Consider the following 103,283-nt stretch of genomic DNA (forward strand, 5'->3'; position numbering starts at 1 on the left):
GATCGCCCGTTCCACCCGTGCCCGCCGCACAGCGCGCGGCACCCCGGCCAGCTCCGCCGAGAGCTCGACATTGCGCCGCACCTTGCGCCAGGGCAGCAGGGTGGCCTCCTGGAAGATGAAGCCGATCGAATTCGTGCGCACCGCAACGGCTCCCGCGCTCACCCGTTCGAGGCCTGCGGCCAGGCGGAGCAGGGTCGACTTGCCGCAACCGGACGGCCCGACCACGGCGACGAACTCGCCCTCGCGGATATCCAGATCGATGCCGGTGAGGGCCAGGGTGCCGTCGTCACCGCCGAAACGTTTGCCGACGCCCGCGAAGGAGACCTCGAGTCCGGCGAGCAGCGTCCTCGCGTCCGCGTCGTTCACTGTGTCGTAGAGCGTCACCGTGATCACCTTCCTACGGTGGATGTTGCGTGCAACATGTGAATGAATTCAGTGTGGCGTTGCTGGATTACATGCAACATGTGGGCTGTTTCCGCTGGATTAACATTCATCGCATGCGGATCAGGCGGTGAGTCAGTTCGTCGGTGTCGACTCTCGTGCTGTGGCCGTCGCGGATCACCGCCTCGCCGTCGACCCAGACCGTGTCGATCACGCGGGGTGAAGCGGTTGTCAGCAGGGTCGCGCCAGGGTCGAGCACAGGCAGACAAGCGAAGTCGCGGTCGAAGCGGACCAGGGTGAGGTCGGCCCGGTCGCCGACGGCGATGCCGGTGTGTACCGGCCCGCCGAGCACCCGACCGGCCGCACCCGTGGCCATGTGCAACATGCGATCGATGCCGAACAGGTCGGCGCGGCGGTGTGCGGCACGTTGCAGGTACGCGCCCATGCGCAGAGTCAGGAGCATGTCCTGGGTGTCGTTGCTGGCCGCGCCGTCGACGCCGAGGGTCACGTCGATTCCGGCGGCCAGCATGTCGCCGATCGGGGCGATGCCGCTGCCGAGGCGCATGTTCGAGATCGGGTTGTAGGAGACGGTGACGCCGCGCTCGGCGAAGACCGCGCGACCGTGCGCGTCGAGGTTCACACAGTGCACGGCGAGCGTGCGCTCCCCCAGGAAGCCGTTGGTGTCGAGGTAGTCGACGGCGCCCATACCGGCGTGCAGGCGGCACATGTCGTCGTCGGTGGTGGTCTCGAGGACATGGATCGACACCGTCTTGCCGGTCGAGGCGGCGTAGGCGCGGGCCGCCGCCATGCCGTCGGGGGTGAGGCAGCGCGGGTTGGGCACGGCCAGCGCGGTGGTGATGCGCGAGCCCGCCAGCTGCCGGTCGAGTGCGTCGATATGGGCGAACGCCTCGTCGAGCGGTTGCATCAGGCGCGGGTCGAGCCCCCATTTGCGGGTGACGTCGGCGCGGTCGGCGATGCCGCGCCCGAGAACCACCCGGATGCCGAGCTCGTCGAGCGCGCGGATCACGGCCTGGTGGACCTGGTCGGACGGGTTCGGCCACAGGTGCTCGACCACCGTGGTCACCCCGCTGCGCAGCAGTTCCAAGCCACCGGCCAGGGCCGAGAGGTAGGTCTGTTCAGGAGTGGCGGCGACGGTGTGCTCGCCGACGCAGCGCAACCATTCCAGCAGCGGCAGCCCTTCCCCCACGCCACGAAGCACCGCTTGTTGCAGGTGGGTGTGGGTGTTGACGAAGCCGGGAAGCAGATAGCCGCCCGCACCGTCGAAGCGTGGAAGCGCCACGTGCTCCTGGCCGGCGCGAAATGCGGCGACCCGGCCGTCGCGGACGACGACCTCACCAGGCTGCCACCCCTGCGGCGTGTAGACGGTGACATCGGTGATGACCACGGACGAACCCATGCGCGCACCCCTTCGGTTGCGGCTGGTTCGCTCGCCGGGTTCAGCCGAGCACGTCGTCCGTTGCAGCCATGAACGTCGTAGGACCGACCCTAGGAATCCGGTATTTCCCCGGCGTTAAAGCCGTGTCACGGGCGGAGGTCGGCCGCCGGGGCGAGGATGTCGACGACCGGGGCGGATTCCGGTTCCAGGAACGCGAGCAGGGCTGCGGCCTCCGATTCGACCTCTGTCGCTTCGGCTTTCGTCCAGGCGCGGCTAGGGCTCACGCGGAGGCGGGCGGTTCCCGCCTTCACGAAGACTTTGTAGACCCCCGCGGTGAAGCCGTCGATCAGGACCGGTGAGACATTGACGCCGAGGGAACGTGGGGTGATGGTTTCACTGATGACGCGGCTGCGGTCCTGGTGGGAGAGCAGGGCGTTGTCGTACCAGCCGAGCAGGCGCACCGGGGCGGGCAGGTCGGGGTCGGCGAGTTCGAGTTCGGCGGCGTCGTAGAGGGTCCGGCCGCGTTCGTCGGTGTAGGTGCGGACGCGGTCGCCCAGGTCGGCGACCACCTGTTTCATGCCGGGCAGGCGCGACCAGGTCTGCATGTCCATGGTCGAGGCCGGGCCGAAGGCGCGCAGGTAGCGCAGGATCAGTTCGGCCACCGGATAGTCCGGGTCGAGCGGGGCGCCCAGCCACGGCTGCACCCGCGACCAGACGGGTCGGCTGTTGTCGCGCCAGCGGCCACGCGGTGGGGTCTGCAGGACCGGGAGCTGGTAGAGCCAGGTCTGCGACACCGCGCCCGGATCGCGATCCGGGTAGCGGATGGCGGCTTCGGCGCGCAGGTCGGCGGCCGACATCGGTTCGTCGCCGAGCACCGCCTCCCCGTCGGCGCGGACCTGCTCGGGGTCGAGGCCGACCATGGCCCCGTAGTTGAAACCCTTACGGAAGGGCACTTTTTCGAGTTCGGGCTGGATGTGCGGGGCGATGCGGAGGGCGTCGGGCGGGGTGACGAGGTGGATGGTGCCGCGCATCAGGGTGATCCGCACCAGCGTGCGGTCGTCCAATCCGCGCGACACCGTGTCGGGGTCGAAATCGACTGTCCGGCTCCACAAACCGATGAACGGCGGCGGGACATCCTGCGCCTGCAACCCGACGAGATGCTCGCACATCTGCGGTGTGCTCAGGGTGGACCGTTCGAGGAGGTGCTGCCGCGCGAGCAGCGTCCGGTTCAGTACTCGATTCGACAACTGCACGGCGCGCTCCTTCGATCCCGGCGACGAACCGGACGCTACCCCGGCGCTCCGACAACCTCACACCGAGTCAGCGCAGTTGTACGACGACCTTGCCGGTCGCGGTCCGGTTGTCCAGGGCCGCAACGGCTTCGGCCGTGCGTTCCAGGGGGTAGAGCACCGGTTCCGGCGCCGTGACGGCACCGGAGGCGAACAGCGGCTCCAGGTCGGCCCATTGTTCGGCCAGGTAACCGGGGTGGGTCATCACCCATTCACCCCAGGCCGCACCGACGACCTCCACGTTCTTGAGCAGCAGCCGGTTCACCTTCACCGTGGGGATCTCGCCCGCGGTGAACCCGACGACGAGCAACCGGCCACCGCCCGCGAGGCTGCGGATGCTGTCGGTGAAACGGTCGCCGCCCACCGGGTCGAGCACGATGTCGACGCCCCGACCGCCGGTGAGGTCCTTGACCGCCGCCAGCCAGCCGTCGGTGAGCACCACGTCGGTGGCGCCGTTGGCCTTGGCGACCTGCGCCTTGGCCTCGGTGCTCACCACCGCGATCACCCGGCCCGCGCCGAGCGCCTTGGCCAGCCGCAGGGTCGAGGTACCGACGCCACCGGCCGCACCGTGCACGAGGACCGTCTCGCCTTCGGCCAGCCTGCCGCGCTTGGTGAGGCAGAAGTGCACGGTCAGGTCGTTGAACAGGATGCCCGCACCCGACTCGAGCGAGACGTTGTCCGGCAGCTTGAAGACCGCGTCGGCGGGGGCCACCGCCACCTCCGCGACGCCGTTGCCGAGCATGGTCAGTGCCGCGACCCGGTCACCGGCACGCAGCCCCGACTCGGCGGGCGCATCACGAACCACACCACCGACCTCACCGCCGACGACGAACGGCAGACCCGGCTTCATCTGGTAGAGACCGCGCGTCATCAGGACATCGGGGAAGGCGATCCCGGCGGCGTGCACGTCGATGAGGACACCGCCCGGGTAAGCGACCGGTTCGGGCAGGTCGACGATCTCGATCGACGACGGACCTTCCAACTTGCTCACCTGAGCTGCACGCATCCGGGAAACCTCTCTCGACATCGAACCCCTGTCGAACATATCCCGACCACGCTCAGCGATGGGCGAATTCCAGCATCGCCTCACTGGAGAGCACCGAACCACCCTTGATGATGGTCAGGCCCGCGGGCGTGACCTGGTATTGCGTTCCGTCGCTCGGGTTGGTCGCGGTGAAACCGCCGCCACCGGTCGGGACGGGATCGTCGAGTTCGATCGCGTTGCCGTTGCGCACCGCGACACCCTTGTAGTAGAAGCGGTCGGCCCCGGTGTGGCAGATGACCACCCGCGAGGTGGTGGTGCGCGCGATCGTCATGGCGGCGTCGTTGTCGTTGCAGCGCGGGCCACCGCTGAGGAAACCCTGCCCGTCGGCGCCGGTGACGGCCGAATTCAGCGGCGGCACAGTGGTTGTGGTCGGTTTCGGCTCCGTCGGCGGCGCCTGCGGAACGCCGGTGGGCACTTGCTGGCTGACCGACACCACCACCGGCGGCGGCACCTGCAGACTGGACGAGGACACCGGCTGACCTGCGCGATCGGTGCCGGAATCGTTGACGCTCAACATCACCCACACCGCCACCCCGACAGCGGCCACGACGATCAGCGCGCCGAGCGCACCGGCGAGAATCGGCGTCGCCGAATTCCGCTGCGGAAGAGGCAGCGGTTCCGACGGATGGGCGTAGGCACCCGAGGAGAACTGGGGGCCGGTGCTCATCCTGGTCTGCTGCCGCCCGGACTGCGCGAAACCGGCGATCGGCTGCTGCGGTGCGGACCGGTGCGCCGCGGCGGGTGGCTGAGCAGGCGAGGGAGCGGTCGGCGGCGGTGGTTGCGGCCCGGTGACCCGGGTCTGCCCGGTGAACGGGCGCGGCGGCGGCTGCTTCACCAACGGCGTCACCCGCGGGCCGGGAACGGTTGCGGGCGCGTCGCGTTCGGCCTGCACCAGTGCGGCACGGGCGGCGCGAGCCAGGTCGCCCGGCGAGCCGTAGCGCTGCTCGGGCCGCTTGGCCATGCCACGCTCGATCACCGCGTCGAACGCCGACAGCGCCGGATCGACCGCACTCGGCCGGGGTGGCGGTGCCATCTGATGCGAACCGATCGCGCCGGCGAGACTGTTCACCGGGAACGGCACCCGTCCCACCAGCGACTCGTAGAGCACACAGGTGAGCGCATAGGTGTCGACGGCCGGCGTCATCGGGACGTCCTCGAACCGTTCCGGCGCCATGTAGGCCATCGAACCGACGGCGCTGCCCGCGCTGGTGAGCTGCGGATCGGACGCGCCGTGCGCGATACCGAAGTCGACCAGATAGGCGAACAGGTTGGCCGTGAGCAGGATGTTGGCCGGCTTCACGTCACGATGCACCAGGCCGAGCTCGTGCGCGGCATCGAGCGCGGCCGCGATCTGCTCGACCACCTGCACCGCCTCGCCGGGCGTCAGCTTGCCGTGCTGCTGCAGCCGCTCCTTGAGATCGGAACCGCGCACCAGGCGCATGTCGATGTAGAGCACACCGTCGACCTCACCCCAGTCGTGCACCGGGATGACGTGCGGCTCCTGCACACTGGCCATCGCATGGGATTCGCGGCGGAAACGCTGCACATAGGTGGGGTCGGCCGCCAGCTCACGATTGAGCACCTTGAGCGCGACGACGCGATCCTTGGTGGTGTCGAAAGCCTCGTAGACCTCGCCCATACCGCCGACTCCGAGAAGCCGACGCAACTCATAGCGCCCGAACATCGCGCCTGCCATCGCCCCGCCGGCCATTCCAGCAGGTTACCGGGCGCCTACAGCACTTGTCATGTACGCCGGTGGGGGCTAGTCCCGGCTCGACGTGAGGGTGTGATCTGCGCACCGTAAAGTCGAGGGCAGAACTACGCAAGAAGTCGCGGCTCACCTGTGTGGACCGCGCAAGGAGCACACGTGTCACTCGATCAGCCACTGGCCCCGCTACCCCAGGAGGGCACGGGTTTCGCCACGGCGTGGCCTGTCCGGGCCGGCGACGTGGACCCGTACCACCGGCTGCGCTTCGACGGGGTCGCCCGCTACCTGCAGGATATCGCCTACGAGGAACTGCATCAGACCGCGCTGCACCGCACCGATCCCACCTGGATCGTGCGCCGCACCGTCATCGACGTGATCCGCCCGGTCGTCTTCCCCGATCACGTACACCTCACGCGGTGGTGCGCGAGCATGTCGACCAGGTGGACGAACATGCGCGTGCGCATCACGAGCGAAGGCGGCGGCCTGATCGAGACCGAGGGGTTCTGGATCAACCTCAGCGAGTCGAGCAACCTGCCCGCCCGCATCAGCGACGAAGGCCTGGCCTACCTGGCCCGCACCACCGACGAACACCGGCTGCGGTGGCGGCCCTACCTCACCGATCCGGCGCCGCGCGAATCCGACACCGATGTGCCGTTCCCGGTGCGCGCCACCGACATCGACCAGTACAACCATGTGAACAACGCCTGCTACTGGCAGGCCGTGGAGCAGTTCCTCGTCGACTATCCGAAACTGCTCGCGGTGCCGCATCGGGCGGTGATCGAGTACGTGGCGCCGGTGCTGGCGCGTGAACACATCACGGTGCGCGGGCGGTACGAGCCGGGCGATGTGAGTGGGCGGCCGGTGTTGCGGTTGTGGTTCGTGGTCGGTGGGATCACGACAACCGTCGTCAAGGTCATGCCCCTGCCCTAGCTCGGGCGGGCGGCGGCCGAGAACCGGCGGCGGGTGGGCCTGGTTCTCGGCCGCGGGTCCGATTACCCCTTCGCGGCCTTGAGGAGGTCGGCGCGGGTGGTGAACTTGACGCGGGGTCGGCCCGCGGCTTTACCCGCGGCCTTTTCCGCCTGGTCGATGGTCTTCCAGGCGGCACGGTCGACGAGGTCGGGCTGACGCTCGGTGAGCAGGGCGCGCAGGGCGGCCCGGTCGCCGGTCGGGTCGGTGAGCCTGCCCGCGATGAAGTCGTCGATCAGGGCTTCGACGGTTTCCTCGGCATCGATCCGGTTGGAGCCGATCACGCCGCGCGGGCCACGCTTGATCCAGCCCGCCACGTACACACCGGGCAGGGGCTGGGTATCGGCGAGCACGCGGCCGTGCTCGCTCGGCACCACACCGCGCCGCTCGTCGAACGGCAGGCCGGGCACGGGGACGCCGCGGTAACCGATCGAGCGGAGCACCAGGCCGGTGTCGAGGCGCTCGGTGCGGTCGGTGGGAGTGGCGACGAGGTCGGCGGTGAGTTCGTTGTGCGCGAACTCGATACCGGTGACGTGGTCGTCACCGAGCACCTCGGTGGGGGTCGCCAGGTAGCGGAAGACGATGCGCTTGTTCGCCGGATCGCGTCGGCCGGTCGAATACTCCTGGGCCAGCTGATACTTGAGTCGCAGCGAGGGTTCGATGTTCGGGTCGTCGAGGATCGCGCGGCTGTGGTCGTCCAGATCGAGGTCGGCGGGATCGACGACCACGTCGACACCCTTCAAATGGGTGAGCGCCAGGAACTCCGGCGAGCTGTAGGCGGCCTGCAGCGGACCGCGGCGGCCGAGAATCACGACCTCGCGGATGTTGCTGCGGCGCAGGGCGTCCAGGGCGTGGTCGGCGATATCGGTCTTGGCCAGCTCGTCCGGGTCGACGGTGAGCACGCGCGCCACGTCGAGCGCCACATTGCCGTTGCCGACGATCACCGCGCGCTCACCCGACAGGTCGAACTCGCGCTCGGCGAAATCGGGATGGCCGTTGTACCAGGCGACGAACTCGGTGGCCGAATGGCTGCCGGGCAGGTCCTCACCCGGGACACCGAGCTTGCGGTCGCTCGACGCGCCGACGGCGTAGATCACGGCGTGGTGGTGCTCGAGCAGCTCACGGTGATCGATGTGTTCGCCGATCTCGACATTGAGGTAGTACTGCAGAGTGTCGCGGCGGAAGGCCGATTCGAACATCGTCGCGACGTTCTTGGTGCCCGCGTGATCGGGCGCCACGCCCGCGCGAACCAGACCCCACGGCGTGGGCAGCCGGTCGAACATCTCCACCTCGACATCGCTGCGCCGCAACAGCTCGTCGGCGGCGTAGCAGGCCGCCGGGCCCGCACCGACGATCGCGACGCGCAGGGTGCCGAGACTCTTCGGTGGGCGCACGGGGGTGGCGAGTGGGTCGAAATTCGTCTCCAGCGGGTGACGCCGGAAGTACTCGGCATTGATCTCGCGGTACCTGCCGAGCGAGGCGAGGAGATCGTCCTCGGAGAAGATGGCGTCCACCGGGCACGCATCGACACAGGCGCCGCAGTCGATACAGGTGTCTGGGTCGATGTAGAGCATTTCCGCCGTGGCGAACTCCGGCTGATCCGGGGTCGGGCGGATGCAGTCGACCGGGCACTCGGTGACGCAGCTGGCGTCGTTGCAACAACGCTGCGTGATGACGTAGGCCATGGGTGCAGATCCTCGAAATGTGTGGTCGGACGTCACCTCGGGTATGAGTGACGCAGCTTTCAGTGTGCCTCGAGTGTGACTGCGACCTCATCGGTGTGCACGATTACCGTGTAGTACATGGCGGTGACCCTGATCCTGATGCGGCACGGAAAATCGGCGTACCCGGACGGGGTGGAGGACCACGAACGGCCACTGGCCCCACGCGGCGAACGCGAAGCCGCACTGGCGGGCGACTGGTTGCGCGCCACCCAGCCGGCGATCGACGCGGTGCGTTGCTCCACCGCCCAGCGCACCCGGCTCACCCTGGCCGCCACCGGGATCGACGCTCCCGTCGAGTACCGCGACGACATCTACGAGGCGAACCCGCACACCCTGATCGAGCTGATCCAGCTCACCGACGATGCTGTCTCGACTCTCCTCCTTGTCGGTCATGTTCCCGGAATTCCTTGGACCGCTTGGGATCTCGCGACCAACCGCGATTCCGACGCGGCCACCGAGCTAAGCCGCAAGTTCCCCACCTCGGCGCTGGCGGTGCTCGAGTTCGACCGGCCGTGGGCGCGCGTGGACCAGGGAACCGGCGAACTGACGCACTTCCACGTGCCGCGCTGACCTACTTCAGCAGCTTGCCCCCGACCACGATTCCGACGCCGAGCAGCGCGAGCAACACGAAGGCGACCACGCCGTTCGTCAGCCACCAGACCACGCCGAGTACCAGTACCACCGGCGCCACCGCGATGGCGGTGATCACCGGGCTCTCCTTCACCGTTTCCCAAGCCGAGCGGGCCCGGATGCGGTCGATCTCCTTAGCCATGTGATCCACACTACGTTTCTGTCGGTGGGCGGTGGGATGCTTGACCGCATGGATTGGAAAATCGAGCTCGTTGCCATCCCGGTCACCGATATCGATCGGGCCAAGGACTTCTACACCAGCATCGGTTTCAACGCCGATCACGACCACACACCGAGCCCCGACATCCGCTTCGTCCAGCTCACCCCGCCGGGTTCGGGCTGCTCGATCTGCATCGGCCGCGGCATCACCCAGGCTGCTCCCGGCAGCGTCGAGGGCATGCAGATGGTGGTGCCGAGCGCCCAGCAGGCCTACGAACAACTCGTCGCGGCGGGCGTCGAGGCGACCCCGGTGCAGGATCTGGGCTGGGGCCTGTTCACGTTCTTCGCCGACCCCGACGGAAACCGCTGGGCGGTACAGGAACTGCCGAAGTACAACTGAGATCGGCTCGTCCCGCGAATAGGCTTGCTTGGAGTGCACTCCAGGTGGCTAGCGTCGGTGGAGTTCCACGGAAAGGGACGAGCACGATGGATCCGGAAGCGGTTCGGCACACCGACAGCGCGAACGAACGGGAGCGCCCGAAATACTCGATCGGCGAGGTCGCCGAGCGGTCGGGCCTCAGTCGCGACACGCTGCGCTGGTACGAGCGGATCGGGCTGATGAACTACATCGGTCGCGACCACACCGGCAACCGCCGCTTCAGCGATCGTGATCTGGAGTGGCTGGAGCTGATCGCGCGGCTGCGCACGACCGGCATGCCGGTGGCCGACATGATCCGGTATGCCGAACTGGTGCGGGCGGGTGAGCAGACCTTCCCGCAACGGCTGGAGATGTTCCGGCAGACCAGGGCCGACGTGCTCGACAAGATCGCGGAACTGCAGAAGACCGTGGCCGTGCTGGACTACAAGATCGCCGTGTACGAGGGCCGATCCGAGTTGGTCCCGCCCGTCACGCTCACCGCGCACACGAGCGAAGGAACCGATACATGAGCACCACTCTGCCGACCACCACCCTCGGCGCCGACGGCCGACGGGTCGGCATCCAGGGTCTCGGCTGCATGGGCATCAGCGAGTTCTACGGCGACTCCGACCTGGCCGAGTCCCGGGCCACCCTCGAGCACGCCCTCGAACTCGGCGTGACCCTGTTCGACACCGCCGATATCTACGGCTCCGGCCACAACGAGGAATTCCTGTCCGGTTTCGTCCGCGAACACCGTGACGAGCTGGTGATCGCCACCAAATTCGGCATCGTGCGCAAGGCCGACGATCCGGCGTTCCGCGGTTTCGACAACTCCCCCGAATACATCCGCGCCGCCGTGGACGCGAGCCTGCGCAGGCTCGGTGTCGACACCATCGACCTGTACTACATGCACCGCCGCGACCCGGCCGTGCCGATCGAGGACACCGTCGCCACGATGGCCGAGCTGGTCACCGCGGGCAAGGTGCGCGCGCTCGGCCTGTCGGAGGTGACCGGCGACGAACTGCGCGCCGCCCACGCGGTGCACCCGATCGCGGCCGTGCAGTCGGAGTGGTCGCTGTTCTCCCGCGATGTGGAGCGCACCGCCGTGCCCGCCGCGGCCGAACTCGGCGTGACGTTCGTGCCGTACTCGCCGCTGGGTCGCGGGTTCCTCACCGGCGCGTTCCGCAATGCGGACAGCCTCGGCGGCAACGACTTCCGGCAGCGGATGCCCCGCTTCACCGGCGCCAACGCCGAACGCAATGCCGAACTCCTCGCACCGCTGGCGGCGATCGCGCGAACACACGGCATCACCCAGGCTCAGGTCGCTCTCGCATGGGTGCACACGCGCGCCGAGGCACACGGTCTTCCCGTGGTGCCGATCCCGGGCACCCGCAAGCGCGGCAGGCTCGCGGAGAACGTCGCGGCCGCCGGGGTGCGGCTCAGCGACGACGAACTCGCGACGCTGGAACCGATCGCCGGACAGGTGGCGGGCCCACGGTACGCGGACATGTCGTTCACCTCGGCGGGACGGGAATAGCATCGGATCGGGCGCGGCCGGGAATACTCACGCCGCGCCCGGGTTGGTCGGTATACCAAGTCACGAGCGCACCTGTCGGCGGTGCGGAAGGAGCGCAAGATGTCGGAGACCACCGCGTCGCAGGCCCGTGTCGTCCGCAACCAGGACAAGAACCGCTACGACATCTTCTACGGCGACGAACTCGCCGGCTTCGCCGAGTACATCGAGCGCGGCAACGACACCGACTTCGTGCACACCGAGATCGACGACGCCTTCGGCGGCAAGGGCCTCGGCAGCAAGCTGGCCCGCTACGCCGTGGAGGACGTGATCGCGCGCGGGCGAACCATCACCCCGCACTGCCCGTTCATCCGCGGCTGGCTCGACAAGCACCCCGAGTTCGACGCGCACGTGGTCGGCAAGGGCATCCCCGGATGAGCGACCTCGAGGCCGACCCCACCGAGGTGCTGTGCGAACCGTCGCCGAGCCCCGGCCCGATCACCGAGCTGTACCCGGCCAGGGAGGTCCCGCTCGGCGGTGTGCGCGGCGTGTACGTGGAACGCACCCTGCCGCAACGGGATCTGCCGACCGTCGGCGCGTGGTGTTTCCTCGACCGGTTCGGCTCGCCCACCGTCACCCGCACCGGCGCCTCGCCCGACATCCTGCCCCACCCGCACATCGGCCTGCAGACGGTGACCTGGCCGTTCGACGGGCAGATCCGGCACCGCGATTCGGTGGGTTCGGATGTGCGGATCGAACCGGGTCAGCTGAACCTGATGACCTCCGGTCGCGGCATCGCGCATTCGGAGTTCGGCGTACCTGGCGCGAACGCGGGCAACGGCCTGCAACTGTGGATCGCCCTGCCCGACAACGCGACCGGCGTCGAACCGCACTTCGAACAGCACCGCGAGCTGCCCGTATACGAGGAACCGGGACTGCGGGCGACCGTGCTGATCGGCTCGCTGGGCGGCGTCATCTCACCGGCGAAGGCCTATACGCCGATCGTCGGCGCGGACATCGTCCTCGATCCCGGCGCCGACGTGCGATTACCGCTGGAACGCGCCTTCGAGCACGCGGTGCTCGTCGTCGAGGGCGCGGTCGTCGTCGACGGCATCGAGCTCGGTCCCGGACCGCTGCTGTACCTGGGCACCGATCGGGCCGAGGTGCGTTTGACGAGCACCGACCGCGCGCATTTCGCCCTGATCGGCGGTGAGCCGTTCACGGAGGAACTGGTGATGTGGTGGAACTTCGTGGGGCGAAGTCACGAGGAGATCGTCGCGGCGCGCGAGGCGTGGGAAGCCCACGACACCAGCCGGTTCGGGCAGGTGGTCGACCATCCGGACCAGGAGCGGATTCCCGCTCCGCCGCTGCCGCCGCTGCGGTTGAAGCCGCGTAAACGCGCGACCGGCTGCTCGCACAGCTGAGCAGCCGGGCCTGCGTCGTGAGTCCGGGCGCGGTCAGCGGTTTCCGGCGAGCAGGGCGTCGAGGGCGCGGTAGCTGTCGTTGAGGCCGGTCTCCATGCCGGAGGCGAGCATGCCCGCGCATTCCTCGGCGGTGTGGAAGATGCTGTCGGTGACCACGCGGGTGCGGCCGTTGCCGAGGTCGACGAAGGTGGTCGTGTCGATCGAGATGTGGGCGGGCATACCGTCCCATTCGAAGGACTGCACGATCCGCTCCTTCGGGGTGATCTCGCGGAAGCGGCCCTCGAAACCGTAGGACTCGTCGCCCTCGTGCTCGACGAAACGCCAGTGGCCGCCCTTGCGGAACTCCCAGCGCTCGATGTCGACCTCGTGGCCGCGCGCCCACCAGCGCGACAGCTGCTCGACGCGGCTGTAGGCGTCCCACACCCGATCCAGCGGTGCGTCGAAATCGCGTTCGATGTGCACTTCGCGGTCCGAGGTGGAGGTGATGACCGCGTCCTTGATTGTGGTGCTCATTGCTCTGGCTCCGTTCGTCGCAGGAATTCGTCGAGACGGTCCATCCGGGCTTCCAGCATCTGCCGATAACCCTGCATCCAGGCCACCTCCCGATCGAACACGTGCTCGCCGATACGGCAGTACCGCACCCGACCACGCTTCTCGGTGACCACCATCCCCGCATCCTCGAGCAACCCGATGTGCTTCTTGATGCCGGTCAACGTCATCTCGAACCGCTCGGCCAACTCGCTGACGGTGGCGGGCCCACGACCGAGATGCTCGAGGATGCCCCGCCGGGTGGGGTCCGCGAGCGCCCCGAACGAGGCGTCTAGGAAGTCATACTGAACCATCTAGTTCAGTATTGCGCGCGGGGCACGGCGCGTCAAGAGGCGGTCGGGAGTTTGCCGAATTCGCTGTACCGACAGCGGGATTTACTACTACGCTTCGTCGTAGACATTCCGGCGGAGGGGAAAACGATGGACAAGACAACGTGCTGCATCGTCGGCGGCGGGCCGGCCGGAATGATGGCGGGCCTGCTGCTCGCGCGGGCGGGCGTCGAGGTCACCGTGCTGGAAAAGCACCCCGACTTCCTTCGCGACTTCCGCGGCGACACCGTCCATCCGTCGACGATTCGACTGCTCGACCAGCTCGGGCTCGGTACCGAATTCGCCCGTCTCCCCCAGTCCGCGCTGACCACCCTGCGCGTCTACGCGGGCGACCGCATGGTGGTCGCCGCCGACTTCACCCGGGTCCCCGGCCGCTACCGGCACATCGCGATGGTGCCGCAGTGGGATTTCCTCGACCTGCTGGCCGGGGCCGCCGCCACGGAACCCGGGTTCACCCTGCGGATGCGCTCGACCGTCACCGGGCTCGTCCAGGAGTCCGGCACGGTCGTCGGCGTGCGCTACCTCGACGCGACGGGCGACACGCACACGCTGCGCGCCGACCTCGTCATCGCCTGCGACGGACGCGATTCCGTGGCACGAGAGTCGGCGGGCCTGCGTCAGCGAAGCGAGGACGTACCGATGGACATGTGGTTCTTCCGCATCCCCAAGGCCGTCGACGACAGTGCGAGCGGCGCCGTACAGACCCGTTTCACCAGCGGAAACTCGGCCGTGGCGATCGATCGCGGCGACTACTACCAAACCGGATACATCATCGAGAAGGGTTGCGACGCAACGCTGCGCGCCGAGCACGACGTGCAGTGGCTGCGGGATCGGATCGGCGAGCTGTTCGACTGGCCGGGCGAGTCGCTGGCACACATCCGGTCCTGGGACGACGTCAAGTTGCTCGAGGTGACCGTCGGGATGCTCGAACGCTGGTACGTGCCCGGCCTGCTCTGCATCGGCGACGCCGCGCACACCATGTCACCGGTCGGCGGTGTCGGCGTGAACCTCGCCATCCAGGACGCCGTCGCCGCCGCCCGCCTCCTCGCGCGACCCCTGCTCGACGGCACCGTCACCACCGCCGACCTCGACAAGGTGCAGCGCAGGCGGATGCTGCCCGCGAGCTTCACCCAGCGCTCGCAGCGCGGCGAACACGAGCTGCTCATCGCCCCCGCCCTGCGCGGCGATCTGGACGCCGCACCGCTGCCGCTGCGTGTGGTCGACGCGATGCCCGCGCTCGCCGGGCTCACCGCGTACCTGGGCGGTATCGGACTTCGGCCGGAGCACGCGCCCGACTTCGCCCGGCGTCCACCCGTCGGTGCGGACCCTGTGAATCCAGCTCACTGAACTGTGGATTCGTACGCCGATCACGACTGTTGGTTGTGGCCTTGCCCGACGCCTGAGTCGCGAGGGCGGAACCAAGCGGTGAGAACTTTCCGAAAAGCTGATCAGCGGCTAAGTTTGCCGCGATGACCGGGCGTGCGTGGCCCGGTGCGGGCAGCAGGAGGATGGCGCGATGAGGTTCGGCAAGATGTTCGGCGCGGCGGTGCTGGCGGTGGGAGTCGGTGTCGCGGGAGTCGGGATCGGACACGCCGAGCCGGCGCCCGCCCCGGAACCCCTCGGCCTGCGTGGGGTCGACAAGGGCGTGAACTACGAGGTCAGCGCGACCGACGACCGGCGCGCGGTGGTCACCAGCATCGACACCGGTCGCTTCGAGCTCGTCCACGACGCGAAAGTCGTTGCCATCACCGATGATTCGGGTGCGGTAGTGGCAGCGCTGCCGATGGTCGTGCGGGTCGGCGAGCACGCGGTGCCGCTCACTCCCAGCATCGACGCCGAAGGTTCGCGACTCACCCTCACCCCGGTCGGCGAATCCGAGACCCCCGTCCGCGACATCAGCGCGCAGGAACGCTTCTTCGCCGAAACCCAACGGCTGCAACCGCAGATCATCCAGGGCGCGGCGATCGGCGCGGCCATCGGATTCGTCCTCGGCTTCCCCCTCGGGCTGTTCGTCCTCGACTTCATCACGGTGCCCGTGGCGACCGTCGCCGGTGCGGCCATCGGTGCGCTCGCGGGGTACGCGATGGCCGGTGGTCAGCCGGCGATCGACACCGCGATCGCGTACGTCACCGGGGCGCCCTGAGTCGCAACCCGCGATCCCGCGTCATATCGCGGGATCGGTAGCACTCACCCCGTTTCGTGCGCCGTCCGCGTCAACGCTGACGTGCCCGGTATGCGGCGACTGCGTTGCGGTTGCCGCAGGTGGTGCTGCAGTAGCGCTTCGAGCGGTTGCGGGACAGGTCCAGGACCAGGCCTTCGCAGTCGTCGTCGGCGCAGATCGAGAGGCGGCTCAGGTCGTCGGCGCGGATGACATCGATCATCGCCATGGCGGTTTCCACCGCGATGCGCACCGGGAGCGCGGCCTCGGCGGGGACGGCGTGCACGTGGTAGTCGACGCTGCCGTGGCGGACCAGCTGCGGCACGGCGCGGTGCTCGCGCAGGATCTCGTTCACCAGTGTGACGGCGGTGTCGCGGTCGCTGGTCAGCAACCGGCGTAGCGGGCCGCGCAGGGCGCGTACCTCGGCGAGTTCCGCCGCGTCGCCGCGGTGCGCGCCCGTGTAGTCGTGCCGGACGAAGAACTCGTCGAGCTGGGCGATCTCGGTGAGCGTGTCCGGCTCGACGGCGGAATTCACCAGCTCCACAGCCGACAGCAGCGCTGCCTCGGTGTCATGAGCAAAAACCATGTTGACAGATTACGCCATGGTTCCTACCGTCATTAGTCATGGAGACTTTGACTCATGACGCGACGGCCCGGCGGCTGCGCACCGGCCTGCTCTTCGCCCTGGCCTCGGCCACGTCGTTCGGGCTCTCCGGGCCACTCGCGCGTGGGTTGATGAACGCGGGCTGGAGTGCGGCCGCGGTGGTCGCCGTGCGGGTGCTGCTCGCAGGCGTCGTGCTGTTGCCGCTGGCCTGGCCGCATCTGCGCAACAATCGGAACCTGTTGCGCGACAACGCGAAACTCATCGTCGCTTACGGTTTGGTCGCCGTAGCGGGCACGCAGCTCGCCTACTTCAACGCCGTCGCGCGTATGGAGGTCGGCACCGCCTTGCTCATCGAATTCGCGGCGCCGATCGCGGTGGTCGGCTGGTTGTGGGTGCGGCACCGGCAGCGTCCGGGCGCGGCGACTGTCGCCGGTGCGATTCTCGGTATCACCGGCCTGATGCTGGTGCTCGACGTGGTCTCCGGCGTCTCCACCGACCCCGTCGGCATCGTCTGGGCCCTCGGCTCGATGGTCGGCGCCGCAACCTATTTCGTGCTCTCCGACCAGGGCAGCGACCTGCCCGGCACCGTCCTCGCCGCGGGCGGTCTCCTCATCGGCGGCGTGGTCCTACTCGCGGCCGGAACCATCGGCATCGTCCCCCTGCGTGCCACCACGAACCCCGTCGTCTTCGACGATTTCACCACCCCCTGGTGGCTGCCCATCCTCCTCATCGGCATCGTCACGGCCGCCATCTCCTACGTCACCGGCATCGCCGCCACCCGCCGCCTCGGCTCCCGCCTGGCCTCCTTCGTGGCCCTCACCGAAGTCCTGGCCGCCCTGGTCTTCGCCTGGCTCCTCCTCGGCGAAGCCCCCGGCCCCATCCAACTCCTCGGCGGCACCCTGATCCTCCTGGGCGTCATCGCCGTCCGCCTCGGCGAACCCGCCGTCACCACCGTCGGCGACCCCGAATCCCCCACTGCCGAACCCCAACTCGACCGGACATGAGTCCTGTCCTCGGTCGTCCGGGGACACGCGGCGCCCGCGTCCTCGCTGCTCGGCCGCGGCAGCAAGCAGGCCGCGGGCAATCTGCTCGAAGTCCCTCGCTCACCAGCGATAGTCGAGGAACTTGCCGTCCAGGGTGATGACGACACGGTCGCCGTCGGGGTGGGGGCGGCGAGCGATGTCGATGTTGAAGTTGATGGCGCTCATGATGCCGTCGCCGAACTCCTCGTGGATGAGTGCCTTGAGTGCCGGACCGTAGACCGAAACCGCCTCGACCAGGCGGTAGATCGTGGGGTCGGACAGTTGCGCCGGGTCGGCACCACGGGACGGTTGCAGGCGCAGGCTTTCGGCGACGGTGTCGTCGAGGTCGAGCAGCCCGCAGACGGCGGCCGCCTGTTCCTCGGTCATCGGGTGCTGGCCGAGCAGAGCCGCGGTCGTCCAGACCAGTGGTGCGCCGATCGACTCCGCGATGCTCGCCCACGTGATGCCCTTGCGGAGACGGGCGGCGACGATCAGATCGGCGGCGGCGGACTTGGGCAGGATCGGTTGCATGCTGGCTCCTCGATTCGGGGTCGCCGCCAGCCTGCCATCGGGAGGCACCTGCCCACCATAGTGGAATACCACTATTTACGTGGGGGCAACCTGCCGTGATCGGCAGGCAACCTCCACGGCGAAAACTCCTGCGCCAGAGGCACTATGAAGAGCCGCCGCCTTCACAGTGACCATCACCGTGAACACCGGGGAGCCGCTGCTCGGCGCCGTCCTGTTCCCGGTCGGGTTCTGCATGCTCTACTTGCTCGGATTCGACCTGCTCACAGGGGTTTTCACGCTGGTACCGCTGGCGCTGATCGACAAGCGGCGCGGAGTCACGGTGCGGTCGATGTTGCGGAACTGGGGGCTGGTCTTCGTCGGCAACTTCGCCGGCGCGTTCACGGTGGCCGTGATGATGGCGATCATCCTGACCATGGGATTCTCCGTCGACCCGAGCGTGGTCGGCGAAAAGCTCGGTGACATCGGCGAATCCAGGACAGTGGGCTATGCCGACCACGGCGCCGCAGGAATGCTCACGCTGTTCATCCGTGCCGTCCTGTGCAACTGGATGGTCTCCACCGGCGTGGTCGCCGCGATGATGTCGACCTCGGTGTCGGGCAAGGTGATCGCGATGTGGATGCCCATCATGCTGTTTTTCTACATGGGCTTCGAACACTCCATCGTCAACATGTTCCTCTTCCCCTCCGGCCTACTCCTCGGCGGCGACTTCTCGATCGGCGACTACCTGATCTGGAACGAAATCCCCACGGTGGTAGGCAACCTGGTCGGCGGCCTCACCTTCGTCGGCCTCACCCTCTACGCCACCCACGCCCGCACCGCCCCACCCCGCCGCCGACCCGAACCCACTGTGGTGGAGTGATTCTCAGCGACACCGTGCCTACCGATCGCGATACTCCGCCTCCGCGATCCTCAGCTCGGTGCCCGGCATCGTGATCGTCAGGAGGCCGGTCTCGGTGTTCCAGGCAGCCTGGACGTCGGCCACCGAATACGGGATGTCATAGAACAGCCCACGATTGTCTGCGATTCCGACATGCATTTCGTGTTCGGGCGCCAGCAGGCCGGGTGTGGTGCGGTGGTACACGCAGTACGACCTGCCGGAATCAGGACGGCAGCTGACGACCACCTGCTCCGACATCCAATGAGTCACAACCTGATAGGCGATGAACACGGACGCCAGTACGCCGATCACAGCGAACCCGACCACGACTACCTGAGATCTCACCCGGCGAAATCTACGCGTACCGCCCGTGGCCGGCCACACCGATTCCTCATCGCAACGAAGTTCGATACGGCACGCTCAACCGGTGAAGAAGAAGGCTTACGTGCCACGCTGTCCCGACTGCGATGGCGCGATGACTCGAACCGCGTACGGCATGCCCGCTCCCCCACTGCGAGAAGCCGCCGAACGCGGCGAGGTCATCCTGGGCGGCTGCGTTGGAACCGAGTTTTCGGTCATCGAGAGGGCCCGGAAAAGACGAGCGGAGGCAGAGGACGGTGGTGCCGGTATTCTGGATTGATCTCGATGCGGCACGATCCAGGCGGTGAAGATGCACGATCCGATGGAGGAGGTCGAGCGGGCGCTGGCCGCGCGGGTCGGGTGGAATCAGGTCGATGACCATCTGGTCTACGCCTGTGAGACGCTGTCGCGGTTGCGGAAGGGTGGGATCTCGGCGCTCGAACCGTACCCGACCACGATCAGATTGGCGGAGCAGGAGATCTGTCTCGGCGAAGGGCCGGGTATGTGGGCGGCGTTTCGCAGCCCCGAGGTACCGCCGCCGCCACCACTGACGATCGCCCCGCCGATCATCGCGAACCTCACCCCGCCGACGCCGGTCGTCCTCCCGGCACGCGGCAGTTCGCGGCGCGACATCCAGCGGGCGCGCACGGCAGCCAGTGCGGCGGCCTACAACGCCAGGCAGCGAAACCAGCAGATGGCGGCCCAGATGGTGTGGGCGGCGGCCGAAGCCGCGCGGGCGGCCAACGCCGCGGCGACAGCGGCCCGCGAGCAGGCGATGGCGCCGCGCTGGATACCGGAACCGAGCGGCCGGATCACCCTCACGAATCATCGGATCCACCTCACCAACCACTACCGCTCGTCACCGATCCCGCTCACTGCGTTGGAGCACATCGAGTTGCCCCAACCCGACCGACTGCGGATCCGCTTCACCGAAGCATCCACCTCGCACTACCTCGAACTGGCGACACCATGGGCGGCACCGGCCTTCCTGATCGCCGGCCATGCGAGATTCCCCCAGCACCCGCAGCTGATCAGCGGCTCGTGGTTACCCCACGGCTTCGAGGAACGCTGTCATATCGCGGGAAAAACCTGCCCGCGCATCCGCTGACCCGGAAACGACGAACGCCCCGCTCCTCGGAAGGAGCGGGGCGTCCATGTTCACGGACTAGCGGTAGTCGCTGAAGCCGTAGTCGTCCAGCGGCACCGCGGCACCGGTGGAAGAACCGAAGCTGTCCGGCGAGTAGTAGGTGTCGTCGTAGGACGGCACCGCGTACGCGGCGGCACGGGCTTCTTCGGTCGGCTGCACCTGGATGTTGCGGTAACGGTTGATACCGGTACCGGCCGGGATGAGCTTACCGATGATCACGTTCTCCTTCAGGCCGATCAGCTTGTCGGAGCGGCAGTTGATGGCCGCGTCCGTCAGCACTCGGGTGGTCTCCTGGAAGGAGGCCGCCGACAGCCACGAATCGGTGGCCAGCGACGCCTTGGTGATACCCATCAGCACCGGACGGCCGGAGGCGGGCTCGCCACCCTCGGCGACCACGCGACGGTTCGAGGCCTCGAACTCGGCACGCTCGGTGAGCGAACCGGGCAGGAACTCCGTGGCACCCGAATCGATGATCGTCACGCGACGCAGCATCTGGCGCACGATGACCTCGATGTGCTTGTCGTGGATCGACACACCCTGCGAGCGGTAGACCTCCTGGACCTCGTGGACCAGGTGGACCTGCACCTGACGGGGACCCATCACGCGCAGCACCTCGTGCGGATCGGCAGCGCCCTCGAGCAGCTGCTGACCCACCTCCACGTGGTCACCGTCGGCCAGCAGGCGCTCGGAGCCGTCGTCGTGCTTGAACACACGCAGACGCTGACGCTTCGAGAGCTTGTCGTAGACGACTTCCTCCGACCCGTCATCAGGGATGATCGTGATCTTGTAGAAGCGGTCGTCGTCCTCGAGACGCACCCGGCCCGAGACCTCCGCGATCGGCGCCTTGCCCTTGGGGACACGGGCCTCGAAGAGCTCCTGAACACGCGGCAGACCACCGGTGATGTCGTCGCCGGCGACGCCACCCTGGTGGAAGGTACGCATGGTCAGCTGGGTACCGGGCTCACCGATGGACTGAGCGGCGACGATGCCGACGGCCTCGCCGATGTCGACCAGCTTGCCGGTGGCCATCGAACGGCCGTAGCAGGTGGCGCAGACGCCGGTGCCGGTGGTGCAGGTCAGCACGGAGCGGACCTTCACCTCGGTGATACCGGCCTCGAGCAGCGCCTCCAGCGCGGGGTCGCCGAGGTCGGCGCCCTTTGCCACGATGACGTTGCCGCCTGCGTCGACCGCGTCCTGCGCCAAGGTGCGGGCGAAGGTCGAGGTCTCCACGTGCGCGTCACGGATGATCGTGCCGTCGGCCTGCTTCTCCGCGATCGGCACCACGATGCCGCGCTCGGTGCCACAGTCGTGCTCGCGCACGATGACGTCCTGCGAGACATCCACCAGACGACGGGTCAGGTAACCCGAGTCGGCGGTACGAAGCGCGGTGTCGGCCAGACCCTTACGAGCACCGTGGGTGTTGATGAAGTACTCGAGCACGGTCAGGCCCTCACGGAACGAGGACTTGATCGGGCGCGGGATGAACTCACCCTTCGGGTTCGTCACCAGGCCCTTCATACCGGCGAGGGTACGGGTCTGGGTGAAGTTACCCGTGGCACCCGAGTCGACGATCGTGATGATCGGGTTGTCGGCCGGGTAGTGGGTGCGCAGCGCCGCACCGACCTCTTCGGTCGCTTCCTGCCAGATCTTGACCAGGGCGTTGTTGCGCTCCTGGTGATCGAGAGCACCACGCTGGTACTTCTTCTCGATCTGGTCGGCCATGCCCTCGTAGCGCTCCATGATGTCGGCCTTCTCCGGCGGAACGAGCACGTCCGACATGGAGACGGTGACACCCGAACGCGTGGCCCAGTAGAAGCCCGCGTCCTTGAGCTTGTCGACGGTCTGGGCGACGACGATCATCGGGTAGCGCTCGGCCAGATCGTTGATGATCGTGGCCTGACGCTTCTTCGGCATCGGCTCGTTGATGAACGCGTAGTCCGCCGGGAGCAGCTCGTTGAAGATCACGCGACCGAGCGTGGTCTCGGCGAGCCAGGCATCGCCACGGTGCCAGCCCTCGGGGAACAGCTCCGCCTCGATCTCCTTCGGCGGGCGCTGCTCGGTGAGCCGCACCTTGATCATCGAACGCACGGTGAGCTCACCGCGGTCGACGGCCATCTGCGCCTCGGCGGGCGAGGAGTACACGCCGAACTCCGGGGTGTCCTTGCCGCCGGCCTTGTAGGTGCCGACACCGTTCTCGTCGAGACGAGTCAGGTAGAACAGGCCGGTCACCATGTCCAGACGCGGCATCGCCAACGGGCGACCCGACGCCGGGGACAGGATGTTGTTCGACGACAGCATCAGGATGCGCGCCTCGGCCTGCGCCTCCGCCGACAGCGGAAGGTGCACGGCCATCTGGTCACCGTCGAAGTCGGCGTTGAACGCCTCACACACCAGCGGGTGCAGCTGGATGGCCTTGCCTTCCACCAGCTGCGGCTCGAAGGCCTGGATACCCAGGCGGTGCAGGGTGGGCGCGCGGTTCAGCATCACCGGGTGCTCGGCGATGACCTCTTCGAGGACATCCCACACCTGGGGACGCTGACGCTCGACCATCCGCTTGGCGGACTTGATGTTCTGCGCGTGGTTGAGATCGACCAGACGCTTCATGACGAACGGCTTGAACAGCTCGAGCGCCATCAGCTTCGGCAGACCACACTGGTGCAGCTTCAGCTGCGGACCGACCACGATGACCGAACGGCCCGAGTAGTCGACACGCTTACCGAGCAGGTTCTGACGGAAACGACCCTGCTTGCCCTTGAGTAGATCGCTCAGCGACTTCAGCGGGCGGTTACCCGGACCGGTGACCGGGCGACCACGACGACCGTTGTCGAACAGCGCGTCGACGGACTCCTGCAGCATCCGCTTCTCGTTGTTGACGATGATCTCGGGCGCACCCAGATCGATCAGTCGCTTGAGGCGGTTGTTGCGGTTGATCACGCGGCGGTACAGGTCGTTCAGGTCGGAGGTGGCGAAACGGCCACCGTCGAGCTGAACCATCGGGCGCAGCTCCGGCGGGATCACCGGAACGGCGTCGAGCACCATGCCCATGGGCGAGTTGCCGTTGGCCTGGAAGGCCGCGACGACCTTGAGGCGCTTGAGCGCACGCAGCTTCTTCTGGCCCTTACCGCTGCGGATGGTCTCGCGCAGCGACTCGGCCTCGGCGTCGATGTCGAAGTTCTCCATCAGCTTCTGGATGGACTCCGCACCCATGGCACCGGTGAAGTACTCGCCGTAGCGGTCGACGAGCTCGCGGTAGAGCACCTCGTCGACGATGAGCTGCTTGACCGACAGCTTGGTGAAGGTGGTCCAGATCTCGTCGAGACGATCCAGCTCACGCTGGGCGCGGTCGCGCAGCTGACGCATCTCGCGCTCGCCGCCGTCCTTGACCTTGCGGCGCACGTCGGACTTGGCGCCCTCGGCCTCCAGCTCGGCCAGGTCGGCCTCGAGCTTCTGCGCGCGGGCCTCGAGATCGGCGTCGCGCTGATCGGCGACAGCCTTCTTCTCGACCTCCATCTCGGCCTCGAGGGTGCTGAGCTCGTTGTGGCGCAGCTCCTCGTCGACACCGACGATGACGTAGGCGGCGAAGTAGATGATCTTCTCGAGATCCTTCGGCGCCAGATCCAGCAGGTAACCCAAGCGCGACGGAACGCCCTTGAAGTACCAGATGTGGGTGACCGGTGCGGCCAGCTCGATGTGGCCCATGCGCTCACGACGCACCTTGGCGCGAGTCACCTCGACGCCACAGCGCTCACAGATGATGCCCTTGAAGCGGACGCGCTTGTACTTGCCGCAGTAGCACTCCCAGTCCCGGGTGGGGCCGAAGATCTTCTCGCAGAAGAGCCCGTCCTTCTCCGGCTTGAGCGTGCGGTAGTTGATGGTCTCCGGCTTCTTGACCTCGCCGTAGGACCAGTTGCGAATGTCTTCGGCAGAGGCCAGGCCGATCCGGAGTTCATCGAAGAAGTTGACGTCTAGCACGTAACTTCCTTTCCCCTGTTCGGGTCGAATTCGAGCAAAAGTTCACTAGTTGTCGAGCGCGGTGCGCGATGCGGGCATCTTTTCCGGAGACGCCCGCACCGCGCTTACCACCTAGTTCGCCAAATCGTCGACAGTGGCCGCTTCGTTCCTGGACAGGTTGATGCCCAGGTTCGCCGCGGCGCGCTCCAGATCCTCGTCGTCACCGTCACGCATCTCGATCGCGGCGCCGTCCGAGGACAGCACCTCCACGTTGAGGCACAGCGACTGGAGTTCCTTGAGGAGCACCTTGAACGACTCCGGAATGCCCGGCTCCGGAATGTTCTCGCCCTTGACGATGGCCTCGTAGACCTTCACGCGGCCGACCACGTCGTCGGACTTGATGGTCAGGAGCTCCTGCAGCGTGTACGCCGCACCGTAGGCCTGCATGGCCCAGCACTCCATCTCACCGAAACGCTGACCACCGAACTGCGCCTTACCACCCAGCGGCTGCTGCGTGATCATCGAGTACGGACCGGTCGAACGCGCGTGGATCTTGTCGTCGACCAGGTGGTGCAGCTTCAGGATGTACATGTAACCGACCGCGACCGGGTACGGGAAGGGCTCGCCGGAACGACCGTCGAACAGGGTCGCCTTGCCGTCGGCGTCGACCATCCGCTCGCCGTCACGGTTGGGCAGCGTCGAGCCGAGCAGACCGGTGAGCTCGTTGTCCTTCGCGCCGTCGAAGACGGGCGTCGCGATGTTCGAGTCGGCCGGTGCGGCCAGCATCTCCTCGGGCAGCGTGGCAGCCCACTCGGGACGAGTGCCGTCCGAGGCAACGTCGATGTTCCAGCCGGCCTTACCGATCCACCCGAGATGGGTTTCCAGGATCTGGCCGATGTTCATACGACGCGGCACACCGTGGGTGTTGAGGATGATGTCGACCGGGGTGCCGTCGGGCATGAACGGCATGTCCTCCACGGGGAGGATCTTGCCGATGACGCCCTTGTTGCCGTGGCGGCCTGCGAGCTTGTCGCCGTCCTGGATCTTGCGCTTCTGCGCCACGTAGACCCGGACCAGCTCGTTCACGCCGGGAGGCAGATCGTCGTCGTCCTCGCGCGAGAACACGCGGATGCCGATGACCTTGCCGGACTCACCGTGAGGCACCTTCAGCGAGGTGTCGCGCACTTCGCGCGCCTTCTCACCGAAGATGGCACGCAGCAGGCGCTCTTCCGGGGTGAGCTCGGTCTCGCCCTTGGGCGTGACCTTGCCGACCAGGATGTCGCCGTCGCGAACCTCGGCACCGATGCGGATGATGCCGCGCTCGTCCAGGTCGGCCAGCACCTCGTCGGAGACGTTCGGGATGTCCCGGGTGATCTCCTCGGCGCCCAGCTTGGTGTCGCGGGCGTCGATCTCGTGCTCTTCGATGTGGATCGAGGTGAGAACGTCCTCTTCCACGAGGCGCTGCGACAGGATGATCGCGTCCTCGTAGTTGTGGCCTTCCCACGGCATGATCGCGACGAGCAGGTTCTTGCCGAGCGCCATCTCACCGTTCTCGGTGCAGGGCCCGTCGGCCAGGACCTGGCCGGCCTCGACCCGCTGACCCTCGTCCACGATCGGACGCTGGTTGGAGCAGGTGCCCTGGTTGGAGCGGTTGAACTTGCGCATCCGGTAGGACTTGCGGCTGCCGTCGTCGGCCATCACGGTGACGTAGTCGGCCGAGACCTCCTCGACCACACCCGACTTCTCGTTCACCACGACATCGCCCGCGTCGACCGCGGCGCGCAGCTCCATGCCGGTGCCGACGATGGGGGCCTCGGAACGGATCAGCGGCACGGCCTGACGCTGCATGTTCGCACCCATGAGGGCACGGTTGGCGTCGTCGTGCTCGAGGAACGGGATCATGGCCGTCGCGACCGACACCATCTGGCGCGGCGAGATGTCCATGTAGTCGACCTGTGCGGGCGAGACGAACTCGACCTCTTCACCGGCGCGCCGCACGAGGACCTTCTCCTCGATGAAGCGACCCTCGGCGTCGACCGGCGAGTTGGCCTGCGCACGGACGTAACGGTCTTCCTCGTCGGCCGTGAGGTACTTGACCTCGTCGGTGACCTTGCCGTCGACGACCTTGCGGTACGGCGTCTCGATGAAGCCGAACGGGTTGACCCGCGCGTACACCGACAGCGAACCGATCAGGCCGATGTTCGGGCCTTCCGGGGTCTCGATCGGGCACATGCGGCCGTAGTGCGACGGGTGGACGTCACGAACTTCCAGACCGGCACGCTCACGGGACAGACCACCCGGGCCCAGCGCCGACAGGCGGCGCTTGTGGGTGAGACCCGACAGCGGGTTGTTCTGGTCCATGAACTGCGACAGCTGGGAGGTTCCGAAGAACTCCTTGATCGCCGCGACCACGGGACGGATGTTGATCAGGGTCTGCGGCGTGATCGCCTCGACGTCCTGAGTCGTCATCCGCTCGCGGACCACGCGCTCCATGCGGGACAGGCCCACGCGGATCTGGTTCTGGATCAGCTCGCCGACGGTGCGCAGACGACGGTTACCGAAGTGGTCGATGTCGTCGATCTCGACGGGGACCTCTTCGCCGCCGGGGGCGGTCATCGAGCGGTCACCGGCGTGCAGACGCACCAGGTACTCGATGGTGTCGACGATGTCTTCCTTGGTGAGCACCGAGGAAGTGACCGGCTTGTCGAGGTTGATGCCGAGCTTCTTGTTGATCTTGTAGCGACCGACGCGGGCCAGGTCGTAGCGCTTCTCCTTGAAGAACAAGTTCTCCAGCAGAGTCTGCGCGGACTCCTTGGTCGGCGGCTCGCCCGGACGCAGCTTGCGGTAGATGTCGAGCAGCGCCTCGTCCTGGCCGGGCGTGCTGTCCTTCTCCAGGGTCGACATCATGATCTCGGAGAAGCCGAAACGCTCGACGATCTCCTCGGTGGTCATGCCGAGCGCCTTGAGCAGCACGGTGACCGGCTGACGGCGCTTGCGGTCGATGCGGACACCGACGGTGTCGCGCTTGTCGACGTCGAATTCCAGCCAGGCGCCGCGCGACGGGATCACGCGCACGCTGTGCAGGTCCTTCTCGGTGGCCTTGTCGATGCTGTGATCGAAGTACACGCCGGGGGAACGCACGAGCTGGGAGACGACGACACGCTCGGTGCCGTTGATGATGAAGGTGCCCTTGTCGGTCATCATGGGGAAATCACCCATGAAGACGGTCTGGCTCTTGATCTCGCCGGTGTTGTTGTTGATGAACTCCGCGGTGACGAACAGTGGCGCCGCGTAGGTCATGTCCTTCTCTTTGCACTCATCGATGGAGGCCTTGACCTCTTCGAAGCGCGGGTCGGAGAACGACAGGGACATCGAACCGGAGAAATCCTCGATCGGCGAGAGCTCTTCGAGCACCTCTTCGAGGCCGCCTGCGAGACCGACGTCGCCGCGTGCGGCCGCCTTCTCACGCCAGTCGGGAGAACCGACCAACCAGGCGAACGAGTCCGTTTGTAGGTCGAGAAGTCCGGGCACCTCCAAGGGCTCTCGGATCTTCGCGAACGAAACCCTCAACGGGGCTCCGGGGATACCAGCCTTGGTCTGGGTGGAGACTGCCAAGATGCGTCCTTCCAGCACCTCACGCGCGTCGCGTGGTGGTCCGCGACCGTCGCTTGTCTGCTACGAATTCCGCTGGTTACAACCCGAACGAAACCCGAACAGGCAGCAGCGGAAGTAACACCGGAAGGTGGAACTTACGTGTGCGAATCAAGGTGTGGACAGGAGGCAGCCAGCGCAACGTCCAAACTTACACCCCTATGCAAGGGGGTGTCAACATACCATCCGAGTCATCACTCGGACGGCAAACGCGCCGAAGCTCCCGGGACGCTGGCCGCGTCGGAAAGCTCGGGCGCCGAAGCCCCTGTAACAGCAGACGCTGTTGTGAATAGGGTGACGGTTCGCGACCGGCTCGTCAAGTGGCGCGGCGGCCCCGTGTCCGAGATCGAGATCGCCTGGCGCGCTGGGCATCCCCGCCCGAACCGCGGTTATTTTACCCGCGACACGCCGTGCGCGCCATCCCGTAAAACGCCAGGTCAGGACGCTTTCTGCCACAGGAACGCAAAAGGCCCCGGGCGAACCCGGGGCCTTTCGAGACGAAACTTGTCAGCCGTTGGTCTGGCCGTGCGGCATCGCTTTGAACGATTCGGTGGGGTGATCGTTGCCCCCGTAGGCGGCCATCACCTGGGTGTCGTCGGACTCGGCCAGCGACTCGCGGATGGCGGCCTGGGCCGCGGCGGGCAGGGTGTGCATGATCTCGCGCACACGGGCCTGGCGACGATAGACCGCCTGGCGTGCGGGCATGCCCGGCTCGGCCTTCATCTGCGGGATGATGCCCTCGATCTCCTCGGCGCCACCGTGGTGGTGGCCGGCGTCGACGAGCGCCTGCTCGCGCGCCATCTGCGCCTCGTCCTTCTCCTCGGACATACCGATCGGGCCGATCATTCGGCCGTTGAGGAACTGCTTGACCACCGGCTCCTCGCTGGTGAGCAGCACCTCACGCGGGCCGAACATCACCAGTTGACGACGGAACAGCATGCCGATGTTGTCGGGCACGGTACGGGCCAGGTTGATGTTGTGCGTCACGATGAGGATCGTCGCGTCGATCTGGGCGTTGATGTTGAGCAGCAGCTGCGCCAGGTACGAGGTACGCACCGGGTCGAGGCCGGAGTCGGGCTCGTCGACGAGGATGATCTGCGGGTCGAGCACGAGCGCGCGGGCCAGACCGGCGCGCTTGCGCATACCACCGGAGATCTCACCGGGCAGTTTGTTCTCCGCGCCGAGCAGACCGGTCAGCTCGAGCTTCTCCATCACGATGCGACGGATCTCGGTTTCCGACTTCTTGGTGTGCTCGCGCAGCGGGAACGCGATGTTGTCGAACAGATTCATCGAGCCGAACAGCGCGCCGTCCTGGAAAAGGACGCCGAACAGTTTGCGGATCTCGTAGAGCTCCTTGTTGGAGCAGGTGGTGATATCGGTGCCATCGATGAAGATGGACCCGCGCTCGGGCCGCAGCAGACCGATGAGCGATTTCAGGAACACCGACTTACCCGTACCCGAGGGGCCGAGCAGCGCGCTCACCTCGCCCGAAGGGAGCGTGATCGACACGTCCTGCCAAATTCGCTGTGAACCGAAGGACTTGGTTACACCCTCGGTCCTGACCTCGACGCCCACGCCTACCTCCATTGATCCTGCGAGCACCCCACCCGCTCACCGCGCGCTCACATCTCGGCGGTGCGTCACGACACTGTGGGTCCGGTCACTGTAACCCATGAGTGAGACGGGGCACACCTCTACATGACTGAAGAGTAACCCCGACCATGCGCTACAGCGCGTATCACTTTCCCATGTCCGTATATATAACAAACGGGCAGCCCCCAGAGGGACCGCCCGTTCGTCTACGCGAAGCGCTGAATTACTTGACCGAGACCTTGGCGCCGGCCTCTTCCAGCTTCGCCTTGGCAGCCTCGGCGGCGTCCTTGGCGACCTTCTCCAGGATCGGCTTCGGGGCACCCTCGACCAGGTCCTTGGCTTCCTTCAGGCCCAGGCCCGAGACGATCTCACGGACCACCTTGATGACCTGGATCTTCTTGTCGCCGGCACCCTCGAGGATGACGTCGAACTCGTCCTGCTCCTCAGCGGCCTCGGCCGGAGCAGCGGCGCCACCGGCGGCGGCAACGGCGACGGGGGCAGCAGCGGTGACCTCGAACTTCTCCTCGAACGCCTTCACGAAGCCCGAGAGCTCCAGCAGGGTCATCTCCGAGAAAACGTCGAGCAGCTCTTCGGTGGACAGCTTGGCCATGATTGTTCCTTTCGGTGGTGAATGTCTTGGTGCGCGGGCGGTAACACCCGTGCGGGGGTATTACTCGGCAGCGCCTTCGGCCTGCTTCTTCTCCTGCAGCGCGGCGGCCAGACGGGCCACCTGACCGGCAGGAGCCGAGAACAGCCCGGCAGCCTTGGACATGTTGCCCTTCATCGCGCCGGCCAGCTTGGCCAGCAGGACCTCACGGCTCTCGAGGTCGGCGATCTTCTCGACCTCGGTCACGGACAGCGCAGTGCCGTCCATGTAGCCGCCCTTGATGACGAGCGCCTTGTTGTCCTTGGCGAAGGTCTTGAGCGCCTTCGCGGCGTTGACCGGCTCACCCTGGATGAAGGTGATGGCGGTCGGTCCGACGAACAAGTCGTCCAGGCCTTCGACGCCCGCTTCCGCGGCCGCGCGCTTGACCAGGGTGTTCTTGGCGACGGAGTACGTGGCCTCGGCGCCGAGCGCGCGACGCAGCTCGGTGAGCTTGCCGACCGACAGGCCACGGTATTCCGTGACAACAGTGGCCGTCGAGTTCTTGAACTGCTCCACGATCTCCGCGACAGCGGTGACCTTTTCAGGCTTCGCCATACTTCGCCTCCTCTCTGATGTCGGTACGGGATACGCGCACTACCGAATCAGGGGCCGGCGACAAAACTAACGCCCCGGACGCAAGGCGTACCGGGGCGCGAAAGAATAGACTTCTTCTGCCTCAGCTCTCCCTGCGTGGGCCGCCGGCAATGTCGCCGGACCTTCGATCGAATACCGCGCGAGCGGCATCGACGACCAACGGTCTTCGGTAGAACGAATGGGTAGTCGCCGAACAGGTCGACGACCGGATTCCACTGTACCTGCACCTCCCCCCATCTGCCAAAACGGGTCGATGGTGCCCGGAACGCCCGAATATGTTGTGAGCCAGACCACTTTCATTCCTACATTGTGGTAGCAATCGCAGTTGAAAGGTGTTACGCAGGGTGACAGTAACCTGGTTCACTCCTGGCCTATGACAACCTCCGTAGTCGCTCCACCAGTGTTGCTGGACCGGCGTTCGCGGCGATTCCTCGCACTCGCCGTGATCTGTCTGGCCGAACTGCTGGTCGTCCTCGACAACACCATCGTCAACGTCGCCCTCCCCTCTATCGGCGTCCAACTCGCCACCGGCGTCTCCGGCCTGCAGTGGGTCGTCGACGCCTACACCCTCACCTTCGCCGGACTGCTCCTGGCCGCGGGCAACCTCGGTGACCGGTACGGCCGCAGGCGGATCATGACGATCGGCCTGATCGGCATCGCCGTCATGTCGGTCGGCGGCGCACTCGCCGAGTCGATGACGCAGGTCATCGCGGCCCGCGCGGCGATGGGCGTCTTCGCCGCCGCCGTCTTCCCCGCCACCCTCGCCCTGATCATCAACATCTTCACCGACCGGCGCGAACGCGCGCTCGCCATCGCCGCCTGGACCGCGATGGCGGGCTTCGCCATCGCCATCGGCCCGATCTCGGGCGGGTGGCTGCTCGAGCACTTCAGCTGGCACTCGGTGTTCTGGATCAACGTGCCGGTGGCGCTCGCCGCATTGGTCGCGACGCTGATCTGGGTGCCGGAATCACGAGCCGACCAGGTCGGCAGGCTGGATCTACCCGGGATCGGACTCTCGATCGCCGGCATCACGCTGGTGGTGTGGGCGATCATCGAGGCACCGCACAACGGCTGGCTCTCGCTCACCACCCTGTGCACCGCCACCTTCGGCGCGCTCCTGCTCGCCGCCTTCGTGATCTGGGAATTGCGCACGGCCGCACCGATTCTCGACATGCGCCTGTTCCGCAATCGACGATTCTCGTTGCCCGCCTTGGCCATTGCCATCGGCTACTTCTCGATGTTCGGTTTTCTGTTCCTGATCACGCAGTACTTCCAAGGCGTCCGCGAATACACGCCGCTCGAATTCGGCATAGCCTCGCTGCCGTTCGCGTTCTCGGTCGCGATCGGCGCCCCCGTCGCGACCCTGCTCGCACAACGGGTCGGCACCACGGCGGTCCTGGTGATCGGCCTGTTGCTCACCGGCCTCGGCCTCTACCTGGGCGGACAGGTCACCGTGGACAGCAGCTATCTGATCGGCGTGCTGCCGTCGATGGTGTCGATGGCACTCGGCCTCGGCATCGTGCAGGGTCCGGCCACCGAATCGATCATGTCGGCGCTGCCGCTGGAGGAGGCGGGCGCCGGTTCGGCCGTCAACGACACCACCCGCGAGATCGGCGGCACCCTCGGCGTCGCGGTCCTCGGCTCGATCGTCGCCTCGTACTACACCAGCCGGATCGGTGCCCGAATCGACGCCATCCCGGTCGGCATCATGAACGACAACGAGAAGAGCCTGGTCAAAGCCAGCCCCCTCAGCGTCCTGGAATTGCGCAAACGCGAACTCGCCCCGTTCCTCGAAACCCAGCGCGAGAACCTCATCGTCGCCATGAAGACGGCAACCCTGCAGGGCGCACACGCCGCCTCCCTCGTCGCGACCGGCGCGGTCCTCGTCTGCGCGCTGATCGTGGCGATATTCCTGCCCTGGAAACCGCACAGCGGCGAGTCCGTACTGCTCGCCTGGCGCGATACCGACGACACCGACGACACCGAGCACTGAAACGCCACGAGGGTGGGAACGCAGTGCGTTCCCACCCTCGTGGTCGATCAGGAGCTACCTGTCAGAAGCTCACGCGTCCTCGTCGAGGAGGTTGCGGGTGCGGTTCGGGTCCACCGGGATGCCCGGGCCGGTGTTGGTCGAAACCGTGATCTTCTTGACGTAGCGACCCTTGGCGGTCGACGGCTTCACACGCAGGATCTCGTCCAGCGCGGCACCGTAGTTCTCCACCAGCTTCGAGTCGTCGAACGACGCCTTGCCGATGACGAAGTGCAGGTTGGCCTGCTTGTCGACGCGGAAGTTGATCTTGCCGCCCTTGATGTCGTTGACGGCCTTGGTCACATCGTTGGTGACGGTGCCCGTCTTCGGGTTCGGCATCAGACCACGCGGGCCGAGGACACGCGCGATGCGGCCGACCTTGGCCATCTGGTCCGGGGTGGCGATCGCGGCGTCGAAGTCGAGCCAGCCGCCCTGGATCCGCTCGATCAGGTCCTCGGCGCCCACGGCGTCGGCACCGGCGGCCTCGGCCTCGGCGGCCTTCTCGCCGGCGGCGAACACGATGACGCGGGCGGTCTTACCGGTGCCGTGCGGCAGGTTGACGGTGCCACGGACCATCTGGTCGGCCTTGCGGGGATCCACGCCGAGACGAACGGCGACCTCGACGGTCGCGTCGGTCTTGGTGGTCGCGGTCTCCTTCGCCAGGCGCGCGGCGGCCAGCGGGGAGTACAGCTTGTCGCGATCGACCTTCTCAGCAGCGGCGAGATACGCCTTGCTTCGCTTTGCCATGTTTCTCTGTCCTTAATGTTCGAGTTCAGATGTGGTGTTACGGGCCTGGCCGGCCCTCCCACGTGAGCGAGTCGCTCAGCCTTCGACGGTGATACCCATCGAACGAGCGGTACCGGCGATGATCTTCGCGGCCTGCTCGATGTCGTTGGCGTTCAGGTCTTCCTGCTTGGTCTTGGCGATCTCCCGGACCTGGTCCATGGTGACCTTGGCGACCTTGGTCTTGTGCGGCTCGGCCGAGCCCTTCTGCACACCGGCGGCCTTGAGCAGCAGCTTGGCGGCGGGCGGGGTCTTCAGCTTGAAGTCGAACGACCGGTCCTCGTACACCGAGATCTCGACCGGGATGACGTTGCCACGCTGCGACTCGGTCGCGGCGTTGTACGCCTTGCAGAACTCCATGATGTTGACGCCGTGCTGACCGAGCGCGGGGCCGACCGGAGGGGCCGGGTTCGCGGCGCCGGCCTGGATCTGCAGCTTGATGATCCCGGCGAGCTTCTTCTTCTTGGGGGGCATCTTTCTTCCTTGGGTTTCGGTTCCTTACGGTTGCCGTAAGCCTGTTGCGGGATCGCTCCCACGCCGGGTCCAAGCCCGGCATTCGCGCACGACCGTCACACCGGGCGGAAAACGCCTGGAGGGGGTCTACACACGAACTGTCACACTCTACCGAACCGCGTCGCGGGCGCCGCAGCCGGGAGGGTCGGGAAACGACGACGGCACCGCCGAGGCGGTGCCGTCGCGAAAGCTGGTTCGAGCTAGATCTTGGAAACCTGGGTGAAGTTCAGCTCCACCGGGGTCTCGCGACCGAAGATCGACACGAGCACCTTGAGCTTCTGCTGCTCGGCGTTGACCTCGCTGATGCTGGCGGGCAGCGTCGCGAACGGGCCGTCCATCACGGTGACCGACTCGCCGACCTCGAAGTCGACCTCGATGGTCGGCTTGCCCGCGGCGGCGGCACCGGTGTCGGCACCACCCGAAGCGGCGGCAGCGGCCGCCTTCTTCTGCGCCTGCGCACCGGCCGGGACCAGGAACTTCACGACCTCGTTGATGGTCAGCGGAGTGGGCTTGGCGCCCGGGCCGCCGCCGGTCATACCGACGAAACCGGTGACACCGGGGGTGTTGCGCACCGCGCCCCACGACTCGTTGTTCAGTTCCATCCGGACCAGGATGTAGCCGGGCAGCACCTTGCGGTTGACGTTCTTCTTCTGCCCGTTCTTGATCTCGGTGACCTCTTCGGTCGGTACCTCGACCTGGAAGATGTAGTCCTCGAGTCCGAGGTTCTGCACGCGGGTCTCGAGGTTGGTCTTGACCTTGTTCTCGTAACCGGCGTAGGAGTGCACGACGTACCAGTCGCCGGGGACGCGGCGCAGCTTGGCCTTCATCGACTCGACGGGGTCGGCTTCGGGGTCTTCCTCGGTGGGAACCGTGGTGTCCTCGACGACGGCGTCGGCCTCGTCAGCGAGCTCGGTGGTGGCCTCGACCTCGTCGGTGGCGTTGTCCGCCGCGACAGTGTCGTCAACCGGGAACTCGTCGTTGGTGTCGTTCTCCGGGGTGCTCACTGAGGCACTCGCTTCCTGTGTCGTCACGTACATCCTCTGGGCCGGGTCGGGTGCGCGGAGGCACACTCCGCCGTTCCGGCCCGCGATCGGCTACCGGCGTGGGTGTCGGCGATCAGCCGAACAGCCAGTCGACACCCTTGACGAACGCTACGTCGATCCCGGCGATGAACGCGACCATGAAGACCACGAACACCAGAACGACGGTCGTATAGGTGACCATCTGCTTCCGGTTGGGCCAGATCACCTTGCGCAGTTCCGCGATGACCTCTCGCAGGAACTTGAGCAGCCGCTTGAACGGGTTGCCCGTCTTGGCCTTACCGGCAGTCTTGTCCGCCTTGCGCGAGTTCGACGGCCGGTCGAGCATGGCCACCGAACCGGTGGTCGCCGGAGAGTCCGACGTGCGCGCACGACGAGCAGTCCGCTTGCCGCTCGGCCGAGTGGCAGCGGCGGTATCGTCGCCGTCTTCGGCGCGAGTATCCCGCTCGTCCGTCACGTCGATCCTCTCTCGTCGCTGGCATTCAGGGCAGGGGCGACAGGACTTGAACCTGCAACCTGCGGTTTTGGAGACCGCTGCTCTGCCAATTGAGCTACGCCCCTTCGGTTGGACCGGCCTGGGCCGATACGTCCAACCACAATCGATATTCGATTATCGGCTCTCGCGAACCGTCTCTTCCAGGGTCGGCATCACACACAACACGCGCGCCGCTTCCGTGGGAGCAGGCTCCCGGGAAGTCAGCGCGCAGCAGCCGGTGACCCCAGAGTCCCGAGTGTACGTTACCGCGTGGGCAATGTGCCAATCGGGACGCTCGACCAGGTCAGGCCAGCTGAACTGTTGCCGTGGCGCGGCCGAAGATCTTCTTGCCCGCCGATTTCGCCGTGATGGCGACGACGGCCGTTCGGGTCTCCGGGTCGACCGACTTCACCTTACCCGTGAAATCCACCTCGGCCGGTGCATCGGCACGCACGTAGACGGGGCTGGTGAAGCGCACGTTGTACTCCTTCACCGCCCCGGGGTCGCCGAGCCAGGAGGTGACGAATCCGCCGCCGAGACCCATGGTGAGCATGCCGTGGGCCACCACGTTGTCGAGGCCGACGAGTTTGACGATCTCGTCACTCCAGTGAATGGGGTTGGCGTCGCCGGAGACGCCGGCGTAGTTCACCAGGTCGCCGCGGGTGAGCCGGACGGTCCGCGCGGGCAGCTCGTCGCCGACCGCGACGCTTTCGAAGGCCAGCGCGTGGGTACTGGTCTGCGGTTCCGGGTTCTTGGTCACCGGGTCCGGGGTGATCGCGGTGAAGGCGTCGCTCGGCGCGTGGTGTGCCGGTTCGTCGTCGCCCAGACCGTGCATGAGCACATTGCGCACGGCCGCCGACATATTCGGGTCGATATCGCCGCCGCTGCGTCCGATGAGAGTGGTGTAGGTGGTGAGCACCAATTCGTCGTCGGCGTCGGTGACGATGTTCTTGGTCACGATGATGTCGCCGCCGAATGCCTGCCGGAACGAATGCAGATAAACGTCACAGGTGAGCCGATCGCCGACGCGGATCGGCCGGTGGAATTCCAGGATCTGATCGGTCTGCATGATCTGGCTGAGGTCGTATCCGGTGACGATCTCCTCGAACAACCGGCGCTGGGCCAGGATGCCGACCAGGGAGATGAAGGTGAGCGGGGCGAGCAGACCGGAGTGGCCGAATTCGCGCGCGATGTCCTCGTCCCAGTGCACCGGGTGGTAGTCCTGCACGGCGCGGGCGTATTCACGCACCTTTTCGCGACCGACCTCGTAATAGTCGTCGACCCGGTAGTGGTGGCCGACCATCGAGGCCGCGTGAGCGGCGGGATCGAATGGTTCGGCGGCTGCGGCCGAGACCGCTTCGTCAGTTCCGGTGTTCACTGTCACAGCGTGGCACATTACCGACTTGTGCGCGCGCACCCCTGTCGACCGGTCTGGAAAACGCACGAAGGCCGGACTTTCGTCCGGCCTTCGGCAGATGTTTTTGTTTCGAATCAGCGCGATTCGCGGTGCGCCCGGTGGGTGCCGCAGTTCGGGCAGAACTTCTTCAGCTCGAGGCGGTCCGGGTCGTTGCGCCGGTTCTTCTTGGTGATGTAGTTGCGGTGCTTGCACTCTTCGCAGGCCAAGGTGATCTTTGGCCGGACATCGGTGGACTTCGCGGCCACGATATGCCTTCTTTCCGGTCTGGGCTGAGTCGTTATTGGTAGCGATGGCCGGACTTGAACCGGCGACACAACGATTATGAGTCGTTTGCTCTACCGACTGAGCTACACCGCCACGGCGGACCTATTACGGTGGGGCCGGCGGGAAAGTCGGTCACCACCGGCAATCCGGCGAGCCCCCTAACGGAATCGAACCGTTGACCTTTTCCTTACCATGGAAACGCTCTGCCGACTGAGCTAAGGGGGCATGACTACGTGGCACAGAGTCTTGGTCGGCGAACCGATCAGAGCGACCCCGTGCTCCGGCGTCCTGAAAGAGATTACACACTCTTCGCGATCACCACCAAATCGCCTGATCAGAGCGCATTTTTCACCGCATCTCAACCTGCTGGACACACAGCCGAACCGGGAGAGTGGTGGACTCACCGCAACAACCAAAGAACCCCGCCGATCTTGGTGATCGACGGGGTTCGATGTGGCAGATGTAGGATTCGAACCTACGTAGGCTTGCGCCGACAGATTTACAGTCTGCTCCCATTGGCCGCTCGGGCAATCTGCCTTGTGCGCCGTTTCCGGTGCGCTGAGCAGCTTACAACGAACCCACCCCGGGGATGCAAACCGCCTGCACAGACCCCCTGCGGGCGCGCGCCGCGGCGCGTTGCGGGTACAACTGTCTCGGCGGTGAGGCAGTCTTGCCGCGGAGTTGTACGGACCTTCCGAAGAACAGGAGCGCAGTGTGGCTGATTCGTCATTCGACGTGGTGAGCAAGGTCGACCGGCAGGAGGTCGACAATGCGCTGCATCAGGCGGAGAAGGAGCTGAACTCCCGCTACGACTTCAAGGGCACCGACGCCTCGATCGCCTGGTCCGGCGAGGAGGCCATCGTGCTCACCGCCAATGCCGAGGAGCGGGTGAAGGCGGCGCTGGAGGTGTTCAAGGAGAAGCTGATCCGGCGCGACATCTCGCTCAAGGCGTTCGACGCCGGCGAGCCGCAGGCCTCGGGCAAGGTGTTCAAGATCACCGGCACGCTGGTGCAGGGCATCGACACCGAGAAGGCCAAGAAGATCTCCAAGAAGATCCGCGACGAGGGCCCCAAGGGCGTGAAGGCGCAGATCCAGGGCGACGAGCTGCGGGTGAGCAGCAAGAAGCGCGACGATCTGCAGGCCGTGATCTCGCTGCTCAAGGGCGAGGACTTCGGTATCGCGCTGCAGTTCGTGAACTACCGCTAGTTCCTCAGTACCGGTGCGTTCCGCCCGCCATTTCCTCGAGCCGCCTGATGCGATCGGCGGTCGGGGGGTGGGTGGAGTACCAGCGGGCGATGCGGTCGCCCGCGCGGAACGGGTTGGCGATCATCAGGTGCGATTCGCTGGTGATCTTCGGGTCCGGCGGCAGGGGGGCCGCCTGGACGCCCCGTTCGATCTTGCGCAGTGCCGAGGCGAGGGCGAGTGGGTCGCCGGTGAGTTCGGCACCGGACTGGTCGGCCTGGTACTCGCGGGAACGTGACACCGCCATCTTGATCAGCCCGGCCGCGATCGGGCCGAGCAGCGAGACGAGCAACACGCCGATGACATTGGGGCCCTGCCCGTCGCGGTTGCCGAACGAACTGGCCAGGAACGCGAAGTTGGCCAGGCCGGTGATGACCGAGGCCATCGCGCCCGCCACCGACGAGATGAGAATGTCGCGGTTGTAGACGTGCGACAGTTCGTGGCCGAGCACCGCGCGCAGCTCGCGTTCGTCGAGTAATTGCAGGATGCCGCTGGTACAGCACACCGCCGCGTGCCGGGGATTGCGCCCCGTGGCGAAGGCGTTGGGCGCGTTGGTCGGGCTGATGTAGAGGCGCGGCATCGGCTGTCGCGCCGCGGTCGCCAGCTCCCGCACGATGCGGTACATGACCGGGGCCTCCAGCTCGCTCACCGGTTGGGCGTGCATGGCCTTCAACGCCAGCTTGTCGCTGTTGAAATAGGCGTAGGCGTTCATCGCCACGGCCAGCACGATCGAGATGACGAGGATGGTCGGGCTGCGGAACATCGCGCCGATGGCGACGATGAGCGCCGACATGGCGACCATCAGCCCGATCGTTCGCAACATGCTGTTCCGCCTCTCCGCGATTTTTGGCCAGACTCCGGTGCGGGCGGGCTCGCCTTGGCGGCCAGACAGAGGTGGAGGGTCTGGTCAGCCCGTTCCCGGCGAGTTACCCATGTCCGTACGAGATCAGGTGTTGCTTTCGGATCCGGACGGGTTGCTCGCGTTTAGTGAACGGGTGCGGGGGGCGAGAAGTTCCGGGTCAGCCGACTCGTTCGATGGTGTAGCGGACGAGGCGGGTGAGGGCGTCGTTGGCGGGGCCCGCCGGCAGGGCGGCCAGTTCGGCGTCAGCCAGGTCGGCGTATTCCTGCAGCTTGTCCTTGGCCATCGCCATGCCGGGCGAGCGGCGCAGCAGTTCCAGGGCCTCGTCGACCTCGGCATCGGTGTCGAGCGGGTGGTCGAGCAGGGTGCGCAGGCGGTCGCCGTCGGCGCCGGACTCGCGCAGGGCGTAGAGCACGGGCAGGGTGTGGACGCCTTCGCGCAGGTCGGTGCCTGGCGTCTTGCCGGACTGTTCCGACGACGAGGAGATGTCGATGATGTCGTCGGAGATCTGGAAGGCGGTGCCGACCGCGTCACCGAGGCGGGCCAGGCGTTCGACGTGGTCGCTGTCGGCGCCGGAGAAGGTGCCACCGAAGCGGCCCGCGGCGGCGATGAGCGAACCGGTCTTCTCCCACACCACCTTCAGGTAGTGCTCGACGGGGTCCTGGGTCTGCTTGGCACCCATGGTTTCCCGCATCTGACCGGTGACCAGCTCGGCGAACGTCTCGGCGATGATGCGCACCGCGTCGGGGCCGAGGGTCGAGGTGAGGCGGGAGGCGTGCGCGAACAGGTAGTCGCCCGCGAGGATCGCGATGTTGTTGCCCCAGCGCGAGTTCACGCTCTCGGCGCCGCGGCGCTGGGTGGCCTCGTCCATCACGTCGTCGTGGTACAGGGTGGCCAGGTGCACGAGTTCGACGACCGTGCCCGCGGTGACCAGTGCCGGATCGGTGGGATTCGGGCCGAGCTGACCGGTGAGCAGCGTGAACAGCGGCCGGAACCGCTTACCGCCCGCCCTGGCCAGATGTAACGCGGCCTCCTGCAGGAATTCCTCGCCGTCGGAGAGTTCGTCGACGAGCAGTTTCTCGACTGCGGCCAACCCGTCGCGCACGGTGGCGGCGAGTTCCGGATCGACGAGATCGACCCCGGCAACCACGGTGCTCTCGTCGCTCACAGCCGATGTGCTCATTAGTTTCTCCCAGCGATGCGTCCGACCCCGACGGGTAGCAACCTAGCGTGTTCCTGCGCTACAGCCGATGAACCCCGTCACACGTGAGATTTCCCGGTGTACCCGACACTCTCGCACAACCGCGCGAGGTGCCAGTATTGAGCCATGGGTTCACCGGATGTCGTCCCCGCCGACCACGCGACGCTGCCCGACACCGTAGAGGTGCTCGTGGTGGGGGCCGGACCTGCGGGTTCCGCCTCGGCGGCGTGGGCGGCCCGCGCCGGACGCGATGTGCTGCTGCTCGATTCGGCCGTCTTCCCGCGCGACAAGACCTGCGGTGACGGTCTCACCCCGCGCGCCACCGCCGAATTGGAACATCTCGGGCTCGGCGAGTGGTTGCGTGCGCACACGGTGAACCATGGTTTGCGGATGGCCGGATTCGGGCGTGAGGCACTGCTGCCCTGGCCGGGCGGGTCGTTCCCCACCTACGGAAGTGCCGTTCCGCGAACCGAACTCGACAACACGTTGCGGGAGACGGCGATCAAGTCCGGTGCCCGGATGGTCGACGGCGCGAAGGTCACCGAGGTGCTGCGCGACGGCGACCGGGTCACCGGGGTGACCGTGCGTATCGGCGACACCACGCACACCGTGAACTGCCGGGTGCTCGTCGTCGCCGACGGAGTTCGCTCCCCCGTCGGCAAACAGCTCGGCCGCACATGGCATCGCCGCTACGCCTACGGCACCGCCGCCCGCGCCTACATCACCTCCGGCCGCAGCGACGACCAGTGGATCTCCTCGCACCTGGAATTGCGCAATGCCGACGACCAGCTGGTCCCCGGCTACGGCTGGATCTTCCCGCTCGGCAACGGTGAGGTGAATATCGGTGTCGGTTCGCTGGCCACCGAGGCACGGCCGTCGCATATCGCGCTGAAACCGCTGCTCGAGCACTACACCCGGCTGCGCCGCGAGGAATGGGAGTTCGAGGGCGAACTGCGCGCGGTGGCCTCGGCGCTGCTGCCGATGGGCGGGGCCGTGTCGAATGTGGCCGGACGCAACTGGGTGCTGGTCGGTGACGCCGCGGGCTGCGTGAATCCGCTCAACGGCGAAGGCATCGACTACGGCCTCGAAGGTGGTCATCTGCTCGCCGACCTGCTCGACGAACCGGACCTGACGCGGGTGTGGCCGCAACTGCTGCGCGAGCGCTACGGGCGCACGTTCTCCGTGGCGCGCAGGCTGGCCGGGCTGGCCACGCACCCGAAGATGGTCCCCCTCGGCGGCCCGCCGGTGATGCGCTCGAAGTACTTGCAGCGCACCGCCGTTCGCGTGATGGGCAACCTGGTGACCGACGAGGACGACGACCTGACCGCCCGCCTGTGGCGAACGGCCGGTCGCGCTTCCCTACGCGCCGACGAACTGGCGCCGTTCAGCTGAGCTTCGCGAACCAGCCCTCGATGAACTTGCGTTCGCTGTTGAGGACGCGCTGGTGCAGTTGTTCGGCAAGCGGCTCGATGGCGCCGCCGACCAGTGGCACCTTGACGGTGACGGTGCCGACGACCTCGATCTCGCTGCCCTCGGCGGTGGGACGCAGCTCGTAGGTGCCCGACATCTCGGTGGTGATGCCGCCGGTGCGCCCGGTGAAGCTGCCCTTGGCGACCTCGCCGTCCAGCGGCTGCCAGACATCGGTGCGGGCGAGCACGAGATCGCTCTTGAGAACCTTGCGGACCAGCGCGGGAACCTTGTCCCGGCCGGGTGTTTCGGTCATCTCGATGCGGATCGAATCCGGTCCGTCGGGATGGGAGAGTTCCAGCGTCGCGGTCTCGGCGGCGGCGAACCGCTCCTGCCAGATCGCGTCGTCGACGAGTGCCCGGTGAAGATCTTCGACCGGGACGGCATAAGGCACGGTGAAGCTGAATTTTCGGGACATGGTGGCACACGCTAGTGCAGCCCACCGTTAGGGTGGCGTGGTGTCGGAAACCAGCCAGTCGGATAGGTACTCCGATCGCCTGCGGCGGGTTCGTACCGGAATCCTCGGTACCGCGACGGTGATCAGCGTGCTCATGGTGCTGCTGGTACTCGCGGCGTGGCGCAACGATTACGAGATCGAGCACAACCGTGGGGTCACCTCCGGTGAGGTGCTCTCGGCGGGGCGGCTGCGTTCGGCGGTGATGTATGTGACGCCCGACAGCGTCACCCACAATCCGAAGGTCGGGATCCTCTATCCCACCAATCTCACCGCCGGTCAGCGCATCAACGTGGAGTACAGCACCCGCGACCCCGACCTGGTCCGGGTGGCCGGACGCGACGCGCGGGTGGCGATAGTGCCCGCCGCGTCGGTGATCGTGGTGGTGTGGGCGCTCGCGCTGCCCGCCCTGTGGCTCGTGCGACGCAGACGGCGGTAACTTTCCCCTGCTGTTCGCCCCGGCTTCACGTCGGTGTGGGCGTGGCGCGCGGTGTGGCGGTCACTCTTGGAGTGTGCGCGTAGCCATCGTCTCGGAGTCTTTCCTGCCGAACATGAACGGCGTCGTCAATTCCGTGCTCCGGGTGCTCGATCACCTGGACCAGCACGGGCACGATGCCATGATCGTGGCGCCCGATACGCTGCGCGGCGCACCGCCCGCCCCGCGCCTGCACGGCCGGTTCCCGGTGCATCGGGTGCCCGCGATGATGGTGCCGAAGGTGAGTTCGCTGCCCGTCGGCCTGCCACAACCCGGGATCACCGCCGCGATCGCCGAGTTCGACCCGGACGTGGTGCATTTGGCCTCGCCATTTCTGCTGGGCGCGGGCGGGCTCGCCGCCGCCACCCGCCTCGACCTGCCCTCGATCGCGGTGTACCAGACCGATGTGGCCGGTTTCGCCAAGAGCTACGGGCTCGGACTGGCGGCGCGGGCGGCCTGGGCGTGGACGCGCCGGATCCACGAGGGAGCCACGCGCACGCTCGCCCCGTCGTCGGCCGCCGCGGCCGACCTGGCCGAACACGGAATTCCCCGGGTGCACCGGTGGGGGCGCGGCGTCGATATCGACCGGTTCAACCCGGCCGCACGCAGCGCCGAACTGCGGGCGAGCTGGCTGGGATCGAGCGAGCGGCTGGTGGTCGGGTTCGTCGGCAGGCTCGCGCCGGAGAAGCACGTGGACCGGTTGGCCGCGCTCGCCGATGACCCCTCCATTCAGCTCGTCGTGGTCGGTGACGGGCCGGAGCGGGCGCGGCTGAGCAGGCTGATGCCGCGCGCGGTGTTCACCGGCGAACTGGGCGGGTCCGAACTGGCCACCCATTACGCCAGCCTCGATGTGATGGTGCATCCGGGCGAGCACGAGACGTTCTGTCAGGGTGTGCAGGAAGCGTTGTCGTCGGGGGTGCCGGTGATCGGGCCGGACGCCGGCGGCCCGCGCGACCTGATCGCGCACTGCCGCAACGGTTATCTCCTGCCGGTTGACCGGTTCGCCGAGCTGCTGCCGAGCGCGGTGTCGGCGCTACGCGACGCCGACCAGCGGGCCCGGTTCGCGGCGGCGGCACGCAAGTCGGTGCTGCACCGCACCTGGCCCGCCATCTGCACCGAACTGATGGGCCACTACGCCGACGTCACCGGGATGCGGCAGCGGTTGCCGCGCTCGGCCTAGCCGCGAGCGGGCGGATAAGCTCGAATCGTGGCGACAACAGAGCAGCGGGAACCGATTCGGGCTTCGCTGGACAAGCAACCCCACGAGGTCGCGTCGATGTTCGACGGTGTGGCGAAACGCTACGACCTCACCAACACGGTCATCTCCGGTGGTCAGGACCGGTACTGGCGGTGGGCGACACGACGCGCGCTCGCCCTTCGCCCCGGTGAGCGGGTGCTCGACCTGGCCGCAGGCACCGGTGTGTCCACCGTGGAACTCGGCAAGTCCGGCGCCTGGTGTGTGGCCGCCGACTTCTCCCAGGGCATGCTCGCCGCGGGCCGGTTCCGGCAGGTGCCGATGGTGGCGGGCGACGCGATGGCGCTGCCGTTCGCCGACGACTCGTTCGATGCGGTGACCATCTCCTTCGGTTTGCGCAATGTGGCCGATATCGACCTGGCGTTGCGCGAGATGCTGCGCGTCACCAAGCCGGGCGGCCGGCTCGTGGTGTGTGAGTTCTCGACCCCGGTGTTCGGGCCGTTCCGCACCGTCTACATGGAGTACCTCATGAAGGCGTTGCCCCGGGTGGCGCGCGCGGTGAGCTCCAACCCGGATGCCTACGTGTACCTGGCCGAGTCGATCCGGGCGTGGCCGAACCAGCGCAGGCTGGCCAGGCGCATCGCCGACGCGGGCTGGGACTCGGTGCAGTGGCGTGACCTCACCGGCGGTGTCGTCGCGCTGCATCGCGGCTACAAAATGGGCTGACCTGGGCTGATTTCGCCGGGTGAGTCCGGTCACGTCGAGTCCCCGCTCGGATCTGCGGCAAACCTCGAAAGATCCCCTGATCAGGGACTATATTTCGGTGGCAACCTCACAGCCGGGATTTCGACCGGTGAGGTCGATTGTCACCTGGACATAACGTTCGTTAAATCGAGCGCAACGCCCGGTGCGGATGATCGGTGCCATGACAGGTCAGCGCCCGGACACGCCTACCCGCGTCACCACGCAGGGCGCCCGAGCATGCCGAGGGGGACGCGCATGACCGGCGACGACTCTGTGCGCACGCAGTGCTCGTACTGCGGCGTCGGCTGCGGCATCTCCGTCCGGACCACGATCGACCAGTCCGGCGCACCGGTGATCGCCAAGGTGAGCGGCGACAAACTGCACCCCGCGAACGCGGGTCGGCTCTGCACCAAGGGCGCCACGCACGCGGAGATGATGGCGGCGCCCGGCCGGATGAGCACCGCCTACCACCGCCCCGAACGTGGACAGGCCCCTGTCGCGCTGCCCGTGGACGACGCGGTGCGCGAAACCGCCGACCGGCTGCGCGCGATCCTCGACGAACACGGGCCCGACGCCATCGCGCTCTACGTGTCCGGGCAGATGTCGCTGGAAGCCCAATACCTGGCGACCAAACTCGCCAAGGGGTACCTGCGCACCAAACACCTCGAAGCCAACTCGCGGCTGTGCATGGCCAGTGCCGGCACCGGCTACAAGCAGTCGCTCGGCGCCGACGGGCCCCCCGGTTCCTACGACGACTTCGAGCACGCCGACCTGTTCTTCGTCACCGGCGCGAACATGGCCGACTGCCATCCGATCCTGTTCCTTCGCATGGCCGACCGGCTCAAAGCCGGCGCCAAACTGATCGTGGTCGACCCGCGGCGCACCGAAACTGCCGCGCGCGCCGACCTGTTCCTGCAGATCGCGCCGGGCACCGACCTCGCCCTGCTCAACGGCCTGCTGCACCTGCTCGTCGCCGACGGCGCCATCGACACCGACTTCATCGCCGAACACACCGAGGGCTGGGAGGCGATGCCCGAGTTCCTCGCCGACTACCCGCCGGAGCGGGTCGCCGAACTCACCGGGCTGGCCGAAGCCGACATCAGGACCGCGGCGACCATGATCGCCGAGGCGGGCGAGTGGATGTCGCTGTGGACGATGGGGCTCAACCAGTCCACGCACGGCACCTGGAACACCAATGCCCTGATCAACCTGCACCTGGCCACCGGTGCGATCTGCCGACCCGGCAGTGGGCCGTTCTCGTTGACCGGCCAGCCCAACGCGATGGGCGGGCGCGAGATGGGTTACATGGGGCCGGGGCTGCCCGGTCAGCGCAGCCTGCTCTCCCCCGCCGACCGTACCTTCGTCGAGACCGCGTGGGACCTGCCCGCGGGCACGCTGCGCACCGAAGCGGGGCCGGGAACCATCGACATGTTCGCCGGTCTCGCCGACGGTGAGATCAAGGCGGCGTGGATCATCTGCACCAATCCCGTTGCCACCGTGGCCAACCGGAAGACGGTGATCGCCGGGCTCGAGGCTGCGGAACTGGTGGTCGTGCAGGACGCCTACACCGAGACCGCGACCAACTCCTATGCCGATCTGCTGCTGCCCGCCACGCTGTGGGCGGAAAGCGATGCGGTGATGGTGAATTCGGAACGCAACGTCACCCTGCTGCGCCGCTCCGTCGACCCGGTCGGCGAAGCCAGGCCCGACTGGCTGCTCATCGCCCAGGTGGCCACCGCCATGGGTTTCCCCGGCTTCGACTTCGCCTCCAGCGCCGAGGTTTTCGACGAACTGCGCCGGTTCACCAATCCCGCCACCGGATACGACCTGAGCGGTATGAGTTACGACCGCCTGCGTGAGGGCCCGATGCAGTGGCCGTGCAACGACGGCGACAGCCCACGCAACCCGATCCGCTACCGCAACGACGGCATCCACCAGCCGCTGCACGTCGACGCCGACGGTCACACCCCCACGCTGGCCTTTGCCACGCCGAGCAGGCGCGCGGTGTTCTTCCCACGCCCCCACCTGCCCGCTGCTGAACTTCCTGATGACGACTACCCCTTCCTGCTCAATACCGGTCGGCTGCAACATCAGTGGCACACCATGACCAAGACCGGCAAGGTCACCAAACTGACCAAACTCAACCCGGAACCGTTCGTCGAGGTGCACCCCGACGACGCCGCCCGCCTCGACCTGAAACCTGGCGATCAGCTCGAAATCGCCTCCCGCCGTGGGCGAGCCGTTCTCCCGGTCCGCATCAGCGACCGGGTCCGTCCCGGCGACTGCTTCGCTCCTTTCCACTGGAATGACGAACAGGGCGAATACCTGACGATCAACGCCGTCACCAACGACGCCGTCGACCCCACCTCCCTGCAACCGGAGTTCAAGGCCTGTGCCGTGGCGCTGCGCCGTGTCGGTCCGGCGCCGGAATCCTCGGCCGGGGTTCCGATGCAGCACGGTTCCCCACAGGCGGGCCAACTGCCCCGACACGCCATGCAGGCCGGGCAATCCGCACCGCCGACCGCGCACACTGGCCGGCCGTCAGCCGACACCGGTCAATCGGTTCAGTTCGGCTCGGAGAGCCCGGCGGTGCCGGGGTCCGGTCACGGTGGTCCGCATCCGTTGGCTGTGATGCTCGGGCTCGATGCGGGGATCTCGCCGTTACTCAGCGAGGCCGAGCGCATCTATCTCGGTGGGTATCTCGCTGCGCTGCAATCTCTTCCGGTGTCCGGTCAGCCCGTGCTGCCTGCCACCGCCCCGCTGTCACCGCAGGCCCGCTTGTGGATCGACGGCATGCTGGCCGGCATGTACTCCCGGGGTCCCGGCCCTGCCGGTGAATCCGCCGGCAGCCCTGGCACCGGAATGCCGGTCGGTGGGCAGCCGTTCGGTAACCCTCCCTTCGGGGACTTCAGCTCAGGCGGTGCGGTAGCCGACAGCGGACCCACCGGCGATGCGGTTCTCGGCCGACCGGGTGCCGTAGGTGTCTCGGCGGGCGGAGCCGAGCCGGGAGCGGGTGGTGCGTTATCCACAACTGTGACGGTGCTGTGGGCCTCGCAGACCGGGAACGCGGAGGAGCTGGCCGCCTCGGTAGCCACGCGGCTCGCCGATGGCGGGTTCGCCCCCAAGCTGCTCGACATGGACTCCTGCGAGCCCACCGCGCTGGAAGGTGATGTTCTCGTCGTCACCAGCACCTTCGGTGACGGTGGTCCGCCGGACAACGGCGCCGACTTCCTCGCCCGGCTCGAGGACACCGCGCTGCGCCTGCCTCGTATCCGCTACGCGGTCTTCGCCCTCGGCGACTCCTCCTACGACGACTTCTGCGGCCACGGCCGCACCCTCGACACCCTTCTCGCCGCGCGCGGCGCCCACCGCCTACTCCCCCGCGTCGACAGCGAACCCGATTTCGACGACGCCGCCGACCAGTGGCTCACCGATGTCCTCGCCGCCCTCGCCCCGAACCTCGACACGTCACCCGATTCGTCACCGTCCGGCCCCGGTTCGTCGGCGTCCGGCCCCGGTTCGCCGTCCGGCGTCGGTTCACCGTCCGACGTTGGTTCACCGGTTGGCACTCCCACAACATTCGGCACGAGTTCAGCCGGATCTGCACTGACCGGCATCCCCTCAACCGCGGGCACGCCCCGATTCGGCTCCGTCCCGCCCGCAACCACTTTCCCGCCCGCAGCGCCACTCGTCGGTTCCCCCTCGGCCGGCGCAGGCAACCACTTCGGCACGGCCCTACCCGGGTCGACGGCCCCTGCCATGCCGGGATCCGGACCTGTCCCAACAGGGACATGGCCCCCTGGATTCACGACGACGACCCAGCACTCCGCCATGCAGGGGGCCGCGCCCCAGCCTTATCCCGCGCAGGCCGCGAGCCGACCGAGCGGTCGAGGCGGCGCCTCCGTCCTCGATCGCCCGCAGACCACACCTTCGCGGCGAGCACCCGCCGCACCCTTCACCCGTCAGTCCCCCGTACTCGCCACCCTCATGCGCAACGAAGTGCTGAGCGCGCCGGGATCACCGAAAGAGGTGCGCCGCTTCGGCTTCGACCTCCACAACCTCGATGCCACCTACGAGGTGGGCGATTCCTTGGGTGTGCTGCCGACAAACTGTGATGACCTCGTGGCGGAGTGGCTCGCGGCTACCGGCCTCGACGGACGACGCGCGGTCGAGGTCGACGGGCGGGAGCTGCCGCTCGCCGACGCCCTGCGCACGCATTACGACATCACCAAGGTGAGCAACGATCTGCTCGGATTCATCGCCGAACGGAATCCGCACCCGCAGCTGGCCAAACTGCTGCGCCGGGACAACCGCAACGAGTTGGCGAGCTACCTGTGGGACCGCCAAGCCGTGGACGTACTGCGGGACTTCCCGGTGCGCACCGACCTGGTCGACTGGCTCGGTGCACTGAAAAAGCTGCAGCCGCGCCAGTATTCGATTTCGTCCAGCCCGCTCACCACGCCGGACGAGGTGCAGCTGACGGTAGGTGTGTTGCGTTACGGCGATCCGGTGGGTGATTCGGTGCGCCGAGGCGGGGTGTGCTCGACCTTCCTGGCCGACCGCGCCGGTGCCGAGGTGCCGATCTTCCTCCAGCGGGCCCCGCATTTCCGTCCGCCGCTCGACCCGACCGTGCCGATGATCATGGTCGGCCCCGGTACCGGTATCGCTCCTTTCCGTGGTTTCCTGCACGAACGCCGGGCCGTCGGCGCGACCGGGCGCAACTGGTTGTTCTTCGGCGACCAGCACGCGGCACACAACTTCTACTACCGCACCGAGCTGGAGGACATGTTCCGCTCGGGCTTCCTCACCCGCCTCGACCTGGCCTTTTCTCGTGATCAGCGCGAGCGGATCTATGTGCAGCACAGGATGATCGAGCACGGCGCCGAGTTGTGGTCGTGGCTGTGCGAGGGCGCCCACTTCTACGTGTGCGGTGACGCCGCTCGCATGGCCAAGGATGTCGACGACACCCTGCTGCGGATCGCCCGGATCCACGGCAAGCTCGACGAAGCGGGCGCGCTGGCTTTCAAGAAGCAACTGGTCGCGGAGAAGCGCTACGTGCGCGACGTGTACTGATCAGGCGGTGCGGACCACGGGCGGGTTGAGCCGGGCGAAGTCCGGTAAGCGGTGGTACGGGTAGTAGGGGTACGGGGGTGTGGTGGCGCTCGCTGCGTCGAGGGCGGCGAGGTGCTCGGGCTCGAGTTGCCAACCGACGGCGCCGAGGTTCTGCCGCAGCTGTTCCTCGTTGCGGGCGCCGATCAGGACGGTGGCGACGGTGGGACGGGTGAGCAGCCAGTTCAGGGCGATCTGTGGGACGCTGCGGCCGGTCTCGGCGGCGATGGTGTCGAGCACGTCGACGATGTCGTAGAGGTGCTCGTCGTCGACGGGTGGGCCGGCTTGCGCAGTGTCGTGCAGTCGACTGCCCGCCGGAAGTGGCTGGCCCCGACGGACTTTCCCGGTGAGACGGCCCCAGCCGAGCGGGCTCCACACCACCGCGCCGACACCCTGATCGGCGCCGAGCGGCATGAGCTCCCACTCGTAGTCGCGCCCGACGAGCGAGTAGTAGATCTGGTGCGCAACGGGTTTCGGAAGTCCGTGCGCCTCGGCGGTGGCCAGGGTTTTCATCAGTTCCCAACCGGCGAAGTTGGAGACACCGACATAGCGGATCTTGCCTGCCTGCACGAGATCACCCAGCGCCGAGAGTGTTTCGAACAGCGGCGTGCCCGCGTCGAAGGCGTGCAGCTGGAACAGGTCGAGATAGTCGGTGCCGAGGCGGCGCAGCGACGCATCGACCGCGCGGATGAGCCTGGCCCGACCCGCACCGGCCTCGTCGGCGCCGGGCCCGGTGGGTAGCGCCGACTTGGTGGACAGCAGCACCTTGTCGCGCCTGCCCTTGACCGCGGCGCCGAGCACTTCCTCGGACGCACCGTCGGAATAGACATCGGCCGTGTCGAACAGGGTGACCCCGGCCTCGAGGCTGACGTCGATCAACCGCCTGGCCTGGGCCTCGTCGGTATCGCCCCACGCGCTGAACAGGGGACCACGCCCGCCGAAGGTGCCTGCCCCGAAACCGAGGGCCGGAACGTGCAGACCCGAAGCGCCGAGCCGCCGATACTCCATGAGAACTCCTAAAGGGTCTATAGTTTCGTTAACGCTTCGGACAGTACACCCGATTCGCCATAAATGAAACAGGAGTTCCGTTATGCAGCACGATATCGCTTGGCCCGGGTCCGTTCGCCCAGGTGGGCGCACCGCGCGGGTTCGTGAAGCCGTCCTGCAGGTGACCGGCGATTTGCTCGCCGAACGCGGCTTGGGCGGGCTCGATCTGACCGAAGTCGCCGCGACGGCGGGCGTCGGGAAGACCACCGTCTACCGGCGCTGGCGTACACCCGCGGGCCTGGTCGCGGACCTCCTGATCGATATGGCCGAGCAGTCTCTGCCCCGCACCGACACCGGCGCCCTGCTCGACGACCTGACCGCGAACGCCCGCCTGGTCGCCAAGACCCTCACCGACCCACGCCAAGGCAACCTGTTCCGGGCCGTGATCGCCGCCGCTACCGTCGACGCCGATACCGCGAACGCGCTGCACGCCTTCTACGACACCCGCCTCGACGAGTGGGCGCCCTGCGTCCACGACGCGGTCGCTCGCGGCGAAGCGCCCGAGGGTACGGATGCCCGCGCTGTGCTGTCAGCGGTCTCCGCACCGCTGTACTACCGCCTCCTGGCCAGCGGCGATCCGATCGATCGGGAGGCAGCCGACCGGGCCGCGCGCGCCGCGACCGTGGCGACGATGGCAGGCACCTTCGTCGACGCGGCCTACGCGGATCAACGGTCGTAGGACAACCTTCGACCCCGAGGTCGGGCAAAGCAGGCCCGCATCGCCAGGCCCGCGACTTCCACCCCGCAGCGCCAGGTCCGCGGCTTTCCACCTCGCAGCGCTAGGCCGGAGGCTTCCATCCCGCATCACGACCGGTGAGCCCCAACACCCGGTCGAGTGCGGGCGCGTCCTCGGCGACAGCGACGACCGGCCCGAACAACCCGGGCGTCCCCTCCGGATCGGTCTCCCCCAGAAAATCGAGCAGAACCTCCAGATGACCGGAGTCGACCTCGAGTACCTGACCGGTCGACACCGCCAGGTCCCACCCATGGACGACGAGCTCGTCGAGCGCGACCATCGCCATCGCCGCAGCCGGCATCACCACCCCACCGGCCTCGGTCTCACCCTCCCAGGCCTCGGGCACCCGCCATGCCTCGACGAGCGCGTCGAGCTGCGCGGGAATCCTGGTGCGCCAATCGGCGGACAGCTCGTCGTCGACAACGCCGGGTGGCGTGGACCGACCGACGGACTCCTTGGTCGCGGCCTGGCGGAACGCTTCGGTGAGCTCGACGGCATGGCGGATCAGATCGCGGACGTCGAGGCCGACGCACGGGGTGGGGGCGGTGAACTGGTCATCGGTGATCCCGGCGACGACGGTGGCCAGCGAACGGGCGGCCGGGGCGAAATCGAATTGCGGCTCCATACAGAACGAGACGACCCGACGGTGCCGGAATCATCGGTGCGGGTTGCCGAGAACCGGCGAACGGCGCACTCTGGACAGCGCACGACCCGATCAGCGACACCCGTCCGAGGCAACGACGACGACAGAGGAGTACCGATGATCGACTACGACACCGCCCGCCCGCTGGACGAGGTCCCCGAGGCCGATCGCGTGGAACAGGAGCAGTCGGCCTTCCGCGACGATGCCCCCGACGACCCGGCCTTCGTCGACAGCGCCGACTACACCGAGGAGATGGCGGCCCGGGTCGATCAGGACGCCGACCGGGCCAATCCGGCCGATGTGATCGAGCAGAGTATCGAAGTGCCGCTCGACGACGGTGACGCGTTCGTCGACGAGGAGGACGAGCTCTAGCCGGCGATCTTGGCGCGCACGGTGGCGTGCAGCTCACGCAGGCTCGACCGTTCGGTGGCCACCTCGAGCACCCGCATGCCGTGCGCGTCGGCGGCGAGCTCCTCCGCGAGTTCGGCGGGGTCGACGCCACGATGCGGAATGCGGTAGGCGGCGCACAGCGCGGCCAGATCCATGCCGTGCGGTGTGCCGAAGACCCGCTCGAACACACCCGCGTACTGCGGGTCGCCCTGTTCGAGCAGCTCGAAGATGCCGCCGCCGTCGTCGTTGGCGACCACGATGGTCAGGTTGCCGGGGCGCGGTTCGCCGCGGCCGATGAGCAGGCCGGACGCGTCGTGCAGGAAGGTCAGGTCGCCCATGAGGGCGATCGTGCGGCCGGGGTGGGCGAGTGCGGCACCCACCGCACCGGAGACGGTGCCATCGATGCCCGCGACGCCACGGTTGGACAGCACCCGCACGCCCTGGCGCGGGCTCGACACCAACGCGGCGTCACGCACCGGATTCGATGCGCCGAGCAGCAGCTGATCGCCCTCGCGCAGCGCGTCCATGACCACGGCGGCGACGTGCAGGCCGGTGGCCTTGGGGTGGCTCGCCAGCTCGGCGCGGACCACCGCCTCGGCCTGGTTGTTCAGGTCGGCGCAGCGAGCCAGCCACGCCGGGTCCGGGGTTCCGGTGGTGACCGCGCGCGTGCCGGTGCCGACGACATTGCCGGATACATCGGGCCAGCGCGGACCCGTGGTGAGCGCGTACACGGTGACGTTCGGATCGGCGAGCACCCGCGACACCTGCCGGTGCAGCGTCGGCCGGCCGGTGATGATCGCCTGCTTCGGCGCCAGCAGCGACAGCGCGAGCGGATGCAGGGCCGGGCCGTGCATGGGCGCGGTCGGCTCGGCGACCGTCGGCAGCGCCGCGAGCTCGGGGCGCAGACCGGCACCGTGGCCGGAGATGACGACAGTGTCGGGGGTGAGGTCGATGTCCAGCGGCACGTCGAGGGTCGCGTACTGGGTGGCCGTCCACGGCTTGTCACCCTCGCGACCGACGGGGATCACGTCGTCGGACAGCTCGGGGACCAGGGGCTCGCGCAGCGGGATGTCGAACTGCACCGGTCCCGCGTTGCCGGAGCGGGTACCGCGCGCGGCGGCGAGCACCCGGCATACGGCCGAGCGCCACACACTGTTCTGCCTCGGGTAGTTCGCCTCACCGGCCTCGGCTTCGGCCAGTCCGAGGCTGATGGTCGCGCGCACCTGGCTGCCGAACAGGCCGAGCTGCTCAACGGTCTGGTTGGCGCCGGTGCCGAGCATCTCGTAGGGCCGGTTCGCGCTGACCACGATCAACGGCACCCGCGCGTAGTTCGCCTCGAGCACGGCGGGGGCCAGGTTGGCGACGGCGGTACCGGAGGTCATCACCACCGGGACGGGCCGCCCCGACGACACCGCAAGGCCGATCGCGAGGAATCCCGCGGTGCGCTCGTCGATGCGCATGTGCAGCCGCAGCCGACCGGCCGCGTCGGCGGCCTGCAGGGCGAAGGCGAGCGGGGCGTTGCGCGATCCGGGGCACAGCACCACCTCGCGGACGCCGCCGCGCACGAACTCGTCGACGACCACTCGTGCCTGCGCAGTTGACGGATTCACAATCACCAGCCTGTCAGACGGGGCGGGGCGCGTCTGCCTCCGGCCCACGTTGGATACGTCACCGCCGGAGCCCTCCGGCACCGTCATGGTGCCGGAGACCAATTCACCGGCGGTTCCGGGCAATTAGCTGCCGATGGCCCGAAAGGTATAGCTATTACTATGTTTATCAGTTCGAGATACATCGGTTCGCAAACAAGTCGTCAAGACAAAGAAATCCGGCGACGAGGCCGTGGCCCGTCGCCGGATTTCGTTTCGGCACAAGGGCCGACGGTGTGATCAGCTCACTCGGCGGGAGCGGTGAGATCCTTGATGCCGGTGACGGCGTCGACGATGTTGAGGACGGCGGAGGTGAGGCCGTCGATGGCGCCACTGCCCGACTCGAGCACGCTGGAGCCGGCGGCGGGGCCTTCGAGCAGGCCGGCCGAGCCGGTGGACAGCTCGAGCAGCTCGGCGGAACCGCTGGCGGAGCCGCTGTCCTCAGCGTTCGCCATAGCGGCCGGACCGAAGAACATGACGGCGGCGGTAGCGGCGGCACCGGTGGCGGCGAGGGCCTTACGAGAGATCATGTGACCGGACTTCCTTTCGACCTGCGCAATGCAGTCATTTCATCTGTACCCAGCGGAAGATGCGATTTCCGCAGCAAGCAATTCCTCTTTCCGAACCGCTCGAGAGGCACGGTAATCGATTCCGGTCGGCAGTAGCCAATCGTTCGCGGCATCCTCGCGCGCTCCATAATTCACGGCAACCCGCAATTTTCCCGCCGTTTACCGGCGCGGTTATCTCGCTCACAGTCGCGGCGGCGGAATTTACCCGCGACCGGGCGTGGCCGTGGCGGGCGGTTCCCGGGAATCCCTCGGGGTGACAGTGGTCACAGGACATGCGAAAGGCCGGTGCGGTTCGCGTACGAACCACACCGGCCTTCGGTGTGTGCGGGAAACTCAGCCCGCGTGCTTCTGCACCAGATCGCCGACGCGCGGCAGCGCCTCGATGACGTGCTTCTTGGCCGAACCGCGCATCGAGGAGTACACCTTCTGCAGCGCGGGACGGGTCGACGCCTCGGCGCGGGCGTCGGTGACCGCCAGCAGCGACTCGGCGACCTCGTCGGACTTGGCGCTCAGCAGATCGGCGAAGGTGCCGGTGCCCGAGGCGGTGAATTCGGCCCAGTACGGCTGGAGCTGATCGAGCAGCTTCGGCGCCAGCGAGGCCAGCGCGTCGGGAACGATGGTGGGGCTGATCTTCTTGACCGCCGCGTAACCACCCTTCACGGCCAGGCCGGACGCACCACCTTTGTCCGAGACCTCGGCGTCGAGAACCTCGACGGCGTCAGCAAGGAAAGCCGGACGCTTGGCGTCGTCGAGCAGGGATTCAGACAGTGCTGCAACCACTTTCAGGTTCCTCCGGATCGGTTCGATGAACGAGCAGGCGCAACTATACGCACCCGCGCGCGCGATGCTCGCGCGACCGCTCGACCTGCGGTGTTACCGCCTCGTAGGCTCGCCCCATGCGGTAGGGCAATAATCGGTGTCGTGACTTTCGATCCGAAGCTGTGGCGGCCCGTCCCCGGGTTCGAAGACCTGACCGACATCACCTATCACCGGCACGTCGAACAGGGCACCGTGCGCGTGGCCTTCGACCGGCCCGAGGTGCGCAACGCCTTCCGCCCGCACACCGTCGACGAGCTGTATCGCGCGCTCGACCACGCGCGCATGTCGTCGGACGTGGGTGCGGTGCTGCTCACCGGCAACGGGCCGAGCCCGAAAGACGGTGGCTGGGCGTTCTGTTCCGGCGGCGACCAGCGCATCCGCGGCCGCAGCGGCTACCAGTACGCCGAGGGCGAGACCGCGGACACCGTCGACAAGGCGCGCGCGGGCCGGTTGCACATCCTCGAGGTGCAGCGGCTGATCCGGTTCATGCCCAAGGTGGTGATCGCCCTGGTGAACGGGTGGGCGGCCGGTGGCGGGCACAGCCTGCACGTGGTGTGCGACCTGACGCTGGCCTCGCGCGAGCACGCGCGCTTCAAGCAGACCGACGCCGATGTCGGTTCGTTCGACGGTGGTTACGGCAGCGCGTATCTGGCGAAGATGGTCGGCCAGAAGTTCGCGCGCGAGATCTTCTTCCTCGGCAGGCCGTACACGGCCGAGGAGATGCATCAGATGGGTGCGGTGAACAAGGTCGTCGACCACGACGAGCTCGAGAACGTGGCGCTGGAGTGGACCGCCGACATCAACGGCAAATCGCCACAGGCTCAGCGCATGCTGAAGTACGCGTTCAACCTGCTCGACGACGGTCTGGTCGGTCAGCAGCTGTTCGCCGGTGAGGCGACCAGGCTGGCGTACATGACCGACGAGGCGGTGGAGGGGCGCGACGCTTTCCTGGAGAAGCGCGAGCCCGACTGGACGCCCTACCCCTGGTACTTCTGAGAACGGACGGGCGATGGAAATTCTCAACAGCCGGATCATCGTGCGGCCCAGCCACTATGCGGCCACCCTCGCGTTCTACCGCGACGGGCTCGGTCTCGCGATCGCCAGGGAGTACCCCGGCGGCACGGTGTTCTTCGCCGGGCAGTCGCTGGTTGAGGTCGCCGCGCACGGTGGCAGCGGGCAGCCGGGCACCTTCGACGGTGCGCTGTGGCTGCAGGTGCGCGACGTGTCCGACGCGGCCGCGGAGCTGGCGCTGAAGGGAATTCCCATCGTCCGTGAACCCGTGCTCGAGCCGTGGGGGCTGTGGGAGATGTGGGTGGCCGACCCCGACGGCGTACCGATCGTGCTGGTGGAGGTGCCCGCCGAACATCCCATCCGGCGTGACCAGCGCTGGTCGCCGGAGTGAGCCGGGTCGCCCGATTTGCCGATGCGCGCGTGCCCGAGCACGATGGCTGGGAGCAAGCGCCCGACCGCCGACGTCCGGACCGCGCAGCGAGTTCTGTCCATCTACTGAATCGCAGACGCTATGCCTGGCTTTTTCCCGCAGAGCAAACCGACCCGTTGGCCGGGTCCTGTCGACCGCATGACACGATCGAAGTCGTGAGGTCGCACAGCTTGCTGTATCCGGAGGTGGTGGCGTGAGCAGAACCCTTCGGACGCTGCAGATGCCCACCGGTTCCGGTGTCGGCGAAGTACTTCCCCATCTGCGGCAAGCCCTCGACGGCAGCGGACCGGCGTGGCTGCCGATCCCGACGACCGATCGTCGCGAGGCACGCCGACTCTCCGACGCGCTCAAGCCGGGCGACCCGATCGACGACGACGTCGCGCTCGTCGTGACGACCTCGGGCACCACCGGCATCCCCAAGGGCGCGTTGCTCGGCGCCGAGGCACTGCGGGCCAGCGGAAACGCCACCCATGCGCGCCTCGGCGGGCCCGGCAGCTGGCTGCTCGCCCTGCCGACCCATCACATCGCGGGCATCCAGGTGCTGTTGCGCAGCATCCTCGCGGGCACCGAGCCGACCGTGCTCGACGTGTCGGGCGGATTCCTGCCGGAGGCGCTGGCCGGTGCGGTCGGCGCGATGCGCGGGCCGCGCCGCTACACCGCGCTCGTCCCGACCCAGCTCATCAAGTCGCTGGACTCGCCGATCGCGGCCAAGGCGCTCAGCGAGCTCGACGCCGTGCTGGTCGGCGGCGCGGCCACCCCGCCACCGGTGTACGAGCGGGCCCGCGATGCCGGGATCAATGTGGTCCGCACCTACGGCATGAGCGAGACCTGCGGCGGCTGCGTGTACGACGGCGTACCGCTCGACGGCACCCGCGTACGCATCGAGGACGGCCGAGTGGTGCTCGGCGGCGCGATGATCGCGCGCGGGTACCGCAACCTGCCCGACCACCCCGCCTTCGCCGAACCCGGCTGGTTCCGCACCGAGGACGCGGGTTCGTTCGAAGACGGCAAGCTCGCGATCAGCGGGCGGCTCGACGAGGCCATCATGACCGGTGGCCTGCTGGTGATCCCACAGGTGGTGGAGGCCGTGCTGGCCACTCATCCGGGGATCCGGGAATGCATCGTGCTCGGGTTGCCCGACGAACGGCTCGGTCAGCGAGTGGCCGTTGCGATCGTGCCGAACGCGGGCGCCGCCCCCACGCTGGAGGAGATCCGGGCGCACGTCGTCGCCGAGCTCGACTCGATCGCGGCGCCGCGGGAACTCGTGGTGCTCGAGGAGATTCCGCTGCGTGGGCCCGGTAAGCCCGATCGCGCGGCCGTGCGGGCACGTCTGCTGGCCGGATAGTCGTCACGGCCGACGGGTGGGTACCGACCTGCCGCGATGACACCGGACCGCATGCCGCGAATTTGTCGGTGCCGGGTTCTAGGCTCACTCTCATGGGCGACTTCGAGGTGAGCAGGCGAGCGACCATCGCCGCCGAGCCGGCACGCATCCGTGGTTTCATCAACGACTTCCGGCAGTGGCGGCTGTGGTCGCCCTGGGAGGATTCCGACCCACAGCTCGCCCGCACCTACAGCGGCCCCGAATCCGGTGTGGGGGCGCGGTACGCGTGGCGCGGCAACCGCAAGGCCGGTGCCGGTGTGATGGAGATCAAAGCCGATGCCGAGCGCGAGATCGGCGTGCAACTGGAGTTCGAGAAACCGTTCAAGGCAACCAATACGGTCACCTTCACCCTCGATCCGGTCCCCGGCGGCACCGAGGTGACCTGGCGGATGACCGGCACCCACTCGGGCCTGATGGGTGTGCTCGGCAAGGTGTTCCCGATCGACAACATGATCGGCAAGGACTTCGACAAGGGCCTGGCGAGATTGAAGACGGTCGCCGAATCAGCCGGGTCCTGAACACGCGACTAGGCTTCGATTCATGGCTACAGCTGCGGAATGGATCGAAGGCGCCCGGCCGCGGACGCTGCCCAACGCGATCGCCCCGGTCCTAGCGGGCACCGGTGCCGCCGCCTCGATCGACGGCACCGTCTGGTGGAAAGCACTACTGGCCCTGGTCGTTTCGCTCGCCCTGATCGTCGGGGTGAACTACGCCAACGACTACTCCGACGGAATCCGCGGCACCGACGACGAGCGGGTGGGGCCGCTGCGGCTGGTCGGGTCGAAACTGGCCTCCCCCAGCGCTGTTCGCACCGCCGCCGTGGTGAGCCTCGCGGTGGGGGCTGTCGCCGGGCTCGTGCTCGCCGCGACGACCGCCTGGTGGCTGGTGCTCCTCGGCGCGCTGTGCCTGGCCGGCGCCTGGTTCTACACCGGTGGCAGCAAGCCCTACGGCTACAGCGGTTTCGGTGAGATCGCGGTGTTCGTGTTCTTCGGGTTGATCGCCGTGCTCGGCACCCAGTTCGTGCAGGCGGAGCGGGTCGACTGGGTGGGGCTACTGCTCGCGATCGGTGTCGGCGCGTTCTCCAGTGCCGTGCTGGTCGCCAACAACCTGCGTGACATTCCCACCGACACCGAGTCCGGGAAGGTCACCCTCGCCGTGAAACTCGGCGACGCGCGCACCCGCACACTGCACCTGGTGCTGCTGGCCGTGCCGTTCGTCATCAGTCTCGCGCTGATCGCGCGCACACCGCTGGCGCTGGCCGGACTGCTCGCGATTCCGCTGGCGGTCCGGGCCAACGCCCCGGTGCGTACGGGCAAGGGCGGGCTGGAACTGATTCCCGCCCTGCGCGATTCCGGGCTGGCGCTGCTGGCCTGGTCGGCGCTGAGCGCGCTGGCCGTCGGTTTCGGCTAGTCGCCGTCGGGCACGATGATGCCGAGCACCCAGTTGACCAGCATGATGATGACACCGCCGAGCACCGCTGCCCAGAAACCGTCGACCCGCAGACCGTAGTCGGTGAGTTCGGTGATCTTGGCGGTGAGCCACAGCATCGCCGCGTTCACCACCAGCAGGAACAGGCCGAGCGTGAGGATCACGAACGGCAGGGACAGAAGTTTCACGATCGGCTTGATGACGGCGTTCACGGCGGTGAACACGATCGCGACGATGAGGATGACCAGGGCCTTGCCCCAGTTGCCCCACTCGTCGGACCATTCCGGCGGCACGGAAATAGTGATCTTGTCGATCCACGCCGCCGCGGCCCAGATGGCTATGGCGTTGATGACCAACCGTATGGCTAGCTGCATAGACCCATGCTAGGCCCGAAATCGGACATCGCGGTGTGTCCGGCGCGGCAAGTTCAGGCGGCGCGGTCGAGCATCCGATGGATGTCCTCGCGCAGCGTCGCGATGCCGTCGCTGCCGCCGAGCAGATCGGCCTGTGCCGGATCGACGCTGCAGAGAATGCCGAGCAACAGGTGGGCCGTGCCGATCTCGCGGTCCTTGCGGCGCAGTGCTTCGCGCAGGGCGAGCTCGAGGGACTTCTTGGCGGGCGCCGAGAACGGGATGTGGCCCCAGTTGGCGCCCTTCACGCGGCCGAAGATCCCGCGCTTGGGTTCGGGTTCGGCCTGATCCCAGGCCTGCGGGCCGAAGTTCTCGATGACGCTGGCCCGCACCGCGTCGAGGTCGATGCCGATAGAGCGCAGCGCCTCCGCGTCGTCGGCGCCGAGCGGGGTTTCGTTCGCCCGTGCAGCGAGTGTGGAGCGCACGCCCTCGGCGGTGATGCCGTCGGCGTCGAGGACCGCGCGCAGCGGTGGCTCGGCGTTGGTCAGCACGCCCAGCAGGACGTGTTCGGGTCCGATTCGCTGGGCGCCCAGCTCCTTGGCTTCTTCCTGAGCCAGGACAACGGCCACCTTGGCGCCTTTGGTGAATTTCTCGAACATCAGCGGGTGCCACCCTTCCGGTTGTGTTTCTGATGCACCGCTTGCTTGCTCACCTCGAGCGCGTCGGCAATCGCCTGCCACGACCAGCCGTTGGCGCGGGCGTTGGCCACCTGGATGGTTTCGAGCCGGTCGGCCAGCCTGCGCAGGGCGAGCACCGCGCGCAGACCGACCGAGGGATCGGGATTACCCGCCGCGGCGGCGAGCGTGGTTGCATCGGTCATGCTGTCAATTTTGATTGACGACCCGGATGTTGTCAACAAAAATTGACGATCGATGTCAGCGCAATCGGTAGACGAGCTTGGCGAACTGACCCAGGCGCTCGACCTCGACGAGTCGCAGCCGGTCGGCCAGAATGCGGCGCGGGAGCACGGGCGCGCCGCCACCTAGAGTCACCGGTGCGACGCCGACGATCACCTCGTCGAGCAGCCCGGCATCGGCGAACTGTCCGGCGAGGTCGCCACCACCCATCACCCAGATGTCGCGACCCGCGGCCGCCGCGGTCATCTGCTCGTGGACCGGACCCACCTCGCCCGCGACGAAACGCACGTTCGCGTCGGGCAGCCGGGGCAGCTCCCGGTGGGTGAACACCCAGGTCGGCAGGTCGCCGTACTCGTCGTGCCAGGTCTCGGGCGGGTTGTTGTTCACCATCCACTCGTAGGTGGTCGACCCGAGACACATGGCGCCGACGCCTTCCAGGAAAACGCCGACATCCCCGGTGGCCGGATCGGCATCGGCTACCGCCATCAGCCAATCCAGCGAATTGTCGGGGTCGGCGATGTAGCCGTCGAGACTGGAAGCCGTGTAATAGGTCGTCGTCATGAACACCGATCCTGACAGTGAAACCTGCCATCCACTGTCAAGGTTCGGTGGGGGAAATCAGCCGGTCCAGCGACCCGTCGCGGCGAATTCGGCGAGAACGGCGCTCGGTCCGGTCAGGTCGAGACGCTGACCCTCGACCCAGGCATCATCGAAGTAGGTACCGGCGTAACGGTCACCGCCGTCGCACAGCAGGGTGACGACACTGCCGCTGCGTCCGGCGGCGAGCAGTTCGGCGACCAGGTGGAACGCGCCCCACAGATTGGTCCCCGTCGAGCCACCGACACGGCGGCCGAGGGCGGTGCTCGCGTGCCGGGTGGCCGCGATCGAGGCCGCGTCGGGCACCACGATCATGCGGTCCACGACCTGACCGATGAACGACGGCTCCACCCGCGGGCGGCCGATTCCCTCGATGCGCGAAGGCATTCCGGTCTCGTACCCGGCGTCGCCGGTCTCGTAACCGCCGTAGAACGCGGAGTTCTCCGGATCGACCACGGCCAGGCGCGTGGGGTGCCTGCGGTAGCGGATGTAGCGGCCGATCGTCGCGCTCGTGCCACCGGTTCCGGCGCCGACCACGATCCACTCCGGGATCGGATGCTGCTCCAAAGCCAGCTGCTGGAAGATGGATTCGGCGATGTTGTTGTTGCCGCGCCAGTCCGTCGCCCGTTCGGCGTGGGTGAACTGGTCCATGAAGTGCCCGCCCGATTCGGCGGCCAACCGCTTGGCCTCGGAATACATCTCCGGCGGCCGCTCGACGAAATGGCAACGGCCGCCCTGGGCTTCGATCAGCGCGATCTTCTGCGGCGACGTACTCGCCGGCATCACCGCCACGAAATCGAGCCCGAGCAGCTTGGCGAAATACGCCTCGCTCACCGCCGTCGACCCCGACGACGCCTCGACCACCGTCGTTCCCTCGGTGACCCAGCCGTTGCAGATCGCGTACAGGAACAGTGATCTGGCCAGGCGGTGCTTGAGACTGCCCGTGATGTGGGTGGATTCGTCCTTGAGGTACAGCTGCACCGGCCAGTCGGCGGGCAGCGGGTAGCGCAACAGGTGGGTGTCGGCGGAACGCTGGGCGTCGGCGTCGATCAGCCGCACCGCGTTGTCGACCCAGTCACGCGGTGCGCTGCGGTCGAGGTACTTCACGCGTCGTCGTCACCCCGCAGACGAGCCCGCAGCTGCGCCTTGTCCTGGCGGCGGCGCTCGTCGACGACGGCGATGTCCTCGTTCACCTTCATGCGCAGTTTCTTGAACAGGGTCAGCGACAGCGGCATCGCGACGATCAGCGCGAACAGAGCCGCTACGATGATCGGCACCTCGACCCCGATGAGCTTGGCGACGCCGACGATCAACGCGGCGATCACCACGACAAGCCCGAGCCGGGCCAGCGTGTAGAGGGCAAGGTTGCGGGCCAGCCGCTTCCCCGCAGAACCTTGCTGACCAGTTGCTTCACTCACCTTGACAGGGTAACCCCGGCGCACGCGGCCCCGTTCGCGGCATTTGTCTATTACTTCCCCTTTACCAACTGTAGGTGGTTCGACTACGTGGGGGTCGCAGTGCGACGATGGCGCCATCTGATGAGGGAACTGTCGAGAACGGAGAGGTTAGCTATGACTGCGATCACCGTCGGCGGCCAGGACACTCTGCTGACACCAGGCCAAGTGGCCGCAATGTTCCACGTAGACCCGAAGACCGTTACTCGGTGGGCCCATGCGGGCAGGCTCGGTTCGCTGCGCACGCCGGGCGGACACCGCCGATTCCGCGAGTCCGAGGTTCTGCAGCTGCTCAAATCGCTCACCACCGAGGCAGCCCCCCGCTGACCTCACCGGCGGCGCGAGCCGGTTCGGCTCGCGTTTGCCGGGAATTTCCCTTCCGTTGCCGATGTGCACACGGTGCGGACACGGCTACCCTCGATAGCAGGAGGTGAGCGACGTGACGTACCTGTTGGCACTCATCGCGATCGTGGCCATCGCGGTGCTGTGCTGGAAGGCGTTCGGCCCCGAACGCCCGAGCCCGAACCCCGGCCCGGCCGCACGCAGGCCGATCCTCGGTCCGGACGACGACCCGGAATTCCTGTGGCGGCTCCGCAAGCAACCGCGCGACGATTCCGGTCCCGAGGCGTGAGCAGACCCACATACCCCCCATTGCGCACGAAACAGCTGGGTAGATAACGTATTCCGGTGATCGATGTGCAGCAGGCTTCCATCCCGACCACTTGGCGCGCGGCCGACGGCAGCGCCGTGACGTTCACCGAGGCGCGGTCGGCGTGGACACGCGCGGCACACGACGTGCTCGCCGCCACCGCGTCGCGCTTCAACAACTTCATCGTCAATACCGAGCTGGCCGAATTGGTGCAGGAAGAGTCCGGTATCCGCACCCAGGTGAAGTGGCAGCACTGGCTGCCGGTCGTGCTCGACCGGGTCGCCGAATACTGTCACAACAACAACGAGCCGCCGCTCAGCGCGCTGTGTGTGCGCCGCAACCAGACCGTCGGCACCGGCTACCGCTACATCCTCGAACTCGCCGGCCTGCCCATTCCCGACGACCTGGAGATGCACGCCGCCGCCGCCCGCTGGCAGTGCTACCAGCACTACGCCACCGACCTTCCCGCCGACGGCGGCCTGCCCACCCTCCCCCCGAAGGTCGCCGCGATCCGCCAGCGCACCTCCCAGGACCTGGCGACCACCGAGGCCGCGGAAGCCGCCGAAGCCAAGCGCACCGCCTCCTCCCGCCCCAGCGTCACCACCCCCAAGCCCGAACCGGTCCGCAAACCGGTCTGCTTGAACTGCCACGTGGAACTCCCGGCCAACAAGATCTGCTACTACTGCTGATCTCACCGACCACTGCCCGGATGCTCCCCCCGAGCACCCGGGCACAGTTATCTCCGGCCCGCCACGCTTGACCTGAACCTAAGTTGAGCAAATAGCGTCCGGACCTATGAACACGATGCAACCGCCGGTGATCGAGGACGACGCCGTCGATCACACCGCCGATATCGCCGCCATCCGTCAGATCGTCGCCGACACACAGACCGCGTTCAACACCAACGATGCCGAGTTGATGACGGCACCGTTCGCCGAGAACGCCGTCGTAGGTAATGCGGCCGGCATGGTGCTGCGGGGGCGCGATGCGCTGTTCGACGCGAATCGACGGGGCTTGGCCGGATTTCTCGCCGACGAGTACGTCCGGTACGACGTCACCGACATCACCTTCTTGCGCCCCGATGCCGCTATCGCGCACAAGGAAGCCAGGGCCACTACCGCAGACGGCACGCTGATCGACACCGACCCGGCCATGGTCGCCCTGTACGTGCTGGTCAAGGAGAACGATCGGTGGTGGGTGTCGGCTCGCCAGAACACCCTCGTTCCAGCTTCCTGATCGCGGCGCTACACGCCGCTGCAGACCGTCTTCATCACCATCACCGGACCCGGCCCGATCTTCGCCGCAGCGGCGATCGCGGCCGCTTCGGCCTCCTCGGCCGTCGGGGCGACCCGGGCGCGGAAGTCCCGTCGCGCCCGGCCCCGCCAGCATTCACCATGCTCCTCGCCAACGACACACATTCGTCGACAAATCGGGCGACGACTCGATCATCGACTCCTGTCGAGCCGAACCGAACAACATGACCCGCCCGGCGATCGACGTGAACTCGGTTGCAGCACAAGGAGCTTCACAGCAGCACACCGAGCCCAACCTGGCTCAGGACAACCGGGCTCGCTGCCGGTGAGACAGCCCAGCCCTGACCCGACAACGGCTCCTCGCCGAGATGCCGGAAACGTTCAGGGGCCTTGCCTGAAAGTCAGACGCAGGTCGGCATCCCCATGAGCATGCTTGTGCCGGTGGACAGGCATCGCAGGAGCAGGCCGGGAAGGGCCGCCGAACCCGAATCCGGATCTGCGGAGGCAGTCATCGGGCCGGCCGATCCGGAATCGGTGGCCACCGGGCTCGGGGTCGCGACGGGCGAAGCTGTCGCAGCACCAGCCAGCCCGACGCCCAACGAAATCGCCACAGCAGCAACCACACTCAGACGACGCATTTCTTCACCTCTCGAACCACCGATAGATACCGCAGACGGTAATGCCGATGTGCAAAAGTGAAACGCCCCCACTTCCGTGGGCTCGCGTCACACCTCCGCGCGGTCAAGTGCCTCGGCCTCCATCGCCGCGATGAAATCCGCGACGTTCGAGCCATAGATGCCCCAGAGACGTGGTGTCGTTATTCGGTCACTCGAGCTGAGCGGTAGGTCTGGCCCACAACGCGTCACTCGCGGTCAGTTCCACAGTGGGGACGCAACCTCTTTCGAGAACCTCGAGGACCTTGTGCGGATCACAGCCGTATACCCCGGCACCGAAAGCACAGTTGGCTTCGACGATTGCCCAATCACGTCCCTCGATCAGACCGACATCGATGACGATCGACGGTGGGACGGGTACTTCGGCGGTCAACTTTTCGATAAACGCCAGGACTGCGGTCATTTCCGATGGCGCAGCAGGCCAGCTGCCGTTCTCGGCGCGGGCGGACTCACCGTTGCGGAGGTAAGGCGACATCGTCAGTACCGCACCGTCTTTGACGAAGCAGCGGAATTCCGAGCGCCATTCGACGGGCTCCGCCATGAATACCAGCGTGTCGTCGGGGCACGCTTGCGGCGGTGGCAGACCGATCCCGTTGCGATATACCGCGCCCGCGAATCCTTTGCGGCCGTCTGCGGGTTTGACGAATACCGGGTCGGCATGGCGGCGAGCCTCACCAAGGGTGGAGATCTGAATCTGCCGCTGAAGTACGGAGTTCGGCAGATTCGGCAGCCAGTCGTCCGGGGGGTGTCGAGCAAGGTGATGCCGAGCTGTGCTGCGATCACCTCGGCGAACATCGTCTCGCCGTAGATGGCTGTCGCGACCGTGTCTTCGGGAACGCGCCAATTCGTCAGCCGGACGACCTTCCACCCTGCGCGAATAGCTGCGGCCCGCATGACACGCGAGTCCTCGGAGGTAGCGAGGCGAAAGGATCAGAGTCGACATTTCTACAGATCATCCACGGCGGGCGTCCCGGAGCAGACAGGATCCGGGATGAACCGGCGGCGAAATCCCTGCGGCTAAGGGATGCCGGCCGATTCGATTCAGGATGCTGTCGGGCCTGCGCTCAGTGTGGACGAGCCGAGGCTCAGCAATTGCAGGATGTTCTGGATGAAGTCGCACCCGCCCGGTGCTCCGATCGGGTACTCGACGCACGCGGCAATAGGGGCAACGGGCTGAGTGGCAGCTTGGGCGGGGCCGACCGGTGCCAGCATCAGCGCGCCGACCAACGTAGCGACCGCGAAAGATCTATTCATCGAGAATCCTTAATGCGCCGAGTTTCGAACTGCCCACTGCCGAGCAGGCTATTGGGGTGCCTGCGCAATCACGAGACCCCGCTTCCGTGGTCTGTAGCTCGAAGCATCTGTATGGGCGCAGTCTCGGGTCAGTCGCAGCAAGCGCAGTCGTGATCGCTCGTACTCGCGACAACAGGTGCCGGACAGCAGGTGTCGCCCCTCCACGCGTCGAGACCTTCCTTGACCGCGATCGCGGCGATCACAAGGCCGGCGATCGGGTCGGCCCACGACCACCCGAACAGGCTGTTGAGCAACAGTCCGACCAGCAGCACCGCCGAGAGATAGGTGCACAGCAGGGTCTGCTTGGAATCGGCGACCGCGGAAGCCGATCCGAGCTCGCGACCGGCGCGGCGCTGAGCCCACGACAGCACCGGCATCACCGCCAGGCTCACCGCCGCCAGCGTGATCCCGATCGGGGACGGCTGAGCTTCGCCGGCGCCGAGCAACCCACGGATCGAATCGACGGTGACATAGAGAGCCAAGGCGAAGAACGAGAACGCGATAATCCGCAGCGCGATCTTCTCTCGCTTCTCCGGGTCCCGGCCTGCGAACTGCCAGGCGACGGCGGCGGCAGAGGACACCTCGATGATCGAGTCCAGACCGAATCCGATCAGCGCGGCCGACGAAGCGCGAGCGCCCTCGGTCAAGGCGATGATCGCTTCGATGACGTTGTAGGTGATGGTAGCCGCGACGAACCAGCGGATCCGGCGCGCCAGCAGGGCCCGACGCTGCGTCGAAGCCGCGGACACCGAGGAAGACATCAGCAGCACTCTCGCGTAGCCGAGTCCGGGCAGCAGGCCGGATCCACGGCCAGCACCAGCCCGGTCAGGTCGTCCAGGGCCCGCCCGATGCGCGCGTCGGCCAGCTCATAACGCGAGCGCCGCCCTTCCGGCACCGCGACCACGAGCCCACAACCGCGCAGGCAGGCCAGGTGATTGGACAGGATCTGACGCGACACTCCGATACGTTCGGCCAGGTCCGAGGGGTACGCAGGCGCTTCACGCAGGCTCAGCAAGATCTGCGTCCGAGTGGCATCGGAGAGCGCGTGCCCGAAGCGTGCCAGCGCGTCACGACGAATCAGAGTATCCACACGTCGACAGTACATCGGAATCTGTATTCAGAAAATGATGAATCTAGGCCGCGATACGCACGACGACCACGGTCTTGTCATCGTGGCGTTTGGCCCGAGGGAGTGCCTGGCCGTCCGGGTCGGTTTCGGCCTCCCAGATGTGCACATCACGGAGCAGCTGTTCGAGCTGTTGCGTGGACATATTCGCGACTTCGGGCCAGGTCACCCCGAGCGCGGGAACGAGATCGAAGGCACCGTCGGTGGCAGCGATGATCCACGCGACCTCATCACGCGGATACCGAAAGCGCAGCGCGTGTGCGGCCGCGTCGGGATCGGCTTCGGCGATCCAATAGCCGTCCGGCCGGTTGCGCCGTGCCCGTTCGGCGACCTGAAGTTCTCGCACGACCTTCCGATGCTCTTCGCCGTAGCCCTGCCCGTCGGCCAGCAACCGGCGAAACAGGTCGGCCTCCGGTAGCCGAAGCCTCGGTAGCCGATCGTCGGTATGCACCTGCACGCCTCCGGTGCGCAGCCCGACGATCACCGACGAGTCACCGAGCACCAGCACATCGACTGCCTCGCGTTCGACACGGAGGAGCGCGACTGTGCTCGACGGCGCCGCCCCCGGTTCGATCCCCAGCACGGCCACTGCCCTCGCGATCGACTCCTCGAGGACGACCGCCAACGGCGATGTTCCATCGATCGACTCCGCGAGGTCCGAGGCGAGAAAGTTGACATACGCCCCGGCCGACGGCATCGCGGGATCGTGGGCCGTGGCGCCGTCGAGAACGATCACAGCATGGTCGGTGACGACCAGCCGGTCCTCGTCGGAACTAGCGGCCAATTGCGCGGATTCGACGATGATCCCCATGCGGCCACAGCGTACGGCTGCTAACCGGGGACGCTCAGGTCAACCCGGCGTAGCTGTGAAGACCCGAGATGACCATATTGATGATGAAAAGGTTGAACAGCATTGCCACGAACCCAGCGATGTTGATCCACGCGGCCTTGGTGTCGCGCCAACCCGACGTCGCGCGCGCGTGGAGGTAGGCGGCGTAGAGAACCCAGGCGATGAAGGAGCAGGTTTCCTTCGGGTCCCAGCCCCAGAAGCGGCCCCAGGCGGCTTCGGCCCAGATGGCGCCGAGGATGACGCCTGCGCCGAAGAGGGGGAAGCCGATGATGGTGGTTTTGTAGGCGAGCTGGTCGAGGGTGCGGGCGTCGGGGAGGCGGCGGGCGATGGTGCCGAAGATGTTCGAGGACTCTTCGCCTGCCGGTTGGCGCATGCGGTAGAGGTAGAGGAGGCTGGCGACGCCCGAGACCAGGAAGACGCCGCTGCCGACGCTCACGATGGTGACGTGGATGGGCAGCCAGAACGAGCGAAGGGCGGGGACGACGGGGGCGGCGTCGGCGTAGAGGACGGTGCCCGCGAGGAACATCAGGATCAGCACGGGTACGAGCAAGAACGCCCACATCGCGCGGAAACGCTGGTCGCGCAGGAAGATCAGGCCGATCACCACGGCGGCCGCGGTGGCCATGGTGGTGAACTCGTACATGTTGCCGAGCGGGAAGCGGTGGGTGGCGAAGCCGCGCAGCACGATCGAGGCGATGTGCAGGACCACACCCACCGAGAGCACGGAGAACGCCATGTCGCCGAAGCGTTCGGCGCGCGACTTCGCGTCGGGCATCGCGATCCGGCCGGGCAGGGACGGGTCGACGGAGCCGTGGTCGCGCGCGGCGACCTGCTTGGCTCGGGCGGAGGCGTACTGCACGATCAGCAGCACCGTCGCCAAGGTGTAGACGGCGATCGCCGACATGAACGAATAGTCGCTGTAGCGTGCCAGCGTTTCGTCGATCGGCATCAGAACTCCGCCTCGATGTCGCGTGCGCTCGTCCGCATCACTTCTCCGCTCCCAGCAACCGTGCCCGCAGTCGATCGAATTCGCCGCCCCAGCCCGCTTGATCGCTTCTGGCGAGGCCGCCCATCTCTACTACGGTTCGTCGTTGATCCACGGTACCTGCCCCGGTGTCGGCGGGGTACGCCCGGATCCAGATACGGCGTCGTTTCACCAGCAGCGACACCAGCAGACCGGCCATCATGGTCAGCGCGCTCACCAGCACCCACTGCTGGGCCGGATCGTGCGAGACCTGCAGGTTCACGAACTCCTCGGCGCCGTCGAAGGCCACCTTGGTGCCGTTGGGCAGGGTGGTCGACTCGCCGGGACGCAGGTTGACGCGCGCTTCCTTGGTGAGCCGCCCCTGCTTCACCATCTCCGGGTCCAGCGCGAACAGCGACTGCGAACGCCCGGTGTCGAGGCCGGTGTTGCCTCGGTAGATGTCCACGGCGACGGCCGGATCGTCCATCTTCGGGAACGACGATGTGAGCAGACTGCCGTGGAACATCGCGGTCGGCGCGAAGAGACCTTCGATGGCGATCTGGTTCTGGCGGCGTTCCTCCTCGGTGGCGTACATGCCGCCGGGCGGGTCGATGCGCAGCACACCGCTGGACAGGAAGGTCTGGGCGTCGTCGGGACGCCACTGGATGGTCTCGGTGCGGGTCTGCCCGTTCGGGAAGGTGACGGTGAACGTCGGCGCGAAACCGTGCCCCTGCAGGTAGACGCGATCACCGGCGACGCGCAACGGGTGATTCACCCGCAGCTCGGTGCTGCGCCACGTATCGGCGGTCAGGTCCTCGCCCGCCTGGTAGTCGATGTTCGAGGTGAACATCTCGGCCTGACCGGTGGGCAGGTAATCGGCCTTGAAGTCCTTGACCTTCACGCACAGCGGGGTCATCCCGGTGCCGTCGTTGACATTGCCCGCCCGGAACGAGTCGAACACCGCGGGCGAGGTGGTGCAGAAACCGGGACCACCGTTGGCGATCACGATGACATTGCCCTCGTACCCGAACAGCTTGCCGAGCGCGATCGCGACCAACAGCCCCACCAGCGACAGATGGAACACGAGGTTGCCGAATTCGCGCAGATACCCCTTCTCGGCGGAGATCGTCATCTCGCCGTCGCGCTTGCCCGGGCGGACCTCGGTGCGCCAGCCGCGCAACTGTTCGCGGGCCTGCTCGATGACGGCGTCGACGTCGCGATCGACGGTCTCGTCGAAATGATGCGGCAGCCGCCCGAGGTTGCGCGGGGCGGCGACGGGCGGGGTGCGCAGCGCTTTGTAGTGGTCCCAGCAGCGCGGCAGGATGCAGCCGACCAGCGAGATGAACAGCAGCACGTAGATGGCGGTGAACCAGAAACTGCCGAACACGTCGAACAGCTCGAACCGGTCCATCCACGGGCCGAGCGTCGGCCGGTCGGCGATGTACTGGTCGACCTTCTGCGCGTTCAGGCTGCGCTGCGGCAGCAGTGCGCCGGGAATGGCGGCCAGCGCGAGCAGGAACAGCAGAACCAGTGCCGTGCGCATGCTGGTCAGGCCACGCCACGTGTTGCGGACCAGCGCCCAGGCACGGCCGGGAAGCGACTGGCGGGGCGGGGCGGGGGCAGCGGGGGGAGTCAGTGTGTCAGTCATCAGATCGGCAGGGTCACCTCGGAGACGAACCCGTCACGCACCCAGCCGACGAACTGATCCCACGCCCCCGTGACCAGCGCGACGCCGACGGCGACGAGCAGAACACCCCCGATTACCTGAATGGTGCGCGAATTGCGACGCAGCCAGCCGACCCCGCGCAGCGCACCCGCAGACCCGAAAGCCAGCACCACGAACGGCAAGCCGAGGCCGAGGCAGTACGCCACGATCAGCACCACACCGCGTGCGGCGGTGGTGCCCTCGGTACCGGCCGACACCGCCATCACCCCCGACAGCGTCGGGCCGAGGCACGGCGTCCAGCCGAGCGCGAACACCCCGCCGAGCAGGGGCGCACCGACGATGCTGGTGAACCGGCGCGGTTCCATCCGCGTATCGCGCTGCAACGCGGGCACCAGGCCGATGAAGACCAGACCCATCAGGATCGTCACCACGCCACCGATGCGCTGCAGCAGTTCGCGGTTGACGTTGAGCGTCTGGATCACGCCGAAAACGGTGGCCGTGGCCAGCACGAACACCACCGTGAACCCGGCGACGAACAGCCCGGCGGCACCGGCGACCCGCAGCTTCGCGCTACGGCGCTGCTCGGTGAGCGTGGCGACCTGGGCGGTCGAGGCAGGCGGCGCCTCGGCACCGACCAGGCCGGCCAGATACGACAGGTAGCCGGGCACGAGCGGCACGACACACGGTGAAGCGAACGACACCAGGCCCGCGAGCAGACAGGCACCCAGCGCCAACAGCAACGGTCCCGATGCCGCGGTCTGCTGGAACGAGTCCCCGACTGCGGCAAGAACCATCACTCGGAGGTGTCCTCGTCACGCTGCTCGTCGCGGGGCAACGACAGGGTGCGCTCGGTCTCGGCCGGTTCGACCGGACCGAACTCGAACAGGCCCGCACCGGCGACGCTGCGCGGGACGGTGGCGATGCCCGCCCAACGATCATCGACGGTCCACCCCGCTCCCATGCGGCGGGCACCCTGGCGGGGGCGACACGCGGTCAGATTTCCGGGACGACGACGACTCACTGCTTCTCCTCGAGGGCGAGTTGCTCGACCACGGGCTGCAGGTCTTCGGCCAGTAGCGAGCGAAGGAAGACCGCGGCGACCCGGTGCTGACGATCCAGGATCAACGTGGTCGGAATAACACTGGTTGGGAAATTTCCGCCGAGGGCGAGCAAGGTTCGCATCGACGGGTCGTAGATGGACGGATACGCGATCTTGTTGTCCACTACGAAGTCCTGGGCTTTGTCACGCTGGTGGTCGCGCACATTGATACCCAGGAATGCGACGCCCTTGTCCTTGGTCGCCGCGTACACCTTCTCGAGCGCGGGTGACTCGGCGCGGCACGGGCCGCACCACTGTCCCCACAGATTCACGACCACGACCTGACCGGGGAAATCATCGACCGAAACGGTCTTTCCCTCGTTCATCAGATCGGGCCCCGCGAGCGTACCGATCGTGCCGCGCGTGGCGGGCGGATCGTATCTGATATCAGTCTTACCACCGGGCGACACGAATTCGAACGTGCCGCCGCCGGTGGCCACCGCATCGGTACCGGTCGAACAGCCCGCCGCGGCCACGACGACCAGCAGGGCGGACAGGACGGCGGTCAGCGCCCGCAGCCGATGGCCACGGGCGTTACCCGATGCGGTGCGTAGCTTCATGCGCCGTGAACCGACGGATCCGACGCGCCGGCGGGCTCGGAGTAGACGATGTCGACCAGCGTGTCGCCGTGGTAGACCAGCGAGGTCAGCGAGGCGAGCGAGCACTGGCGGTTGCGCGGGTCGTGCCAGAGGCGCTGACCCTGCAGGAAACGGCGCAGCGTCCACACGGGCAGCTGATGCGACACCAGCACCACCTCGTGGCCCGCTGCCTCGACGCGCGCCTTGTTCACGGCGGCGAGCATGCGATGCGCGATCTGCAGGTACGGCTCGCCCCACGACGGGGTGAACGGGTCGCGCAGCTTCCACCAGTGCCTCGGCTTGCGCAGCGCGCCGTCACCGACCGATACGCGAAGACCCTCGAAGGTGTTGCCCGCTTCGATCAGGTTCTCGTCGGTGCGCACGATGAGATCGTGGGCGGCCGCGATCGGCGCGGCGGTCTCCTGCGCGCGCTGCAACGGCGACGCGATCACCAGGGAGATGTCGTGATCGGACAGCGAACGAGCCACCGCGGCGGCCTGCGAACGACCGGTCACCGACAGGCTGAAACCGGGCAGGCGGCCGTAGAGGATGCCGTTGGGGTTGTGCACCTCGCCGTGGCGCAGCACGTGGACGATGGTTTCCACGCTCGACGGATCGTGGTCGAGACCGGGCGGGGCGGCGGCGGGCGCCGGGTGCGGCGCCTCGTCGGCGACGGGGGTGGGGAGTGCGTCGGGCTGGTCGGAGCTCACGCTTGCGATCCTTCGGGGGTGGCGGCCGCGGCCGCGTGGGCGGCGGCGGGCAGAGCGGCGGCGATACGGTCGAACGCGTCCTCGTCGAGCGCCGCGGAGACGAACCATGCCTCGAACGCGCTCGGCGGCGCGTACACACCCGCGTCGAGCAGGGCGTGGAAGAAGGCGGGGTAACGCCAGGTCTGACTCGCCTTGGCGGCGGCATAGTCGGTGACCGGGCGATCGGCGAAGAACACGCTCACCATATTGCCTGCGAACTGCACCTGATGCTCCACCCCGGCTTCGGTGAGGGCTTTCGCGAAGAGGCCGCCGAGTCGATCGGCATTGCGGTCCAGCGCCGCGTACACCTCGTCGTCGGCCGCGCGCAGCGTCGCCAGGCCCGCCGCGACAGCGACCGGGTTACCCGACAGCGTGCCCGCCTGATAGACCGGGCCGAGGGGGGCGAGGTTGTTCATGATCTCGGCACGACCACCGAACGCGGCGGCGGGCAGGCCACCGCTCATCACCTTGCCGAACGTGTAGAGGTCACCGGCCACGCCTTCGCGGCCGTACCAACCCGAGGCGCTCACCCGGAAGCCGGTCATGACCTCGTCCATGACGAGCAGAGCGCCGTTGTCGTGTGCCAGCGTGCGCAGGCCCTCGTTGAAACCGGGCAGCGGGGCGACGGCACCCATGTTGCCCGCGGCGGCTTCGGTGATGACGCAGGCGATCTGGCCGGAGTGCGCTTCGAAGGCGGCGGCGACGGCGGCGAGGTCGTTGTAGGGCAGCACGATGGTGTCGGCGGCCTGAGCACCGGTGACACCCGGCGAGGTCGGCAGGCCGAGTGTCGCCACGCCCGAGCCCGCGTCGGCCAGCAGGGCGTCGACGTGGCCGTGGTAACAGCCGGAGAACTTGATGATCTTGGAGCGCCCGGTGAAGCCGCGCGCCAGCCGGACCGCGCTCATCGTCGCCTCGGTGCCGGAGTTGACCAGGCGCACCCGCTCCACGGGTTCCACGCGGGCCGCGATGGCCTCGGCCAGTTCGATCTCGGCCTCGGTGGGCGCGCCGAACGACAGACCGCCGGTGGCGGCGCGCTGCACCGCCTCGACGACAGCGGGGTGGGCGTGTCCGAGGATCATCGGGCCCCACGAACACACCAGGTCGACGTACTCGTTGCCGTCGGCGTCGACGAGGGTGTAGCCGCTGGCCGAGGAGATGAACCGGGGCGTGCCGCCGACCGAATTGAACGCACGGACCGGGGAATTGACACCACCCGGGATCACCGAAGCCGCCCGCTCGAAGAGCTGGGCGGAAATCGGTACCTGCGACGAACTGGCCGTGGTCGCGCGCGGAGAAGAACTCACGAATTCCAGTGTCTCAGCTCGCCTCGGCACGCCGGACGACAGGGTGGAGCACAGTGACCCAGACCGCAGCGACCCACCGACGACACGCCCGACACGCCGCGATGCCGACGGCTACCGCGCCCGGCTACAGCAGGTCGCGGCGCACGTCGGCGTCGGAAGATGTCCTAGGTGTACATGCAGGGCACGTCGGCCGAGATGGTGTGCAGCTGACACATGATGCCGTTGTAGATGCCGCTCGAACCGGTCTCCGGGGCGAAGCCACCCGCGGCGGGGTCCGCGACCATCGGGGTGAGCGGCAGACCGGCCTCGGCCTGGGCGGGCGCGGCGAGCGCGATCGTGGCGACTGCGGCGCCGACGGCGAATATCCCTGCGGTGAACTTGGTCATCGAGTTTCCTCCTGGTTGGCCCGCCTCGACGGACCGGCATCGGGTGTTCGAATCCCAACGCGCACATCGGAATTCGACTTCCCTCAGACCATCGGACCCGCGGCGCGCGACGCTACACGTCGTTCGCGAGCCGAAAGGGTTCGCGCGACCGCGTCGATCAGGAACAACCCGGCGAGGATCACGAGCCCGGTCGACAACGCCAGCATCGGCGGCACGTACCGCACGGCCTCGAAACCGGAATGCTCATCGCTGCCGACGAATTCGGTACTGCGCCGGGCGTTGCCCCAACTGGCGACGGCACCGGCAAGGCAAACGACGGCCAGGCCGAGTTCGACCGACACCGCGACGATCCAGCGTTTCATGCGTGCGATCCTGCCAGGGCCGCGAGCGAGCGCAGGGCCGTGGGTCAGACGACGCTGGGGAGCAGGACAAGGGCGATGGTGGTCAGCCCGAGCAGCACGAGCAGCCCGATCACCAAACAATCGCGCCGCAGACTGTGGGGTTGCTCGATCACCACGCGCATCGTTGCCTCCGCTCCCCTGGCAGCACCATTACTGCCACTGTGTGACAATCCTCACGATACACGGCGGCGCGTCAGCGGCCAATGGGGCCTGTTGTTCATCTCCGGTTCTTCTGGAAGTACCCGACGGAGTCCGGTCGGAAACACAGGTACGCCGCGCCGACGGCCAGTACGCCTTGCACGATCGACGTGCCACCGCTGACCATCGCGGCCACACCGGTGTCACCGGAGAAGCTGAACATGGTGGCGACGGCACCGATCCCGAGCCACACCGCGACCACCGTCAGCACTGTGCGCGCCCAGTTCTTGCCGCGCCCCAACTGATGGGCGATGGCGACGGTGACGCCCGCCAGCAACACCCCGACGATCGCGGTGAGCACGAAGGCCGCCGTCACCATCAGATCGACGGTCGAGGCGGGGATATTCGGGTCGCTCTTGTGCATTTCGTCGAGGAACTGTTTGCTGAGCTCGTCGCGCTGCCCGGTCATGGCGGCCACGCTCGCGCCCGTGTACACCACACCGAGGGCAGCGACGGCGAACCACAGCTGCTTGGCGGTGCCCACGTCCTCGGGCATCGGACGGGATTCCGGTTTGTTCGGTGGAACGATCACGACAGCCAGTGTGCGGCCTCGGTCGCCCAGTAGGTGAGCACGATGTCCGCGCCCGCCCGCCGGATGCCGACCAGCGATTCCAGCGCGGCGGCACGGCGGTCGATCCAGCCGCGCTCGGCGGCGGCGGTGATCATCGCGTACTCGCCCGAGATCTGGTAGGCCGCGACCGGGACGGTCGAACGGTCGGCCACGTCGCGCAGGATGTCGAGGTAGGACATCGCGGGCTTCACCATCACGATGTCGGCGCCCTCGGCGAGGTCGAGATCGAGCTCGCGCAACGACTCACGGCGGTTGGCCGGGTCCTGCTGGTAGGTGCGCCGGTCGCCCTCGAGCGACGAACCGACCGCCTCACGGAACGGGCCGTAGAACGCCGAGGCGTACTTGGCGGCATAGGCCAGGATCGCGGTGTCGGTGCGGCCGACGGCGTCGAGGCCGCGCCGGATCGCGCCGACCTGGCCGTCCATCATGCCGCTGGTACCGAGCAGGTCGGCGCCCGCTTCCGCCTGGGCGAGGGCCATCTCCACGTAGCGGTGCAGGGTCGCGTCGTTGTCGACGGCGCCGTCGGTCCCGATCACGCCGCAGTGGCCGTGATCGGTGAATTCGTCGAGGCAGGTGTCGGCCATGACGACGGTCGAGTCACCGACCTCCTCGGCCAGCGCGCGCAACCCGCGGTTGAGGATGCCGTCGGGGTCGCTGGCCTGGCTGCCGGTGGCGTCCTTGTCCTCGGGCAGCGGCACACCGAACAGCATGAGACCGCCCACGCCGGCGGTCACCGCCTCGACGGCGGCCTTGCGCAGCGAGTCCAGCGAGTGCTGGTATACGCCGGGCATCGAGCTGATCGCGCGCGGTTCGTCGATCCCGTCGGCCACGAACATCGGCAGCACCAGGTGGCGCGGCTCGAGCGTGGTTTCGGCGACGAGCCGACGCAATGCGGGTGTCCTGCGCAACCGCCGCGGGCGGTCGAAAGCGGTCATAGCCCGCAGAATACGCCTGCACTATACGGCCCGCACCGGCGCCTATACCCCGCCGGACAGGCGGCTGCGTTCGCCGAGAATCTGCTCGAAGGTCGCGAACACCGGTAGCGGTCCCGCCGAATTCCACATCTGGTTGGTGAGCAGGATCGCGGTCACCGGACCGTCGTTGGTCCAGCTGGAGCCGAGACCGCCCGCCCAACCGTAGGCACCTGCGCGTGGGCCGTCGGGACGGTCGGTCAGCTGCACGCCCACGCCGTGACCCCAGCCGGCGCTGCCGTCCGGCTCGGGCCCGCCGCGAGCGATTTGCTCGGCCGTCAGATGGTTGGTGGTGATGGCCGCGACGGACCGTTCGGACAGGATCCGCGTTCCGTCGAGTTCACCGCCGCCGGACAGCATCCGCGCGAAACGATGGAAATCGGCGAGGGTGGAGACAAGTCCGTCGCCGCCGCCTTCGAATACCGGTGGGCTGCTCCACTGGCCGTCGACCGGATCGAAGACCACACGCTCACCGTCGACCTCGACGAAATGCGGGCCGAAGCGGTCGAGCTCGCCGGGCGCGACACAGAATCCGGTGTCGGGCATGTCGAGCGGGCCGAGCACTCGTTCGGACAGGAACTGCGACAGCGGTTTGCCCGCCGCCCTGGCGATCAGGATGCCGAGGATCGCCGAGCCGACGTGGTACAGCCAGCGCTCCCCCGGCTGGAACTGCAACGGCAGGGTGCCGAGCCGGGCGAGCCAGATGTCCGGCGGCGGCATCTCGGCCGGGGTCGGCGGACCGGCGCCGAGGCCGAGCTCGGCACAGGCCGCGTCGAACGGCTTCGGTGAGAAGTCGGTGAAATCCATGCCCCATCCGAGCCGGAAAGTGAGCAGGTCGTCGATCGTGATGGGCCGTCGCGCCGGGACCGTGTCGGTGATCTCGGCAGCCGGATGGGTGAGTACTTGTCGATCGGCGAGTTCGGGCAGTAAGCGGTCGACCGGTTCGGCGGGGTCGATGACGCCGTCCTCGATCAGGATCGATGCCGCGACGGCCGTGAGCGGCTTGGTCATCGAGGAGATCCGGAAGATCGTGTCGGTCCGCACCGGCGTCGTGCGCGCGGCATCCAGATGACCGATCGCACCGGTGGCCACGGTGTTCGAATCGTCGACGAGCCAGGCAAGGCCGAGCAGTTCGTCGGCCGCCACGTGGGCGCCGAGGCGTTGGTCTATCGGGTCGAGCGTCATCGCATCTCCTCCCGTTCGCGTGACGCCACTAGACCACAGCGGTCCGACAGCTATTGCCGAAATCGCCTCCGGCAGCACACCGCCACCGGGCACAACTGCCCTCGGCAACCCTGTGGATAACTTCCAATCGCTCAGGAGCACAACAACTTCCGATAGCGAGCGACGAAACTTGTCGGTGCCTCCCGATACAATCGAAAGCGTGTTCGAGGATCGCGCCGCACACAGCGCGATCCGTTCGCGAGGGAGGACGCCGATGAACGCCATTGCCGCACAACGAAAGACCTTCATCACCGAGCCCTACGTCCCGCTGGAGAAGAAGCGGCTGCCCGCAGGCCGTCCGCGCCGCTGGTACATCGCGCACAACCGCAGGCTCAAGGCCATGCGGCTCACCATCGCCCTGCTCGATTCCGGTGTGTACCTGCCGAATCAAGCCACCAACGACACGATCCGGCGCACCGCCGAGAAGATCGACCTGCGCGCGCCGTCGGATGCCACCTGCCGGCTCGTGCGCACGCTGCTGCGCTACAGCCGATGACCCTGATACGCCGAAAGCCCGCCGTGACGGGCGGGCTTTCGGGGTATCCACGACGGCTAGCGGCTGCTGCTGCGGCGGCTCTTCTTACGCGGCGGCGGCAACAGACCCTCGGCGCGCAGGCGCGATGCGTGCTCGGCCAGCGCCTCCACCAGGGGACCCACCTGCGCCGTCTCGGGCTGCACGTCCACGCGCAGACCGAACTCGATCGCCGTCTCGGCGGTCTTCGGGCCGATACAGGCCACGATGGTCCGCGCGTGCGGCTTACCCGCGATACCGACGAGATTGCGGACCGTGGAGGACGAGGTGAACAGCACCGCGTCGAAACCGCCGGTCTTGATCATCTCGCGGGTCTCCGCGGGCGGCGGCGACGCACGCACCGTGCGGTAGGCGGTGACGTCGTCGATCTCCCAGCCGCGTTCGCGCAGGCCCTCGGCGAGGGTCTCGGTGGCGATGTCGGCACGGGGCAGCAGCACCCGGTTCACCGGGTCGAACACGTCGTCGTAGGGCGGGAAGTCGGCGAGCAGGCCCTCCGAGGACTGTTCACCGCTCGGCACCAGTTCGGGGTTGATGCCGAAGGAGCGCACCTTCTCGGCGGTCGCCTCGCCCACACAGGCGATCTTCACACCGGAGAACGCCCGCGCGTCGAGACCGAACTCGGCGAACTTCTCCCACACCGCGCGCACCGCGTTGGTGGAGGTGAACACCACCCACTGGTAGCGGCCGTCGACCAGGCCCTTCACCGCGCGTTCCATCTGCGCGGGGCTGCGCGGCGGCTCGACCGCGATGGTCGGCACCTCCATCGGAATGGCACCGTGGGTGACGAGCCGTTCGCTCATCTCACCGGCCTGATCCTTGGTACGCGGCACGAGCACGGTCCAGCCGTACAGTGCACGCGACTCCCACCACGACATCTTCGAGCGCTTCTCGACCTCTTTACCGACCGTGACGACCAGCGGGCCGACCAGCTCGGAAGCGGCGTTGTTCAGCGAGGCGAGCGTGGCCTCGATGGTGCGCTGCTGACGGGTGGTGCCGCGCACGGTCACCGCCACCGGGGTCTGCGGCGCGAGGCCGTGCTCCACCAGCGCGCTCGCGGTCTCGGCCAGGTGGCCGGAGGTGGCGTGCAGCACCAGCGGGCCGGGAGCGGCGGCCAGTGCGGCCCAGTCCACTTCCCCACGCACATCGGCTTCGGTGTGCCCGGAGCCGAGCGCGATACCGGCGTAGCTCGGCACCGCCGAACCGTTGGGCAGACCGGGCAGCACCTCGAACACCATGTGCGAGCGAGTGACCGCGTTGACCTCGTTGATCACCGAATCGGTCGTCAGCGGGTCGCCGGTGACGATGCGGACCACGTCGTGGCCGTTGCGGGCCTCGGCGATCAGCGTCTTGGCCACCTCGGCGGGTTCGCCGAGCGCCGGACGCACGTCCACCGGACGTTCACCGTCCTCGCCCGGTTCCACGGCCACGCCGATGAGGGCGAGCACACCCTTGTCCACATCGGGATCGGTGAACGCCAGCGTCGCCCGCTCGAGCACCTCGCGGGCGCGCACGGTCAGCAGGGCCGGGTCGCCGGGGCCGGATCCGACGAAAAGGATCCGCCCGGGTTGCTTCTTGGTGGCTCGGCTGCTCATCGGTTGTTCTCCATCGGGCTGGAATTAGGGAAGTCTGTGGCGGGCGCGGGCTCATCGGCGACGCTCAGCAGGGCGCGGGCACCCAGGTCGAGCAGTTCGCGGGCCAGCGTGCGCCCGAGTTCGGCGGCGTCCTCCGGCGCGCCGACTATCGAAGCCCGCAACACATCGGAACCGTCGATCGCGGCAGCGCAGGCACGCAGTGACAGTTCCTCGAAGATCCGGCCGTCCTCGTCGATCGACTCGACGACCTCGGCGAGCGCGCCGATCGGCGCGGTGCAACCGGCCTCGAGTTCGCCGAGCAGCGCCCGTTCGGCTTCCACCGCGTATCGGGTCGGCGCGTCGTCCAGTCCGGACAGCACCTCGATCAGTTGCGGGTCGTCGCTGCGGCACTCCACCGCGAGCGCGCCCTGGGAGGGAGCGGGCAGCATCTGCACCGGCTCCAGCGATTCGGTGATGGCCTCGGTGCGCCCGATCCGGCACAGGCCGGCGCGGGCGATGACGATGGCGTCGAGTTCGCCCTCGCTCACCTTGCGCAGCCGGGAGTCGATGTTGCCGCGCAGCGGGAGGATGTCGAGACCGAGTCCGAGCGCACGCAACTGGGCGGCGCGGCGCGGCGCGGAGGTGCCGACCTTCGCGCCCGCGGGCAGCTCGCCGAGCACGAGCCCGTCGCGGGCGACCAGCGCGTCGCGCGGGTCCTCGCGGGGCGGGATCGCGGCGATCGTGAAGCGCGGGTCCTGCGCGGTCGGCAGATCCTTGTACGAGTGCACCGCGATATCGATACCGCCGAGAGCGAGCTCGTCGCGCAGTGCGGAGGTGAACACGCCGACGCCGATCTTCTGGACCGGGTCCGACGACAGATCGCCGGGAGTTTTGATCACGACCAGTTCGGCGGGCTGGCCCGCCGCGATCAGGGCGTCGCGCACGGTGCCCGCCTGGGTCAGCGCCAACAGGCTGCCGCGCGTGCCGATCCGCCAGGGCGCACGAGTGCTTCCTGCGGTCACGGTGTCCTCTTCCTGCACTGTCGTGGTCATGATGTGCCCTTCTTCGCACGTCCGGGCTTCGTCTGGTTGTGTGTTACGGCGCGGGCGGTCATGCCGACTGCCCGTCGCCGAGGTGTCCCGCGGTGAAGTCGTCGGCCAGCGCGGACTCGGCCGCGGCGACCTCCATGGGCGCGGCAACCGCTTGCACCGCACCGGGTTTCAGTTCGAACAGCTCGCGCAGCGCCTCGGCGTAGCTGTCACCGCCCGGCGTGGACGCCAGCTGCTTCACCCGCACCGTCGGCGCGTGCAGCAGCTTGTCGACGACGCGGCGCACGGTGCGCGCCACTTCGTCGCGAGCCGGATCGGCCAGGTCGGGCAGCCGCGAGTCGAGGCGGAGCAGCTCGGCCTCGACCACCTCGGCGGCACGCTGACGCAGCGCGGCCACCGTTGGGGTGACCTCGGCCATGCGTTGCCCGGCAAGGTATTTGGTGAGTTCGTCGGCGACGATCGCGCGGGCGGCGGCGGTGTCGTCGGCCGCGGCGCCCGCGGCCGGATCGCGCTGCAGCGACTCGATGTCGATCACGACGACACCCGGCAGCCCGGCCACGGCGTGTTCCACGTCGCGGGGCAGGCCGAGGTCGCAGAACACCAGCGGCCGTTCGGCCGCACCGGTGTTCGCCCGGCCCGCGAGGGCCCGGTGGGTATCGGCCAGGGTCACCACGGCCCCGACCGCGCCGGTACAGGTGATGACGACGTCGGCGCCGGCCATGGCGTCGATGAGCCCACCCGTCTCCACCGCGACGGCGTCGACTCCGTGCATGGTGCGTCCGGTCTCCGCGAGCCGCTGCGCGCGATCGAGCGTGCGGTTCACCACCACGATGCGGCCGATGCCCGCCCGCGAAAGGTGCGCCACGGCAAGGCCACCCATGGCACCCGCGCCGAGTACCACGGCGGTGCGCCCGGTGAGATCGCCGATCACACCGCGCGCGCGGTCGAGCGCGACCGAAACAACGGAGGCGCCGGCCCGGTCGATCCCGGTCTCGGCGTGCACCCGCTTGCCGACGCGCAACCCGTGCTGGGCCAGCTCGTGCAGGGTGCGGCCGACGGCCTGCTGGTTGTCGGCGCTGGCGTAGGCGCTGCGGATCTGGCTGAGCACCTGCTGCTCGCCGACGACCATCGAGTCGAGCCCGCTGGCCACCGCGAACAGATGCTCGGCGGCGGCCTCGCTGTAGCGCACGTAGGCGTGCCTGGTGAGGTCGGCGAAGGCCATCCCGGAGTGCTCGGTGAGCAGCTCGCCCACCACGTCGAGGCCGCCGTGGAAGGCGTCGACCACCGCGTACACCTCCACCCGGTTGCAGGTGGAGACGATCATCGCCTCGGACACGTGGCTCGACTCGAGCAAGCGGTCGACCAGTTTGGGCCGGTCGGCCTCGCTGACAGCCACCTTCTCCAGCACCGAAACCGGGGCACTGCGATGGGAGATCCCGACAAGCAGAATGCTCATGACTGCACCTCGCCCGGTTCGGTCACGCGCGCACGCGCGCCTGCCTGTTGGTTCGCTCGCTGACGCTCGCTCATGGGGTGATCACCGATCCCTGGGTGCTTGGCTGGCGTTGCCGCATGCGGGTTGGCCGAATGCGGCGCGGTGCGACGCGGCGGCCTGCCGCGCGCCGGTTCGACCGGCGCGGGGTGATTGAGGGCGGGATGGTTCTGCGGCGGCACCCGGCGCGCGACCCGGCCCGAGCTCGCGTGGGCGACCTCGGGCAGCGGCGGCGCGTCGTTGCGGGCGGCGTCGAAGGACAGCATCTGCAGTTCCATCGCCAGATCCACCCGGCGGATCTGCACGTGCGCGGGCGCGCGCAGCTCGCACGGGGCGAAACTCAGGATCGAGAGCACCCCGGCGTCGACGAGCCGGTCGCACACGTCCTGCGCGGCTTCGTCGGGGACCGCGAGCAGCGCGATCGTGGGGGCGAGAGCGGGAATCTGGGCGACGAGCAGCTCGACATCGCGCACGACGAGACCGGCGTACGACTGACCGATCACCGCCGGATCGTTGTCGAAGATGCCGACCACGGTGAAGCCGCGTACGCCGAAACCGCCATAGCCGACCAGGGCGCGGCCGAGGTTGCCCGCACCGATCAGCACCACCCGATGTCCCTGCGACAGACCGAGCACATCCTCGATCCTGGTGCGCAACTTGGCTACGTCATAGCCGACACCCCGCACACCGTTGGGTCCGAGGAAGGAAAGATCCTTGCGCAGCTTCGCCGAATTGACACCCGCCGCGACAGCCAGTTCCTCACTCGATACGATGGCAACACCGGAGTCGGCCATGCCGGCCAGAACTCGGAGATAGGTAGCAAGACGAGTCACCGTGGCCTGCGGGATATCCCGCGCGAGAGCCTTGCCGGAGGCGCCTGTCGGCGTCTCGTGCTGCTCTGTCACGTCGTCGGCTCCTCGTTCCGGGCCTGATCGCGGTCCGGTACCTGTCGTTGCTTCACCGGTTGTGGGCCGCTGCGTCTCGAGGCAGCGACCGGTGCCATGGGGGGCGTACAAACCCGATCACCACCGCTGCTGAAGGCGGCGGTGCGGATTGCGTGCCACCACCGTAACCGCTTGTGCAGGCGTTCACAAAGTCGGTGAATTTGGCCTCATTTTCGCTCGCGACCAGCGAAACGGCTCAGATCGGCCCGCAAACGTGGCTCGTCGACGTCGAAATAGCTGTGTTCACGGCCGTCCAACAGCACAACGGGCAGCCGATCGCCGTATTCGGCACGCAATGCCGGGTCGGTTGCCGCCGCTTCGTCGACATCGACGGTCTGTACCGGGAGACCGAAATCACCACAGATGGTCTCCAACTGGGCGAGTGCGATGCTGCACATTCCGCAACCGGCGCGCGTCAACAGGGTCACGGTTGGTGTGGGATTCGTCATGGCTCTTATTTAATCCCCGGGCTCGCCACGGCATGTCGGCGAATCCGGTTACTGTGGACATGTTCGCGCGACTAGCGGAGGGTACTGGTGCCGGAACGTTCGAAGGTGACTAGGGCCGGATTCGTCGCAGGGCGATTCGGCGAGTTCCCTGCGCGGTGGCAGCCCAGCCGCCTCGGCCAGGAGCTGCAGGAACAGTTCGCGCGGCTGCCGCGCAGCCCGTTCGGGCCGAGCGAGGAGGAGTTGCGCGCGAATCTGGCCGGCGAGGCCAGTGCCGATGCCGCCCTCACGCTGCACGACGCCGAACTGGCCGAACAGGGCACCGACGCGGGCCCCGAAGCGCCGCCGCGCGACCTCACCGCCGCCGCGTTCTTCGACGTCGACAACACCCTCGTGCAAGGCGCCTCGATCGTGCATTTCGCGCGTGGCCTGGCGGCCCGCAAGTATTTCAAGACCTCCGATCTGGTCGACGTCGCCTGGAAACAGGTGAAATTCCGGGTCACCGGCAAGGAGAACTCCTCCGATATGGCCTCGGGCCGGGAGAAGGCGCTCAGCTTCATCGCCGGTCGGCCAACCGCCGAGCTGGCGATGCTCGGTGAGGAGATCTACGACGAGATCATCGCCGACAAGATCTGGCCGGGCACCCGTGCGCTCGCGCAGATGCACCTCGACGCGGGTCAGCAGGTGTGGCTGGTGACCGCGACCCCGGTGGAGCTGGCGAATGTGATCGCCAAGCGGCTCGGCCTCACCGGTGCCCTCGGCACCGTCGCCGAGAGCGTCGACGGCAAGTTCACCGGTCGCCTGGTCGGCGACATCCTGCACGGTCTCGGCAAGGCCCACGCCGTGCGCACCCTCGCGATTCGTGAGGGCCTCAATCTCAAGCGGTGCACCGCGTACTCCGACAGCCACAACGACGTGCCCATGCTGTCGCTGGTCGGCACGGCCGTGGCGATCAACCCCGATTCCGACCTGCGTGAGGTGGCCAAGAACCGGGGCTGGGAGATTCGCGACTTCCGCACCGGGCGCAAGGCCGCCAAGATCGGCGTACCGACCGCGCTCGCGCTGGGCGCGGCGGGCGGCGCGGTCGCGGCGGCGGTCGCCCGCCACCGCGAGAAATAGTCAGCCGAGAACCGGGTTCCTGCGCTTGGCCAGCAGCTTGTACAGGGTCTGCTGGATGGTTTCGCGCACCTGGTCGGTGACCTCGAACATCGTCATCGGGTCGTCGGCTTCCTCCGGTTCGAACGCGGTGGTCGCGATCGGCTCACCGAACTCGATGTACCACTTCGACGGGACGGGGATCGCGCCGAGCAGGCCGAGGTGCGGGAACAGCGGGGTCACCGGGAAGTACGGCAGGCCGAGGAGACGGGCCAGCGGCTTGATGTCGGCCAGCTTCGGGTAGATCTCCTCCGAGCCGACGATCGACACCGGGATGATCGGCACACCGGTGCGCACCGCCGCCGACACGAATCCACCGCGACCGAAACGCTGCAGCTTGTACCGGTCGGCGTAGTTCTTGCCGACACCCTTGAAGCCCTCGGGGAACACCCCGGCGATGTGCCCGGAGCGCAACAGCCGTTCGGCATCGGGGTGGCAGGCGAGGGTGTGCCCGGCCTTGCGGGCGAGCGCACCGAAGACGGGCAGCTCGAACACCAGGTCGGCGGCTAGCAGGCGCAGCGCGCGGTGGGCCGGATGCTTGTCGTGCACGGCCAGCTGCAGCATGAGCCCGTCGAGCGGAACCGTGCCCGCGTGGTTGGCGACGAGCAGCGCGCCGCCGGTGGCGGGAATGTTCTCGATCCCGGACACCTCCACCCGGAACCAGTACTCCGACAGCGGCCGCAGCGCGGGCAGGATCACCGATTCGAGCAGGTGCTTGTCGTAGCCGAATTCGTCGATCTGGTAGTCACCGGTGAGCCTGCGGCGCGCGAATTCCGCGGTGCTCTCGATCTGCTTGCCGAGTGCGTCACGCAGGGTTTCCGACAGCGACTTCGGCGGCCGGGTCGGCATGCCCGGCCGATGATCGCTCAGGGCGGTGACGGGGGTGGGTTGGACCGGAACGTCCGGTTTACGCCGGGACGACGGCCGGTGTCGGGTCTCGACATTCACGTCGAGACGAATGACTTTCGCTCCTTCGTTCATGTGTGCGCTCCTGAACCGGCCCCGATGAGGCCGAGCAGTTTGTGTTCCGCGGCGTCGATCCATGCCGGATCGAAGACGGGCCGCAACGCTGCGCCCGCGATGAAGTCGTCGAATGCCTGGACCGTCGTCCAGCGCGGGGTGAAGCCGAGTTCGGTTCGCATGCGGGTGGTGTCGAGACCGCAACCGAAGTAGAAGTAGTCGGGTTGTTCCCCGCTGAAACCGCGCATGACCGGGCCCATCAGGCTCCGGCCGACGGTGCGGAAGACAAAGAGGGGTATCGGGGCGGCGATGCGCCCGGCCCGGCGGATGGCCTGCGACATCGCCAGCGCGCCGTCTCCGGCCACATTGACGGTGCCACCGTGGGCGCGGGAGGCGGCGTGTACGAGTACCGCCACCGCGTCCTCCTCGTGCAGCAACTGCATCCGGGCTTCGCGCCCGAGCACGGTCGGGGTGATCGGCGACCGCAGATATTGCACGCCGCTGTCGGCCAGCCGGGGACCGACGATCGGGGCGAGCCGCAGAATCGACGCCGACATATCGGGCCTGCGCCGCGCCATCGCGCGCACGAGCGCCTCGATATCGATCATGTCGCGGGCGAACCAACCGGCCGGTGGCGTGCGCGCACTCATTTCCTCGGTGAATTTCGCCGGGTCCTTGGCGCTGCAGCCGTACACGGCCGACGACGAACGCACGACGACGCGACGCACCGATTGCGCCTTCTGGCACACCGCGAGCAGTTGCATCGACCCGAGCACATTCAGGTCTTTCATCACAGCGCGACCGCCGCGCGCCGGTGGGCGGGTGAGCAGGGCCGCGTGGACGACGGTATCGACGTTGTTGTTCTCGACGACCTTGCGGATCAGCGGATTCCTGATGTCGGCGCGCACGAATTCGGTACGGCCCAGGCGACGGCGCACCTCGCGACCGGGGGGCATGGTGTCCACCGCGATGACCCGTTCGACACCGGGATCGGCGGCGAATCGGGACGCGATCCGGCTACCGAAGTAGCGGCTGGCACCGGTGACCAGCACGACTTTCGGTTCGTGGCGTTCCCGCGTATCGGAACCCTGACCTGACCCCACTCAAAGCCCCCTGCTTCTCATGATTTCCGCGTACCAGAGTAGCCGCATTCGCGCCACCCGCCGACACGATCTACCAGCTTTTAACGAGGACGACCCGTTATCGCACAGCGAGATTTACAAACCGGGGCATTTCACAGCGAGAGCCCGTCACCTCGAAAGGTGACGGGCTCTCGCGGGCACGCAGGCTTACTTGCCGAGTTTGCGCCGCTGAACACGTGTGCGGCGAAGCAGCTTGCGGTGCTTCTTCTTCGACATACGCTTGCGGCGCTTCTTGATCACAGAACCCATAGGGTTTCCTCGCGTTCTCTCTACTCGGCATGCACACGCGGTGTCGCGTGCGTCGTCTGGTGCCCGCGCCGCCGGGGCGCACCGGACACCACGAAGCGGTGCCACCGGCAGGCGGACACGAACCGATTGTCCATGCTACAGCGCTGTCGGCGGCACGGGTGCCGCGGGTTCTCGGCCCCGAGGCCTCGATCCTTCCCTCCCTGCGGGCACTCCTTCGTCGCACCCTCCGGTCAGTCCAGGATCGAGGCGGCCGAGAACCTATCCGGCGTCGAAGTACGACGTCTCCAGGTAGTCGTGCACCGCCTTCGCGTGCACCCGGAACGAGCGTCCGACCCGCACCGCGGGCAGTTCGCCCGAGTGCACGAGCCGGTACACCGTCATCTTCGACACCCGCATGAGATCGGCGACTTCGGCGACGGTGAGAAACTGTGTGCCACCGCCGATCACCGGTTGCGGAGTGGCACCGACTCGTGGAGCGGGTGACCCCGATCCACCGCCGGACGCCGGTGAATTACTGGACATTCTGTTCGCAGACATCATGGCACCATTGACCTCCGGCACGTCCGCGCCGCCGGCTTCCCCACCGGCGGAACAGACACGCACGTGCTTCTACGAGCTTAGCGGTGCCAGTGGGATTACTGCGACGGGTGTGAGAAATCGGTTATCGCGCCGGGCGCCCGCGTGTCATTCGCTGGACGCGCCCTGTTCCACGGATCGACGCTTGGCGGCCTGCAATGCCTCGATGAAGGTCGACCGGATCGCGCCGCGTTCGAGTTCACGCAATGCCGCGGCCGTCGTGCCGCCGGGCGAAGTGACCGCCGCGCGCAGATCGACGGCGTTCTGCCCGCTCTCGTCGATGAGCGCGGCCGAGCCGATCATGGTCTGCACGACCAGTTCGGTGGCGACCTCGCGGGTGAGGCCGAGGCCCACACCGGCGTCGATCATGGCCTCGACGACCAGGAAGAAGTACGCCGGGCCGGACCCGGAGACGGCGGTGACGGCGTCCATCTGCGTTTCCGGCACCGTCACGACCTTGCCGACGGCCTCGAGCATCTCACCGACCACTTCGAGCTGCTCGGGCTTGGCGTAGCGGCCCGGCGACAGCACGGACATGCCCTGACCGACCAGCATGGGGGTGTTGGACATGACCCGTACCACGGCGAAGCCGGCCGGTAGCTTCGACTCCAGATGACCGGTGGTGATGCCCGCGGCCAGCGAGACGAGTACCTGATCGCTGCCGCTGTCGAGGTCGGCCTTGGACAGGTCGGCGAGTACCGAGTCGACCACGTTCGGCTTCACCGCGATGACGACGATGTCGGCGCCAACGACGGCGTCGGCGGTCGACCCGGTGACCCGCACCTTGAACCGCTCGGCGAGCTGGGCGGCCCGTGGGGCGAGGGTCTCGACGACGACCAGATCCTTGGGCGCCCGACCGGCTTCCAGCAATCCGGCGACCAGCGCCTCACCGATCCGCCCACCACCGACAACAGCAATTCTCGTCATGCGGCCAACGTTAGTGGTGGTGTGGCCGCGATTGTTACTTGGCGGGGATCAGGGCCAGTTGGCGGCTCTGGGCGACCACCGCACCGGTGGAGTCGAGGACCAGTTGGTCCTCGTCGAACATGCGCTCGCCGACTTCGCGGGAGGTGGCGATGACGCGCAGCCAGCCGGGCGCCGGGACGCGACGCAGGTAGGTGGTCATCTGGACCGTCGGCGACCAGCCGAAGTGGCCGAGGTTCATCGGCACCGGCGGGCTCATGTCGGCGGCCATCATCGCGAAGGCGGCGCGGACCAGGGGGTCGGCTTCGTCGCCGTCGAAGGGGCGGATCCACAGCCGCAGCCGGGGATCACCGGTCTCACCGCGCAGGAATTCACCCCAGGTGGGGTCGAGCAGGACGTGCGCGCTCTGGCTGACGTGCACGATCTTGCCCATCGGCGAGTCCGGGGTGTAGCGGAGCGCGTCGCCGGTGGGTTCGGCGGGCATGTCGGTGTCGGGGCCGCTCCAGCGGGTGGCGGTGGCGTCGAGGTGGCCGAAGGTGAACGCGGTGCGCACCAGGGTGCGGTCGTTCTGGATCAGTTCGGCGTCGACCAGGCAGATCTGGCGGCCCTTCTTGCGGATGTGCACCGCGTACTCGACCTTGCCCGGATCGGGGGCGCCGAGGAAGTCGGAGCTGGCCGCGATGGGCGCCATGCGGGCGTAAGAGGCGTCGGCCTCGGTGAGCCATCGGGTCGCCGCGGCGGCGCTGGCGGCCACCATGGTGCCGCCGTGCACCTTGGGGCCGATGGTCCAGGTGGGGTCGATGACACCGGCGTAGCGGCCGGTTTCGGCATCGGTGGTGGTGAGCTCGGTCAGGTCGACGACCTGACTGAACGGCGCGTCGGTCGCGAGTTCTCGCGTCATCGTCACTCCTGGTCGCGGTGCACTTTCGTACAGCGTACAAGCATGGTGCCGCTCGGCATATTCCCGAGTTCGCCGCGATGGCTACGGCAGGTCGGCGTGGCGGGGCTGCGGATCGGGCGTGGCGCCCGTGAGGTGACGGCGCGCGAATTCGAGCGTGCGCGCCAGCAGGGCCGAACGGGCGGCCGTGGTCCGCGCGTTCTGGGTGTTGATCTCGGCGACGGCGTGACCGCGAAAACCCGTGTCCACCAGGTATTCACACAGCTGTGCGCACGGCTGGGTGCCGTCGCCGGGGACCAGGTGCTCGTCGTGGGCGGCGCCACGCCCGTCGGCCAGATGCAGGTGCACCAGGCCCTCGCCCATCCGCCGGGCCAGCTCGAGCGCGTCGGTTCCCGCCGTCGCGGTGTGCGACAGGTCGAGGGTGTAGTGGTCGAAACCGGTATCGGTCGGGTCGTAGGACGGGCTGAACGCGCTCACCGCGCGCCCAGGTCCCGCGCGGCGTTCCAGCCTGCGCACCGCGCCCTCACGGAACAGGGTGTCGGCCCGCATCGGGAACATGTTCTCCACGGCCACCTTCACCGGGTGGTGCGCCTCGAGTTCACCGACCTGCTCGGCGAAACCCCTGGCGTAGCGGCGCTGCCAGCGAAACGGCGGATGCACGACCACGGTGTCGGCCCCGAGCGCCTCGGCCGCGCGCACACTGCGTTCCAGCTTCGCCACGGGGTCCGCGCCCCAGACCCGTTGGGAGATCAGCAGACACGGCGCGTGCACCGCGAGCACCCGGACGCCGTAGCGCTTGGCATAGGACTGCACGGTGTCGATGTTCTGGCTGGCCGGTTCGGCCCACACCATCAATTCGATTCCGTCGTAACCCAATTCGGCGGCATAGCGGAACGCCGCCTGGGTGTTCTCCGGATAAACCGACGCCGTCGACAGCCCGATCTCGATGTTCCCCACGGCCCACTCCCTGTATTCAGCTGGTACTGAGGAGGAAGGCTAGCGGTCCGAGCGTCACGAAGACGCCGACGATGACGGCGATCACCGTGCTGAAGATGTCGTCGGTGCGGCGCAGCACCCGAACCAGCGCGACCAGACCGAGGATCACCACCATCGCGAGGGCGAGCGCCACCCAGGGCAGCGTCTCCCACATCGTCTCGAAACCCTTGAACAGCAACATGCCCGCAACGGCCGCACCGGCGCTCTGCGCGCCGAGCATCATCCACTCGCGGCGATGATCGTCGGCGGGCGCCTTGGCCGTGAACCGGGAGATCCTGCCGCCGGCCGCGGACCGGTTACGCGACGATGCGACCCGGCTCTTGGCACGGGATCTCGCGCGACCCGCCACCTTGGCCGCGGCGGCCTTGGTCGCGGCCCGCCTGCTCGCCCGGCTCGGTTTCGGCTCGGGCTCGTAGTCGTCGTCCTCGTACTCGTCGTAGTCGCCGTAGTCGGTGTCGGAGTAGTCGTTGTCGGCGTAATCGCGGTCGGTGTAGTCGGATTCGGCGTAGTCGTCGGTCGCCGGTTCCACGCCGCCGAGGCGATACACCTCGGTGCGCGCGTCGGCGGTGGCGTCGATCTCGGCGCGCTGACGCAGCAGATCGCCGGCCACCGAGTCACCGGCGAGCAGCGGCTGTTCCTGGCTGATCGGCGACCAGGCCGCCGTCGGGAGACCGCCGCTTTCGGGCGCCTGATCCTGCGCGGGGCGGTGCCTGCGGGCCGACCACGACGGCAGACCGCCGCCCTTGCCCGCATCACGTCTGCGCTCGAGCGACGGGCGCGGATCGGCGGGGGCCTCGGGTGCGGGGCTGTAGGCCTGCGTCGGCTGCGGGTAACCGTTCGGCGCCGGATAACCGCCGTCCCTGCCGTTGAAAGCCTGCGGCTCGTAGGCGGGCGGTTCGTAGGGTGTCGGCTCGACGCTCGGGTGGTTCTCGAATCCGAGATCCGGGAAGGCGTTGAAGCCGGGGGTCTGGCCGGGACGACCCATGAACGCGCGCGGCGCGTCGATCCCCGACTCGTGCAGCGAGGCCGCGTACCCGCTCGCGGCGGGTGGTTCGGCGGCTTCCTCCGCGGCCTCGGCGGCGCGGCGACGCGCGGCCCGGCCACCGGTGACGGGCGGTGCGGGCGGTTCCGGGTACTCGGGTTCGTCGTCGGCCTTGCGGCGACGGCCACCGCCGACGGCGGGCAACGCACCGGAACCGAACATCTCGGCGATACCGGGGTCGACGGGTTGCGTCGTCCCGCCGGGCACACCGAGCCTGCCGTTCTGGCGCGTGTCGCGGGCTTCGGCGCGGAAGGGGCCGAACGGATCGGAGCCGGAGCGGGGCGCGGTGGGCGCGAGGGGGTCCGCGGTCGGATCGAGGCGGGTGATCGGGCCGGAGATCGGTGAGTACGCCGGTTCGGCGGGGCCGGGCGGAGGATACGGCGCGGGCTGTTGGCTCGCGGGCGGTTCGTAGCTCGGCGGTTCGTAGCTGGGTGGTTCGTAGCTGGGCTGTTCGGGCGGTGTCTCGGTGGGCGCGGCGTGCGAGCGGCCACCCGTCCGGACCACCGCGTTCTCACCGGTCAGGTCGGTGACCGAGACTCCACGACCGCTGCGGCGGCGCCTGCCGCCACCGGAGGACGGCGGCGACCCGCCCTGCGCACCGTTGCGCGCGAGCAGTTCGGCTACCGAGAGCTGTTTGGAATCCTCACCACTCATGCTGTCTCCCTACCGGTTCCACCGGCGGCATCGCCACCGGGCCACCCCCGTTGGGTTCGGTATCGAGTTTGCGCAGGATCAGCCCTTCGCGCAGCGCCCAAGGACAGATCTCGATGCTGTCGAGCGATAACGCCCGCATACTCGCCTCCGCGACCAAAGCCCCGGCCACCAATTGCTGGGACCGGTCCGAACTCACACCTTCCAGTTCCGCGCGATCCGATGCGGTCATCCGGGAGATGAACGCGATCAGCTGGCGCAGACCGGAGCTGGTCAGTGTACGGCGCACCCGCGGGCCCGCGGCCGAGGGTGCCGCTCCGGTGAGCCTGGCCAGCGAGCGGAACGTCTTCGACGTGCCGACGGCCAGGTCGGGCTTCCCCGCTTCGATCAGGGTTTTGGACGGGACGACGAGTTCGGCGTCGAGCCAGTCGCGCAGCACCGCGATCTTGCGTTTGCCCGGCGGATCGTCGCGTAACCACTCCCTGGTCAGTCTGCCCGCGCCGAGCTGCAGCGACAGCGCCACATCGGGCTCCTCGTCGCCGCCGTTGGACATCTCGAGCGAACCGCCGCCGATGTCGAGGTTGAGGATGCGCCCGGCGCTCCAGCCGAACCAGCGGCGCACCGCGAGGAACGTCAGCCGCGCCTCGTCCTCGCCCGAGAGCACCCGCAGATCGACACCCGTGCTCGCCCGCACCCGGGTGAGCACTTCCTCGGAATTGGTGGCCTCACGCAGGGCGGACGTGGCGAACGGCATCAGTTCCACGCACTTGGCCTTGCGGGCCAGATCGGCGAATTCGGCAATGGTCGTGATGAGCCGCGCCTCGCCCTCCTCGGTGATCCGACCGTCGCCGTCCATGTTCTCCGACAGGCGCAATGCCGCCTTCGACGAGCTCATGGGCATCGGGTGTCCACCACGATGCGCGTCCACCACCAGCAGGTGAACGGTATTGCTTCCGACATCGAGAACACCTAGCCGCACTCCGAATACGGTACTTGGTGATCCGGGAGTACAGGGCAGGCGACTGAACTGTTAGCGTCAGAACTTGTGACCGAAGGCGAAGGCCCCATCGCGCAGACCGGGCTCCGACCTGGGCGGAAGATCGATCCGGCCCCGGAAGTCGAGCTGGATTTCCCGCGCGAGTGGATCGAGTTCACCGACCCAGCAAACGACGAGCACCAGATCGTCGCCGACCTCACGTGGCTGCTGTCGCGCTGGTCGTGCGTGTTCGGCACCCCCGCCTGCCAGGGGATCATCGCCGATCGTCCCGACGACGGGTGCTGTTCGCACGGCGCGTTCCTCGCCGACAAGGACGACCGCAAGCGCCTCGCGAGTGCTGTGAAACAGCTCACACCACAGGACTGGCAGCTGATGGGCGAAGCCACCGAGAAGGGCAAAGTCGTCAAGAAGGGTTACCTCGAGCTCGACGAACTCGAGGACGAACCCGCCCTGCGCACCCGCCGTTTCGACGGTGCCTGCATCTTCCTCAACCGCCCCGGTTTCGCCGCGGGCGCCGGTTGCGCGCTGCACATCATGGCCGTGCGCAAGGGCATCGAACCGCTCGAGATGAAGCCGGACGTGTGCTGGCAGCTGCCGATCCGGCGCACCCAGGACTGGGTGGAGCGCCCCGACGGTGAGCAGATCCTGCGCACCGTCGTCACCGAGTACGACCGCCGCGGCTGGGGCCCCGGCGGCCTCGACCTCGACTGGTACTGCACCGGCTCCCCCGACGCCCACGTCGGCGCGAAACCGGTCTGGCAGTCCTACGCCCCCGAACTGCGCGAACTCCTCGGCGCCCCCGCCTACGAGGAACTGGCCAAGCTGTGCCGCCGCCGCGAGGGCCTCGGCCTGATCGCCGTGCACCCCGCCACGGTGGAAGCCGAACGCCTCCACGGCACGCATCCCGCCTGAGCAGGGGTCCGGTTCACCTGCCCGCAATCGCCGCGTCATCGAGGTCGGGTTGGATCGCTGCTCATGTCCAAGAAAGCGCTCTACCTCGCGACCCTGACGATCGGCGCCGCCCTCTCCATGACCGGTCTCGCCCACGCCGAGCCGAACGGCGACCCGACCAAGTACGCCGACTTCACCTCGAGCTTCGTGAGCTACACCGACCCCGCGGCGATCGATGCGGCGAAGAACGGCAAGTACATCATCGCCAGCACCCAGGGCACCTCCACCACCATCGCCTGCCGCGGCAACGGCGCCGACGTGGAGATCTACGACTGCATGCAGGAAGACGCCTACGGCTGGGTTCCGCTGAAGAAGATGGACACCCCGCTGGGCGTCGTGTGGAGCGCCATCTGACACGCACGACGAAACCCGGCATCGCTCCGATGCCGGGTTCTCGGTCGGTCAGGCCTCGAGCTTGTAGCCCAACCCGCGCACGGTCACCAGGTGTTCCGGCTTCGCCGGGTCTGCCTCGATCTTCGAGCGCAACCGCTTGACGTGCACGTCGAGGGTCTTCGTGTCACCCACGTAGTCCGCGCCCCACACCCGGTCGATCAGCTGACCACGGGTCAGCACCCGCCCGGAGTTGCGCAGCAGGTATTCGAGCAGGTCGAACTCCTTCAGGGGCAGCGTGACCTGTCCGCCGTTGACGTGCACCGTGTGTCGGTCCACATCCATCCGCACCGGCCCGGCCTCGAGCACACCGTTCTCACTGCCGGAGTCGAGTTCGTCGCCCGCTCCACGACGCAGTACGGCGCGAATGCGGGCGATGAGCTCGCGGGCCGAGTACGGCTTGGTGACGTAGTCGTCGGCGCCGAGCTCGAGCCCGACCACCTTGTCGATCTCGCTGTCACGCGCGGTCACCATGATGACCGGCACGCCGCTGCGGGTCCGCAGCTGTTTGCACACGTCGGTGCCGCTCATGCCGGGGAGCATGAGGTCGAGCAGGACGATATCGGCGCCGGAGCGGTCGAATTCGGCCAGCGCGGAGGGCCCGTCACCGGCGATGGTGACGTCGAAGCCTTCCTTGCGCAGCAGGAACGCCAGCGGATCGGCCAGCGACTCCTCGTCTTCGACGATCAACACACTCGTCATCTGCGTGCCTCCACACCGTTCGTTCGTCCAGCGGGATTGCGCTGGGCGATGGTTTCTCTCGTGGCGAGCTCGGGCGTCTGGCCCGCGTCCTCGTCCCCATCGGTTTCCAGATGGGCGGGGATGCGCAGGGTGAACGTCGAGCCGGTGCCCAGTTTGCTCCACAGGGTGATCTCACCGTTGTGGTTGGCCGCCACGTGTTTGACGATGGCCAGGCCGAGCCCGGTACCGCCGGTCGAGCGGGAGCGGGCCTTGTCGGAGCGGAAGAACCGCTCGAACACCCGTTCCTGGTCTTCTTTCGCGATGCCGATGCCACGGTCGGTGACGGCCATCGCGACGTGATCGCCGCGCAGCGACCGGCTCACCGACACGTGCGACCCCTGCGGCGAGTACGCGATGGCGTTCTCCACCAGGTTCGACAGCGCGGTGACCAGCAGCGTTTCGTCACCGAGCACTTCCAGCCCGCTCGGCCGGTCGGTGCTCACGGTGATGCCCGCGGCTTCGGCGGCGGTGCGCGAGCGGTCGACGGCCTGCTGCACCACGGTGTCGACGTCGACAACGGCCAGGTCGGGCAGTTTCTCCGCGCCCTGCAACCGCGACAGCGCGATGAGTTCGGTGACCATCTTTCCGAGGCGCCGGGATTCAGCGAGCACGCGGGAACCGAAGTGCCGTACGGCGTCGGGATCGTCGGCGGATTCGAGCATGGCCTCGGCGAGCAGGCTCATCGCGCCGACCGGCGTCTTGAGTTCGTGGCTGACGTTGGCGACGAAATCGCGCCTGGTCGCCTCCATGCGCGCCTGCTCGGAGTCGTCGTCGGCGAACAGCACGACGAAACTGGTCTCCTCGCGCGAGAGTTTGCGGGCGATGCCGCGCACCGCGATGCGGCCGCGCCCGGGTAACGGGTTCTTCGCGGTGAGGTCGAACTCGGCGGATTCACCGGTGGCGAGGACTTTCTCGACCGCCGACCAGGCGCGTTCGTCGAGGAGCCGGTTGCGGACCAGGCCGAGTTCCTCGGCGCGCGGGTTCACCAGCACCACGTCGCGGTATTCGTCGACCACGGCGATGCCGCTCTCGGAGGCGAGCACGATGAGGTCGAGCACCTGCGACATGGTGAGCCCGGTGTCCTCCTGGGTCCGTGCCGCCTGCCTGGCATTGACGTAAGGGATCAGCAGGCCCCCGACTGCCAGTCCGACGACAGCCGCGAGGACTGCCAACAGCACGGCCTGCGGAACGCTCACGTTATTGATCGTACGAGTGCACACCGACTTACCGGCGCCGGGTGGGGTGAAGTTTCGCGCAGGTCACGGGCACTTGGGGTGGTGTTCGTCCGCCGTTCACCCAGCGGGCACCCAGTGGGCCGCCGGGCGTGTCAGACGTCGGTTCCGCCGCACAGCGCGGCGCTCACCTCGGCCCCGTACGCGTCGACCCATGCACCGAGCGCATGAATCGGGACGAGCAGATCGCGACCCGGGTCGGTCCGTTCGTACTCGAGGCTTCGGCATACGGACGGCTGCATATGGGTGTCGTCCGTTCCATCCGCCGCAACGTTCGAGTCACCGACTTCCGGCTGATACCACCGGCCCCTCGAGAAGTTCGCTGTGACGTTGCGGACCTTTGTTGAGCATGGGCGGGCAAGCGACGCCCATCTTCTGACCGCACTGTCGATCACGATCGGTTCGAATAGTTGCGCCGCTACCACGGCAGGTCGTCCGTCGTCTCTATGAGAGACCGCCGCAACTCGTTCTCTTGCCCGGTGGTATCCGGGCCCAGTTGTCGCAGTTCCTCGAGAACCTCCGCAGCCCGAACCCCCTGAGTCGATGGTTTGGTCGCCTCGATCAAGGTGCGGCTGGAGTGTGCGATGAAGGGCCCTTCCCGCCGGATCTGTTCGTGCAACTCGCGCAGCCGGTCGCGGTAGGTCTCGACCGTGAACCCGGGGACCATCCAGATCACTTTGCGCAGGAAGTAGACGACGGCGCCGATGTCGCCGAATTCCATGCGGAGTCGTTCGGTGCGCTGGTCGACGATCCGCAGTCCGGCCGCGCGGGCGGCGGCCGCTTCGTCGTCGGGATGGCGCGCGCGGCGGGCCTGTGGTTGCGGCCCGAGGAAGTATTCGACCAGTTCGAACACACTCGCGGGCCCGACGTGCTGAGCCAGGTAAGTGCCGCCGGGTCGCAGCACGCGGGCGATCTCGTCCCACCACACGGTGGCCGGATGCCGGGCGGTGACCAGATCGAAAGCGTTGTCGGCGAACGGAAGTGGCAGCTCGTCCGGTGAGACGACAACGACGACACCCCGTGGGTGGAGCAGCGCGGTGGCCGCGGCGACGTTCGGCGGCCACGATTCGGTGGCGACCATGGTCGGCGGAAACCGGTCGACCCCGGCCAGCACTTCCCCACCGCCGGTCTGGATATCCAACGCGGCGGTCACGGTCGGCAACCGAGCACCGAGCAACCGCTGATACCCCCAGGAAGGACGTTCCTCGCTCGCCCGCCCCTCGAGCCACGAGAAGTCCCACCCGGCCACCGACACCGAGTCCGCTTCCTCGATCAACTCCTCGAACGTGCGCATGACCCTCACCCTGCCAGGTCAGGCCGCGAACCCGAGCCCCAACGCCACCGCGACAGGCACCAGGTACAACACCGGAAACGCCACCGTCTTGTACGACCGCGCCCGCAACACCGTCACCACCGCACCGGCGAAATAAAGGATCAGCCCAATAGCCGCAACCACCCCGACCACCGGCACCCACAGGCCCACCAACAACCCGATCGCCCCCGCCGCCTTCGCCACCCCCAACGGCGTCCACCAACTCTCCGGGACCCCGTAGTCCACCAGCGGATCGACAACAAAAGCAGCCCGCCGCAACAACGAGAATGCCGAGAACCCGACCCACAAGGCGGCAACAACGGTAACGACAACGTAGGCAGTTTCCATGACTCGACTCCTTGCCCTGCCGCGCTTTTCGCGGCGTTCACAGAGTCGACGACACAGCCACAGGCAGTGTGACATCACTCAGCCGGTATGCACACCGATCGAGGCAGCAGCCTCGATCGCGTCGATCACACGCTGCTTTCCGGCCGGTTCGATGTGCAGGTCCTGGTACCGGCGGTAAGAGAGATAACGGCCGTCATCGGACACGTCGAGCCAGGTGAGGTAGGAGGTGGGACCAGGCCGGCTGGACTGCAATCCGGTTCTGATTTCGATCCGGCCACCGGCCGCCCGTTTCGCCTCGGTGAGCCGATGCATGCGGGCGGCGACGGAATCCGGCGGGCGCTGCCAGGATTCGAAATGTGTGGCCAGCCGGTCGACATCCTCGACCAAGTGGCCGACCTGTCCAGCGGGCTGGTCGCCGAGGAAGGCGGCGAACGCACGGTTGACCAGACCCGCACTTCCGGAGAAGACCTCGACGCTGTGGTCTTCGTACTGGCGGATCACGACCCCTCGATCTCCCGTCCGCGCACCGTAAGCGCGCAGTCGGGGGCCGGTTTCGCTGAAGAGCGCCAGTGCGGTCTCGGGCCGCGCGGCATGCCGGAGTACCGCGGTCAGGTCCAGATCGGCCCCGACGGGCCAGCGTTGCGCGGCAGCCGCGGCAAGCTGCTCGTACGCGCTTTCCGTCGCGGCGGCCGAATACACGGTGAGCGGAAACGGATAACGATCGTCGCCCGTCTCGCGCAACCACACATGCGCGAATTCGTCGGGGGTGAACATCCAGCTCATGCGTTTCCGGACTCCTGTTCCGGCAGGCGGGTCGCCGGGGCGTCGGCGCCGATGGCCTGGGGCACCGCATGCTGCTCGTCACCCAGCAGTTCGGGTTGAACACCACGCAGGTAGTCGGGCGCTTTGTGCTCGTCCTCGTCGTCCTTACCGCCGCCACGTGCGCCCGGCGCACCCATCATGCCGGGGCTCATCCCGCGCCCACTGGACCCTGCGGCACCCGAAGAACCTGCGGCGCCGGGGTTTTGGCCGGCAACCACCGGGCCGCGACCAGCCAAGGCACCACCCGGTGTCGGTGTGCCGCTACCCGGCGTCGAACCGCCCGGTGACCCGCCTCCTGGCGAACCACCACCCGGTGAACTACCACCTGGCGATCCGGTACCCGGCGAACCAGCGCCAGGGGTCGTCGCGGAAGGTGTGGTCGAGGACGGATCAGTACTCGCCGGATTGGTGGTGCTGTTCTGCCCTTGCGAGTCGTCGGTACCGCTGCTGTCGTCGTCATCCGTACCGGCACTGGATGTTTCGTCGTCCGTGGTCGTGCCGGGCTGATTCGGGTCCTCGGTGGTCGCGGTGTCGCCCGCATCGCCCGGGCCGGTGTCACCGCCACCGGCACCACCATTGTTCGATCCGCCACCGCCGGAGCCAGGATCACCCGTTCCGTCGCCCGGCTGGCTCGGCGCAACGAAGGCGGGCACGGATTCACCAGCCGGACCATAGGTCGGCTTGTAGGTCGAATTCATCGCCGCGATCGCCTGCAACCGCCGGTCTTCCTTCTCCCGCTCCACAGTGCCAGCCTCACCCGGGACAGCCAGTTCGGTCAGCGACACAGGGATCGTCGACCCGACACCCGCGCCAGCCTCCTTTGAAATCGGCGGTGGCACAGCTACTTTCACAGCCTCTGCACCGTAAGCCGCGGCCTTCACCCGATGTCCGACCACCGACAGCACCGTATACACGTCGGTGGCCTCGGTGATGAACCGTCGTCCCGCCGCTTCTCCCGCCGAAGCGAACTGCCCCTCCAAACTCGAGGTCGCCCGCGCCGTTGAAATCATCAACGCGGTCACCGCACCCGAGATCTCCGCGAACATATTGACCCAACTGTCGCCGAGTTGCTGCATCTTCCCCGGCTCCATCGCCTGCACGCCGTTGAAGATATCTTCGTGCGAAAGATTTTCGTACACTTCGAATTCCGAGATGTACTTCGGATCGACGCCACCGTGGCTCAGCGATTGCTGCTGCTCCTCCGCGCCCAGCTGCTGTTGCGTCCCACCCGCCGAAACAGCCATCGTCAGTTCTCCTTACCGATGGATTTCTCCACTACCGAAGCGGTCTCCATGATGTTGGTGCAGGGGTCGAGGTTCTGCTTCTTGCCCAGGCTTAGCACCAGCGATCCGACGATGACGACACCGGACTTGGTCTCGACATGCACTTGGCACGCGTCTTCGCCTCCCGGCTGGTTACGCACCAGTCCTGCTCGGCGTCCATTCACGGTCGTTGCCTCGAGCCAAGCACCGTTCTTCTGGAGATTCTCGTCCCAAGTGATGTTGCCGGAGTCCACATTCAGCGACATCGTGTTGTCCACGTTGCGGAAAATGCATGTCAAGAATGTGTATTCGGCAACCAGATCTGGGCCTCGCCGTCGCGACTCGGATCGAAAGCCCGTGGACTCGATTTCGGCTGCACCGATCCACGTGCAGGGATCGAAGACCACCTTCGGCCGACCCGATGTCTGCGTGTACTTGTTGTCTTGTGCCGGGGGCTGCAGCTTTGCGTCGGTCAGCGTTGGTCGCGCGTGTGGCGTCGAACCAACCGAACCGTCGTGTTCTGCAGTCTCCGGAACCGCAGTACCGCTCGACGAACTACACGCCGACCCGGCCAAGGCAAACAGGACGCAAGCCCCAATTAATGCTGATTTCACCATTATGCCCGCTCAGCTATCGCTCTCATCGCATCCGAATTGAGCTGGTCCACCTCGGCGAGCACTCCGGCAGCCTGCAGGTATCCCTCCGCCATACCTCGAGCTGCGGTCGCCATCTCTCCGAGAACTTTCTTTGCCTCGCCCGCTTTATCAGAGAAACCCTTCTGCAGCTGCCCAGCGGACTCCAGCGACCCGAAACCGGTGACGCCGCGCATAACCTCGGCATCCTCGGTCCATCGGTCACACATCGCCGCGAACCGCAGGTAGCTGGCTGCCACCTCCCGAGCAGCATCCGGCTCCATCCGCAACTGCCCCGACGACGCCGCATTCCACAGCTGCGCCGCAGCCTCCCCACCGATAGCCACTGAGCCTCCCCGTGTCAGCTAGTCAGCACGCAGTCTAACGGCACACCAACTTCGGCGCGGGAGGCACCGAAACCGAGCCCGTGAGCTGCAGGTTCATCGACGGAGGGATGGCACACCGGGATCGGAACCCGCGATCAGGTATCAGGATGGAACCGAACAACTCCGGCGGGCGTCTAACAGGGTGTGTACTACCGAACCGACACTCGAGATGCACCCTTGGGGCTGCTGCAGGATCGGGTGACAGTGGTTAAGCAGCCTGTCGGACTGCTGGGGACATGATGGTTTCGAATTCGATCGGGGTCAACCGGCCGAG

Annotated in this window: 108 protein-coding genes, 4 tRNA genes and 2 pseudogenes (1 of these 114 running past the window's edge); 34 read left to right on the forward strand and 80 right to left on the reverse strand. The window is 67.5% G+C overall.

Features of this window, described 5'->3' with window-relative positions:
* The 5 genes from AB0I19_RS13950 to AB0I19_RS13970 form a co-directional block, all read right to left on the reverse strand.
* Positions 1-384 carry the 5' portion of an ABC transporter ATP-binding protein gene (locus tag AB0I19_RS13950; RefSeq protein ID WP_357148609.1) on the reverse strand. The gene continues 402 nt to the left of window position 1, outside the view, so the window shows 384 of its 786 coding nt (coding positions 1-384); its start codon is at positions 382-384; its stop codon lies off the left edge, out of view.
* 106 nt (positions 385-490) lie between these two features.
* A complete protein-coding gene (locus tag AB0I19_RS13955) occupies positions 491-1,798 on the reverse strand; it encodes an amidohydrolase family protein (RefSeq protein ID WP_357148415.1) in 1,308 nt (435 codons plus the stop codon).
* A gap of 125 nt (positions 1,799-1,923) precedes the next feature.
* The gene (locus tag AB0I19_RS13960; protein WP_357148418.1) at positions 1,924-3,030 is read right to left on the reverse strand and encodes a winged helix DNA-binding domain-containing protein; all 1,107 of its coding nucleotides are present in this window, start codon (positions 3,028-3,030) and stop codon (positions 1,924-1,926) included.
* A gap of 67 nt (positions 3,031-3,097) precedes the next feature.
* Positions 3,098-4,072 carry an NADPH:quinone oxidoreductase family protein gene (locus tag AB0I19_RS13965; RefSeq protein ID WP_357148421.1) on the reverse strand — a complete coding sequence of 325 codons (975 nt, stop codon included), beginning with the start codon at positions 4,070-4,072 and terminating at the stop codon, positions 3,098-3,100.
* Positions 4,073-4,124: 52 nt separating this feature from the next.
* Complete coding sequence (locus tag AB0I19_RS13970) at positions 4,125-5,822, reverse strand: serine/threonine-protein kinase (RefSeq protein ID WP_357148423.1); 1,698 nt, start codon at positions 5,820-5,822, stop codon at positions 4,125-4,127.
* Positions 5,823-5,978: 156 nt separating this feature from the next.
* Between AB0I19_RS13970 and AB0I19_RS13975 the strand changes: the two genes are divergently transcribed.
* Positions 5,979-6,749, forward strand: a complete 771-nt coding sequence (locus AB0I19_RS13975; RefSeq protein ID WP_067485874.1) for an acyl-ACP thioesterase domain-containing protein — start codon at positions 5,979-5,981, stop codon at positions 6,747-6,749.
* A gap of 62 nt (positions 6,750-6,811) precedes the next feature.
* Here the strand turns inward: AB0I19_RS13975 and AB0I19_RS13980 are convergent, their stop codons facing one another.
* Positions 6,812-8,470: an FAD-dependent oxidoreductase gene (locus tag AB0I19_RS13980; RefSeq protein WP_357148427.1), complete on the reverse strand. Its 1,659-nt coding sequence runs from the start codon at positions 8,468-8,470 to the stop codon at positions 6,812-6,814.
* A 117-nt stretch (positions 8,471-8,587) separates the two neighbouring features.
* On the opposite strand from AB0I19_RS13980, the gene AB0I19_RS13985 reads away from it, so the two are divergent.
* Positions 8,588-9,079, forward strand: coding sequence for a histidine phosphatase family protein (locus AB0I19_RS13985; protein ID WP_067641855.1), 492 nt, complete (start codon positions 8,588-8,590; stop codon positions 9,077-9,079).
* A 1-nt stretch (position 9,080) separates the two neighbouring features.
* Here the strand turns inward: AB0I19_RS13985 and AB0I19_RS13990 are convergent, their stop codons facing one another.
* Positions 9,081-9,281, reverse strand: a complete 201-nt coding sequence (locus tag AB0I19_RS13990; RefSeq protein WP_067485129.1) for a hypothetical protein — start codon at positions 9,279-9,281, stop codon at positions 9,081-9,083.
* Positions 9,282-9,329: 48 nt separating this feature from the next.
* On the opposite strand from AB0I19_RS13990, the gene AB0I19_RS13995 reads away from it, so the two are divergent.
* From AB0I19_RS13995 to AB0I19_RS14015, 5 genes are all read left to right on the forward strand, one after another.
* The gene (locus AB0I19_RS13995) at positions 9,330-9,698 is read left to right on the forward strand and encodes a VOC family protein (RefSeq protein WP_067485872.1); all 369 of its coding nucleotides are present in this window, start codon (positions 9,330-9,332) and stop codon (positions 9,696-9,698) included.
* A gap of 86 nt (positions 9,699-9,784) precedes the next feature.
* The gene (locus AB0I19_RS14000) at positions 9,785-10,246 is read left to right on the forward strand and encodes a MerR family transcriptional regulator (RefSeq protein ID WP_067641856.1); all 462 of its coding nucleotides are present in this window, start codon (positions 9,785-9,787) and stop codon (positions 10,244-10,246) included.
* Complete coding sequence (locus AB0I19_RS14005) at positions 10,243-11,253, forward strand: aldo/keto reductase (RefSeq protein WP_357148430.1); 1,011 nt, start codon at positions 10,243-10,245, stop codon at positions 11,251-11,253. The genes AB0I19_RS14000 and AB0I19_RS14005 overlap by 4 nt, the downstream gene beginning before the upstream one ends.
* A gap of 99 nt (positions 11,254-11,352) precedes the next feature.
* On the forward strand, positions 11,353-11,667 hold the full coding sequence (locus tag AB0I19_RS14010) for a GNAT family N-acetyltransferase (RefSeq protein WP_357148432.1): 315 nt from the start codon (positions 11,353-11,355) through the stop codon (positions 11,665-11,667).
* Positions 11,664-12,653 carry a pirin family protein gene (locus AB0I19_RS14015; protein ID WP_357148435.1) on the forward strand — a complete coding sequence of 330 codons (990 nt, stop codon included), beginning with the start codon at positions 11,664-11,666 and terminating at the stop codon, positions 12,651-12,653. The genes AB0I19_RS14010 and AB0I19_RS14015 overlap by 4 nt, the downstream gene beginning before the upstream one ends.
* A gap of 33 nt (positions 12,654-12,686) precedes the next feature.
* Here the strand turns inward: AB0I19_RS14015 and AB0I19_RS14020 are convergent, their stop codons facing one another.
* Positions 12,687-13,166: an SRPBCC family protein gene (locus tag AB0I19_RS14020; protein ID WP_357148438.1), complete on the reverse strand. Its 480-nt coding sequence runs from the start codon at positions 13,164-13,166 to the stop codon at positions 12,687-12,689.
* Positions 13,163-13,495, reverse strand: coding sequence for a metalloregulator ArsR/SmtB family transcription factor (locus AB0I19_RS14025; RefSeq protein ID WP_067485870.1), 333 nt, complete (start codon positions 13,493-13,495; stop codon positions 13,163-13,165). The genes AB0I19_RS14020 and AB0I19_RS14025 overlap by 4 nt, the downstream gene beginning before the upstream one ends.
* A 126-nt stretch (positions 13,496-13,621) precedes the next feature.
* Here AB0I19_RS14025 and AB0I19_RS14030 point away from each other — a divergent pair, with 126 nt between their 5' ends.
* Together AB0I19_RS14030 and AB0I19_RS14035 are read left to right on the forward strand one after the other, a co-directional pair.
* Positions 13,622-14,878 (forward strand): FAD-dependent oxidoreductase, encoded by a 1,257-nt coding sequence (locus AB0I19_RS14030; RefSeq protein ID WP_357148441.1) that lies wholly within the window; start codon positions 13,622-13,624, stop codon positions 14,876-14,878.
* A 169-nt stretch (positions 14,879-15,047) separates the two neighbouring features.
* Positions 15,048-15,674, forward strand: coding sequence for a hypothetical protein (locus AB0I19_RS14035; RefSeq protein ID WP_067485109.1), 627 nt, complete (start codon positions 15,048-15,050; stop codon positions 15,672-15,674).
* 70 nt (positions 15,675-15,744) lie between these two features.
* Here AB0I19_RS14035 and AB0I19_RS14040 read toward each other — a convergent pair whose 3' ends face one another.
* On the reverse strand, positions 15,745-16,275 hold the full coding sequence (locus AB0I19_RS14040; RefSeq protein ID WP_357148444.1) for a CGNR zinc finger domain-containing protein: 531 nt from the start codon (positions 16,273-16,275) through the stop codon (positions 15,745-15,747).
* Between the two features lie 38 nt (positions 16,276-16,313).
* On the opposite strand from AB0I19_RS14040, the gene AB0I19_RS14045 reads away from it, so the two are divergent.
* Complete coding sequence (locus tag AB0I19_RS14045) at positions 16,314-17,297, forward strand: DMT family transporter (protein WP_357148447.1); 984 nt, start codon at positions 16,314-16,316, stop codon at positions 17,295-17,297.
* A 99-nt stretch (positions 17,298-17,396) separates the two neighbouring features.
* Here AB0I19_RS14045 and cynS read toward each other — a convergent pair whose 3' ends face one another.
* A complete protein-coding gene (gene cynS, locus AB0I19_RS14050) occupies positions 17,397-17,846 on the reverse strand; it encodes a cyanase (protein WP_357148450.1) in 450 nt (149 codons plus the stop codon).
* A 151-nt stretch (positions 17,847-17,997) separates the two neighbouring features.
* Here cynS and AB0I19_RS14055 point away from each other — a divergent pair.
* Positions 17,998-18,705: pseudogene (locus AB0I19_RS14055) on the forward strand (formate/nitrite transporter family protein); the annotation flags it as partial.
* An 18-nt stretch (positions 18,706-18,723) separates the two neighbouring features.
* Here the strand turns inward: AB0I19_RS14055 and AB0I19_RS14060 are convergent.
* Positions 18,724-19,035 carry a hypothetical protein gene (locus tag AB0I19_RS14060; RefSeq protein ID WP_357148452.1) on the reverse strand — a complete coding sequence of 104 codons (312 nt, stop codon included), beginning with the start codon at positions 19,033-19,035 and terminating at the stop codon, positions 18,724-18,726.
* Positions 19,036-19,387: 352 nt separating this feature from the next.
* Between AB0I19_RS14060 and AB0I19_RS14065 the strand changes: the two genes are divergently transcribed.
* Positions 19,388-20,191, forward strand: coding sequence for a hypothetical protein (locus tag AB0I19_RS14065; RefSeq protein ID WP_357148454.1), 804 nt, complete (start codon positions 19,388-19,390; stop codon positions 20,189-20,191).
* A gap of 57 nt (positions 20,192-20,248) precedes the next feature.
* Here the strand turns inward: AB0I19_RS14065 and AB0I19_RS14070 are convergent, their stop codons facing one another.
* From AB0I19_RS14070 to rplJ, 5 genes are all read right to left on the reverse strand, one after another.
* Positions 20,249-24,202, reverse strand: a complete 3,954-nt coding sequence (locus AB0I19_RS14070) for a DNA-directed RNA polymerase subunit beta' (protein ID WP_357148457.1) — start codon at positions 24,200-24,202, stop codon at positions 20,249-20,251.
* Between the two features lie 111 nt (positions 24,203-24,313).
* Positions 24,314-27,814 (reverse strand): DNA-directed RNA polymerase subunit beta, encoded by a 3,501-nt coding sequence (locus AB0I19_RS14075; protein WP_357148460.1) that lies wholly within the window; start codon positions 27,812-27,814, stop codon positions 24,314-24,316.
* A gap of 525 nt (positions 27,815-28,339) precedes the next feature.
* A complete protein-coding gene (locus AB0I19_RS14080) occupies positions 28,340-29,419 on the reverse strand; it encodes an ABC transporter ATP-binding protein (RefSeq protein WP_067485076.1) in 1,080 nt (359 codons plus the stop codon).
* Between the two features lie 229 nt (positions 29,420-29,648).
* Complete coding sequence (gene rplL / locus AB0I19_RS14085) at positions 29,649-30,035, reverse strand: 50S ribosomal protein L7/L12 (RefSeq protein WP_067485073.1); 387 nt, start codon at positions 30,033-30,035, stop codon at positions 29,649-29,651.
* Between the two features lie 60 nt (positions 30,036-30,095).
* On the reverse strand, positions 30,096-30,626 hold the full coding sequence (gene rplJ / locus AB0I19_RS14090; protein ID WP_357148463.1) for a 50S ribosomal protein L10: 531 nt from the start codon (positions 30,624-30,626) through the stop codon (positions 30,096-30,098).
* A gap of 412 nt (positions 30,627-31,038) precedes the next feature.
* Between rplJ and AB0I19_RS14095 the strand changes: the two genes are divergently transcribed.
* Positions 31,039-32,658: an MFS transporter gene (locus AB0I19_RS14095; RefSeq protein ID WP_357148466.1), complete on the forward strand. Its 1,620-nt coding sequence runs from the start codon at positions 31,039-31,041 to the stop codon at positions 32,656-32,658.
* Between the two features lie 69 nt (positions 32,659-32,727).
* On the opposite strand, the gene rplA is transcribed toward AB0I19_RS14095, so the two are convergent.
* The 10 genes from rplA to AB0I19_RS14145 form a co-directional block, all read right to left on the reverse strand.
* Positions 32,728-33,441 carry a 50S ribosomal protein L1 gene (gene rplA / locus AB0I19_RS14100; RefSeq protein ID WP_067485065.1) on the reverse strand — a complete coding sequence of 238 codons (714 nt, stop codon included), beginning with the start codon at positions 33,439-33,441 and terminating at the stop codon, positions 32,728-32,730.
* Between the two features lie 75 nt (positions 33,442-33,516).
* The gene (gene rplK / locus AB0I19_RS14105; protein WP_067485062.1) at positions 33,517-33,951 is read right to left on the reverse strand and encodes a 50S ribosomal protein L11; all 435 of its coding nucleotides are present in this window, start codon (positions 33,949-33,951) and stop codon (positions 33,517-33,519) included.
* A gap of 239 nt (positions 33,952-34,190) precedes the next feature.
* Entirely contained in the window at positions 34,191-34,994 is an 804-nt protein-coding gene (nusG, locus tag AB0I19_RS14110; RefSeq protein ID WP_357148612.1) for a transcription termination/antitermination protein NusG, read from the reverse strand.
* A 112-nt stretch (positions 34,995-35,106) separates the two neighbouring features.
* Positions 35,107-35,487, reverse strand: a complete 381-nt coding sequence (gene secE / locus AB0I19_RS14115; RefSeq protein ID WP_067641871.1) for a preprotein translocase subunit SecE — start codon at positions 35,485-35,487, stop codon at positions 35,107-35,109.
* Between the two features lie 31 nt (positions 35,488-35,518).
* Positions 35,519-35,591, reverse strand: a tRNA-Trp gene (locus tag AB0I19_RS14120).
* A gap of 218 nt (positions 35,592-35,809) precedes the next feature.
* The gene (locus tag AB0I19_RS14125) at positions 35,810-36,883 is read right to left on the reverse strand and encodes a fused (3R)-hydroxyacyl-ACP dehydratase subunits HadA/HadB (RefSeq protein WP_357148469.1); all 1,074 of its coding nucleotides are present in this window, start codon (positions 36,881-36,883) and stop codon (positions 35,810-35,812) included.
* 113 nt (positions 36,884-36,996) lie between these two features.
* Positions 36,997-37,167, reverse strand: coding sequence for a 50S ribosomal protein L33 (gene rpmG, locus AB0I19_RS14130; RefSeq protein WP_019049401.1), 171 nt, complete (start codon positions 37,165-37,167; stop codon positions 36,997-36,999).
* Positions 37,168-37,203: 36 nt separating this feature from the next.
* Positions 37,204-37,279, reverse strand: a tRNA-Met gene (locus AB0I19_RS14135).
* A 59-nt stretch (positions 37,280-37,338) separates the two neighbouring features.
* A tRNA-Thr gene (locus AB0I19_RS14140) sits at positions 37,339-37,411 on the reverse strand.
* Between the two features lie 229 nt (positions 37,412-37,640).
* Positions 37,641-37,723, reverse strand: a tRNA-Tyr gene (locus tag AB0I19_RS14145).
* Positions 37,724-37,900: 177 nt separating this feature from the next.
* Between AB0I19_RS14145 and AB0I19_RS14150 the strand changes: the two genes are divergently transcribed.
* Positions 37,901-38,392 (forward strand): YajQ family cyclic di-GMP-binding protein, encoded by a 492-nt coding sequence (locus tag AB0I19_RS14150; RefSeq protein ID WP_067485050.1) that lies wholly within the window; start codon positions 37,901-37,903, stop codon positions 38,390-38,392.
* Positions 38,393-38,396: 4 nt separating this feature from the next.
* On the opposite strand, the gene htpX is transcribed toward AB0I19_RS14150, so the two are convergent.
* Both htpX and AB0I19_RS14160 read right to left on the reverse strand, forming a co-directional pair.
* Positions 38,397-39,251, reverse strand: coding sequence for a zinc metalloprotease HtpX (gene htpX / locus AB0I19_RS14155; RefSeq protein ID WP_067485047.1), 855 nt, complete (start codon positions 39,249-39,251; stop codon positions 38,397-38,399).
* Between the two features lie 196 nt (positions 39,252-39,447).
* Positions 39,448-40,470 (reverse strand): polyprenyl synthetase family protein, encoded by a 1,023-nt coding sequence (locus AB0I19_RS14160; protein ID WP_067485043.1) that lies wholly within the window; start codon positions 40,468-40,470, stop codon positions 39,448-39,450.
* A 144-nt stretch (positions 40,471-40,614) separates the two neighbouring features.
* Here AB0I19_RS14160 and AB0I19_RS14165 point away from each other — a divergent pair, with 144 nt between their 5' ends.
* A complete protein-coding gene (locus AB0I19_RS14165) occupies positions 40,615-41,880 on the forward strand; it encodes a geranylgeranyl reductase family protein (RefSeq protein WP_357148474.1) in 1,266 nt (421 codons plus the stop codon).
* Here AB0I19_RS14165 and AB0I19_RS14170 read toward each other — a convergent pair.
* Entirely contained in the window at positions 41,873-42,373 is a 501-nt protein-coding gene (locus AB0I19_RS14170) for a DUF2505 domain-containing protein (RefSeq protein ID WP_067641876.1), read from the reverse strand. The genes AB0I19_RS14165 and AB0I19_RS14170 overlap by 8 nt on opposite strands.
* A 40-nt stretch (positions 42,374-42,413) precedes the next feature.
* Here AB0I19_RS14170 and AB0I19_RS14175 point away from each other — a divergent pair, with 40 nt between their 5' ends.
* From AB0I19_RS14175 to AB0I19_RS14190, 4 genes are all read left to right on the forward strand, one after another.
* Positions 42,414-42,848 (forward strand): DUF3592 domain-containing protein, encoded by a 435-nt coding sequence (locus tag AB0I19_RS14175; protein WP_357148475.1) that lies wholly within the window; start codon positions 42,414-42,416, stop codon positions 42,846-42,848.
* 73 nt (positions 42,849-42,921) lie between these two features.
* On the forward strand, positions 42,922-44,064 hold the full coding sequence (locus AB0I19_RS14180; protein WP_357148478.1) for a glycosyltransferase family 1 protein: 1,143 nt from the start codon (positions 42,922-42,924) through the stop codon (positions 44,062-44,064).
* A gap of 27 nt (positions 44,065-44,091) precedes the next feature.
* Complete coding sequence (locus AB0I19_RS14185) at positions 44,092-44,805, forward strand: demethylmenaquinone methyltransferase (protein WP_067641878.1); 714 nt, start codon at positions 44,092-44,094, stop codon at positions 44,803-44,805.
* A gap of 273 nt (positions 44,806-45,078) precedes the next feature.
* The gene (locus AB0I19_RS14190; RefSeq protein WP_357148481.1) at positions 45,079-49,896 is read left to right on the forward strand and encodes a molybdopterin-dependent oxidoreductase; all 4,818 of its coding nucleotides are present in this window, start codon (positions 45,079-45,081) and stop codon (positions 49,894-49,896) included.
* Here the strand turns inward: AB0I19_RS14190 and AB0I19_RS14195 are convergent, their stop codons facing one another.
* Positions 49,897-50,940 (reverse strand): aldo/keto reductase, encoded by a 1,044-nt coding sequence (locus tag AB0I19_RS14195; protein WP_357148484.1) that lies wholly within the window; start codon positions 50,938-50,940, stop codon positions 49,897-49,899.
* Between the two features lie 82 nt (positions 50,941-51,022).
* On the opposite strand from AB0I19_RS14195, the gene AB0I19_RS14200 reads away from it, so the two are divergent.
* Positions 51,023-51,658 carry a TetR/AcrR family transcriptional regulator C-terminal ligand-binding domain-containing protein gene (locus tag AB0I19_RS14200; protein ID WP_357148487.1) on the forward strand — a complete coding sequence of 212 codons (636 nt, stop codon included), beginning with the start codon at positions 51,023-51,025 and terminating at the stop codon, positions 51,656-51,658.
* A gap of 100 nt (positions 51,659-51,758) precedes the next feature.
* Here the strand turns inward: AB0I19_RS14200 and AB0I19_RS14205 are convergent, their stop codons facing one another.
* Positions 51,759-52,340, reverse strand: a complete 582-nt coding sequence (locus AB0I19_RS14205) for a TIGR03086 family metal-binding protein (RefSeq protein WP_357148490.1) — start codon at positions 52,338-52,340, stop codon at positions 51,759-51,761.
* A gap of 135 nt (positions 52,341-52,475) precedes the next feature.
* Here AB0I19_RS14205 and AB0I19_RS14210 point away from each other — a divergent pair, with 135 nt between their 5' ends.
* Positions 52,476-52,730: a hypothetical protein gene (locus AB0I19_RS14210; protein WP_357148493.1), complete on the forward strand. Its 255-nt coding sequence runs from the start codon at positions 52,476-52,478 to the stop codon at positions 52,728-52,730.
* Here the strand turns inward: AB0I19_RS14210 and menD are convergent.
* The 3 genes from menD to AB0I19_RS14225 all read right to left on the reverse strand — a co-directional run bounded on the left by menD (position 52,727) and on the right by AB0I19_RS14225 (position 55,743).
* On the reverse strand, positions 52,727-54,358 hold the full coding sequence (gene menD / locus AB0I19_RS14215) for a 2-succinyl-5-enolpyruvyl-6-hydroxy-3-cyclohexene-1-carboxylic-acid synthase (protein ID WP_357148495.1): 1,632 nt from the start codon (positions 54,356-54,358) through the stop codon (positions 52,727-52,729). The genes AB0I19_RS14210 and menD overlap by 4 nt on opposite strands.
* Positions 54,359-54,639: 281 nt before the next feature.
* Positions 54,640-54,924, reverse strand: coding sequence for a hypothetical protein (locus AB0I19_RS14220; RefSeq protein WP_067485012.1), 285 nt, complete (start codon positions 54,922-54,924; stop codon positions 54,640-54,642).
* Positions 54,925-55,296: 372 nt separating this feature from the next.
* A complete protein-coding gene (locus AB0I19_RS14225; RefSeq protein ID WP_067485009.1) occupies positions 55,297-55,743 on the reverse strand; it encodes a hypothetical protein in 447 nt (148 codons plus the stop codon).
* A 141-nt stretch (positions 55,744-55,884) separates the two neighbouring features.
* Between AB0I19_RS14225 and AB0I19_RS14230 the strand changes: the two genes are divergently transcribed.
* The 5 genes from AB0I19_RS14230 to AB0I19_RS14250 all read left to right on the forward strand — a co-directional run bounded on the left by AB0I19_RS14230 (position 55,885) and on the right by AB0I19_RS14250 (position 60,017).
* Positions 55,885-56,778: a 1,4-dihydroxy-2-naphthoyl-CoA synthase gene (locus AB0I19_RS14230; RefSeq protein ID WP_357148498.1), complete on the forward strand. Its 894-nt coding sequence runs from the start codon at positions 55,885-55,887 to the stop codon at positions 56,776-56,778.
* A gap of 13 nt (positions 56,779-56,791) precedes the next feature.
* The gene (locus AB0I19_RS14235) at positions 56,792-57,184 is read left to right on the forward strand and encodes a VOC family protein (protein WP_357148501.1); all 393 of its coding nucleotides are present in this window, start codon (positions 56,792-56,794) and stop codon (positions 57,182-57,184) included.
* Between the two features lie 259 nt (positions 57,185-57,443).
* Positions 57,444-58,568: an o-succinylbenzoate--CoA ligase gene (gene menE / locus AB0I19_RS14240; RefSeq protein WP_067485003.1), complete on the forward strand. Its 1,125-nt coding sequence runs from the start codon at positions 57,444-57,446 to the stop codon at positions 58,566-58,568.
* A 92-nt stretch (positions 58,569-58,660) separates the two neighbouring features.
* Positions 58,661-59,125 (forward strand): SRPBCC family protein, encoded by a 465-nt coding sequence (locus AB0I19_RS14245; RefSeq protein WP_067641887.1) that lies wholly within the window; start codon positions 58,661-58,663, stop codon positions 59,123-59,125.
* A gap of 22 nt (positions 59,126-59,147) precedes the next feature.
* A complete protein-coding gene (locus AB0I19_RS14250) occupies positions 59,148-60,017 on the forward strand; it encodes a 1,4-dihydroxy-2-naphthoate polyprenyltransferase (protein ID WP_357148504.1) in 870 nt (289 codons plus the stop codon).
* Here AB0I19_RS14250 and AB0I19_RS14255 read toward each other — a convergent pair.
* The 6 genes from AB0I19_RS14255 to AB0I19_RS14280 are packed head-to-tail and all read right to left on the reverse strand — an operon-like array spanning position 60,014 to position 63,317.
* Complete coding sequence (locus tag AB0I19_RS14255; protein ID WP_067484995.1) at positions 60,014-60,409, reverse strand: phage holin family protein; 396 nt, start codon at positions 60,407-60,409, stop codon at positions 60,014-60,016. The two genes, AB0I19_RS14250 and AB0I19_RS14255, sit on opposite strands and share 4 nt — an antisense overlap.
* 53 nt (positions 60,410-60,462) lie before the next feature.
* A complete protein-coding gene (locus AB0I19_RS14260; RefSeq protein WP_357148507.1) occupies positions 60,463-61,044 on the reverse strand; it encodes a Clp protease N-terminal domain-containing protein in 582 nt (193 codons plus the stop codon).
* Complete coding sequence (locus AB0I19_RS14265) at positions 61,044-61,265, reverse strand: hypothetical protein (RefSeq protein ID WP_067484990.1); 222 nt, start codon at positions 61,263-61,265, stop codon at positions 61,044-61,046. Before AB0I19_RS14265 ends, AB0I19_RS14260 begins: the two co-directional genes overlap by 1 nt.
* Before the next feature lie 55 nt (positions 61,266-61,320).
* Positions 61,321-61,863 carry a dihydrofolate reductase family protein gene (locus tag AB0I19_RS14270; RefSeq protein WP_357148510.1) on the reverse strand — a complete coding sequence of 181 codons (543 nt, stop codon included), beginning with the start codon at positions 61,861-61,863 and terminating at the stop codon, positions 61,321-61,323.
* A gap of 57 nt (positions 61,864-61,920) precedes the next feature.
* Complete coding sequence (locus tag AB0I19_RS14275) at positions 61,921-63,006, reverse strand: PLP-dependent cysteine synthase family protein (protein WP_067484984.1); 1,086 nt, start codon at positions 63,004-63,006, stop codon at positions 61,921-61,923.
* Positions 63,003-63,317 (reverse strand): DUF4229 domain-containing protein, encoded by a 315-nt coding sequence (locus AB0I19_RS14280; RefSeq protein ID WP_067641892.1) that lies wholly within the window; start codon positions 63,315-63,317, stop codon positions 63,003-63,005. Before AB0I19_RS14280 ends, AB0I19_RS14275 begins: the two co-directional genes overlap by 4 nt.
* Before the next feature lie 153 nt (positions 63,318-63,470).
* Here AB0I19_RS14280 and AB0I19_RS14285 point away from each other — a divergent pair, with 153 nt between their 5' ends.
* From AB0I19_RS14285 to AB0I19_RS14300, 4 genes are all read left to right on the forward strand, one after another.
* Positions 63,471-63,680 (forward strand): BldC family transcriptional regulator, encoded by a 210-nt coding sequence (locus tag AB0I19_RS14285; RefSeq protein WP_019049435.1) that lies wholly within the window; start codon positions 63,471-63,473, stop codon positions 63,678-63,680.
* 112 nt (positions 63,681-63,792) lie between these two features.
* Positions 63,793-63,984, forward strand: coding sequence for a hypothetical protein (locus AB0I19_RS14290; RefSeq protein ID WP_067485864.1), 192 nt, complete (start codon positions 63,793-63,795; stop codon positions 63,982-63,984).
* 56 nt (positions 63,985-64,040) lie between these two features.
* Positions 64,041-64,691: a hypothetical protein gene (locus tag AB0I19_RS14295; RefSeq protein ID WP_067484979.1), complete on the forward strand. Its 651-nt coding sequence runs from the start codon at positions 64,041-64,043 to the stop codon at positions 64,689-64,691.
* Positions 64,692-64,797: 106 nt separating this feature from the next.
* Positions 64,798-65,238, forward strand: a complete 441-nt coding sequence (locus tag AB0I19_RS14300; RefSeq protein ID WP_357148514.1) for an SgcJ/EcaC family oxidoreductase — start codon at positions 64,798-64,800, stop codon at positions 65,236-65,238.
* Positions 65,239-66,080: 842 nt separating this feature from the next.
* Here AB0I19_RS14300 and AB0I19_RS14305 read toward each other — a convergent pair.
* The 17 genes from AB0I19_RS14305 to AB0I19_RS14385 form a co-directional block, all read right to left on the reverse strand.
* Complete coding sequence (locus tag AB0I19_RS14305) at positions 66,081-66,872, reverse strand: ATP-grasp domain-containing protein (RefSeq protein WP_357148517.1); 792 nt, start codon at positions 66,870-66,872, stop codon at positions 66,081-66,083.
* 98 nt (positions 66,873-66,970) lie between these two features.
* Positions 66,971-67,183 (reverse strand): hypothetical protein, encoded by a 213-nt coding sequence (locus AB0I19_RS14310; protein ID WP_357148520.1) that lies wholly within the window; start codon positions 67,181-67,183, stop codon positions 66,971-66,973.
* A gap of 128 nt (positions 67,184-67,311) precedes the next feature.
* Positions 67,312-67,983: a cation transporter gene (locus AB0I19_RS14315; protein WP_357148523.1), complete on the reverse strand. Its 672-nt coding sequence runs from the start codon at positions 67,981-67,983 to the stop codon at positions 67,312-67,314.
* Positions 67,983-68,312: a metalloregulator ArsR/SmtB family transcription factor gene (locus tag AB0I19_RS14320; RefSeq protein WP_357148526.1), complete on the reverse strand. Its 330-nt coding sequence runs from the start codon at positions 68,310-68,312 to the stop codon at positions 67,983-67,985. Before AB0I19_RS14320 ends, AB0I19_RS14315 begins: the two co-directional genes overlap by 1 nt.
* Positions 68,313-68,355: 43 nt before the next feature.
* The gene (locus AB0I19_RS14325; protein WP_357148528.1) at positions 68,356-69,159 is read right to left on the reverse strand and encodes a hypothetical protein; all 804 of its coding nucleotides are present in this window, start codon (positions 69,157-69,159) and stop codon (positions 68,356-68,358) included.
* Between the two features lie 34 nt (positions 69,160-69,193).
* A complete protein-coding gene (gene ccsB, locus AB0I19_RS14330) occupies positions 69,194-70,147 on the reverse strand; it encodes a c-type cytochrome biogenesis protein CcsB (RefSeq protein WP_357148531.1) in 954 nt (317 codons plus the stop codon).
* 37 nt (positions 70,148-70,184) lie between these two features.
* Complete coding sequence (locus tag AB0I19_RS14335; protein WP_357148534.1) at positions 70,185-71,810, reverse strand: cytochrome c biogenesis protein ResB; 1,626 nt, start codon at positions 71,808-71,810, stop codon at positions 70,185-70,187.
* On the reverse strand, positions 71,810-72,622 hold the full coding sequence (locus AB0I19_RS14340; RefSeq protein WP_225278516.1) for a cytochrome c biogenesis CcdA family protein: 813 nt from the start codon (positions 72,620-72,622) through the stop codon (positions 71,810-71,812). The genes AB0I19_RS14335 and AB0I19_RS14340 overlap by 1 nt, the downstream gene beginning before the upstream one ends.
* Complete coding sequence (locus tag AB0I19_RS14345) at positions 72,622-72,849, reverse strand: hypothetical protein (protein WP_133733852.1); 228 nt, start codon at positions 72,847-72,849, stop codon at positions 72,622-72,624. Before AB0I19_RS14345 ends, AB0I19_RS14340 begins: the two co-directional genes overlap by 1 nt.
* Complete coding sequence (locus AB0I19_RS14350; RefSeq protein ID WP_067484954.1) at positions 72,846-73,487, reverse strand: TlpA disulfide reductase family protein; 642 nt, start codon at positions 73,485-73,487, stop codon at positions 72,846-72,848. The genes AB0I19_RS14345 and AB0I19_RS14350 overlap by 4 nt, the downstream gene beginning before the upstream one ends.
* Positions 73,484-74,110 (reverse strand): histidine phosphatase family protein, encoded by a 627-nt coding sequence (locus tag AB0I19_RS14355; protein ID WP_357148615.1) that lies wholly within the window; start codon positions 74,108-74,110, stop codon positions 73,484-73,486. The genes AB0I19_RS14350 and AB0I19_RS14355 overlap by 4 nt, the downstream gene beginning before the upstream one ends.
* A 101-nt stretch (positions 74,111-74,211) precedes the next feature.
* Positions 74,212-75,558 (reverse strand): glutamate-1-semialdehyde 2,1-aminomutase, encoded by a 1,347-nt coding sequence (gene hemL, locus AB0I19_RS14360; RefSeq protein WP_357148537.1) that lies wholly within the window; start codon positions 75,556-75,558, stop codon positions 74,212-74,214.
* Positions 75,559-75,722: 164 nt separating this feature from the next.
* Positions 75,723-75,944, reverse strand: a complete 222-nt coding sequence (locus AB0I19_RS14365) for a hypothetical protein (protein WP_357148540.1) — start codon at positions 75,942-75,944, stop codon at positions 75,723-75,725.
* An 83-nt stretch (positions 75,945-76,027) separates the two neighbouring features.
* Positions 76,028-76,306 (reverse strand): hypothetical protein, encoded by a 279-nt coding sequence (locus tag AB0I19_RS14370; RefSeq protein ID WP_357148543.1) that lies wholly within the window; start codon positions 76,304-76,306, stop codon positions 76,028-76,030.
* Positions 76,307-76,562: 256 nt separating this feature from the next.
* Positions 76,563-77,075 (reverse strand): hypothetical protein, encoded by a 513-nt coding sequence (locus tag AB0I19_RS14375; protein WP_357148546.1) that lies wholly within the window; start codon positions 77,073-77,075, stop codon positions 76,563-76,565.
* Complete coding sequence (gene hemB, locus AB0I19_RS14380; RefSeq protein ID WP_357148548.1) at positions 77,072-78,049, reverse strand: porphobilinogen synthase; 978 nt, start codon at positions 78,047-78,049, stop codon at positions 77,072-77,074. Before hemB ends, AB0I19_RS14375 begins: the two co-directional genes overlap by 4 nt.
* A gap of 42 nt (positions 78,050-78,091) precedes the next feature.
* Positions 78,092-79,270 (reverse strand): serine hydrolase domain-containing protein, encoded by a 1,179-nt coding sequence (locus AB0I19_RS14385; RefSeq protein ID WP_357148551.1) that lies wholly within the window; start codon positions 79,268-79,270, stop codon positions 78,092-78,094.
* A gap of 253 nt (positions 79,271-79,523) precedes the next feature.
* Here AB0I19_RS14385 and AB0I19_RS14390 point away from each other — a divergent pair, with 253 nt between their 5' ends.
* Positions 79,524-79,805, forward strand: coding sequence for a hypothetical protein (locus AB0I19_RS14390; RefSeq protein WP_067485858.1), 282 nt, complete (start codon positions 79,524-79,526; stop codon positions 79,803-79,805).
* Positions 79,806-79,861: 56 nt separating this feature from the next.
* Here the strand turns inward: AB0I19_RS14390 and AB0I19_RS14395 are convergent, their stop codons facing one another.
* The 5 genes from AB0I19_RS14395 to AB0I19_RS14415 all read right to left on the reverse strand — a co-directional run bounded on the left by AB0I19_RS14395 (position 79,862) and on the right by AB0I19_RS14415 (position 85,346).
* Positions 79,862-81,433: a bifunctional uroporphyrinogen-III C-methyltransferase/uroporphyrinogen-III synthase gene (locus AB0I19_RS14395; protein WP_067641909.1), complete on the reverse strand. Its 1,572-nt coding sequence runs from the start codon at positions 81,431-81,433 to the stop codon at positions 79,862-79,864.
* Positions 81,430-82,464, reverse strand: a complete 1,035-nt coding sequence (hemC, locus tag AB0I19_RS14400) for a hydroxymethylbilane synthase (protein ID WP_067484929.1) — start codon at positions 82,462-82,464, stop codon at positions 81,430-81,432. The genes AB0I19_RS14395 and hemC overlap by 4 nt, the downstream gene beginning before the upstream one ends.
* A gap of 58 nt (positions 82,465-82,522) precedes the next feature.
* Positions 82,523-83,917, reverse strand: coding sequence for a glutamyl-tRNA reductase (locus tag AB0I19_RS14405; protein ID WP_225278506.1), 1,395 nt, complete (start codon positions 83,915-83,917; stop codon positions 82,523-82,525).
* Positions 83,914-84,858, reverse strand: coding sequence for a redox-sensing transcriptional repressor Rex (locus tag AB0I19_RS14410; protein WP_357148554.1), 945 nt, complete (start codon positions 84,856-84,858; stop codon positions 83,914-83,916). The genes AB0I19_RS14405 and AB0I19_RS14410 overlap by 4 nt, the downstream gene beginning before the upstream one ends.
* Positions 84,859-85,064: 206 nt before the next feature.
* On the reverse strand, positions 85,065-85,346 hold the full coding sequence (locus AB0I19_RS14415; RefSeq protein WP_225278504.1) for a glutaredoxin family protein: 282 nt from the start codon (positions 85,344-85,346) through the stop codon (positions 85,065-85,067).
* A 183-nt stretch (positions 85,347-85,529) separates the two neighbouring features.
* Here AB0I19_RS14415 and AB0I19_RS14420 point away from each other — a divergent pair, with 183 nt between their 5' ends.
* Positions 85,530-86,462: an HAD-IB family hydrolase gene (locus AB0I19_RS14420; RefSeq protein WP_067642100.1), complete on the forward strand. Its 933-nt coding sequence runs from the start codon at positions 85,530-85,532 to the stop codon at positions 86,460-86,462.
* On the opposite strand, the gene AB0I19_RS14425 is transcribed toward AB0I19_RS14420, so the two are convergent.
* The 9 genes from AB0I19_RS14425 to AB0I19_RS14465 all read right to left on the reverse strand — a co-directional run bounded on the left by AB0I19_RS14425 (position 86,463) and on the right by AB0I19_RS14465 (position 94,915).
* The gene (locus tag AB0I19_RS14425; RefSeq protein ID WP_357148557.1) at positions 86,463-87,479 is read right to left on the reverse strand and encodes a lysophospholipid acyltransferase family protein; all 1,017 of its coding nucleotides are present in this window, start codon (positions 87,477-87,479) and stop codon (positions 86,463-86,465) included.
* Entirely contained in the window at positions 87,476-88,561 is a 1,086-nt protein-coding gene (locus AB0I19_RS14430; RefSeq protein ID WP_357148560.1) for an NAD-dependent epimerase/dehydratase family protein, read from the reverse strand. The genes AB0I19_RS14425 and AB0I19_RS14430 overlap by 4 nt, the downstream gene beginning before the upstream one ends.
* Positions 88,562-88,747: 186 nt before the next feature.
* Positions 88,748-88,849: an AURKAIP1/COX24 domain-containing protein gene (locus tag AB0I19_RS14435; RefSeq protein ID WP_003402602.1), complete on the reverse strand. Its 102-nt coding sequence runs from the start codon at positions 88,847-88,849 to the stop codon at positions 88,748-88,750.
* A gap of 258 nt (positions 88,850-89,107) precedes the next feature.
* The gene (locus tag AB0I19_RS14440; protein ID WP_245655448.1) at positions 89,108-89,386 is read right to left on the reverse strand and encodes a helix-turn-helix domain-containing protein; all 279 of its coding nucleotides are present in this window, start codon (positions 89,384-89,386) and stop codon (positions 89,108-89,110) included.
* Positions 89,387-89,533: 147 nt separating this feature from the next.
* Positions 89,534-90,352, reverse strand: a complete 819-nt coding sequence (gene proC / locus AB0I19_RS14445) for a pyrroline-5-carboxylate reductase (protein ID WP_357148563.1) — start codon at positions 90,350-90,352, stop codon at positions 89,534-89,536.
* 34 nt (positions 90,353-90,386) lie between these two features.
* On the reverse strand, positions 90,387-91,250 hold the full coding sequence (locus AB0I19_RS14450) for a thioesterase family protein (protein WP_357148566.1): 864 nt from the start codon (positions 91,248-91,250) through the stop codon (positions 90,387-90,389).
* 81 nt (positions 91,251-91,331) lie between these two features.
* Entirely contained in the window at positions 91,332-92,189 is an 858-nt protein-coding gene (locus tag AB0I19_RS14455) for a sugar phosphate isomerase/epimerase (protein ID WP_067485853.1), read from the reverse strand.
* A gap of 31 nt (positions 92,190-92,220) precedes the next feature.
* Complete coding sequence (locus tag AB0I19_RS14460; protein WP_357148569.1) at positions 92,221-93,939, reverse strand: hypothetical protein; 1,719 nt, start codon at positions 93,937-93,939, stop codon at positions 92,221-92,223.
* Positions 93,929-94,915, reverse strand: coding sequence for a Ppx/GppA phosphatase family protein (locus AB0I19_RS14465; RefSeq protein WP_357148571.1), 987 nt, complete (start codon positions 94,913-94,915; stop codon positions 93,929-93,931). Before AB0I19_RS14465 ends, AB0I19_RS14460 begins: the two co-directional genes overlap by 11 nt.
* 66 nt (positions 94,916-94,981) lie before the next feature.
* Here AB0I19_RS14465 and AB0I19_RS14470 point away from each other — a divergent pair, with 66 nt between their 5' ends.
* Positions 94,982-95,845 carry a hypothetical protein gene (locus AB0I19_RS14470; protein WP_245655449.1) on the forward strand — a complete coding sequence of 288 codons (864 nt, stop codon included), beginning with the start codon at positions 94,982-94,984 and terminating at the stop codon, positions 95,843-95,845.
* Positions 95,846-95,908: 63 nt separating this feature from the next.
* Positions 95,909-96,238 carry a hypothetical protein gene (locus AB0I19_RS14475; protein ID WP_357148574.1) on the forward strand — a complete coding sequence of 110 codons (330 nt, stop codon included), beginning with the start codon at positions 95,909-95,911 and terminating at the stop codon, positions 96,236-96,238.
* Positions 96,239-96,286: 48 nt separating this feature from the next.
* Here AB0I19_RS14475 and AB0I19_RS14480 read toward each other — a convergent pair whose 3' ends face one another.
* The 8 genes and pseudogenes from AB0I19_RS14480 to AB0I19_RS14515 form a co-directional block, all read right to left on the reverse strand.
* On the reverse strand, positions 96,287-96,976 hold the full coding sequence (locus AB0I19_RS14480; RefSeq protein ID WP_067484899.1) for a response regulator transcription factor: 690 nt from the start codon (positions 96,974-96,976) through the stop codon (positions 96,287-96,289).
* Positions 96,973-98,211: an ATP-binding protein gene (locus AB0I19_RS14485; protein ID WP_067484896.1), complete on the reverse strand. Its 1,239-nt coding sequence runs from the start codon at positions 98,209-98,211 to the stop codon at positions 96,973-96,975. The genes AB0I19_RS14480 and AB0I19_RS14485 overlap by 4 nt, the downstream gene beginning before the upstream one ends.
* Positions 98,212-98,800: 589 nt before the next feature.
* Positions 98,801-99,541: pseudogene (locus tag AB0I19_RS14490) on the reverse strand (class I SAM-dependent methyltransferase); the annotation flags it as partial.
* An 18-nt stretch (positions 99,542-99,559) separates the two neighbouring features.
* Positions 99,560-99,907: a DoxX family protein gene (locus tag AB0I19_RS14495; protein WP_357148577.1), complete on the reverse strand. Its 348-nt coding sequence runs from the start codon at positions 99,905-99,907 to the stop codon at positions 99,560-99,562.
* A gap of 78 nt (positions 99,908-99,985) precedes the next feature.
* The gene (locus tag AB0I19_RS14500; RefSeq protein ID WP_357148579.1) at positions 99,986-100,690 is read right to left on the reverse strand and encodes an ESX secretion-associated protein EspG; all 705 of its coding nucleotides are present in this window, start codon (positions 100,688-100,690) and stop codon (positions 99,986-99,988) included.
* Complete coding sequence (locus AB0I19_RS14505; RefSeq protein WP_357148582.1) at positions 100,687-101,973, reverse strand: hypothetical protein; 1,287 nt, start codon at positions 101,971-101,973, stop codon at positions 100,687-100,689. Before AB0I19_RS14505 ends, AB0I19_RS14500 begins: the two co-directional genes overlap by 4 nt.
* 2 nt (positions 101,974-101,975) lie before the next feature.
* Entirely contained in the window at positions 101,976-102,608 is a 633-nt protein-coding gene (locus tag AB0I19_RS14510; protein WP_357148583.1) for a DUF3558 domain-containing protein, read from the reverse strand.
* On the reverse strand, positions 102,608-102,970 hold the full coding sequence (locus tag AB0I19_RS14515) for a hypothetical protein (protein WP_357148586.1): 363 nt from the start codon (positions 102,968-102,970) through the stop codon (positions 102,608-102,610). The genes AB0I19_RS14510 and AB0I19_RS14515 overlap by 1 nt, the downstream gene beginning before the upstream one ends.
* Between the last annotated feature and the right edge of the window lie 313 nt (positions 102,971-103,283).

The sequence above is a fragment of the Nocardia sp. NPDC050413 genome (genome assembly GCF_040655475.1).
In the GTDB taxonomy this organism is placed as follows: Bacteria; Actinomycetota; Actinomycetes; order Mycobacteriales; family Mycobacteriaceae; genus Nocardia; species Nocardia coubleae.

Excerpts from the sequence above, each read along its gene's own strand:
- AB0I19_RS13955 (WP_357148415.1), bottom strand. The coding sequence starts at position 1,798 with ATGGGTTCGTCCGTGGTCATCACCGATGTCACCGTCTACACGCCGCAG.
- AB0I19_RS13965 (WP_357148421.1), bottom strand. The coding sequence starts at position 4,072 with ATGCGTGCAGCTCAGGTGAGCAAGTTGGAAGGTCCGTCGTCGATCGAG.
- AB0I19_RS13970 (WP_357148423.1), bottom strand. The coding sequence starts at position 5,822 with ATGGCCGGCGGGGCGATGGCAGGCGCGATGTTCGGGCGCTATGAGTTG.
- AB0I19_RS13980 (WP_357148427.1), bottom strand. The coding sequence starts at position 8,470 with ATGGCCTACGTCATCACGCAGCGTTGTTGCAACGACGCCAGCTGCGTC.
- AB0I19_RS13985 (WP_067641855.1), top strand. The coding sequence starts at position 8,588 with ATGGCGGTGACCCTGATCCTGATGCGGCACGGAAAATCGGCGTACCCG.
- AB0I19_RS13990 (WP_067485129.1), bottom strand. The coding sequence starts at position 9,281 with ATGGCTAAGGAGATCGACCGCATCCGGGCCCGCTCGGCTTGGGAAACG.
- AB0I19_RS13995 (WP_067485872.1), top strand. The coding sequence starts at position 9,330 with ATGGATTGGAAAATCGAGCTCGTTGCCATCCCGGTCACCGATATCGAT.
- AB0I19_RS14000 (WP_067641856.1), top strand. The coding sequence starts at position 9,785 with ATGGATCCGGAAGCGGTTCGGCACACCGACAGCGCGAACGAACGGGAG.
- AB0I19_RS14005 (WP_357148430.1), top strand. The coding sequence starts at position 10,243 with ATGAGCACCACTCTGCCGACCACCACCCTCGGCGCCGACGGCCGACGG.
- AB0I19_RS14010 (WP_357148432.1), top strand. The coding sequence starts at position 11,353 with ATGTCGGAGACCACCGCGTCGCAGGCCCGTGTCGTCCGCAACCAGGAC.
- AB0I19_RS14015 (WP_357148435.1), top strand. The coding sequence starts at position 11,664 with ATGAGCGACCTCGAGGCCGACCCCACCGAGGTGCTGTGCGAACCGTCG.
- AB0I19_RS14020 (WP_357148438.1), bottom strand. The coding sequence starts at position 13,166 with ATGAGCACCACAATCAAGGACGCGGTCATCACCTCCACCTCGGACCGC.
- AB0I19_RS14025 (WP_067485870.1), bottom strand. The coding sequence starts at position 13,495 with ATGGTTCAGTATGACTTCCTAGACGCCTCGTTCGGGGCGCTCGCGGAC.
- AB0I19_RS14030 (WP_357148441.1), top strand. The coding sequence starts at position 13,622 with ATGGACAAGACAACGTGCTGCATCGTCGGCGGCGGGCCGGCCGGAATG.
- AB0I19_RS14035 (WP_067485109.1), top strand. The coding sequence starts at position 15,048 with ATGAGGTTCGGCAAGATGTTCGGCGCGGCGGTGCTGGCGGTGGGAGTC.
- AB0I19_RS14040 (WP_357148444.1), bottom strand. The coding sequence starts at position 16,275 with ATGGTTTTTGCTCATGACACCGAGGCAGCGCTGCTGTCGGCTGTGGAG.
- AB0I19_RS14045 (WP_357148447.1), top strand. The coding sequence starts at position 16,314 with ATGGAGACTTTGACTCATGACGCGACGGCCCGGCGGCTGCGCACCGGC.
- cynS (WP_357148450.1), bottom strand. The coding sequence starts at position 17,846 with ATGCAACCGATCCTGCCCAAGTCCGCCGCCGCCGATCTGATCGTCGCC.
- AB0I19_RS14080 (WP_067485076.1), bottom strand. The coding sequence starts at position 29,419 with ATGGAGGTAGGCGTGGGCGTCGAGGTCAGGACCGAGGGTGTAACCAAG.
- rplL (WP_067485073.1), bottom strand. The coding sequence starts at position 30,035 with ATGGCCAAGCTGTCCACCGAAGAGCTGCTCGACGTTTTCTCGGAGATG.
- rplJ (WP_357148463.1), bottom strand. The coding sequence starts at position 30,626 with ATGGCGAAGCCTGAAAAGGTCACCGCTGTCGCGGAGATCGTGGAGCAG.
- AB0I19_RS14095 (WP_357148466.1), top strand. The coding sequence starts at position 31,039 with ATGACAACCTCCGTAGTCGCTCCACCAGTGTTGCTGGACCGGCGTTCG.
- rplA (WP_067485065.1), bottom strand. The coding sequence starts at position 33,441 with ATGGCAAAGCGAAGCAAGGCGTATCTCGCCGCTGCTGAGAAGGTCGAT.
- rplK (WP_067485062.1), bottom strand. The coding sequence starts at position 33,951 with ATGCCCCCCAAGAAGAAGAAGCTCGCCGGGATCATCAAGCTGCAGATC.
- htpX (WP_067485047.1), bottom strand. The coding sequence starts at position 39,251 with ATGTTGCGAACGATCGGGCTGATGGTCGCCATGTCGGCGCTCATCGTC.
- AB0I19_RS14160 (WP_067485043.1), bottom strand. The coding sequence starts at position 40,470 with ATGAGCACATCGGCTGTGAGCGACGAGAGCACCGTGGTTGCCGGGGTC.
- AB0I19_RS14165 (WP_357148474.1), top strand. The coding sequence starts at position 40,615 with ATGGGTTCACCGGATGTCGTCCCCGCCGACCACGCGACGCTGCCCGAC.
- AB0I19_RS14170 (WP_067641876.1), bottom strand. The coding sequence starts at position 42,373 with ATGTCCCGAAAATTCAGCTTCACCGTGCCTTATGCCGTCCCGGTCGAA.
- AB0I19_RS14190 (WP_357148481.1), top strand. The coding sequence starts at position 45,079 with ATGACCGGCGACGACTCTGTGCGCACGCAGTGCTCGTACTGCGGCGTC.
- AB0I19_RS14195 (WP_357148484.1), bottom strand. The coding sequence starts at position 50,940 with ATGGAGTATCGGCGGCTCGGCGCTTCGGGTCTGCACGTTCCGGCCCTC.
- AB0I19_RS14200 (WP_357148487.1), top strand. The coding sequence starts at position 51,023 with ATGCAGCACGATATCGCTTGGCCCGGGTCCGTTCGCCCAGGTGGGCGC.
- AB0I19_RS14205 (WP_357148490.1), bottom strand. The coding sequence starts at position 52,340 with ATGGAGCCGCAATTCGATTTCGCCCCGGCCGCCCGTTCGCTGGCCACC.
- AB0I19_RS14210 (WP_357148493.1), top strand. The coding sequence starts at position 52,476 with ATGATCGACTACGACACCGCCCGCCCGCTGGACGAGGTCCCCGAGGCC.
- AB0I19_RS14220 (WP_067485012.1), bottom strand. The coding sequence starts at position 54,924 with ATGATCTCTCGTAAGGCCCTCGCCGCCACCGGTGCCGCCGCTACCGCC.
- AB0I19_RS14235 (WP_357148501.1), top strand. The coding sequence starts at position 56,792 with ATGGAAATTCTCAACAGCCGGATCATCGTGCGGCCCAGCCACTATGCG.
- menE (WP_067485003.1), top strand. The coding sequence starts at position 57,444 with ATGCCCACCGGTTCCGGTGTCGGCGAAGTACTTCCCCATCTGCGGCAA.
- AB0I19_RS14245 (WP_067641887.1), top strand. The coding sequence starts at position 58,661 with ATGGGCGACTTCGAGGTGAGCAGGCGAGCGACCATCGCCGCCGAGCCG.
- AB0I19_RS14250 (WP_357148504.1), top strand. The coding sequence starts at position 59,148 with ATGGCTACAGCTGCGGAATGGATCGAAGGCGCCCGGCCGCGGACGCTG.
- AB0I19_RS14255 (WP_067484995.1), bottom strand. The coding sequence starts at position 60,409 with ATGCAGCTAGCCATACGGTTGGTCATCAACGCCATAGCCATCTGGGCC.
- AB0I19_RS14260 (WP_357148507.1), bottom strand. The coding sequence starts at position 61,044 with ATGTTCGAGAAATTCACCAAAGGCGCCAAGGTGGCCGTTGTCCTGGCT.
- AB0I19_RS14265 (WP_067484990.1), bottom strand. The coding sequence starts at position 61,265 with ATGACCGATGCAACCACGCTCGCCGCCGCGGCGGGTAATCCCGATCCC.
- AB0I19_RS14270 (WP_357148510.1), bottom strand. The coding sequence starts at position 61,863 with ATGACGACGACCTATTACACGGCTTCCAGTCTCGACGGCTACATCGCC.
- AB0I19_RS14285 (WP_019049435.1), top strand. The coding sequence starts at position 63,471 with ATGACTGCGATCACCGTCGGCGGCCAGGACACTCTGCTGACACCAGGC.
- AB0I19_RS14300 (WP_357148514.1), top strand. The coding sequence starts at position 64,798 with ATGAACACGATGCAACCGCCGGTGATCGAGGACGACGCCGTCGATCAC.
- AB0I19_RS14305 (WP_357148517.1), bottom strand. The coding sequence starts at position 66,872 with ATGTCGACTCTGATCCTTTCGCCTCGCTACCTCCGAGGACTCGCGTGT.
- AB0I19_RS14310 (WP_357148520.1), bottom strand. The coding sequence starts at position 67,183 with ATGAATAGATCTTTCGCGGTCGCTACGTTGGTCGGCGCGCTGATGCTG.
- AB0I19_RS14315 (WP_357148523.1), bottom strand. The coding sequence starts at position 67,983 with ATGTCTTCCTCGGTGTCCGCGGCTTCGACGCAGCGTCGGGCCCTGCTG.
- AB0I19_RS14325 (WP_357148528.1), bottom strand. The coding sequence starts at position 69,159 with ATGGGGATCATCGTCGAATCCGCGCAATTGGCCGCTAGTTCCGACGAG.
- ccsB (WP_357148531.1), bottom strand. The coding sequence starts at position 70,147 with ATGCCGATCGACGAAACGCTGGCACGCTACAGCGACTATTCGTTCATG.
- AB0I19_RS14335 (WP_357148534.1), bottom strand. The coding sequence starts at position 71,810 with ATGACTGACACACTGACTCCCCCCGCTGCCCCCGCCCCGCCCCGCCAG.
- AB0I19_RS14340 (WP_225278516.1), bottom strand. The coding sequence starts at position 72,622 with ATGGTTCTTGCCGCAGTCGGGGACTCGTTCCAGCAGACCGCGGCATCG.
- AB0I19_RS14350 (WP_067484954.1), bottom strand. The coding sequence starts at position 73,487 with ATGAAGCTACGCACCGCATCGGGTAACGCCCGTGGCCATCGGCTGCGG.
- AB0I19_RS14365 (WP_357148540.1), bottom strand. The coding sequence starts at position 75,944 with ATGACCAAGTTCACCGCAGGGATATTCGCCGTCGGCGCCGCAGTCGCC.
- AB0I19_RS14370 (WP_357148543.1), bottom strand. The coding sequence starts at position 76,306 with ATGAAACGCTGGATCGTCGCGGTGTCGGTCGAACTCGGCCTGGCCGTC.
- hemB (WP_357148548.1), bottom strand. The coding sequence starts at position 78,049 with ATGACCGCTTTCGACCGCCCGCGGCGGTTGCGCAGGACACCCGCATTG.
- AB0I19_RS14385 (WP_357148551.1), bottom strand. The coding sequence starts at position 79,270 with ATGACGCTCGACCCGATAGACCAACGCCTCGGCGCCCACGTGGCGGCC.
- AB0I19_RS14390 (WP_067485858.1), top strand. The coding sequence starts at position 79,524 with ATGAACGCCATTGCCGCACAACGAAAGACCTTCATCACCGAGCCCTAC.
- AB0I19_RS14395 (WP_067641909.1), bottom strand. The coding sequence starts at position 81,433 with ATGAGCAGCCGAGCCACCAAGAAGCAACCCGGGCGGATCCTTTTCGTC.
- hemC (WP_067484929.1), bottom strand. The coding sequence starts at position 82,464 with ATGACCACGACAGTGCAGGAAGAGGACACCGTGACCGCAGGAAGCACT.
- AB0I19_RS14405 (WP_225278506.1), bottom strand. The coding sequence starts at position 83,917 with ATGAGCATTCTGCTTGTCGGGATCTCCCATCGCAGTGCCCCGGTTTCG.
- AB0I19_RS14415 (WP_225278504.1), bottom strand. The coding sequence starts at position 85,346 with ATGACGAATCCCACACCAACCGTGACCCTGTTGACGCGCGCCGGTTGC.
- AB0I19_RS14425 (WP_357148557.1), bottom strand. The coding sequence starts at position 87,479 with ATGAACGAAGGAGCGAAAGTCATTCGTCTCGACGTGAATGTCGAGACC.
- AB0I19_RS14435 (WP_003402602.1), bottom strand. The coding sequence starts at position 88,849 with ATGGGTTCTGTGATCAAGAAGCGCCGCAAGCGTATGTCGAAGAAGAAG.
- AB0I19_RS14440 (WP_245655448.1), bottom strand. The coding sequence starts at position 89,386 with ATGTCTGCGAACAGAATGTCCAGTAATTCACCGGCGTCCGGCGGTGGA.
- proC (WP_357148563.1), bottom strand. The coding sequence starts at position 90,352 with ATGACGAGAATTGCTGTTGTCGGTGGTGGGCGGATCGGTGAGGCGCTG.
- AB0I19_RS14450 (WP_357148566.1), bottom strand. The coding sequence starts at position 91,250 with ATGACGCGAGAACTCGCGACCGACGCGCCGTTCAGTCAGGTCGTCGAC.
- AB0I19_RS14460 (WP_357148569.1), bottom strand. The coding sequence starts at position 93,939 with ATGAGTGGTGAGGATTCCAAACAGCTCTCGGTAGCCGAACTGCTCGCG.
- AB0I19_RS14475 (WP_357148574.1), top strand. The coding sequence starts at position 95,909 with ATGTCCAAGAAAGCGCTCTACCTCGCGACCCTGACGATCGGCGCCGCC.
- AB0I19_RS14480 (WP_067484899.1), bottom strand. The coding sequence starts at position 96,976 with ATGACGAGTGTGTTGATCGTCGAAGACGAGGAGTCGCTGGCCGATCCG.
- AB0I19_RS14495 (WP_357148577.1), bottom strand. The coding sequence starts at position 99,907 with ATGGAAACTGCCTACGTTGTCGTTACCGTTGTTGCCGCCTTGTGGGTC.
- AB0I19_RS14500 (WP_357148579.1), bottom strand. The coding sequence starts at position 100,690 with ATGAGCTGGATGTTCACCCCCGACGAATTCGCGCATGTGTGGTTGCGC.
- AB0I19_RS14505 (WP_357148582.1), bottom strand. The coding sequence starts at position 101,973 with ATGGCTGTTTCGGCGGGTGGGACGCAACAGCAGCTGGGCGCGGAGGAG.
- AB0I19_RS14510 (WP_357148583.1), bottom strand. The coding sequence starts at position 102,608 with ATGGTGAAATCAGCATTAATTGGGGCTTGCGTCCTGTTTGCCTTGGCC.